Genomic DNA, 112,607 nt, shown 5'->3' on the forward strand with positions numbered 1-112,607 from the left:
GGCGGCTGCGCCGGCCTCCGGCCGCCGGGGTGTCAGGCGAGGCCGCGGCGGGCGACCGCCGGGGGGCGGTGGCCCTGGATGGAACGGACCATGTCTCCTTCTCGACGCCGCTCTCGCGCGGTGCGGCGCCGGGGCGCCTCACCGGCTTCGGGCGGCTGCGCCGGCCTCCGGCCGCCGGGGTGTCAGGCGAGGCCGCGGCGGGCGACCGCCGGGGGGCGGTGGCCCTGGATGGAACGGACCATGTCCAGGATCTGCCGGGTCTCGGCGACCTCGTGGACGCGGTAGACCTGGGCGCCCAGCCAGGCCGAGACGGCCGTGGTGGCCAGGGTGCCCAGCAGTCGCTCCTTGACCGGCTTGTCGAGGGTCTCGCCGACGAAGTCCTTGTTGGACAGGGAGACCAGGACCGGCCAGCCCGTCGCGGTCATCTCCTCCAGCCGCCGGGTCGCCTCCAGCGAGTGGCGGGTGTTCTTCCCGAAGTCGTGGCCCGGGTCGATCATGATCGCGTCCCGGCGGACGCCGAGGGCGGCGGCGCGTTCGGCGAGCCCTACCGTGACCCGCAGGATGTCCGCCATCACGTCCTCGTACGCGATCCGGTGCGGCCGGGTGCGCGGCTCGACCTCGCCGGCGTGCGTGCAGACCAGGCCGACGTCGTAGCGCGCCGCGACCTCGGCCAGCTTCGGGTCCACCCCGCCCCACGCGTCGTTCAGCAGGTCCGCCCCCACCTCGCACACGGCCTCGCCGACCTCGTGCCGCCAGGTGTCCACGCTGATCACCACGTCCGGGTGGCGGCGGCGGACCTCGGCCACGAACCCGACCGTGCGCCGCGCCTCCTCGGCCGCGTCCACGTGCTCGCCCGGGCCCGCCTTCACCCCGCCGATGTCGATGATCGCCGCACCCTCGGCGACCGCCTGCTCCACCCGGTCCAGCGCCGGCTCGTCGCGGAACGTCGCGCCCTGGTCGTAGAAGGAGTCCGGAGTCCGGTTCACGATGGCCATGATCACCGGCTCGTGGGTGTCGAACTCGCGCCTGCCCAGTCGCAGCATCCTGCTCTTTCCTCCTTCGGCGGCCCTCGCGCCTCGCCTGCGACCTTAACCTGGTGGCCGGAGTCTCTCAGGGGAGTTGATCGTGTTCTTCTTCTTGATGATCGCGCTGGTCGTGGTCGTGGCAGCGGTCACTCTCGCGGTGATCGGCGGCGGCTCGGAGGCCGTCCTGCCGGAGGCGGAGCCGGACCGGGTGGCGGACGGGCTGCCGGAGAGCCGGCCCGTGGTGCGGGCGGACATCGACGCGCTGCGGCTGCCGGTCGCGCCGCGTGGCTACCGGATGGCCGAGGTGGACGACGTACTGGAGCGGCTCGCCGCGGAGCTCGCCGAGCGGGACGCGCGGATCGCGCAGCTGACGGCCGCCGCGGACGTGTCCGGCCCGGCCGACCGGGTCGACCTCAGCAAGGGCGGCGAACGGTGAGCGGAGCGGTCGCGGGCCCCGACGGGCTGCTGCGCTGCCCGTGGGCGCTGTCCACGGGTGCCACCGGCGAGTACATCGCCTACCACGACTCCGAATGGGGCCGTCCGGTCCACGGCGACGACGCCCTGTACGAGCGGCTGTGCCTGGAGGCCTTCCAGTCGGGGCTGTCCTGGCTGACGATCCTGCGCCGCCGCGAGGGCTTCCGCAAGGCCTTCTCCGACTTCTCCATCGCCGCGGTCGCGGAGTTCGGTGCCGCCGACGCGGAGCGGCTGCTGGCCGACGAGGGGATCATCCGCAACCGGGCCAAGATCGAGGCGACCCTGGCCAACGCGAAGGTCCTCGCGGGCTGGGAGGCCGGCGAGCTGGACGCCCTGATCTGGTCCCACGCCCCCGAGGAGCCCGGCCCCGCCCCGCTCACGGTCACCGAGGTCCCGGCGGTGACCACGCAGTCCACCGCGCTCGCCAAGGCCCTCAAGAAGGCCGGTATCCGCTTCGTCGGCCCGACCACCGCCTATGCCCTGATGCAGGCCTGCGGGCTGGTCAACGACCATCTGGCCGCCTGCGCGCTGCGCGACCCGGCCTGAACCGGGCCACGCACGTCCGCGCGGCTCAGCGGCCGAGGTACTTCGGGGGCTGCTTCGACAGGAAGGCCTGGACGGCGATGGCGTGGTCCTCGGAGGCCCCCGCACGGGTCTGCAGGACGTCCTCGTGGACCAGGGAGTCCGCGAGGGTGTGGCCGGCCCCGTACGCCAGGGACTCCTTCAGGGCCGCGTAGGCGACCGTCGGGCCGGCCGCCAGTGTGCGGGCCACGGCCTCGGCCTCGGCGTGCAGGGAGTCCGAGGACACCAGGCGGTTGACGATGCCGAGCTCGTACGCCTCCTGCGCCTTGATCGAACGCGGGAAGAGCAGCAGGTCGCAGGCGCGGGAGGCGCCGATCAGGCGGGGCAGCGTCCAGGAGACCCCGGAGTCGGCGGTGAGGGCCACGCCGGCGAACGAGGTGTTGAAGGAGGCCGTGTCGGCGACGACCCGGAAGTCGGCCGCCAGCGCGAAACCGAAGCCGGCCCCGGCCGCGACGCCGTTGACGCCGGCTACCACGGGCTTCGGCATCTCGGTGAGCGTCCGCACGATCGGGTTGTAGTGCTCCTTGACCGTGTTCATGGTCAGCGAGGAGCCGGTCTCGCGGTCCGAGGCGAGGTTCCCGATGTGTTCCTTGAGGTCCTGGCCGACGCAGAAGGCCCGGTCGCCGGCGGCGGTCAGCAGCACCGCACGGACCGCGGTGTCCTCGGCCGCCGCCTGCGCCGCGTCGCGCAGGGCGACCTTGGCCTCGGTGTTCATCGCGTTCATCGCGTCGGGACGGTTGATCGTGATGGTCGCGAGTCCGTCGGTCACTTCGTAGAGCACACTGTCGGCCATGGCGGGGGTCCCCCTTCGTCGCGGGCTTGGCTACCGGCCGGTACCGGCCGGTGCAAGGGTCAGCATGGCGGACCGGACCCGGAGCGCACATGTGATGTGCGTCAAACGAACCCGAAGCCGTTTCCCCGGGTGCGGCGGCGAAGTATCGCAGGCGGATCCCCGAAATGAGTGGTTTTGGCCGAGCGCGTTGCCCAAGCGTTCCCGGGTGATGTTGGTCATCGGGTCCTGACATGCGGGATAATGGCTGGGAAGCAATGTGTTCGATGCCGGGTACTAGGCGCCTGAACGGGGCCGTCGGCTGACGATGAGCTGGTTTCAGGAAGGGGAACGAGCATGGCGGCCATGAAGCCGCGGACGGGCGACGGCCCGCTCGAGGTCACCAAGGAGGGGCGGGGCATCGTCATGCGCGTACCGCTCGAGGGCGGCGGTCGGCTTGTCGTCGAGCTGACCCCCGATGAGGCGGACGCCCTGGGTGACGCCCTGAAGAAGGTCGTCGGCTGACCCGCTGACAGCACTTCCACCTTCTGCTTTCGCATTCCCGCGCTGCCCCGACCGCGATCAGCGGCCGGGGCAGCGTCGTGTCGTTTCCGAGGACCCCTGGTCCCCGTCTTTCCGGCGGAGCCGCACGTGACCTTCTCCCCGCCCGCGCCGCCGGCCTTCGCCGACTGCACTCCCCGCCAGAAGGCGGCCCGCGTCCTGTCCGACGTACTGGCACCGGCGAACCTGGTGGTCGCCCTGCTCCTGGTCGTCGGAGGGCACAGCACCGGGTCGTGGACGGGGCTCGGCTGGGGCCTGCTCGCCGCCCTGTTCTGCGGTGTCGTCCCGATCGGCGTCATCGCCGTCGGGGTGCGCCGGGGCGCCCTGACCGACCAGCACATACGGGTCCGGCGCCAGCGGGTCGTCCCGATGGCCCTGAGCCTGGTCTCCGTCCTCGCCGGGGTCGCCCTCCTGCGCGTCCTGGGTGCCCCGGCGCAGGTCTTCGCGCTCGTCGTCGCGATGCTGGTCGGCCTGGTCTCGTCCCTGCTGGTGACGGTGGTCTGGCAGATATCCATCCACATGTCGGTGGCCGGCGGCACCGTGATGATCCTGCTGCTCGTCTTCGGCCCGGTGGCGCTCCCGGCGGCCGCGGTGGCCGCCGCCGTCGGCTGGTCCCGGCTGGAGCTGCGGGCCCACACACCGGCCCAGCTGATCGCCGGCACCGCGCTCGGCGGTACGGCGGCCCTCGCCTTCGCGCTGCTGGGCTGACCCGGCCCCGCCCGGGCACCCCTGGGCCGCTACGGGGTCAGCGGCGCACGGCGCACAGCAGCCCGTCGCCCACCGGGAGCAGCGCGGCCTCCAGCGCCGGGCTCTCCCGGACGCTGCGCAGCAGCTCGCGGACGCGGAGCACCTCCACGGGCTGGGCCGCGGAGTCGACCGTACGGCCGTCGGAGAAGACCCCCTCGAAGCACACCAGCCCCCCGGGGCGCAGCAGGCGCAACGATTCGGCGAGGTAGTCGAGGGACTCGGTCGGGTCCCCGTCGCAGAAGACGAGGTCGTACCCGCCGTCGGCGAGGCGGGGCAGGACGTCGAGGGCGCGGCCGGGGATGAAGCGGGCGCGGTTGCCCGCGAAGCCGGCGGCGCGGAAGGCCTGGCGGGCGAAGGCCTGCCGGTCGGCTTCGGGGTCGACCGTGGTCAGTACCCCGTCCGGGCGCATCCCGTGCAGGAGGTGGATGCCGGAGACGCCGGTCCCGGTGCCGATCTCGGCGACCGCCTTGGCGTCCGCGGTCGCGGCCAGCAGGCGCAGCGCGGCGCCGGTCCCGGGGGAGACGGAGCGCAGGCCCGCTTCCCTGGACCGGTCGCGGGCCCATCGCAGAGCGTCGTCCTCGGCGACAAACGCGTCGGCGAACGCCCAGCTCGTCTGCCGGTTGCCGGTAATGACCCTCTCCTGTCCCCATAGTTGGCGCAACGGTGACTGTATCCGTTGACGTCGGGAACCCGCAGATGGGACCGGGCGTTGTGAGGGGTGGAGGCGGGACGAGAAGGACGGCGCCGGGCAGATCGGCGGCGGGGACCGCCCCGGGGCCTAAGACTTGCGTAAAGATACTGCAAAAACCCTTATCCGGAGCTGACAGAGGGGGTGGCTATGGTAGGGACTCCACTGGACACCACCAGAGCCGACAGGGGAGGTGCGGCTGCGCCTGTGGATCGTCGAGGCGTGTTCAGACGCCTCTTCCGGTCGGCGGGTGAGCCGAAATCCGTGACCTACACTGCTGACCGCTTCCACACCGCAGACACCGCAACCACCGCGACCTTTGCCGCAGACGCGGGATCGCAGGCGTGGACCCCTCCCTCGTGGGAGGAGATCGTCAGCACGCACAGCGCGCGGGTCTACCGCCTCGCCTACCGCCTGACGGGCAACCAGCACGACGCCGAGGACCTGACCCAGGAGGTCTTCGTCCGCGTCTTCCGCTCGCTGTCCACCTACACGCCGGGCACGTTCGAGGGCTGGCTGCACCGCATCACCACGAACCTGTTCCTGGACATGGTGCGCCGCAAGCAGCGGATCCGCTTCGACGCGCTCGCCGACGACGCCGCCGAGCGGCTGCCGAGCCGTGAGCCGTCCCCCCAGCAGGTCCTCCACGACACGCACTTCGACGCGGACGTCCAGCAGGCGCTGGACACCCTCGCCCCCGAGTTCCGCGCGGCCGTGGTGCTGTGCGACATCGAGGGCCTGTCCTACGAGGAGATCGCCGCGACGCTGGGCGTGAAGCTCGGCACCGTGCGCAGCCGTATCCACCGGGGCCGTTCGCACCTGCGCAAGGCGCTCAAGCACCGGTCCCCCGCGGCCCGGGCAGAGCAGCGCGCCCTGGCGGGTGTGGCGACGGGCGCGCCGGACGCAGGGAGAGAGGGCGGAGCCGAGTGACCGCAGCCAGTCCTTCCCCTGCCGAACAGCACCTGGGTGACCGGCTCGCCGCCCTGGTCGACGGGGAGCTGAAGCACGACGCGCGCGAGCGCGTCCTGGCACACCTGGCGACCTGTGCCAAGTGCAAGGCCGAGGCCGACGCCCAGCGCCGCCTGAAGACCATGTTCGTGGAGAGCGTGCCCCCTCCGGTGTCCGCGGGCCTGCTCGCCCGTCTGCAGGGCCTCCCCGGGGGCGGTCCCGACGGTCCGGTGGGTCCCCTGGGGCCACCGGGACCGGGAGCCGCCGAGCCCGACCCCTTCGACGCCTTCGCGTACGGGCTGCCCGTGGCCGCCGCCCGGCCGCAGCAGGAGGGCTTCCGCATCCACGAGGTGGGCCGTCCGCGCCGCCGGTTCGCCTTCGTCGCCGCCGGAGCGGTGTCGCTGGCCGCCCTCGCGCTGGGCGGCACGCTGCCGCTGGAGGGCACGGAGCCGAACGTCCGGGGCGATTCCCCGGCGCCCGCCTCCAGACCCGGCCCCGCCCTGCCCGTGTCCGATGCGGCGGCGCGCGACTGGCTGCCCACACCCGCCGCCGTACCGTCCCTCCTGACGGCCGTGGCGAGCCCGCCGGCGCCGCTGCAGCCCTCCCCGTCGGGCTCGGCGCGTCCGGTCTCCCTGCTGCGCTGACCCCGGACCTGGTTGAATCGGCCGGACATGCGCACAGGTACGCGGGGAGTTCCCATGTCCGACAGCCAGCAGACCGACCCGGCTCCGCAGTGGTGGAGCCGGCCCCAGGGCACGGCCGACAGCCGTCGTGACGGGGTTCCGGTCCCGCGGCCCGAGGCCGGCGAGGGCGGGGACGAGGGGAGCGGGGCCGCCGGGCAGGCGGTCCCCGCCCCCGCGGTGCCGGCCGATGCGGTCCGTTACGACCCCTGGGGGGTGCAGCCCCTCCAGGTCGTGGACCGGGGCCGGGACCGCACCGGGTTCCGGCTGTGGCAGGTGGCGGCCCTCGCCGCGGCCACGGCCCTGTTCGCCGGCGGGATCGGCGGCTACGTGGGCGTGCTCGCCGAGCGGCAGAGCAGCACCCGCCTGGAACTGCCGCAGGCGGCCGTCGCGGACGGCGGCCGGTCGCCCGACAGCGTGGCCGGGATCGCGGCGACCGCACTGCCCGGGGTGGTCACCCTGCACGTGCGGGGCGCCAAGAGCAGCGGCACGGGCACCGGATTCGTGCTGGACCCCCAGGGGCACATCCTGACCAACAACCACGTGGTCGCCGACGCCAAGGCGATAGCGGTCACCTTCAGCACCGGCGAGAGCGTCACCGCCGAGCTGGTCGGCCGCGACTCCGGCTACGACCTGGCCGTGGTCAAGGTCAGCGGGGTGCGCGGGCTGCGGCCGCTCAGCCTGGGTAACTCCGAGAACGTGAGGGTCGGCGACCCGGTCGTGGCCATCGGCGCGCCCTTCGACCTCTCCAACACGGTCACCGCCGGCATCATCAGCGCCACCGGCAGGCCCGTCACCGCGGGCGGCGACAAGGGCGACGGCAGCGACATCAGTTACGTCGACGCGCTGCAGACCGACGCCCCCATCAACCCCGGGAACTCCGGCGGTCCCCTCCTGGACGCCAGGGCGCACGTGGTCGGCATCAACAGCGCGATCCGCGGCGCCGACAAGGACGATCCCAGTCGGCAGGGCGGCTCCATCGGCCTGGGCTTCGCCATCCCCATCAACCAGGGCAAGCGCGTCGCCGAGGAGCTCATCGCCACGGGCCGCGCCACGCACCCCGTCATCGGGGTCACCCTCGACATGGACTACACCGGCGACGGAGCCCGGGTGGGGGACAAGGGGGAGGACGGAAAACCGTCCGTGACCGCCGGCGGACCGGGCGCGCGCGCCGGGATCAGGCCCGGTGACGTGATCACCAAGGTGGACGGACAGCGGGTCCGCGGGGGCGACGAGCTGATCATCAAGATCCGGGCCCACCGCCCGGGCGATCCGCTCACCCTGACCGTGCTGCGCGACGGCCGGGAACGCACTCTGGACGTTGTCCTCGGGTCGGCGAACGGTTCATGATCATGGGATGGCCGGGGGATGAAACCCCGGCCGGCCCGGGACGCGTGTAGGGGCCCGCGGGCTGGGCCGGGTACCGTGTGTTCGGGCCCGAAGTGACAGAGAGCCGAGGAGCGGCAAGGTGTTCAACGACATAGGCGCACTCGAACTCGTCACGATCGTGGTTCTGGCCATTCTCGTTTTCGGTCCGGACAAGCTGCCCAAGGTCATTCAGGACGTCACGGGCTTCATCCGTAAGATCCGCGCGTTCTCCGACAGTGCCAAGCAGGACATCCGCTCCGAACTCGGTCCCGACTTCAAGGACTTCGAATTCGAGGACCTGAATCCGAAGACCTTCATCCGCAAGCAGCTCTCGGAGAACGAGGACCTCCAGGAGATCCGCAGCAGCTTCGACCTCCGCAAGGAGCTGAACGAGGTCTCGGACGCCGTCAACAATCCGGAGCCCGACCCGGCCCCGGCCTCCACGACCTCCCCGTCCGGCACCGCCGGTCCGGACCTGCTGAAGAAGCCCGAGGCCCCGGCCGCCGAACAGCGCGTGCGCTTCGACGCCGACGCCACCTGACCCAGCCTGCCCGGTGATCCGGGGTCGGATGGCTATCCTCCATCTGTCCGGATCGCGGGACGCCCGAGGGAGGGGGTCCCCCCAGCGCAGCGAGGGGGAGGGCCGTTCCGGACCCCACGGAACGAGAGGCCGCCCAGATGGAGACGACGAGCAGCAGCCTGGTAGGGGCGCAGACCGCCGAGGCACCCGCCGCCGCGGACGCAGCGCAGGAACCGCATACGAGCCCGCACACGGGGTCGCATACCGGCGACCCGGACGGGTCGCAGCAGCCGGAGGCCGCCGCACCCGTGCCGGCGGCCCGCCGGACGGCCGAGGGCTTCCTGGCTGCCGATTTCCCCTGGTACGGGCTGGACGGAGCCTTCACCGGGCGCCGCTGGCTCATGCAGGTGGGCACCGCCGCCGACGGCACGGTGGAGCACGGCTCCACCGGCCACGGTGACGAGCCCTCCGCCCGGGGCGAGATCGCCACCGGCGAGAAGGAGCGCTTCGCGGTGGTCATCACCGTGGCGAGCAACCCGCTGCGCCGCAGCGGCGACGGCACCGGCGTCCTGGAGGCCACCTCGGTCTCCTCGGCGGCCTGGCTGGCCGGCTCCGGGCTGCTGGCCTACAGCTGGCCCGGACAGATGGACCACGCCCTGCGCGACGACTGGCTCGACCAGCAGACCGAGGCCGCGTGGGAGCTCGCCGACGACCTCGACGGCGAGGACTGGTCCACGCTGTCGCTGCCGGTGGACGGCGAGCCGACGACCTTCCACTACCGCGAGTCCGAGTTCGGCTGGGTGCTCGCGGGCTCCACCGGCAGCGGTGTCCACCTGGGCGCCTACGGCCGCGGCATGAGCGCCTACGGCCTCGGCTTCTCGGCGATCTCGGACCTCGGCACGTACGAGTAGCCGTACGCCCGATCACGGTCCCGGGCGCGGGCGCAGTACGGAGGAAGGGCACCGCCGACCGGCGGTGCCCTTCCTCCGTACCCCGGAGGGCCTAGAACTTGTTGCGCGGGGTGATGCCCAGGGACATGCCCGACAGGCCGCGCGCGCGGCCCCCCAGCTTGCCCGCGATCGTGCGCAGGGCCGCACCGGCCGGCGAGTCGGGGTCGGACAGGACGACGGGCCGGCCCTCGTCGCCGCCCTCGCGCAGCCGGACGTCGATCGGGATCGAGCCGAGCACCGGCACCGTGGCGCCGACCGTCTTGGTCAGCCCGTCGGCGACCTTCTGACCGCCGCCCGAGCCGAAGACGTCCACCATCTCGTCGCAGTGCGGGCACGGCAGGCCCGACATGTTCTCGACGACGCCGACGATCTTCTGATGGGTCTGCACGGCGATCGAGCCGGCCCGCTCGGCCACCTCGGCCGCGGCCTGCTGCGGGGTGGTGACGACGAGGATCTCGGCGTTCGGCACGAGCTGGGCCACGGAGATCGCGATGTCGCCCGTGCCCGGCGGCAGGTCCAGCAGCAGCACGTCCAGGTCGCCCCAGAAGACGTCGGCCAGGAACTGCTGCAGGGCGCGGTGCAGCATCGGTCCGCGCCACACGACCGGCGCGTTGCCCGGGGTGAACATACCGATGGAGATGACCTTCACGCCGTTCGCGGACGGCGGCATGATCATGTTCTCGACCTGGGTGGGACGGCCGTCCACGCCCAGCATGCGCGGCACGCTGTGGCCGTAGATGTCCGCGTCGACCACGCCGACCTTCAGGCCGTCCGCCGCCATCGCCGCGGCCAGGTTGACCGTGACCGAGGACTTGCCGACGCCGCCCTTGCCGGAGGCGACCGCGTACACGCGGGTCAGCGAGCCCGGCTTGGCGAAGGGCACCTCGCGCTCGGCGGTGCCGCCGCGCAGCGTGGCCGCCAGCTCCTTGCGCTGCTCGTCGCTCATCACGTCGAGCGACACGCTGACCGAGGTGACCCCGGCGACCTTCTCGACGGCCTCGGTGACGTTCTTGGTGATCGTCTCGCGCATGGGGCAGCCCGACACGGTCAGGTAGACCGTGACCGCGACCTCGCCGCCGTCGCCGATCTCCACCGATTTGACCATGCCGAGCTCGGTGATCGGCCGGTGGATCTCGGGGTCGTTCACCGTCGCCAGAGCGTCCAGGATCGCGTCCTGCTCAGGCACGGCGGCGGAGCTTGTGTCGGTAGCCATGCCCCGATGGTACGGCTCGGTAGCACGGCTCGGGAAAGCCCGTCAGCGGTCGCCTTCGTCACGTTCCGCCGGGAACAGACGCCGCTCGTCCATCTCCTTGATCAGGTCCTGGAACTCCGACCTGATCCAGTCACGCGTGGCGACCTCGCCCAGGCCCATGCGCAGGGCCGCGATCTCCCGCGTCAGGTACTCGGTGTCGGCGATGGAGCGCTCGTTCTGCTTGCGGTCCTGCTCGTGGGTGACCCGGTCGCGGTCGTCCTGCCGGTTCTGCGCCAGCAGAATCAGCGGAGCGGCGTAGGAGGCCTGAAGCGACAGCATCAGCGTCAGGAAGATGAACGGGTACTTGTCGAACCGCAGGTCGTCCGGCGCGAAGACGTTCCACAGCACCCAGAGGATGATGACCAGCGTCATCCAGACGATGAACCGGCCCGTGCCCAGGAACCGCGCCACCCGCTCGGAGAGCCGTCCGAAGGCCTCCGGGTCGTATTCGGGCAGCAGGGACCGCCGCGGCGCCCGCGGCAGGTCGAGGCGGACCCTCGGGCGCGTCAGCGCGCTCGCCCCGGTCGGCGCGGACTTCCCCGCACGCTCGCCGGAACGTTCCGCCGCCTCGGCCGTCTGCCCGTGCTCGCGCGCCGAGTGCAGCCGCGCCTGCTCGCGCCGCTCCCGGATCTGCTCACGACGCCGCTCGCGCGACTGCTCGCCGCGCCCGCGCTCAGTGCCCACGCAGCGCCTCCTCCGCATGGAATTCCGTCTCGCGCCAGTCCTCCGGCAGCAGGTGGTCCAGTACGTCGTCGACCGTCACCGCGCCCAGCAGCGACCCGCTCTCGTCGACCACCGGCACCGCCACCATGTTGTAGGCCGCCAGGTGCGTGGTGACCGCGGGCAGCGAGGCGTCGGGCCGCAGCGGCGGCAGGTCGGTGTCCACGATCGAGCTGACCAGGGTGAACGGCGGATCCCGCAGCAGCCGCTGGAAGTGCACCGTGCCCAGGTATTTGCCCGTCGGGGTCTCGTCCGGCGGCCGGCACACGTACACCTGCGCCGCCAGCGCCGGCGACAGGTCCGCCTGCCGTACGCGGGCCAGCGCGTCGGCGACGGTCGCGTCCGGGCGCAGCACGATCGGCTCCGTGGTCATCAGACCGCCGGCGGTGTTCTCCTCGTAGGACAGCAGACGGCGCACGTCGGCCGCGTCGTCGGGCCGCATCAGCGTCAGCAGCCGCTCCTTGTCGTCCTCCGGCAGTTCCGAGAGCAGGTCGGCGGCGTCGTCGGGGTCCATGGCCTCCAGGACGTCGGCGGCACGCTCCTCCTTCAGCTTGCCGAGGATCTCCACCTGCTCGTCCTCGGGCAGCTCCTCCAGCACATCCGCGAGCCGGTCGTCGTCGAGGGCGTTGGCCACCTCGGCGCGCCGCTTCGGCGTCAGGTGGTGCAGGACGTTCGCCACGTCGGCCGGGCGCATCTGCTCGAAGGTGGCGACCAGGTTCTCGGCGCCCTGCCCGTGCTCCTCCAGCGAGAAGCCCGTCACCGCGGACCACTCCACCGTCAGGGCCTCGCCGCGCCGACGCAGCGCACCCGACTTGCCCTTGCGCACGAAGATCCGGTCGATCTCCCAGTCCCGGCGGGCCGGCAGCTGCTGGATGGCCACGTCCAGGACGGTGACCTCCTCGCCGCTGGAGACCAGCGTCACCCGCCGGTCCAGCAGCTCGCCCAGGACCAGCCGCTCGGTGGGGCGCTGCTCGAAGCGCCGCATGTTGATGACGCCGGTGGTGATGACCTGGCCGGACTCGACTCCGGTGACGCGGGTCATCGGCAGGAAGATCCGGCGCCGGCTGACCACCTCGACCACCAGGCCCAGCAGCCGCGGCGGGCGGCCGCCGACCCGCAGCATCGCGACGAGGTCGCGGACCCGGCCGACCTGGTCGCCGTTGGGATCGAAGACGGGCACACCCGACAGATGCGAGACGAAGATCCGCGGGGCGCCTGCAACCATCCGAGCGCCTCCTAGAGCGTCCATCGAGAGTCGTGCCGCCCCTCAGGCTAGCCCGTGCCCCGGGAAAGCGTCCTGGTGGGGAGGTCCGCCCGGGGCCCGCGGAGCACGGGGAGCGGTCGTGGCCCGCGGCACCCGGGCGGGTACGCTGCCTGCTGCCCGCAGACGAACGACGAGAGGCACCTGCCCGTGAGCGCCTACTTCCCCGCCGCGCGGCTGCGCCGGGCCGCCTCCATCGGTGTGCTGTGCGCGGGTCTCGCCGTGACCGGTACGGCTTGCGGGGACGACCCGGACGAGGGTACGAACGGCGTCGGCAAGCTCTCCGCCGACAAGATCGAGGCGAAGGCGAAGGCGGCCGCGACCGAAGCCGACTCCGTGCACCTGTCCGGCACGCTGGTGAGCGGCGGCAAGGCCTTCACCGTCGACATGCGGCTCAAGTCGGACGGCGGCTCCGGCGAGGTGAAGTCGAAGGACGACACCTTCCAGCTGCTGCGCGTGGGGGAGCAGCTCTACCTGAAGGCCAGCGCGGCCTTCTGGGGCCAGAGCGACTCGGCCGGCAAGCTCGGCGACAAGTACGTGAAGGTGCCCGAGGGCGACCCCTCCTACAAGCAGTTCCGCGGCTTCACCGACATGGACGTCCTGCTGGACGGGCTGCTGGGCCTGGAGGGCAAGCTCGCCAAGGGTTCCTACACCAAGGTCGGGCACACCCGCGCGGTCCAGGTCACGGCCGACGAGGGCAAGGGCGGCAAGCTCTCGGTGTCGCTGGAGGGGACCCCCTACCCGCTGCTCATGGAGCGCGCCGGCGGCGCGGGCCGGGTGGAACTCGCCGAGTGGGGCCAACCGTTCCAGCTCGATCCGCCCGCGCAGGACCAGACGGTCGACTACGGCAGCCAGTTGCCGACGACCAAGGGGGAGGACGGCGAGCCCACGCCCGCCCCCTCCCAGGGCTCGGGCCAGGGCGCCGACCCCACCAGGCCGTAGGGGACGTGCGGGGGCGTCAGCCCCGGGCGGCCTTCTTCCGCTTCAGCAGGAGCTTCGGCAGGGCCGCCGGGACCGGGCGGCGGGTCGTGGCCGGGGAGCCCAGCGGGGCCGCGGCCAGCGAGCCGTCCGGCAGCTCGGCCCGTACCGACTCCGGCTCCAGCCGCAGCAGCCGGCACTCCCGCGCCCACCGCTCGGTCATCTCCTCGGAGTCGGGCGCGTTCAGCCGCTTGCCCTTGAGCTCGGCGACGGCCGCCTGCCACTCCTCACCGCGGGGCGCGAGCTCGCGTACGGTCGCCGTCCAGGCCACCAGCCGGCCGCCCTTGTCCTTGCTCCGCACCGTCACCTCGGCGCCCGCGCCGTCCACCAGCCCCGGGAACGGCTGCTCGCCGGGCCCGTCGCCCAGTACGTGGGCCGCGCCGTCCACCCAGGCGTGCCACAGGGCGCGGTCGGCCCCGGCGCCGCGGACCCAGATCAGGCCGGACTTCTTGGTGGCCTCCTCGACGAGGGCCAGGTCGAGCGTGCTGAGAGTCATGGGCACAGGGTAGGGGGTGCCTCCGGGCCGCCCCCGCGCCCCCTACAGCCAGCCGTGGCGGCGCAGGGCCCGGTGGATGGTGAAGCAGGCGCCGAAGATCGTCGCCATCACCATCGGGTAGCCGTACTCCCACCGGAGCTCGGGCATGTGGTCGAAGTTCATCCCGTACACCCCGCAGATCATCGTCGGCACGGCGATGATGGCCGCCCAGGAGGTGATCTTGCGCATGTCCTCGTTCTGGGCGACCGTCGCCTGCGCGAGGTTGGCCTGGAGGATGGAGTTCAGGAGTTCGTCGAAGCCCACCACCTGCTCGTGCACCCGCGCGAGGTGGTCGGCCACGTCCCGGAAGTACTTCTGGATGTCGGGGTCCACCAGCCGCATCGGCCGCTCGCTCAGCAGCTCCATCGGCCGCAGCAGCGGCGACACCGCCCGCTTGAACTCCAGCACCTCGCGCTTGAGCTGGTAGATCCGGCCCGCGTCGCCGCCGCGCGCACTGCCCTTGGAGGGGGCTGCGAAGACATCGCTCTCCACCTCGTCGATGTCGTCCTGCATCGCCGCCGCGACCGCGATGTAGCCGTCGACGACGTGGTCGGCGATGGAGTGCAGAACGGCCGAGGGGCCCTTCGACAGCAGTTCGGGGTCGTCCTGGAGACGGTGGCGCAGGCCCTTGAGGGAGCCCTGCCCGCCGTGGCGGACGGTGATGACGAAGTCGGGGCCGGTGAAGCACATCACCTCGCCCGACTCCACCACCTCGCTGGTGGCGGTCAGTTCGGCGTGCTCCACGTAGTGGATGGTCTTGAAGACGGTGAACAGGGTGTCGTCGTAGCGCTCCAGCTTCGGCCGCTGGTGCGCGTGCACCGCGTCCTCCACGGCCAGGGGGTGCAGCCCGAAGGTGGCGGCGATCCCCGCGAACTCGGCCTCCGTCGGCTCGTGCAGGCCGATCCAGGCGAAGCCGCCGTCCTCGCGGACCCGGCGGATCGCCTCACGGGGCGTCAGGCACGCGGGCCCCAGCACCCGGCGGCCGTCGCGGTACACGGCGCAGTCGACCACCGCGCTGCTCGCCGACGGGTCGCGGGTCGCGTCGTAGCCGGGCTGTACCGGGGTGGACTTGCGCAGGGACGGGCGTACGGCCGCACGCAGGTAGGGCAGCATCGACATGGCAGGCTCCTTCGCACGCACGGCTGCGGACCGTACGGGTGGGAGACCCTCCGGCACCGCAGGCGGGCAGGCCGGGGCGGGCGGGAGGGAACAGGACGGGAGGACAACGTTCTGCCGTCGCTCTTCTACTGATCAGAAGATCACAGGGGGCGGGACGCGCCCGCCGGAGAAGCGGAAGAGCGATTGGTACTGCACGATCGACTTCGGTCCATCGCAGCCCCACCTCCTCCGGCCGGTCCCCCGTAGGGGACGTCCTGTCTCCGGAGCCTTGAAACAACGCTTCTGCGTGCGGCCCCGAACAGCTGTCAACACTATCAGCCGACGGATGGTCAAGACCCGCCCTTTACCCGGCTGATACGAGTTCTATGCTCGTTCCATGGCAGAAATTCTGGCTCTCGTCGAGGCGCGGCTGCGCACCGCGTTCGGTGAACCCGACGCCCGCGCCGCCGTCACCTTCCTGGGCACCGACCGCATCGAGGTACTCCGTTTCGCCGAGGGCGACCTCGTGCGGTACGCGACCCTCGGAATGTCCGCGCACCCGATGACCGATCCGACCGCCGTGGTCGCCGACCCCGTACGGGGCCCGCGCGCCGAACTGGTGCTGACCGTACGGGCGGGACGGGCGGACACCGACAAACTGCTCAGGCCACTCGCGGTGCTGGCCGCCTCCCCGCAGGTGGAGGGCCTGGTCGTGGCCCCGGGCGCCTCGCTCGACGTGGGTGAGCCGCTGTGGGAGGGGGCGCCGTTCAGCTCCGTCCTCGTCGCGGAACCGGGCGGTCTGGTGGAGGACCTGGAGCTCGACGAGCCGATGGAGGCGGTGCGGTTCCTGCCGCTGCTGCCGATGACGGCGAACGAGGCGGCCTGGAAGCGGGTCCACGGCGCGGCCGCCCTCCAGGAGCGCTGGCTCGCGCGCGGAACGGACCTGCGGGACCCCCTGCGCAGCGCTGTCGCACTGGACTGACAGCCCGGACGGGTGACCATGCCTTGACGGGCGGCCGGGCGGGGAGGAGCGTGGCTACCTATGAGGGGTGAACCAACTTGCCCGAAGTGCGGTGGCCGGGTCAGGGCGCCCGGACTCTTCTCCGACTCCTGGCAGTGCGCGGTGCACGGCGCTGTCCACCCCCTGCAACCCGTCATCCCGCCGAGCGTGGAGGGTCTGGGCGTGGTCGTGCACCGGGCGCGGGTGCCGGTGTGGATGCCGTGGCCGCTGCCGCTCGGATGGCTGTTCACCGGAGTGGCGTCCGCCGGTGACGACCGCAGCGGGGGCAGGGCGACGGTGGTCGCCTGCTCGGGACCCGGACCGGTGGGCGGCATGGGGGAGCTGCTGCTGATCGCGGAGGAGCTGGGCGTGGGCCTGGGCGCGCGGTACGCGGGCATCGACGGCCTCGACCCCGGCCGGTCCATCAACATGGCCGGGCCGCCGCACACCAAGGTGGTCGCGGCGGGCCGGCCCACACCGCTGTGGCACGTCGGCGGCGGCCCGGACGACCGGGCCGTCTTCGCCGGCGAGGCGCGCGGCCTGTGGTTGTGGGCGATCGTCTGGCCGCAGCAGTCCGGCCTCCTGCTCTACGACGAGCTGGTCCTGACCGACCTGCGCGAGGGGGGTGCCGAGGTCGAACTCCTGCCGTGCGGGGCGCTGAGCCCGCGCATCCTGGGTCCGGTGTAGGTCCTCCGGCGCGTCCGCGCGGACATCCTTCCGGCGAAAGCGGACCTTCCGCCCGGTTATCCTGGGGTGTCCCCCGCCCGTACGACCCATGGAGCCCGGCTGTGCGCATCGACCTGCACGCCCACTCCACGGCGTCCGACGGTACGGACACCCCCGCGGAGCTGGTGCGCCATGCCGCCGGCGCCGGGCTGGACGTGGTCGCGCTGACCGACCACGACACCGTGGGCGGGTACGGCGAGGCCCTTGCGGCCCTGCCCGCGGGACTCACGCTGGTGACCGGTGCCGAGCTGTCCTGTCGGCTCGACGGCACCGGCGTGCACATGCTCGCCTACCTCTTCGACCCCGAGGAGCCCGAGCTCGCCCGCGAGCGGGAACTCGTCCGGGACGACCGGGTCCCGCGAGCCCGGACCATGGTCGGCAAGCTCCAGGACCTCGGCGTGGACATCACCTGGGAGCAGGTGGCGCGGATCGCCGGGGACGGTTCGGTCGGGCGGCCGCACATCGCCACCGCCCTGGTCGAACTGGGCGTCGTGCCCACCGTCTCGGACGCCTTCACTGCGGACTGGCTCGCCGACGGCGGCCGCGCGTACGCCGAGAAGCACGAACTGGACCCCTTCGACGCGGTACGCCTGGTCAAGGCGGCCGGCGGCGTCACCGTCCTCGCGCACCCCGCCGCGGTCAAGCGCGGCCGGTGCGTGCCGGAGTCCGCGATAGCCGAGCTGGCGGCCGCGGGCCTGGACGGCATCGAGGTGGACCACATGGACCACGACGCCGGCACCCGCGCACGCCTGCGCGCTCTGGCGGCGGACCTCGCACTGCTGACCACGGGCTCCAGCGACTACCACGGCAGCCGCAAGACCTGCCGTCTCGGCGAGTACACGACCGACCCCGAGGTCTACGGCGAGATCACGCGCCGCGCGACCGGGGCCTTCCCCGTGCCCGGCGCCGGCGGACGCGAGCGCTGACCGGCCACTTCGCGGCCCGCTCGACCCGTCCCACACTTCTTCTTCGCGACACCCCTCTCTCCTGCAAGGCATCACTGTGTTCGACTTCGCCGTCTTCGGATCCCTTTTTCTCACCCTTTTTGTGATTATGGACCCGCCGGGTATCACGCCGATCTTCCTGGCGCTGACCTCCGGCCGTCCCGTCAAGGTGCAGCGCCGCATGGCCTGGCAGGCCGTCTGCGTGGCCTTCGGCGTGATCGCGGTCTTCGGTCTCTGCGGTCAGCAGATCCTCGACTACCTGCACGTCTCCGTCCCGGCGCTGATGATCGCCGGTGGTCTGCTGCTCCTGCTGATCGCGCTCGACCTGCTCACGGGCAAGACCGACGAGCCCAAGCAGACCAAGGACGTGAACGTCGCCCTGGTGCCGCTCGGCATGCCGCTGCTGGCCGGGCCCGGTGCGATCGTCTCCGTCATCCTGGCCGTCCAGAAGGCCGACGGTGCGGCCGCCCAGGTCTCCGTCTGGGCCGCGATCATCGCCATGCACGCCGTGCTGTGGATCACGATGCGCTACTCGCTGGTGATCATCCGGGTCATCAAGGACGGCGGCGTCGTCCTCGTCACCCGGCTCGCGGGCATGATGCTCTCGGCGATCGCCGTCCAGCAGATCATCAACGGCGTGCTCCAGGTCGTCCAGGGGGCCTGACCGCCCGGGACCCCGCGCACGCGAACGCCCCCGCACCGGTGCGGGGGCGTGAACGTTTCGCGCGGGGCGTCAGGAGGACGCACTCCCGGCCGGTCGGATCAGGATGCGCTGGCCGATCGACGCGGCCTGCTGCACGATCCGGTTGACGGAGGCCGCGTCCACGACGGTGCTGTCCACGGCGGTCCCGTCGACGTCGTCCAGGCGCAGAATCTCGAAGCGCACGGGGCTTCTCCCTTCGTCAGTGTTCTCCTTGCACCGGGTCAACGAAGTGTAAGCCGCAATCATTCCCTACGCTAAGGAAATTTTTTCACTGGCTAACTACACGCCGGTGGTGGAGTCCCAGAACGACGCCAGCGCGGCGCCCGTGGTCGCCGGATCCTCGGCGTTCGGGGAGTGCTCGGTCCCCGGGACGATCACCCTCCGCGCGCCCAGCCGCCGGGCCATCGCGTCCATCAGCGGCACCGGCCAGGCATAGTCCACGGCCCCGGACAGCACCAGCTTCGGGAGCGGGACCCGGGCCAGCTCGTCCACCCGGTCGGGCTCGCAGATCAGCGCCCGGCCCGTGACGATCAGCTGCTCGGGGACGGTGGCCAGCCACCGCTCGCGCAGGAAGTGCGTCAGCTCGGGGGAGTCCAGGGCCGCGTCCTGCGGGTCGTGCGCCCGCATCGCCTCCCAGATCCCGGGCATGTCGTCGCCCATCGCCTCCAGCGCGGCGACCAGCAGCTTCGTACGCGCCTGCTGCTCCTCGGCGATCGCCGCCGGGCCGCTGCTCAGCAGGGTGAGCGAGGCGAAGAGTGACGCGTCGCGCAGCACGGCGGCACGCGAGACCAGCCCGCCGAACGAGTGGCCGACCAGGTGCACGCGGTCCGGCCCCAGGGCGCGGACCTGCGCGAGGACGTCGCGGGCCAGCTCCTGAAGACCGTACGCCGACTCCTCGCGCGGGCCGGGCGTCTGGTACTGACCGCGTCCGTCGACGGCGACCACCCGGTAGCCGGCGGCGGCCAGCGGCTCCAGCAGCGCGATGAAGTCCTCCTTGCTGCCCGTGAAGCCGGGGACCAGCAGGGCGGTGCCGCGGACCGCCTCGCCGGCCTCGTGCACGGCGAAGGAACCACGGTCGGTCGACAGGTGGTACGCACGGGCGGCGGACGGCAGCGTGAGGCGCGGGGGCTTGCTCATGACCCGAGGTTACCGGCACGTAGCTTCCGGCGTGGCCCGGGTACGCCGACGGCCCCGACCCCCTTCCGAAGGGGGCCGGGGCCGTCGCCGTACGTGCCGGGTCCTACGCCTCGGGCGCGGCCGCGGCCTTGCGCGTACGGGTGCGCTTCGGCTTGGCGGGGGCCTCCTCGGCCACCGCCACCGTCTCGGCGGCGACCGGAGCGGCCGCGGCCTTGCGGGTGCGGGTGCGCTTCGGCTTGGCCGGAGCCTCCTCGGCCACCGCGACGGCCTCGGCGGCCACCGGAGCGGCCTCCGCGGCCTTGCGGGTACGGGTCCGCTTGGGCTTGACGGGGGCCTCCTCGGCCACGGCCACCGCCGGGGCCTCGGCCACCGGGGTCACCGGGGCGGGCGCGGCCTTGCGGGTGCGCCGCGCCCTGACCGGCTCGACCGGCGGAGCCATCTGGAAGTCGGGCTCGGGCGTCGTCTCCACGACCCGGCGCGGGCGTCGCGGCCGGACGGGCGCCGGCTCGACGAGCGGCGCCATCTGGAAGTCCGGCTCCGGGGCGCTCTGCACGGCCTTGCGGACGCGGGCGCGCCGCGGCTTGGCCGGGGCTTCCTCCTCGACCGGGGTCACCGCCGCGGGAGCGGCCACGGCGGGAGCCTCGGCCACGGGGACCTCGGCCGCCACGGCCGGGGCGGACTGCACCGGTACCGCGCCCACGCGGGTCCGGCGGCGACGCGGCCTGCGCGGCTCGTCGGCGGCCGGGGCCTGCGGAGCCTCGGCCACGGGGGACACCGCGACCTGCTCGGCGGCGACCTCGGCCCCGCCCCGCGTACGGCGGCGCTGGCGCGGCGTACGGGTACGGGCCGGACGCTCCTGCTCCGGGGCGGCCTGCGCGGAGCGGCCGCCACGGCCACCGCGGCCGCCGGTCTCGCCCAGGTCCTCCAGCTCCTCGGCCTTCAGGCCGGCCCGCGTGCGCTCGGCGCGCGGCAGGACGCCCTTGGTGCCGGCCGGAATGTTCAGCTGCTCGAACAGGTGCGGCGACGTGGAGTACGTCTCGACCGGCTCGTGGAAGTCCAGCTCCAGCGCCTTGTTGATCAGCTGCCAGCGCGGGATGTCGTCCCAGTCGACCAGGGTGACGGCGGTGCCCTTGTTGCCCGCGCGGCCGGTACGGCCCACGCGGTGCAGGAAGGTCTTCTCGTCCTCCGGCGTCTGGTAGTTGATGACGTGGGTCACACCCTCGACGTCGATGCCGCGCGCGGCGACGTCGGTGCACACCAGCACGTCGACCTTGCCGTTGCGGAACGCGCGCAGGGCCTGCTCACGGGCGCCCTGGCCCAGGTCGCCGTGGACGGCGCCGGACGCGAAGCCGCGCCGCTCCAGCTGCTCGGCGATGTCGGCCGCCGTGCGCTTGGTACGGCAGAAGATCATGGCCAGGCCACGGCCCTCGGCCTGCAGGATGCGGGAGACCAGCTCCGGCTTGTCCATGTTGTGCGCACGGAAGACGTGCTGCGTGATGTTGGCGACGGTCGCGCCCTCGCCGTCCTCGGAGACGGCGCGGATGTGCGTCGGCTGCGTCATGTACCGGCGGGCCAGGCCGATGACCGCGCCCGGCATGGTCGCCGAGAACAGCATCGTCTGACGCTTGGCGGGCAGGTAGGCCATGATCTTCTCGACGTCGGGCAGGAAGCCCAGGTCGAGCATCTCGTCGGCCTCGTCCAGGACGAGGGCCCGGACGCGCGACAGGTCGAGCTTGCGCTGGCCGGCCAGGTCGAGCAGGCGGCCCGGGGTGCCGACGATCACGTCGACGCCCTTGTTCAGGGCCTCGACCTGCGGCTCGTAGGCGCGGCCACCGTATATGGCCAGGACGCGGACGTTGCGGACCTTGCCGGCGGTCAGCAGGTCGTTGGTGACCTGGGTGCACAGCTCGCGGGTCGGAACCACCACGAGGGCCTGCGGGGCGTCGGTCAGCTGGTCGGGCGTGGCCCGGCCGGCCTCGACGTCCGCGGGGACGACGACCCGCTCCAGCAGCGGAAGCCCAAAACCGAGCGTCTTGCCGGTTCCGGTCTTGGCCTGGCCGATGACGTCCGTGCCGGAAAGGGCGACGGGGAGGGTCATCTCCTGGATCGGGAAGGGGGACACAATGCCGACTGCTTCAAGGGCTTCGGCCGTCTCGGGAAAGATCCCGAGGTCTCGGAACGTAGTCAGGGTGCTGCCTCTTCTGTGAGACGCGGCGCGAGGCGGCGAGGGGGGTCCTACCGTGCTGTGCTTGCAGTACTGCCACGTACGAAGCTGCGCGGGACCACTGGCCTTCGCTCAAGCGCTCTGCCGCTGAGGGGGCCCCTCGTGGGAGGCGGTACGCATGTGCGTACGCACCGCACCGAGGGCGGTCGGTTGGAGCCGATCGGGCCACCGACCGGGCATCCTCATTCGGATGGCCCGCCGAGTATTCGGCAGGCGCATTACCACTGTACCTCGGAATCGCGCAGGTGTGTCGGGTGAATTCACCGGGGCGGTCGGTTTAGGTGGACAGGCTGTGAGTAGACGTGGTGACTTGGGACGCCATTCGGCGGGCTATTGTGCGGAGCATGCCGACCGTAGAAAACGCCTCGCCCGCCGACGACAGCAACCCCGCCGAGGCCACGGGGATCGCCTCGCAGGACTGGGCGACCGCATCTGCCTCGCCGCAGTACCGGGCCGCCGTCGTGGACTTGCTCGGCGCGCTCGCGTACGGGGAGCTCGCGGCCTTCGAGCGCCTCGCGGAGGACGCGAAGCTCGCGCCCACCCTGGACGACAAGGCCGAGCTCGCCGCGATGGCCTCCGCCGAGTTCCACCACTTCGAGCGGCTCCGCGACCGCCTCGCGAAGATCGAGGCCGAGCCCACCGCCGCCATGCAGCCCTTCGCTCAGGGCGTCGACGACTTCCACCGCCAGACCGCCCCGTCGGACTGGCTGGAGGGCCTGGTCAAGGCGTACGTCGGCGACTCCATCGCCAGTGATTTCTACCGCGAGGTCGCCTCCCACCTGGACAGCGACACCCGCGCGCTGGTGCTCGGAGTGCTCGACGACACCGGCCACGGCAACTTCGCCGTCGAGAAGGTGCGCGCCGCGATCGAGGCCGACCCGCGCTGCGGCGGCCGGCTCGCCCTGTGGGCCCGCCGTCTCATGGGTGAGGCCCTCTCGCAGGCCCAGCGGGTGGTCGCCGAGCGCGACGCACTCTCCACCATGCTGGTCGGCGGCGTCGACGGGATGGCGGCGGGCTTCGACCTCGCGGCCGTCGGCGAGATGTTCACCCGGATCACCAAGGCCCACACCAAGCGGATGGCGGCGCTCGGACTCGCCGCCTGACCGGACGGTCCCGTACGTCGTCGGCCCCGGCGCGCCGTGTGCGCGCCGGGGCCGACGCACGCGGCCCTGGGGGGGCGGACTCAGGCTGTCCCGCCCTCAGGGGTCATCCTCGCGACGGGAGTGAAAACGGAGTCCTGTGGGGGCGCCTGCGGGACGCGTGGGCCGGACGGAGCAGCAGGGACAGCACCACGGCCGACACCAGCACCGCTCCGATGAAGGAAGCCATCAGGGTGTAGTGCCCCGGGCCGAGTGCGAAGTGGGTGAGATACGCCCCGAACAGCGCCCCCAGCACTCCGCTGACCATTACCACCCTCCGCGAGGGGAGCCGGGACGCGAGTGCCCGGACGGCTGCGGCGGACAGGGCGAGGCCCAACAGCGCGGAGCCGAGCACTTCCATCAGCAGCATCAGGTCTCTCCCATACGTCAGGGCAAACCGGGTCACTGCGGTCCTACCCGAAGCGGAAGAAGGAGAAACGGCCCGGTGGAATCAACCACCGGGCCGTTTCGGACAGTTCTCAGAGCTTCTCAGAGCGCTCCGAAACCGACCTTGCGTGCGGTCGGCTCACCCAGGTCGACGTACGACAGGCGGTCGGACGGCACCAGGACCTTGCGGCCCTTGCTGTCGGTGAGGCTCAGCAGCGGCTCGTTGCCGGACAGCGCGGCGCTGACGATGCTCTCCAGCTCCTCGGCGCTCAGGTCGCTCTCCAGCACGATCTCCCGGGGTGCGTGCTGCACGCCGATCTTGACCTCCACGGCTTTGTCCCTCCGACGATCCGGTTCGCGCGATCAGCCGCGCCGTACGCGGTCCACATTAGCCCGGAGAGGGGATGCGGACCGCGCAGAGCGGACACGCTGGCAGCGAACACCGGGGGTGGCGCCCGGCGAGAACGGTTCAGGACTCCGTGCCGGACTCCGCGCCGTGCAGCGGGAAGCCGGCGATGCCGCGCCAGGCGAGCGAGGTGAGCAGACCGACCGCCGTCTCACGGGCGACCGGGCTCTCGCTGGAGAGCCAGTAGCGGGCCACGACCTGCGAGACCCCGCCCAGACCCACGGCCAGCAGCATCGACTCGTCCTTGGACAGACCGGTGTCCTCGGCGATGACGTCGGAGATGGCCTCGGCGCACTGCAGCGAGACGCGGTCGACGCGCTCGCGCACCGCGGGCTCGTTCGTCAGGTCGGACTCGAAGACCAGCCGGAAGGCGCCGCCCTCGTCCTCCACGTACGCGAAGTAGGCGTCCATCGTGGCGGCCACGCGCAGCTTGTTGTCGGTCGTCGACGCGAGCGCCGTGCGCACGGCCAGCAGCAGCGCCTCGCAGTGCTGGTCCAGCAGCGCCAGGTACAGGTCGAGCTTGCCGGGGAAGTGCTGGTACAGCACCGGCTTGCTGACTCCGGCGCGCTCGGCGATGTCGTCCATCGCCGCCGCGTGGTAACCCTGGGCGACGAAGACCTCCTGGGCCGCGCCCAGCAGCTGGTTGCGCCGGGCTCGGCGCGGCAGTCGCGTGCCCCGCGGACGCGCTGCCTCGGTCTGCTCGATGGCTGTCACGCCGCCTCCCACTTTCTCTCGGAACACAGGCGCTCTGCGCCGCGCCGCCATCGTACTTTTCGGTAACCCGTTCTGGGGGGTCCAAGCCGAGTTTTCTCGCGGTACGGACGGCCCGGAGGCGCTGGTCAGCGGTCGGTCGACAGCCGGTCAGCGGTAGTCGTCCTCGTCGAGCTGCACCACTCGCGCCTGCTCGGCGGCGTCGCCCTCCGCGGCCTGGCCCGCCTCCCGGCCGGTGGCGGGATCGTCGTCGCCCGGTCGGAGATCGGCCTGCTGCTCCGCCACATCCGCCTCGGGGGCCTCAGGATCGAGGGATTCCGGAAACCGCTCCCGGAAGGTGTCCGGCTCCGCAGGGTCGACAGTCATGCCGCTCCCCTCGCTTCCTTGTGTCACTTACGAGCCTAGGAGGATCGCGGATGCACCGCTATGCGGATCCGCGATCGGACTGTGACCGCGAACACAACAAGTGGAACGTGATCCTCTCGTAACATTGCCCGCATGTCTTCGACCGAGCTGCCCGGCGTACGGTCCACCGTCGCACCCTCCTTCCCCGAGGGAGCGGTCCGGTTGGCCGACGGGGAGGAGCTGCGCACGGCGGTGCTGCCCGGACTGGAACTGGCCGTCCGGGTGCGCCCGCCACAGCGCGCCGACCTGCCGCCCGCCCTGTTCGTGCACGGGCTGGGCGGTTCCTCGCAGAACTGGTCGGCCCTCATGGCGCAGCTGGCGGACACCGTCGACGCCGAGGCCGTGGACCTGCCCGGCTTCGGCTGGTCCCCGCCGCCCGCCGACCGCGACTACTCCGTCACCGCGTTCGCCCGGGCGGTCATCCGCCACCTCGACGCCGCGGGGCGTGGGCCGGTGCACCTCTTCGGCAACTCCCTCGGCGGAGCCGTCTCCACCCGGGTCGCGGCCGTCCGCCCCGACCTCGTGCGCACCCTGACACTTGTCTCGCCGGCCCTCCCCGAGCTGCGCGTGCAGCGGTCGGCCGTGCCGACGGCACTCCTGGCCCTGCCCGGGGTGGCCGCGCTCTTCAGCCGCATGACCCAGGGCCTCAGCGCCGAACAGCGCACCCGGGGGGTGACGGAGCTCTGTTACGGAGACCCCTCCCGGGTGACTCCCGAAGGGTTCCGCAACGCGGTGGAGGAGATGGAGCGCCGGATGGCGCTCCCCTACTTCTGGGACGTGATGACCCGCACCTCGCGCGGCATCGTCGACGCCTACACCCTCGGCGGCCAGCACGGCCTGTGGCGGCAGGCGCAGCGGGTGCTCGCCCCGTCCCTGCTGGTCTACGGTGGCCGCGACCAGCTGGTCTCGTACCGCATGGCGCACCGGGCGGCGGCGGCCTTCCGGGGTTCGCGGCTGCTGTGTCTGCCGGAGGCCGGGCACGTGGCGATGATGGAGTACCCCGAGGTGGTGGCCGCCGCCTTCACGGAGCTGCTGCGCGACACCGGCGCAGGGGCTGCGGACCGGGACACCGAAGACGGCAGGGGCTGAGGGGTCGTGGGACGACACAGTCGAAAATCCGGGGCGCCCGCTGCGGAGTCCGCTCCGGCGCAGGCGCCCGCCGCAGCGCGCCCGCAGGCGCAGCCGGATCCCGCCGGGTACGAGGAGCCGTACGCGTACGACGCGTTCGGCAACGACGTCCACGGCGGCGACGTCTTCGGCGACGGGGCCCCGTACGCCGCGTGGCCCGAGCCGACCGTCACCCACCAGGGGTACGTCGCGCAGCACCTGCCCGCCTCCGGCGCGCGGGACGACGGCCATCCGCAGCAGTACGAACCGGGCGGCGCCTGGGGTGCCCGGCCCGACTCCGACTCCGGTTCCGTGTACGGGGACTGGCGCGGGGTGCCGCGTTCCCGCCCGGAGGCTCCCGCGGCCGCGGCCGCGGCCGCGCTCCTGGACGGCGGCACCCCGGCCTTCGGTACACCCGCCGTGGGCTTCCCGCAGGTCATCCCGACGCCGCCGGCGCAGGTCCCCGCGTACGGGGTGCCGGAGGCCGACGCCCTCACCTCCACCGGCTCGCACCGCCGGGTGCCCGGCCCGCGCAGGCCGGCCGACGCCGGGACGGTGGCCGCCGAACCCGCGCCCGAGCCCGCCGCCGAGTCCGCCTCCGCCGAGTCCGCCGCGGCCGAGTCCGCCGCCGAGAAGTCCGGCTCCGGCCGCGGCAAGAAGGCCCTCGCGTACACCGGTATGGCCGCGGCCGCGGTCACCACCGTCCTCGCGGTGGTCGTCGGGGGCCAGTCCTTCATCGACGGCGACGCCGACGAGACCAGGGCCGGCGGGCCCGCCGCCACCGACAAGGACCGCAGCGACCCGGCCGCCTCCCGCTCCGAAGGGCGCCCGACCCCGAACGGCGGCGCGGCCGTACCCGTCGCGCCGCCCGCCGCCGCGCCCGCGCCCGAGCTGACCTACGAGCAGCAGATGGCCGCGCAGCTGCCCCTCGACCCGAAACTCGCCGGCCCCGGGACCTTCGACACCGTGCCGGGCGTGGCCAAGGCCCCCGGCAAGGGCAGGATCGTGCGCTACCGCGTCGACGTCGAGCAGGGCCTGGGCCTGGACTCGCAGCTCTTCGCCGAGGCCGTCCACCGCACCCTCAACGACGACCGCAGCTGGGGTCACGGCGGCACCAGGACCTTCGAACGGGTACCGGGCGGCAAGGCCGACTTCGTGATCACCCTCGCCAGTCCCGGCACCACCGGGGTCTGGTGCGCCAAGTCCGGCCTCGACACCGTCGTCGGCAACGTCTCCTGCGACTCCGCGAGCACCGAGCGGGTGATGATCAACGCCTTCCGCTGGGCCCAGGGCTCCGAGAGCTACGGTCCGGACCAGATGCTGACCTACCGTCAGATGCTCATCAACCACGAGGTCGGTCACCGGCTCGGGCACGGCCACGTCAACTGCCGCACCCCCGGAGCGCTCGCCCCGGTCATGCAGCAGCAGACCAAGTCCCTCACCATCGACGGCATCCAGTGCAGGCCCAACCCCTGGGCGTTCCCCGAGGGCTGAGGCCGTGCGCCGGGCGCGCGCCAGGTGCCCGGCTGCTGTCCGCGCTGCGTTGCGGCGGCACGACGGGCATGCCCGCGGCGTCCGGCGGGGGACCGGGCGGGGGCCGCCACGACCGCTGTCCGCAGGAGTACGAGGTCCACGACCGTCCCGCACACCCCTGACCCGTCGGCGGCCGGTGGCCGTACCGGCGCTGGGAGGTGTCCGGGAGGCGTCCGGGAGGTCGGGGTCCCGGACGCCCCGGGGCCCGCTGCCGCGGGACCTTCGAGGCTGTACTTCTAGCGTGCTCGAACGCGAACCGTACGGGAAAGTTACGACTCTTCACCCCTTCCGGTGGCGCGACGGACAACCGTCCGTCGCGCCTGCGGCATATCCGCTTGAGTTCTCCAGCGGCGGGTCGCCTGACCGACGGCGACCGCCTTAACGGGAGATCGGGGGTGCCACTCGTGCGGATCGGACTGCTCACCGAAGGTGGTTATCCGTATGCGACGGGCGAGGCCAGGCCGTGGTACGACCGGCTCGTGCGCGGACTCCCGCAGCACGAGTTCGAGCTCTACGCGCTGAGCCGCAGCGCCGAGCAGGGACGCGCCCGGGTCCCGCTGCCCGAACACGTCACCCACGTCCGTACGGCCGCCCTCTGGGCCCCCGCCGACGACGGGCGGACCTACTCCCGGCGCGAGCGGCGGCGCTTCGCCGACTGCTTCAAGGAGCTGGTCCACGGGATCTGCGCCGCGGCCCCGGAACCCTTCGCCACCGGACTGTACGGACTCGCCGACCTCGCCCGCGAGCAGGGCGGGCTGTACGCGGCCCTGCGCTCCGAGTCCGCGGTGCGGGCACTGGAGGCCGCCTGCCGGGCACCGGGCGCGAGCCGTTCCGTACGGGCGGCGCAGGTGACCGACCTGCTCCGGTTCGTCGACGCACTGGAGGCCGTGCTGCGGCCGCTGTCCCTGGACTGGTACGAGGAGAGCACCCGGGGCGAGGGCCTCGGCGCGGTCGACGTCTGCCACGCCGCCGCGGGCGGGGTGGCGGCGCTCCCCGGTCTGCTGGCCAAACGCTTCTTCGGGGTCCCGCTGCTGGTCACCGAGTACGGGGTCCAGCTGCGCGCCCACTACCTGACCCACCTCGGCACCGGCGGGGGCGAGGAGTCCCGACCCGCCGTACGGGCCCTGCTCGGCGCCTTCCACCTGCGGCTCGCCTCCGAGATCTACGCCCGGGCCGACTTCCTGACCCCCGGCAACGCCCACGCCCGGCGCTGGCAGGAGCGCTGCGGCGCCACCCGCGACCGGCTGCGGACCGTCCACCCGGGGATGGAGGCGGACCGATTCGCCACCGTAGGGGAGGCCGCCGACCGCGGGGACCCCGACACCCTCGTCTGGGTCGGCCGGGTGGAGCCCGCCAAGGACCTCGTCGCCCTGCTGCACGCCTTCGCCGAGGTCCGCAGAGGCGAACCGCGCGCCCGGCTGCGGATCTTCACCACGGCCGCGGACCCCGGCTACCTCGCCGACTGCCGCTCCCTCGCCGCGCAGCTGTTCCCCGACGAGGCCGCCGACAGCGTCACCGTCGGCGAGAACCCGGTCGCCTTCGAGGAGATCGGCGGCCCCGAGGCGCCCTCCGCGGCCGAGGCGTACGGCGCCGGACGGGTCGTCGTGCTGTCCTCCGTGATCGAGGGCTTCCCCGCGACCCTGGCCGAGGCGATGTTCTGCGGCCGCGCCACCGTCTCCACCGACGTCGGCGCGGTGCGCGAGGTCATCGGCGGCACCGGACTCGTCGTCCCGCCGCGCAACCCGCGCGCGCTCGCCGAGGCCTGCCTGTCCCTGCTCGGGGACGCCGAGCGGGCGGAGCGCCTCGGAGCGGCCGCCCGGGCCCGGGCCCTGGAGCTGTTCACCGTCGAGCAGAACATCACCGCCTTCCAGGAGATCTATCTGCGGCTGCTGGCCAAGGGCTCCGAACGGTCCGACGGTGGCGTCCCCTTCGCCCGGCCCCCGGAGGCGCGGGTGCCCGGGCACTGGACCAGCCCGACCTGGGCCAAGCCCGCACCGGACCCGACCGCGGAGGCTGCCGTATGACCACCGTCGACCCCGACACTGCGGCCCCGCCGGCCCCCGGGGCCCCGCCGGCCTCTGAGGTCCCGTCGGCCCCCGGGGCCCCGGCCGGGAGCCCCCGGGGAGCCACGCCGCAGGCCCGACCGCGGGTCGCGGGGGATCCCGTCAAGGCCCTGCTGCACCGGCACCGCGAGCTGTGCGAGCGGGCCGTGGACCCCCTGGAGATCGCCGCCGGGCTGGAGGCCCACGGCATCACCGACCGCACCGCCGCCCGCTTCCGCCACCGCGACGTCTTCTCCCTCGCCGAGGAGCTGTACGCCCGCAGCCCGCGCGGAGAGGCGCCCGCCCCCACCCCGGCCCCGGTCCCGGCCGGGCCGGCCGCCCACCGCCGCTTCGGCTGTGCGCTGCTGCCCGGAGCCCTCGCCGCCGGTGCGGCCGCCGCGGGTCAGGCCTGGGCCGGGCCCGCCGCCGTGGCCGTCACCGTCGCGGCGCTGGTGTGGCCGGGGCGCGCCGCCGGGAGCCGGTTCCCCTGGCTCGCGCACCTGCTCGCCGCCGCCGTCGCGGGCTGGGCGGCGCACCGGTACGGCACCGCCCTCGCGGTCGGCCTGGCGCTGGCCGTGGGGCCCGGGCACCTGCTCGCCGCCGGCTTCGCCGCCGGGGCCCGGGCCCGGCTCGACGCGAGCCGTGCCCTGGACGACTTCGCCGACCGGGCCCGGCCCCTGCTGTTCGCGGCCGTCGGCGGCTTCACCGCGGCCGCCGCCGGGGCGGCCGTGGTCGCCGGCGCACCCCTCACGGCGGCCGTGCCGCTCGCCCTGTTGCTCTTCCTCACCCGGCTCCTGCTGCGGCACGGATCCCGTCGCGGACCCGTCGCCGCCGCACTCGCCCTCGCCCTGATCCCGGTCCCGGCGGCGGCCCCCGCCGCCGCGGCCGCCCTCCTCGTCCAGGCCGTCCTCGCCCTGTCCCGCGCATCCGCGCACGCGAGGCCCTGACGTCCCCGGGACCGCCGCAGCCCTTCGGAGCCGACGCTGAGGCGCCCGGCCCGTGCCCAGTACCTCATCCATCCATCCATCCGCCCGCCCGCCCGCCCGCAAGGAGACACAGACATGACCGGCCAGCCAACCGACCAAGGGGTCACGCGATGAGGGTGCTGCTGATCGGAGCCAACGGATACCTCGGCCGCTACGTCGCCGACCGGCTGCTCGCCGACCCCGCCGTGCAGCTCACCGCGCTCGGCCGCGGCGACGACGCCGACGTCCGCTTCGACCTCGCCACCGGCAGTCCCGGAGCCCTCACGCGCTTCCTCGACGCCGTCCACCCGGGCGTCGTCATCAACTGCGCCGGAGCCACCCGGGGCGGGGCCCGCGAACTCACCCGGCACAACACCGTCGCCGTCGCGACGATCTGCGAGTCGCTGCGCCGCAGCGGCTGCGGGGCCCGGCTCGTGCAGCTCGGCTGCGCCGCGGAGTACGGACCCAGCCAGCCCGGATCCTCCACGGCCGAGGACGCCGTGCCGAGACCCGGCGGACCGTACGGCGTCAGCAAACTGGCGGCCACCGAACTGGTGCTGGGCTCCGGGCTGGACGCCGTCGTACTGCGGATCTTCTCGCCCGTCGGCCCCGGCACCCCCGCCGGATCGCCGCTCGGCCGGCTCGCCGAGGCCATGCGCCGCGCCATGCAGGCGGGCGACGGCGAGCTGAAGCTCAGCGGGCTCGGCGTCCAGCGCGACTTCGTCGACGTACGGGACGTGGCGCGGGCCGTGCACGCCGCATCCCTGTCCGCCGCCCAGGGCGTGGTGAACATCGGCACCGGCCGTGCGGTCCGGCTGCGCGACGCGGCCGCCGTCCTGGCCCGGGTCGCCGGGTACGGCGGAGCCCTGCACGAGCTGGACGTGCCGCACGGCGGACCCCAGCAGGGGCACGGACACCCGGGCCGCCCGTCCGGGCTCGCCTCCATCGGGTCGCCCCGCTCCGAGGCCACCGTCGAGCAACTGGCCGCCACCGCCCCCCAGCCGTACCCGTACCCCGACGGCTGCGGTGCCTGGCAGCAGGCGGACGTGCGCACCGCCCGCGACCGGCTCGGCTGGCGTCCCCGGATCGGCCTGGAGGAGTCCCTCGCGGACATCTGGATGGAGGCGGCGTGCCGCATCTGACCACGCCTCCCGGGGCCCTCGCCGCGGCCGCCACCGGGGCCGGCCGCCTCGGGCTGGGCATCCCCGGCTACGCGCACCCGCTGCTCGCTCCCGTGGAGTGGGCCGAGCTGACCCGCCCCGGCACCCCGCTGCACTGGGCCGTGCTGAACGTCGCGGACGGCCCGGGCGGGCGGCCCGATCCGCATTGCGGCGAAGCGGCCGCCAAGCTGCACGGCGCGGGCGGCACGGTGCTCGGCCATCTCGCGGTGCGGGACGGATCGAGGTCCTTCGGGGAGCTGGTCTCCGACGCACACCGCTTCCGGGACTGGTACGGCGTCGGCGGCTTCTACCTCGCCGGTACCCCGGCCGACAGGGCGGACCTGGCCTCGGTGCGCCGGGTGGTCGACAGCCTGCGCGGCCTGGGCGAGGACCTGTGGATCGTGCTGGGACACGGCACGCACCCCTACGAGGGCTACGCGGAGGTCGCCGACCAGCTGGTCACCTTCTCCGGGGCCTGGGCCGACTACCGCTGGTCGCAGGTGGCGGAGTGGACCGCGGAGCATCCGCCCGAGCGGTTCTGCCATCTGGTGCACGGGGTGCCGCGCACCCATCTGGAGGAGGCGATGCGGATCGCCCGCTGGCAGGGCGCCGGCACCATCTGGTTCACCGACCGCCGCGCCGTCGGGGACCGCGACCCGTGGGCGTCCATGCCCGGGTACTGGGACGAAATCGTCTCACGTATCGGAACAGGTGTCTTGGAATGAAGACGGGCGTGGCAGTGTTACGGAGAGAACCACCGTTAAGTTGTCACCATCTACGGAGTCCCCGTGTCGCTGCCACCCCTGGTCGAGCCGGCTGCTGAGCTCACCGTTGACGAGGTCCGTCGGTACTCCCGCCACCTGATCATCCCGGATGTGGGGATGGACGGTCAGAAGCGCCTGAAGAACGCGAAGGTGCTGGCCGTGGGCGCGGGCGGCCTCGGCTCGCCCGCCCTCATGTACCTGGCCGCGGCCGGCGTCGGCACGCTGGGCATCGTGGAGTTCGACGAGGTCGACGAGTCGAACCTGCAGCGCCAGATCATCCACAGCCAGTCGGACATCGGCCGCTCCAAGGCCGAGTCCGCCCGCGACAGCGTGCTGGGCATCAACCCGTACGTGAACGTGGTCCTTCACGAAGAGCGGCTTGAGGCCGAGAACGTGATGGAGATCTTCAGCCAGTACGACCTCATCGTCGACGGCACGGACAACTTCGCCACGCGCTACCTCGTCAACGACGCCTGCGTGCTGCTGAACAAGCCGTACGTGTGGGGTTCGATCTACCGCTTCGACGGCCAGGCCTCGGTCTTCTGGTCCGAGCACGGTCCGTGCTACCGCTGCCTCTACCCGGAGCCCCCGCCGCCGGGCATGGTCCCGAGCTGCGCCGAGGGCGGCGTCCTGGGCGTGCTCTGCGCGTCCATCGGCTCCATCCAGGTCACCGAGGCCATCAAGGTCCTCACGGGCGTCGGCGAGCCGCTGGTCGGCCGCCTGATGATCTACGACGCCCTGGAGATGCAGTACCGCCAGGTCAAGGTCCGCAAGGACCCGGACTGCGCGGTCTGCGGTCCGAACGCGACCGTCAAGGAGCTCATCGACTACGAGGCCTTCTGCGGCGTCGTGTCGGAGGAGGCCCAGGAGGCGGCCGCCGGCTCCACGATCACTCCGAAGCAGCTCAAGGAGTGGATCGACACCGACGAGCCGATCGAGATCATCGACGTCCGCGAGGTCAACGAGTACGAGATCGTCTCGATCCCGGGTGCGAAGCTGATTCCCAAGGGCGAGTTCCTGATGGGCACCGCCCTGCAGGACATGCCGCAGGACAAGCGCATCGTCTTGCACTGCAAGACGGGTGTCCGCAGTGCGGAAGTCCTCGCGGTCCTGAAGTCCGCGGGCTTCGCGGACGCGGTCCACGTCGGCGGTGGCGTCATCGGCTGGGTCCACCAGGTCGAGCCCGAGAAGCCGGTCTACTGATCATCCTCTGATCGGTCCTGCGAAGGGGCCGTACCCGCGCGCATCCCCGCGGGTACGGCCCCTTCGTGTGCCCGGTCCCGGTCCCGGTCCTGGTCCCGGTCCTGGTCCAGCAGCGGTGGTGGGTGGTGGTCAGGTGCCGAGGGGTTCCACCGGGGCCGACGGCTGCGCGGGGGACTCGGGGGCGTCCGGCGGCGGGGTGCAGACGGTGTTCGCCGCGGGGACCTTCCCGTCCAGCAGGTAGGAGTTCACCGCTCCCTGCACGCACGGGTCGCCGCTGTTGTAGGCCCCGTGCCCCTCGCCCTTGTACGTGAGCTCCACGCCGACGCCGGGGCCGAGCCGTTCGACCATCTTGCGGGCGCCCTCGTAGGGGGTGGCCGGGTCGCCGGTGTTGCCGATCACCAGGATCGGGTCGGCCCCCGGGGCGGAGACGTCGGGGGTCGACGAGGTGCCGGGCACCGGCCAGCCGGTGCAGCCCATCATGGCCCAGCCGAGGAAGTCCCCGAACACCGGTGAGGCGGCGCGGAATTCCGGCAGCTTCGCCCTGGTCTGCTCCAGGGTGTAGCGGTCCTTGGAGTCGACGCAGTTGATCGCCGTGTTGGCGGCGCCGATGTTGCTGTAGTTGCCGTTCTGGTCGCGGCCGTTGAGGGCGTCGGACAGCGCCATCAGCAGCTGCCCCTGGCCGCCCTCCGCCTCGTCCAGCCCCTGCTCCAGCAGCGGCCACAGCTCCTGCGAGTAGAGGGCCTGGGCGATGCCGTTGGTCGCCGAGGACTCGGTGAGCATCCGGTCGCCGATCCCCGGGACGGGTTTGGCGGCCAGCTGCTTCTGCAGCTTGATGATGTTGTCCTCGATCTCCTTGGCGGTGCTGCCCTGGAGGCGGCACTCGTCGCCGCGGTCCACACAGTCCTGTGCGAAGTTGCCGAGGGCCAGCTGGAAGCCCTTGGCCTGGCCGAGCGCCCCCTCCTCGGAGGTCGCGGTCGGGTCGACGACGGCGTCGAAGACGGCCCGGCCGACCTTGTCCGGGAAGAGGTGGGCGTAGACGCCGCCGAGCTCGGTCCCGTAGGAGATCCCGAAGTAGTTGAGCTTGTCGTCACCGAGGGCCTGGCGGATCCGGTCGAGGTCGCGGGCGGCGTTCTCGGTGCCGACGTACGGGAGCACCTTCCCGGACCTCGCCTCGCAGGCCTGCTGGTACCTGCGGGTGTTGTCGAGGAACCCCTTCACCGCCTCCGGGGTGTCGGGGGAGGAGTCCGAGGCGTAGTACGCGTCGAGCTGCCTGTTGTCCAGGCACAGGACGGGGGTGCTGCGCCCCACCCCGCGCGGGTCGAAGCTCACCAGGTCGTAGCGCGCGCGCAGGGCCTCGTACTCCTTGGCCGCGCCGGGCAGGGTGGCGATCCCGGACCCGCCGGGGCCGCCGAAGTTGAACACGAGCGAGCCGAGGCGGTCGTCCTGGTTCCTGGCCTTCGCCCTGATCAGGGCGAGAGGAATCGTTTCTCCTTCGGGGTCCGCGTAGTCGAGCGGCACATGGAGCGTGGCGCACTGCCAGCCCTTGGGCGGTGCCTGCCCGCCGCCCTGGGCAGCCGTCGGAGCCTCGCAGTCCCCCCACTTCAGAGGTGGTGCCCCTTCGGTACCGCCGGCCTTGGGCGTCTTCTCCTCCCCGCTGTCGGAACAGCCACTGGTACTGGCCGCCCCGGCCAGGAGAGCGACGGCGACTGCGACCCGCAGGAGGTATTTGGGCATGTCACCATCCTGCGCGTCCCCGTCGGACCCCGCCCGCGCGCTGACCCGTTCGGGTAGCCCGCAGGCCGTCGGCGTTTGCCCTCCATGCGCCCTGTGCCAGGACCTCCCGGGCCGCGGCCCGTCGCCGCGCAGGCCGCCATGCCGACGCCCGTCCCGGCCCTCCTCACGGCCCTGCTGCTGGTGTTCCGACCGCAGACCGGGCCGGAGGCTAGTGCTGTGGCCGGAAAGGGTCACCGCCTTACGACGCCCGGTACGGCACCTCGCCGCGTTGTCGGACCACGGAAGTACGTCCAGTACGAGCCGCGGCCCTCCGCCTAGCGATGCACCGCACCCGACGCCGCGAGACGGCAAACCCTTCCGGCCACAGCACTAGATCGCCTCCTTGCGGGTCAGGAAGTTGAAGGAGATCCACCCCGGCAGCACCGGCAGCCAGAACGTCATCAGCCGGAACAGCAGCACCGCCGAGATCGCGACCTCCTTCTCCAGTCCCGCCGCGATCAGCCCCAGCGTCAGAGTGGTCTCCACCGCGCCGATGCCGCCCGGCGTCGGCGCCGCCGACCCCAGCGCGTTGCCCGCGAGGAACACCACCGCGATGCTCGCGTAACTGATGGCCTCGCCGCCCCCGAACGCCCTGATCGACGCGTCCAGGCACATCACGAAGCAGCCGGTCAGCAGCAGCATCCCGCCGATGCCGGTCATCAGCTTCTTGGGCCGCTGGAGCACGTCCAGCATGCGCGGCACCACGCCCGCGAACAGTGCCCGCACCCGCGTGACCACGAACTTCCGCATGAACGGGACCGCTGTCACCACCAGAACGAGGACCGCCACCGTCAGCAGACCCGCGATGACCGCCCGGGACGGGGTCATCTCCGGGGTCTTCTCGGTCCCGGTCAGGTAGCCGAAGGACAGCAGCAGCAGGATGTGGCTGGCCAGGCCGAACAACTGCGAGGCGCCCACGCTCGCGACCGCCAGTCCCGGCCGGACGCCGGCCCGCTGGAGGAAGCGCGTGTTCAGCGCGACGCCGCCGACCGCCGCCGGGGCCACCAGCTTCACGAACGAACCGGCCACCTGCGCGACCACTGTCCTCAGGAAGGACACCCGCTCCGGCACGAAGCCCAGCAGGCTCATCGCCGCCGCGAAGTAGCTGAGCGCCGAGAAGGCGAGGGCCGCCCCGACCCAGCCCCACTGCGCGTCGCCGATGATGGTCCCGAAATCCACGTGCGCCAGCTGCGTGAGCAGGAAGTACGCGCCGAACGCGCCCGCGATGAAGGACACCAGGGTGCGCGGCCGGATCCGCTCCAGCCGGGCCGGCTCCACCGGCGCCTGCGGGCGGATCAGCAGCACCTGCCGGCGGATCTGGCTCAGCAGGTCCTCCTCGCGGGCCTCGTCCATCGCGTCGTCGAGGGCCCTCTTCTCGGCCTTGCGCTCGGCGGCGGCCGAGGTCGGCGCCGGGGCCGCCGCGGATCCCTCCTCCCGCGCGGCCTTCGCCGCACGCGAGGACTCCAGCACGGCCTCCCGCTCGCGCTCCGCCCGCTCCCGGGCCCGCTTGCGCAGCGTCGCCCGGGTGGAACGGCTCAGCGCGATCGGCTGGAGCAGCGGCAGGCAGTCCGCCACGATGTCCGGGCCGAGGACCGACACCGCCGAGGCCACCGCGCGCTCCGCCCCGACCCGCAGGCCCAGGGTGGTCAGCAACTGCGCGACGTCCATCCGGAGCACCAGGTCACCGGCCGCGATCTCGCCGCCGCGCAGGTCCGTCAGGATGACGTTGCCGGAACGATCCACCACCAACGCGTCCCCGGTGAGCCTGCGGTGCGCGATCCGCCGCGACTGCAGCGCGTGCACCTGCTGCCACGCGTTGCGGGTGAGGTCGTCGGTGATCTCCTCGTCGGACAGGGAGTCCAGGGTCCGGCCGCCCAGGTGCTCGTAGACGAGCATGACCGCGTCCGGGCCCAGCTCGGACGTCGCGATCAGCTTCGGCGCGTTCGCCCCGGCCGCGATGGCCGCGTAGGCGAGGAGCGCCTCCTGCTCCAGGGCCTGCCGCAGCGACTGCAGGCTGCGGCGGGTGGTGATGCCGCGCAGGGTGAGCCGGCGCCAGACCCGGTAGAAGAAGCCCTGGGCCTGCTGTTCCCGGTCGACGACGGTCACGTCGAGCGGAGGACCGTCCTCCAGGGTGACGTGGTAGCGGCGGCCGCGGTCGCCGGTCTCGGACGCCTCGGGGCCGTCGGGCATCTCGGCCCGCATCGCGCTGACCGGCTGGAAGCCGACGCGCCGCAGCCCGGCGAGGAGGTTCTGCCCGGTGGGGCGCACGTTCGGGGAGCCGACGGCGTACAGGGTGCCGTAGGCCACGCTCCAGCCGATCAGCACGGTGAGGATGATCGAGAAGGGGGTGGTGTAGCCGTTGACCAGCATGGTGAACGCGTTGAGCAGCAGGACCACCCACAGCGCCACGCGCCAGTGGGGTCTGCGGGTCATGCCCACCGCGGTCATGTAGGCGATCACGGGCGCGAGGTAGCCGTGCACGGGATCGGTGAGGGTCCCGCCGCCCGCGGGCCGGGTGAGGGCGTCCTGGATGGTGTCGGGGGCGGCCTGGGAGACCCACAGGTCGGTGGCGAGGGTGACGCCGTGCGCGAGGACGGCGGCGAGCACGCCGTCGGCGATGCGCAGCCCGTCGCGTTTGATCAGCCGTTCGATGGCGAAGGCCACGGGGAGCAGCAGCACCGCGATGCTGGAGACCAGCGCCGCCACCTTGATCAGCAGGTCCGGCGCCTGGCCGGTGCCCTTGCTGATGTCCTCCTCCAGGCCGACGGTGGTGCCGTGCGCGAAGGCGGCGATGCCGAGCAGGACGGCGATGCCGAGGATGCCGACGAGGAGGCGTACGAGGTCGGAGGGCCGGTGCACGCGGGCGGCGAGCAGCGGTTCGTCGACCTCGACCCGGTCGGCGGCGGTCGGGGCGTGCCCGTGCGCGGCCTCGGTGTCCGGCGTGGCCCCGGTGTCCCCGGTGTCCCCGGCGTCCGCGGTGTCCCCGGCGTCCGCGGTGTCCCCGGCGTCCGCGCCGCGGGTGCGGCCGGTCCGGAGTCCCGGGGCGCGGCCCGGTGCGAGGTCCTGCGGGCGGTCCTCCGGGCGGTCCTGAGGGCGGTCCTGGGGGCGGTGCTCCGGGCGGGAGGCGGGGCCGTCGTCAGGGCGCGCGCCATCGTCCCCCGCCGCGCCGTCCGGAGGGCTCACACCCTGCTCCTTCGTCGTCACATCCGTCTCTTCTTGATCACGTATCACCAGTCACCGCCCGGAAGATGGTGGCACGGACCGAGGGGCCCTCGGGGCATCAGGGTGCGCGCCGGTCCGGAACCACAACTTCCACCGACGGGGGGCCGGCGTACTGCACCATGTGCCGAATGAGTGAAGAGCTGCCCGCGTACGCGGAGCGCGTACTGGAGGCCGTCGAGAGTATTCCGCCCGGCCGGGTGATGACATACGGGGACGTCGCCGAATGGCTCGGCGAGGGCGGGCCGCGCCAGGTCGGGCGCGTCATGGCCCTGTACGGCGGAGCCGTGCCCTGGTGGCGCGTGGTGCGGGCGGACGGCATGCCGCTGCCCGGGCACGAGGCACGGGCCCTGGAGCACTACCGGACGGAGGCGACGCCGCTGCGCCTGACCGCCGGTGGCGAGCCGCGCCTGGACATGCGCCGGGCGCGCTGGGACGGGTCCTGCGGGCCGGACGGCGGACCCGGCGGGCCGGGCGGCGGACCCGGCGGGCCGGACGGCGGACGCGACGAGGCTCACACCTGACAGCTTCGGCCATGCGGGGCCGCGGCGGGCGGTCGGACGACGGCGCGAACGCCCGTCCGGGGTACCCGGGGGGACTGCGCGGCCCGCGCCGGTTGCCGTAGCGTTGCCTCTTCGGCTTCCGCGCGAACCGTCACGGCAGCACCGCCCCACCACGCAGACCCACCAGGACCGGCACCTCACGTGATCACCTCTTCCTCCGGCCGCACCGAACGGCGGCGTACGCGGACCTCCGACGCGTACCGCCTCGTGCGCACCGGGCCGGAACGGGTGGATCCCCCTGTGCTGGACGCAGCGCAGCTTGCGGTGGTTGACCACGCCGCCGGACCACTGCTGGTGCTGGCCGGACCGGGCACCGGGAAGACGACCACGCTGGTCGAGGCGGTCGCCGCCCGGGTCGAAGCGGGTACGGACCCCTCCCGGATCCTGATCCTCACCTTCAGCCGCAAGGCGGCGGTCGAACTGCGCGACCGGGCCGCCCTGCGGCTCGGCGGTGCCCGCGCCCCGCAGGCCACCACCTTCCACTCCTTCTGCTACGGCCTGGTCCGGGCCCACCAGGACACCGACCTCTTCGCCGACCCGCTGCGGCTGCTGTCCGGCCCCGAGCAGGACGTGATGGTCCGCACCCTGCTGGAGGGCCAGCGCCGGATCCGCTCGATCCGCTGGCCGGACGACCTGCGGGCCGCGCTGACCACGCGCGGGTTCGCCGACGAGGTCCGGGCGGTCCTCGCCCGCGCCCGCGAGCTGGGCCTGGGCCCGACGGCCCTCGCCGACTTCGCGGAGCGCATCGGCCGCCCCGACTGGAAGGCGGCGGCGGCCTTCCTCTCCGAATACCTGGACGTCCTGGACATCCAGGGCACGCTGGACTACGCGGAACTCCTGCACCGCGCGGTCCTCCTCGCGGAGCGCACACCGTCGCTGGCCTCGGCCTACGACGCGATCTTCGTGGACGAGTACCAGGACACGGACGCCTCGCAGCTGCGGCTGCTGCGGGCCCTGACGGGGCGTGGCGGCACCCTGGTCGCCTTCGGCGACCCGGACCAGTCGATCTACGCCTTCCGTGGCGCCGACATCAACAACGTGCTGGACTTCGCCTCCGCCTTCCCGGGTGCCCGGGTCAGGGCCCTGACGGTGGGCCGCCGCTCGCGCGCCGCCCTCCTGGAGGCGACCCGCCTGCTCACCACGCGTATGCCGCTGCCCCGCCTCCCCGCGGACGCGGTCCGCGCGCACCGGGCCCTGCGGGCCACGCGGGAGGGCGGCCGGGTGGAGGTCTTCACGTACCCGACGGCCGGCGCCGAGCTGGACAACATCGCCGACATCCTGCGCCGGGCCCACCTGGAGGACGGCGTGCCCTGGCAGGACATGGCCGTCCTGGTCCGCGCGGGCGGCCGCACCCTGCCGGCGATGCGCCGCGCCCTGATCGCGGCGGGAGTCCCGGTCGAGACGGACGGCACGGACACCCCCCTCCGCCACGAACCGGCGGTGGCCCCCCTCCTCACGGCCCTCCGCCTGGTGGCCACCCCTCCCCTGACCCCGGGCGGTTTCGACCAGGCCGGTCCTGCGGCCCCGCCCCCGGCGGCCGGCGCGCTCACGGCTGCCGCCGCAGGCGAGTCCGGCGGCGAGCCGAACGACGCGGATGCCGCGGCTGAGGCCGCCGCACGGCCGCGCCCTGCGGACGCTCCCGTGGGCGAGCCCGCCGCACGGCCGCACGATGCGGATGCCGCGGCCGAGGCCGCCGCACGGCCGCACGATGCGGATGCCCCGGCTGAGCCCGCCGCACAGCCGCACCCTGCGGACGCTCCCGTGGGCGAGGCCGCCGCACAGCCGCGCCCTGCGGACGCTCCCGTGGGCGAGGCCGCCGCGGGCGAGCACGACTCGGGGCCGCATGGCGGGCCGGACGGTGTCGGTGGGGTTCCCGACGGGGTCGACGCGGGTGCGGGATCCGGCGCCGGTCCCGCCGACCCGGCCGACCCGGCCGACCCCGCCGGAGGCGTCGAGGCGGCGCTCACCCTGCTCACCTCCCCCCTCGGCGGCATGGACACCGCCGACCTGCGGCGGCTCGGCCGCGCCCTGCGCGACGAGGAGCGCGCCGCGGGCGTCAAGGTGCCCGCACCCTCCGACGTCCTGCTCGCCCGCGCCCTCGCCGAGCCCGAGCGCCTGACCGCCCACGACCCGGCGTACGCCCGCGGCGCGCAGCGCCTCGGCCTGCTCCTGCGCAAGGCCCGCGAGCTCCTCCAGGGCGGCGGCACCGCCGAAGAGGCCCTGTGGACCCTCTGGGACGGCACCCCCTGGCCCGACCGCCTGGAACGCCAGGCCCGCCGCGGCGGCCCGGCCGGCCGCAACGCCGACCGCGACCTCGACGCCGTCTGCGCCCTCTTCGACACCGCCGCCCGCGCTGAGGACCGCACCGGCGGCAGCGGCGCGCTCAACTTCCTCGAACAACTGGAGGCGGAGGACATCGCCGCCGACACGTTGACGGCCCGCACCACCCGCCCCGACGCCGTCCGGCTGATGACCGCCCACCGGTCCAAGGGCCTGGAGTGGTCCCTCGTCGTCGTCGCCGGCGTCCAGGAGGGCCTGTGGCCCGACCTCCGCCGCCGCGGCTCCCTCCTGGAGGCCGACCGCATCGGCCGCGACGGCCTCGCCGAACCCCTCACCCCCGGCGCCCTCCTCGCCGAGGAACGCCGTCTCTTCTACGTCGCCGCCACCCGCGCCCGCGACCGCCTCGTCGTCACCGCCGTCAAGGCACCCGCCGAGGACGGCGACCAGCCCTCCCGCCTCCTCACCGAGCTCGGCGTCACCCCGAAGGACGTCACCGGCCGGCCCCGCCGCCCGCTCGCCGTCCCGGCGCTCGTCGCCGAGCTGCGCGCCACCACCGTCGACCCGGACGCCTCGCCCGCCCTGCGCGACGCGGCAGCCCGCCGCCTCGCCCGCCTCGCCGCGCTCACCGACGACGAGGACCGCCCGCTGGTCCCCGCCGCGCACCCGCAGCGCTGGTGGGGCCTGTACGAGCCCACCCGCAGCAGCATCCCGCTGCGCGACCGCGACCGGCCCGTCGCCCTCTCCGGGAGCGCCCTGGACCAGCTCGCCAACACCTGCTCCCTGCAGTGGTTCCTCGGCCGCGAGGTCAAGGCCGACGCCCCCTCCACCGCCGCCCAGGGCTTCGGCAACGTCGTCCACGTCCTCGCCGACGAGGTCGCCTCCGGCCGCACCCCCGCCGACCTGGCCGTCCTCATGGAACGCCTCGACTCGGTCTGGGACGCCCTCGCCTTCGACGCGCCCTGGAAGTCGGCCCAGGAGAAGGACAACGCCCGCGCCGCCCTCGAACGCTTCCTGCGCTGGCACACCACCGACCGCGGGGGCCGGGCGGCCGTCGCCACCGAGCACGAGTTCGACGTCACGCTCGAAGCCGGCGACGTCGCCGTCCGGGTCCGCGGCTCCATGGACCGGGTCGAGGCCGATCCGCAGGGGCGCGCGTACGTCGTCGACTTCAAGACGGGGAAGTCCGCGCCCACCAAGGACGAGGTCGCCCGCCACCCCCAGCTCGCCGTGTACCAGCTCGCCGTCCGCGAGGGCGCCGTCGACGAGGTCTTCGACGGACTGCGCCCCACCCCCGGCGGCGCCGAGCTGGTCCAGCTCCGCCAGGGCGCCGCGGTCCGCGAGGGCGGCGACGCGGTGCCCAAGGTGCAGGCCCAGGAGCCGCTCGACGGGGAGTGGGTCGGCGACCTGCTCGCGACCGCCGCGGGCCGGGTCCTGGACGAGCGGTTCGCGCCCGCCGCGGGCCGCCACTGCGACCACTGCTCCTTCCGCAGCTCGTGCAGCGCCCGCCCGGAGGGCCGCCAGACGGTCGAGTGAGCCCGGCCGCCCGAGCCCGGCAGCCCGGCCGCCCGAGCCCGGCAGCCGTGTGTGCCCGGCAGCCGTGTGCGCTCGGCGGTCGGGGCTGTCGGTGGGGGCGGCTAGCCTTTTCAGGTGCCCGCGCGTGCGTCCGTACTGACCGATCCCGAGCAGCTCAAAGAGCTCCTCGGGATCCCCTTCACGCCCGAACAGATGGCCTGTGTCACCGCCCCGGCCGCCCCGCAGGTCGTCGTCGCCGGAGCCGGATCCGGCAAGACCACCGTCATGGCCGCCCGCGTGGTCTGGCTCGTCGGCACCGGCGCCGTCGCGCCCGAGCAGGTCCTCGGCCTCACCTTCACCAACAAGGCCGCCGGAGAACTGTCCGAGCGCGTACGGGGCGCCCTGGCCCGGGCCGGCATCACCGACCCGGACCCCTCCCCGGCCGACGCCGCGGCAGCCGGTGGCGAGCCGCGCATCTCCACGTACCATGCCTTCGCCGGCCAGCTCCTGAAGGACCACGGCCTGCGCATCGGCCTGGAGCCGAGCTCCCGGCTCCTCGCCGACGCCACCCGTTTCCAGCTCGCCGCGAAGGTGCTGCGCGACGCCCCCGGCCCGTACCCCTCGCTCACCAAGTCCGTTCCCGACCTGGTCGGAGACCTCCTCGCGCTCGACGCCGAGCTCTCCGAGCACCTGGTCGGCCCGGACGCCCTGCGCGCCCACGACACCGGGCTCCTGGACACCCTCGCCGGCACCAGGCTCACCAACGAGGACCTGCGCAAGGTCCCCGAGGCGGTGCGCGGCCGCCTCGAACTGCTGGAGCTCGTCGTCCGCTACCGGGCCGCCAAGCGCTCCCGCGACCTCTTCGACTTCAGCGACCAGATAGCCCTCTCCGCGCAGCTCGCCACCACCCGGCCCGAGGTGGGAGCGCTGCTGCGCGAGGAGTTCCGGGTGGTCCTGCTCGACGAGTACCAGGACACCTCGGTCGCGCAGCGCCTGCTGCTGTCCGGCCTGTTCGGCGCGGGCACCGGCCACGCCGTGACCGCCGTCGGCGACCCCTGCCAGGCGATCTACGGCTGGCGCGGGGCCTCCGTGGCCAACCTCGACGACTTCCCCGAGCACTTCCCGCACGCCGACGGCACCCCCGCCACCCGGCTCTCCCTCAGCGAGAACCGGCGCAGCGGCGGTCGCCTGCTCGACCTGGCCAACGGGCTCGCCGCCCCGCTGCGGGACATGCACGAGGGCGTGGAGGCGCTGCGTCCGGCACCCGGGGCGGAGGGCGCGGGCCAGGTCCGCGTCGCCCTCCTGGAGACCCACGCCCAGGAGCTCGACTGGCTCGCCGATTCCGTCGCCCACCTGGTGCGCACGGGCACGGAGCCGCGTGAGATCGCCGTGCTGTGCCGGTCCGCCGGGGACTTCGCGCAGATCCAGGCCGTGCTCGTGGACCGGGACGTCCCGGTGGAGGTCGTAGGCCTGTCCGGGCTGCTGCACCTGCCCGAGGTCGCCGACCTCGTGGCCGTCTGCGAGGTGCTTCAGGACCCGGGCGCCAACGCCTCCCTCGTACGGCTCCTCATCGGCCCGCGCTGGCGGATCGGCGCGCGCGACCTGGCCCTGCTGGGCCGCCGCGCGCGGCTCCTGGTGGGCCGCTCGCCCGCCGGTACCGATCCCGACGAGCGGCTGGCGGCGGCCGTGGAGGGCGTGGACCCGGCGGAGATCGTGTCCCTGGCCGACGCCCTGGAGACCTTCCTCGACGGCGTCGGACAGACCCCGGACGACCTCCCCTTCTCCGCCGAGGCCCGGGTCCGCTTCGCGCACCTCGCGCAGGAGCTCCGCGACCTGCGCCGGTCCCTCGCCGACCCGCTGATGGACGTCCTCCACCGGGTGCTGTCCACCACCGGCCTCGAGGTCGAACTGTCCGCCTCCCCGCACGCTCTGGCGGCCCGCCGACGCGAGACCCTGTCGAACTTCATGGACGTCGCGGCCGGTTTCGCCGCGCTCGACGGGGAGGCCACGCTGCTGGCCTTCCTGGCGTTCCTGCGCACGGCCGCCCAGTACGAGAAGGGCCTCGACCACGCCCTGCCGGGCGGCGAGAACACCGTGAAGGTCCTCACCGCCCACAAGTCCAAGGGCCTGGAGTGGGACGTGGTGGTGGTTCCGGACCTGTGCGCGGGGTCCTTCCCGAAGGAGAAGCCGCCGGAGGCCTGGACCTCGTACGCGAAGGTCCTCCCGTACGCGCTGCGTGGCGACGCCCCCACCCTGCCGCCGGACCCGGCCTGGACCTCGGCCGGCCTGAAGTCCTTCAAGGCCGCCCTCAAGCACCACAAGTCGGTGGAGGAGCTCCGCCTGGGCTATGTGACCTTCACCCGCCCGCGGTCCCTGCTGCTGGCCTCGGGCCACTGGTGGGGCCCGACCCAGAAGAAGCGCCGCGGCCCGTCGCAGTTCCTGCAGGCCCTCTACGAGCACTGCGCGGCCGGCTTCGGCGAGATCGAGGCCTGGGCGGACGAGCCCGGGCCGACCGCGGAGAACCCGGCCCTCGCGGGCGAGTCCGCGACCGACCACTCCTGGCCGCTGCCGCTCGACCCGCACGCCCTCACCCTGCGCCGCGCGGCGGCCGCCCTGGTCGAGTCCTACCTGGCCGCCCCGCCGCCGGAGGAGGACGACGCCTACCTCTGGCCGCCGGACTGCGAAGACCCGGCCTACGACACCGAGCCCTGGCCCCCGGAGCCGGACGCCCACCGGCCCGCCGATCCCCGGCCGCTGGCCGACGCGGCCGGGCCCGGCCCCACCCTGCCCACCGGCCACCGGCCCGAAGGCCCCGGCGCCTGCGGGGACGACGCCGACCGGTCCGCGGATCCGAGCCCCCGCGCCGTACCCCGGCCGCGCGGCGCACGGCCCGCCGCCCCCGGAGCCGACCCGCAGGACACATGGGCCGACGAAGCCTGGGCCGACGAAGCCTGGGCCGCCGACCAGGCGGCCCGGCCGCACTCCGGCATGCGGACGCCGTACCTCGCGGCCGACCCGCGGGATGAGCCGCACCCCGCGCGGCAGGACCTGTTCGCCGACGAGGCCTGGGCGGCGGAGTCCGGCGCCCGCGAGGCGGACCCGGCGGTCCGGCCGCGCTCCGGTGTGGGCGGGCCCGCCGCCCCCGGAGCCGACTCGTGGGGCGAGCCGTACTCCGCACCGCGGGACCTGTGGGCCGGGGAGGCCTGGGCGGCCGATCCCGAGGCGCAGTCCGGTGCGCGCGCGGCCGTCCCGCAGGGGGCGCCTTCCGCACTGGGCGGGGCCCCGGCGGCGGAGCGGCCGTCCCCGGTGGCCGACCTCGCCGGAGGCGCACCGCTCACGCCCGAGGAGGCCAGGGCGATCGCCTCCTGGGACCGGGACCTCGACGCCCTGGAGGGCGAGCTCCGCCGTGCCCGCGCGGCCGTCCGCGACGTGGAGCTGCCCCCCGCCCTCTCCGCCAGCCAGCTGCTCCGGCTCGCCGCCGACGAGCAGGGCTTCGCACGCGACCTCGCCCGCCCCATGCCCAGGCCCCCGCAGCCCGCGGCCCGCCAGGGCACCCGCTTCCACGCCTGGGTCGAGTCCCGCTTCGACGAGCTCCCGCTGCCCTTCCTCGACGTCCTCGACCCCGTCGCCGACCTCCCCGGCGCCGACACCGGCTTCGGGACCGGCTTCGGCACCGGCCAGGACATCGCCGACGAGGCCGACCTCGACGACCTCAAGGCCGCCTTCGAGCGCAGCCCGTACGCGGACCGTCCGCCCCACCGCATGGAGGCCCCGGTCCAGCTCACCCTCGCCGGCCGCGTCGTCCGCGGCCGGATCGACGCCGTCTACCGGACCACCGACGAGAACGGCGTCGACAGCTACGAGATCGTCGACTGGAAGACCGGCCGGACCACCGAGGCCGATCCCCTCCAGCTCGCCGTCTACCGTCTGGCCTGGGCGGAGGCCACGAACACCCCGCTCGACCGGGTCACCGCCGCCTTCCTGCACGTCCGCAGCGGCCGGGTGATCCGCCCCCGCAACCTCCCCGGCAGAGCCCGTCTTGAGCGGATCCTCCAAGGCGGATCGGGCCCCGACGGTGACCACCAGGTGGACGGCTAGGCTCGGGGCATGAGCGACCCCCAGCCGGACAGCGTCGTCCGCACGTACATCGACACCCACCGCGCCGCGTTCCTCGACGACCTCGCCGAGTGGCTGCGCATCCCCTCCGTCTCGGCCCAGCCCGAGCACGCGGACGACGTACGCCGCAGCGCCGAATGGCTCGCGGCGAAGCTCAAGGAGACCGGGTTCCCGGTCGCCGAGGTCTGGGAGACCGACGGCGCTCCCGCCGTCTACGCGCACTGGCCGAGCGAGGACCCGCACGCCCCGACCGTCCTCGTGTACGGCCACCACGACGTGCAGCCCGCCGCCGTCGCCGACGGCTGGCACACCGACCCGTTCGAGCCGGTGGTCCAGGGCGGCCGCATGTACGCGCGCGGCGCCGCCGACGACAAGGGCCAGGTGTTCTTCCACACCCTCGGCGTCCGGGCGCACCTGGCGGCCACCGGCGCCGCCGCCCCCGCCGTGCACCTCAAGCTGATCGTGGAGGGCGAGGAGGAGTCCGGCTCCGCCCACTTCCGCGAGCTCGTCGAGACCCGCGCCGCCGAACTCGCCGCCGACGTCGTGATCGTCTCCGACACCGGCATGTGGTCCGAGACCACCCCCACCGTCTGCACCGGCATGCGCGGCGTCGCCGACTGCGAGATCGACCTGCACGGTCCCGACCAGGACATCCACTCCGGTGCGTTCGGCGGGGCCGTGCCCAACCCGGCCACCGCCGCCGCCCGCCTGGTCGCCGCCCTGCACGACGCCGACGGCCGGGTCACCGTCCCCGGGTTCTACGACGGCATCGCCGAGCTCACCGACGCGGAGCGCGCGCTCATCGCCGAGCTGCCCTTCGACGAGTCCGAGTGGCTGCGCACGGCCAAGTCCCACGCGGCCGCCGGCGAGGCCGGGTACTCCACCCTGGAGCGTGTCTGGGCCCGCCCGACGGCGGAGGTCAACGGCATCGGCGGCGGCTACCAGGGCCCCGGCGGGAAGACCATCGTCCCGTCCTCCGCCCATGTGAAGCTGTCGTTCCGGCTGGTGTCCGGGCAGGACCCCTACGAGGTCGAGGCCGCGGTCAGGGACTGGGTCGCGGCCCGGATCCCGGACGGGATCCGCCACGCCATCACCTTCGGCGCACCGACCCGCCCGTGCCTGACCCCGCTGGACCACCCGGCCCTGCAGTCCGTCGTACGGTCCATGGGCCGCGCCTTCGGCCAGAAGATCCGCTTCACCCGCGAGGGCGGCTCCGGACCCGCGGCCGACCTCCAGGACGTCCTGGACGCGCCCGTCCTGTTCCTCGGCATCTCCGTACCGTCCGACGGCTGGCACGCGCCGAACGAGAAGGTCGAGCTGGACCTGCTCCTCAAGGGCGTCGAAACGGCCGCCTACCTCTGGGGCGACCTGGCCGACGGCCTCCGCGACCACCGCACGCCCCGCACACCCGCCTGACCCGGCGCACACACCTGTCGTACCGAGCCTGCCTGTCCCACCACCGGGGGAGATGGAAGTACCAGTGAGCACCCATACCGAGCGACCTCTCTCGCTCACCGCGCCCAGCGGCATCGACCGTGCCGCGCACCACCGCCTCGACGAGGCCTGGCTCGCCGCCGCCTGGAGCCACCCGACGACCCGTGTCTTCGTCGTCTCCGGCGGCCAGGTCCTGATCGACGACACCCCCGACGGCGGCACCGGCATCGTCATGACCCCGGCCTTCGAGGCCCCGGTCACCGAGACCCACCGCTACTTCCTGGGTACCGACGAGGACGGCGTACGGTACTTCGCGCTGCAGAAGGACGCCCTGCCCGGCCGCATGGACCAGTCGGCCCGCCCGGCCGGTCTGCGCGAGGCCGGACTGCTGCTGAACGACCGCGACGCCGCTCTGATGGTCAACGCCGTGGCGCTGGAGAACTGGCAGCGGATGCACCGCTTCTGCTCCCGCTGCGGAGAGCGCACGGTGGTCGCGGCCGCCGGCCACATCCGGCGCTGCCCGGGCTGTGGCGCCGAGCACTACCCGCGCACCGACCCGGCCGTGATCATGCTGGTCACCGACGAGTACGACCGCGCGCTGCTGGGCCGCCAGGTGCACTGGCCGGAGGGCCGCTTCTCGACCCTCGCCGGGTTCGTGGAGCCGGGCGAGTCGATAGAGCAGTCCGTCGTCCGCGAGGTGTGGGAGGAGGCCGGCGTCAGGGTCGGCCGGGTCGAGTACGTGGCCAGCCAGCCCTGGCCGTTCCCGTACAGCCTGATGCTGGGCTTCAACGCCCGCGCCACCAGCTCCGAGATCACCGTGGACGGCGAGGAGATCCAGGAGGCCCGCTGGTTCTCCCGCGACGAGCTGCGCGCGGCGTTCGAGTCGGGCGAGGTGCTGCCCCCGTCGGGCATCTCCATCGCGGCCCGGCTGGTCGAGCTCTGGTACGGCGAGCCGCTGCCGAAGGCCGTGGCGTAACGTTCGCCACTCCGCGCACGCGGAAGCCCCCCGCCCAAGAGCGCCGGCCTTGGGACGGGGGCCTTCCGCGGACGGGGGAGCCCGCTCAGACGGCGAGGGCCTGCTTGACCTGGGCCAGGCTCGGGTTCGTCATGACAGACTCGTTGCCGGCGGCGGACTTCACGAGGACGGTGGGCACCGTCTGGTTCCCGCCGTTGGCCTTCTCGACGAACGCCGCGGACTCGGGGTCGAGCTCGATGTTGATCTCGTTGTACGCGATGCCTTCCCGGTCCAGCTGGGTCTTCAGCCGACGGCAGTAGCCGCACCAGGTCGTGCTGTACATCGTGACGGTGCCCGTGTCCTGCATGCTGCGCTCTCCTTCGTGAAGGCTCGGTGGTCCGAGTACCCGAACGTACGCGACCGCACGGCCATTCCCGTACGTGCGCATCCGCACCGCCGGTGTGACCGATATGACGAATCCGCACCGCCTGTGGACGGACTTCCCGTCCGGCGCACGCGACCTGGCAGCATGTTGGAGTGACAGCAGCAACGCACTCCTCGTCCTTCTCCGCCGCCGCAGACTCGGCCGACGCGGTGCTCCTGGGCCTCGACCCGGAGCAGCGCGAGGTCGCGACGACCCTGCGCGGACCGGTGTGCGTGCTGGCCGGCGCCGGGACGGGCAAGACCCGGGCGATCACCCACCGCATCGCCTACGGCGTCCGGTCCGGGCAGCTCATGCCGGCCAGTGTGCTCGCCGTCACCTTCACCAACCGGGCCGCCGGCGAGATGCGCGGGCGGCTGCGCGCGCTCGGTGCGGAGGGGGTCCAGGCACGGACCTTCCACTCCGCCGCCCTGCGCCAGCTCCACTACTTCTGGCCGAGGGCCGTCGGCGGGGAGCTGCCCCGGCTGCTGGAACGCAAGATCCAGTTCGTCGCGGAGGCCGGGGCCCGCTGCCGGATCCGTCTCGACCGCGGAGAGCTGCGCGACGTCACCGGTGAGATCGAGTGGGCCAAGGTCACCCAGACGGTGCCCGCCGACTATCCGGCGGCGGCCCTCAAGGCGGGCCGCGAGGCCTCGCGGAACATGGCCGAGATCGCCCAGATCTACGGGACGTACGAGCAGCTCAAGCGCGACCGCGCAATGATCGACTTCGAGGACGTGCTGCTCCTGACCGTCGGCATCCTCCAGGACCGGCACGACATCGCCGAGCAGATCCGCGCCCAGTACCAGCACTTCGTCGTCGACGAGTACCAGGACGTCAGCCCGCTCCAGCAGCGGCTGCTCGACCTGTGGCTCGGTGAGCGCGACAGCCTCTGCGTCGTCGGGGACGCCAGCCAGACCATCTACTCCTTCACCGGCGCCACCCCCGACCACCTGCTGGACTTCCGCACGCGCTACCCGCAGGCCAGTGTGGTGAAGCTGGTCCGCGACTACCGCTCCACGCCCCAGGTGGTGCACCTCGCCAACGGGCTCCTGAACCAGGCCGGGGGGCGCGCCGCCGAGCACCGCCTCGAACTGGTCTCCCAGCGCGAGGGCGGCCCCGACCCGGTCTACGCCGAGTACGCGGACGAGCCCGCCGAGGCCGAGGGCGTCGCCCGCCGGATCCGCGACCTGATCGCCGCGGGCGTCCCCGCCGGTGAGATCGCCGTGCTCTTCCGCATCAACGCCCAGTCCGAGGTCTACGAGCAGGCCCTCGCCGACGCCGGGGTTCCGTATCAGCTCCGCGGGGCCGAGCGGTTCTTCGAGCGCCAGGAGGTCCAGAAGGCGATCCTCGCGCTGCGCGGAGCGGCCCGTTCCGGCGGGAACGACCCGCTGCTCGACGATCTCGTCGGCCTGGGCTCGCAGGTCCGGGCGGTGCTCAGCTCCACCGGCTGGACCACCGAGCCGCCCGCCGGCTCCGGCGCCGTGCGCGACCAGTGGGAATCGGTGGCCGCGCTCGTCCGGCTCGCCGAGGACTTCGCCCGCGGCCGGCCCGGGGCCACCCTGGCGGACCTCGTGATCGAGCTGGACGAGCGCAGGGCCGCCCAGCACGCCCCGACCGTCCAGGGCGTCACCCTGGCCTCGCTGCACGCGGCGAAGGGCCTGGAGTGGGACGCCGTCTTCCTCGTCGGCCTCACCGACGGCATGCTGCCGATCACCTACGCCAAGACCGACGACCAGGTCGAGGAGGAGCGGCGGCTGCTCTATGTCGGCGTCACCCGGGCCCGGCTGCACCTGACCCTCTCCTGGGCGCTCTCCCGCTCTCCCGGTGGCAGGGCCTCCCGACACCCCAGCCGCTTCCTGAACGGCCTGCGGCCGGGCTCCGCCGCCCCGCGAAGCCGGCCAGGACCCGGGGGTGAACGGGTGGCGAGGCCGCGGACCCGCCGCGGTCCGGCGCTGTGCCGGGTCTGCGGCAGGACGCTGACCGAGGCCGGTGAGCTGAAGCTGATGCGCTGCGAGGACTGTCCCTCCGACATGGACGAGGGTCTCTACGAGCGGCTGCGGGAGTGGCGTGCCGCACAGGCGGATCAGCAGGGCCTGCCCGCCTACTGCGTCTTCACGGACAAGACCTTGACGGCGATCGCGGAGGCCTCGCCGTCCGAGGCCGGGGAGCTCTCGATGATCTCGGGGGTGGGCCGTCGTAAGCTTGATCGGTACGGGGCCGATGTCCTGGCCATCTGTGCAGGTCAGGAGCCTGGGGGCGAGGATTCTGACGACGCGTAGAAAATCGTCGGAAAAATAGTTTGCGCATGCCCAGCGAAGACCCATAGGTTCTTAGCAACGGAAACGGTGGCTTCTCCGAAGCCCCGGCTCCGTGCTGTACTTATCCGAATACGCATGGGACAGGCCCTCGGGCCGGGTCCCCGAGACGCCGAGAGGAGGCGAGACCAGTGACCAGCTTCATGACCTTCACCGAAATGACCGATCGCTCGGTCGATGCCTCCTGCCTGCTCGGTTCCGTCTCCGCTCCGGGTACCGGTGCGTCCGCGATTTCCGCCGGCCGCCCCGCCACCCTTCTCGCGACCCTTGCGGTCAGCGAGCGCAATGAGCGACCGACCAAGGCACCGGTGGCAGTACTGGCGGCAGAAGCACGGGCGCATGGCGCCTATGGATGTGCCGCCGCGGCCGGTGCCGGATCCCTGAAGAAGCAGACGAAGCAGCAGCACCACCTGATGTGGGCCTTCCGTGGGCTCGAACCCTGGAGTGATCCAGCCTGATCGCATGATCAGGCCGGCGCCTTCAGGGCCGCGGAACCCCACCCGGGATCCGCGGCCCTTCTGTTTGTCCCCGACCGGGGGCCTGACAGAGAAGGGGCCTCGGGACTGGCAGAACCAGGTACCAGCCGAACCCGGCCGACCGGCCGGAACGACTAGCCGAACAAGACGAGGAAGAAACCACCGTGCAACTCGAAGCGCACGCCCCGTCCGTACCGCAGACCCAAACGATCTCCCCGCCCGCAGTCCCGGAGGACCACACCTTGACCCCGCTCACCGCGCTGACCGCGCTCGACGACGCCATCGAGAACCTCGGCGTCCCGGTTCCCTGCCGTACCTTCGACCCCGAGGTCTTCTTCGCCGAGTCCCCGGCCGACGTCGAGTACGCCAAGTCCCTCTGCCGGACCTGCCCGCTGGTCGAGGCCTGCCTCGCCGGAGCGGTCGAGCGCCGCGAGCCTTGGGGTGTCTGGGGTGGCGAGCTCTTCGTCCAGGGCGTCGTCGTAGCCCGCAAGCGCCCCCGTGGCCGTCCGCGCAAGAACCCGGTTGTCTCGGCATGACCGCCATCGGAACCATCGACCGCCCCCTGACGCACGACCCCCTGAAGCAGGCCCGCATGACCGCCCACACCACGAGCGAGCAGCCCCACGGCGCCGCCCACGCAGACTTCATCACCACCGGCGCGATCACCTCGCGTCAGAACAGGACCCGCGAAATGCAACTCATCCCAGAAGCCCTGGCTCGCGCCCATATGGACGACCGCATGCGAGAGGCCGACGCCGAGCGTCACGCCCTCCGCCTGGTCGCCGCCCGCCGCATGCAGCGGCGAGCCGAGCGCGTCTCGATGCGCGCCCGGCGCGCGCTGGCCATGGCCGTCATGCACTAAGAGCTGGAAGCAGCCTCCCGGGGGACCGGTCCGAACGGACCGGTCCCCCGGTGCGTTGCGCGGGCCCGCCCACGCCGGTGGAGGTACCGTCTGGAGGTGGACCAGCCGACTCCCCAGCCCGACCCGTCGGGATCCGAGGCCCAGCCCGTCGTCTGCGCGCGCTGCGGCACACAGTCCCCCGGCGGAGCCCCGCCCACCTGGACCTGTTCGGTGGAGAACGGGATCAGAGAGTACTTCTGCGTCGCATGCGCCCGCGCGAACCTCCGGGCGATCGAAGGCAGGCTCGACTCGTCCTGGTGGTGACGGCCCGAGCCGTCACTCGGCCGACGCGAACCCGGGCAGCCAGGTGTCCAGTTCGTCGCGCAGCCGCACCGTCGCGCCCAGCTGGCACAGCACCCCGATGGTGCTCAGCGTCACCCGATGGATCAGCAGGTACGAGGGCGGCAGGTTGATCTGCCGGCCCAACTGGTGCGCGGGGGAGCGGGGATCGGCGATCCGTGCCGCCTGACCGCGCAGCCACGGCCGGGTGAAGGTGAACTCCTCGGCCTCGGCCGGCTCGATGATCGGCTTCAGGTAGTCCAGCACGGCGTCCGGGTCCAGTTCGACGGACTCCCGCACGAACCCCTCGGCGCACAAGTGTCCGTAGACCCCCTCGGCGTCGCCGTCCAGCGTCATCCGCAGGGACCGGCCGATGGGCTTGGGCCAGCCCCCGGGCAGCCGGTCGACCGTGCCGAAGTCCAGAACGCCCAGCCGCGTCCGGCCGTCCGCGCCCGGTATCAGCCGGAAGTTGCCCGGGTGCGGATCCGCGTGCAGCAGGCCCGTCCGCGCGGGACCGGAGAAGAGGAACCGGGCCAGCAGCTGCCCGGCACGGTCGCGTTCCTCCTCGGTGCCGTCGGCGATCACTTCCGACAGTGGTGTCCCGTCCAGCCACTCGGTCACCAGCACCTGGTCGCCCTGGTGCACCACGTCCGGGACGATCACGTCCGGGTCGTCGACGAAGGCATCCGCATGGGTCCGCTGGGCCTCGGCCTCCAGCTCGTAGTCGAGCTCCTCCGACACCCGGTCGCGCAACTCCTTGATCAGCGGCTTGAGCTCCATACCGGGAACCAGCGGGCCCAACATCCCGGCGAACCTGCCCAGTTGCTTCAGGTCCGACAGCAGTGCCTCACCGGCCCCCGGGTACTGGACCTTGACCGCCACCTGCCGGCCGTCGTGCCACACCGCCCGGTGCACCTGCCCGATCGAGGCCGCCGCGGCAGGCTTGTCCTCGAACTCCTCGAACAGGTCCCGCCAGTCCGCCCCCAGACGCTCCGCCAGCACCTGGTGGACCGTCGCCGCGGGCAGCGGCGGGGCCGCCTCCTGAAGCTTGGTCAGTGCCGCCCGGTAGGGCCCCGCGACCTCCTCGGGCAGAGCCGACTCGAAGACCGACAGGGCCTGCCCGAACTTCATGGCGCCGCCCTTCAGTTCCCCGAGGGTGCGGAACAACTGCTCGGCGGTGCGCTGCTGCAGCTCGCGCGCCACGATCTCCGCGGACTTGCCCCCGATCCGCTTGCCCAGCCCCCAGGTGACCCGGCCCGCGATGCCGAGCGGCAGCGCGGCCAGCTTGACGGTACGGGTGACCGCCTTCCGGGGAAGATCAGACATGAGCCCCTCCAATTCCCGGACAGCTGCGCCGCAAGTGGCGGTCCGGCTGAAACCCTCGGTCCCGAAGCATCCTGTCACGGCCCTCCCGGCGGGTTGCCGCCCGATCCGCTCCCCGGGGCCGGCCCGCCGCCCGGAGTGGTTCCGCGGGCTCCGAGGCCGCCCCGCAGGGGCAGTCGGGGTGGGGGCGGACCGGAGCCGCCTCCCAGCGCAGGGTGGGCAGGGCCGCCTCCCAGCGCGAGCCCGTCGAGGCCGGCAACTGCCCGTCGAGGAAGGCGAGTGCGTGGGCCGCGGCCAGCCCGGCCACCGCCGTGGACAGACCCAGGTCGCAGGCGGCGCTCCCGCGGCGGCGGTGGGACGAGCGCCACTGCACGAGCATCCTCGGCCAGGCCGGGTCCCGGTCCACACGGTCGCGCTCCATGCACCCGGCGCACGCCGTCGTGCCCGGCAGCACCAGCGGCCCCACCAGGCCCGTCCCCTCCAACACCCCGGCGTACAGGTGCGGAACGCCCGCGGCGACCCAGTCGGCCGCGGTATCCGGATCCGGGGCCCAGGCGTGCAGTCCGTCCCGCGGAGCGACGACCACCAGGGACAGACCGGGCTCCGCCCCCTCCTCCTCCCCGGCCCGCGGGCCGGCCCCGGGAGCCGCGGAGCGGACCGCTCCCGCCGCCGCCTCGGCCCGCATCCGGCCCACGCTTCCCGGGCCCAGTCCGCCCGGCGCCACATCGGCCGGCTCCACCCGGCCCCCGTCGAGCACCTCGACCCGCCCCACGCCCGCCCCCGCCAGCACCGTCGCGATCACGGTGCCCACCCGGCCGCTCCCGCGCACCCGGACCCGTATCGCCCGGCGCGCCGCGACCCCCCGCAGGTCCCCACCGGGCTCCCGGTGGACCAGCGAGAGCGATCCCAGGTCCGGGCCCAGCCGCTCCAGGGCCTCCGGATGCCGGCGCAGGGCCTGCGCCCGCGGGCCGCCCGCCGTCGCGTCGTCGAGCAGGCCGGCACCCGCCAGCCGTCGGACGAGCGCGTCGGCCAGGCCGTCCGGCAGTCCCATCCGCGTGGCCTCGGCCCGCAGCAGCTCCATCCCCCGGGTCCCGTCCATCCGGTCGACGAGCGCGCCCGTCGCCGTGTCCACGGGCCCGAGCACCACGGCATGCGCCGGCGTCACCCCGAACTGCACCGTCTGCAGATCCCGCCATGCCCGCGCCAGCGCCGGCTTCACCCTCGGAAACATGTCCGACCCCCCTCGATATCCGTGCGGACCCGCGCCGCCGATTTCCCGCTCTCCGGCAACACTGCCCCTCCGCCGGAATCCGTGCAGGAATTTGTCCACAGGCAGGAGGTATTCGGCATATGAGATGAAGAGGAATGCCGCTTCGGGCACCGGCTGCGAACCACCCGGGTTCGAACAGCGGACGAGCGGGACTTCCACCGCCGACACCGGGTACCGTCGTGGCGTGTCCGCCGACCCACCGCCGCGCGCCGTCGAAGTCCGCCGGAGCGCGCGCCGCCGCAGGACCGTATCCGCCTACCGCGAGGGTGACCGTACGGTCGTCCTCATCCCTGCCCGGATGTCCGAGGCCGAGGAACGGCGCTGGGTGGGCGTCATGCTCGACAAGCTGGCCGCCCAGGAGAACAAACGCACTCTCGGGGACGCGGAACTCACCGAACGGGCCGAGCGTTTGTCCGAGCAGTACTTCGACGGCCGCGCCCGCCCCCGCTCGGTCCGCTGGGTCACCAACCAGAACACCCGCTGGGGCTCCTGCACCCCGGCCGAAGGCAGCATCCGGCTCTCGCACCGCCTCCAGGGCATGCCCGAGTACGTCGTCGACTACGTGCTCCTGCACGAGCTGGCCCACCTCCTCGTGCCCGGCCACGGCCCCCGCTTCTGGGAACTGCTGGAGGCGTACCCGCGCACCGAACGGGCCCGGGGATACCTCGAGGGCGTGGTCGCGGCCGAGCGCCTGCCGAAGGTGCCGGCCGCCCGCGAGGAATGACGCGAGCGGGCCCGGGCGGCCCGGCCGGGCCGCCCTCCGGACCGTCCCCGGGCCGACCTCCGGACCGCCCTTCGTGTCACACAGCGTGATGTGTACCGGGTTGGTACCGGCTTGGCCGGATGTCGGCAGATGCCGTTAGCCTGAGCGGCACGAATGCTCAGTCGGGATGGGGGACGTCGTTACGCATGGCAAGGGAATTCCAACGCGGCCACAAGGCCAAGGTCAGTGATCTCACAGCGGGCACCGATCTGTACGTGGGCGTCCAGATCGCCGGGCCCGGACTCACCTTCGACATCAGCTGTTTCGGCCTGGACGCCAACGAGCAGCTCTCGGACGACCGTTACTTCGTTTTCTTCAATCAGCCGAAGTCGCCGGAAGAGTCCATTCAGCTGCTCGGCGCGCAGTCCGGCGACACGGAATCCTTCCGGGTGACCCTGGACCGCGTCCCGCCGTCCATCCACAAGCTCTCCTTCACCGCCACGATCGACGGCGCCGGACAGATGTCGCAGATCGGCCCGGGCTACATCCGGATCGTGGCCGGCGGCGAAGAGGTCGTCCGGTACGCGTTCACCGGTGCGGAGTTCAGCACCGAGCGGGCCGTGATGCTCGGCGACTTCTACCTGAAGGACGTGTGGCGCTTCGCCGCGGTCGGCCAGGGCTTCGACGGCGGGCTGGAAGCCCTGCTGAAGAACTTCGGCGGCGAGGTCGCGGAGGAGCAGGAGCAGCCGCAGCAGCAGGCCCCGGCGTCCGCCGCCCCCGGCTTCGCCCCGCCGCCGCAGGCTCCCGCTCCGGCTCCCGCCCCGGCCTTCGGCGCCCCGGCCCCGCAGGCCCCGGCCCCCGCCCCGTCCTTCGGCGCACCCCCCGCGCCCCCCGCGCCGGCCGCCCCCCAGCCGCCGCAGTACCCGCAGGCCCCGGCCCCCGCTCCGGTGCACGCCGCGCCCACCATGGCCGCGCCGCTCGCCCCGCCCGCCCCCGCGCCGTACGGCCAGCCGCCGCAGCAGCCCTCGTACGGCCAGGTCCCCGGCCAGTACCCGGGCCAGGTGCCGCCGCCCGCCCCGGCCCCCTACGGCCAGCAGCCGGGCTACGGCCAGATCCCGGGCCAGATCCCGGGCCAGGTTCCGGGCCAGCAGCCCGGCTACGCCCCGCAGGCCGCCGCCCCCGCGGCCGGCCTCGCCGCGGCGCTCCAGCCGTACAAGGAGGCCCCGACCGGCTCCCGCTGGACCGCGCAGAACCAGCAGCTCATGCGCGTCGACCTGGCGATGGGCGGCCAGGCCGTCCTCGCCCGCCAGGGCAGCATGGTCCTGTACCAGGGCAAGGTCGACTTCAGCTACAAGGGCGCCGGTTTCGCCGGCCGCATCGTCGGCAACGCCACCGGCCAGGAGATGCAGCTGATGCGCTGCACCGGCCGCGGCCAGGTCTTCCTCGCCGAGAACGGCGCGCACCTGCACGCCATCGAGCTCCAGGGCGACGCCATCTGCGTCTCCGCGGAGAACGTCCTCGCCTTCGACGAGTCCCTCCAGCACGAGGTCCGCCGGATCGAGGGCCACGGCATTCCCGGCGGCGCCCTGTTCACCATGCAGTTCCAGGGCACCGGCACGGTGATCGTCAAGACGCACGGCGTCCCGGTCGTCCTGCCCGTCACCCCGACCACCTTCGCGGACAGCAACGCCATCGTGGCGTGGTCGGCCGCCTCGCAGGTGATCCTCTCCAGCCAGGTCCGGCTGCGGCGCACCGCCTACCCCGGCCACAGCGGGGAAACCGTGAACCTCCAGTTCCGCGGTGCTCCCGGCAACTTCATCGTCGTCCAGCCGTACGAGGTCTGAGGGAGCCCGACATGAACGCAATGAACCAGCAGCTCGCGGGCTTCGCCCCGACCCCCGTCACGGCCCGCATGGAGAACCACGGGCGGTCCATGCTCAAGGTCGCCATGCAGAGCGGCCAGGACCTCTTCGCCCGCAGCGGCTCGATGGTCGCCTACGAGGGCTTCGTGCAGTACGAGCCCAACCCGCCGGCCGTACGCCAGAGGGCCTCGCAGTGGGCCACGGGCGAGAGCGCACCCCTGATGAAGTGCACCGGCGACGGCCTCCTGTACCTCGCCGACTACGGTGCCGACGTCGTCGTCATCAACCTCGACAACGACTCGCTCTCGGTCAACGGGACCAACCTGCTCGCCTTCGACGCGCACCTCCAGTGGGGCGTCGAGCGCGTCAAGGGCCTGGCGAAGTTCGCCGGCCAGGGCCTCTTCAACGTCCAGGTCGCGGGCACCGGCTGGGTCGCCCTGACCTCGCGCGGCACCCCGATCGTGGTCGACTGCGGCCGCGGCGAGGACGAGACGTACGTCGACCCCGACGCGCTCGTCGCCTGGTCGCCGAACCTGAAGGTCAAGGGCAAGCGCAGCTTCAAGGCCTCGTCCATGATCGGCCGGGGCAGTGGAGAGGCCTACCAGATGGCCTTCTCCGGCCAGGGCATCGTCGTCGTACAGCCCAGCGAGGACAGCACCGACCGGCTCCGGGTCCGGGGCTGAGGGGGAGCGGACACATCATGCAGAGCGCACTTTTCGCCCACGCCGAGGCGCAGTCCCAGGACCGGTACACCGTCCAGAACCCGCAGCTGCTGCGGGTCTCGCTGACGGGCTCCGACGACGTACTCGCCCGCAAGGGCGCGATGGTCGCCTACCAGGGGCTCGTCGACTTCGACGGCGAGTACCAGACGGCGAGCCAGCGGGGCGCCCGCCGCCGCACCGGCGAGGGCCTGGACCTCATGCGCTGCTCCGGGCAGGGCACGGTCTACCTCGCCAACCTGGCCCAGTACGTCCACGTCGTGGACGTGGACCAGGAGGGCCTCACGGTCGACAGCAGCTACGTCCTGGCCCTGGACTCCACCCTGCACACCGAGGTCATCGCGGTGGACAGCCAGTACGGGATCTCCGGGTCCGGCAAGTACCAGCTCAACATCTCCGGCCGCGGCAAGGTCGCGCTGATGACCTCCGGGCAGCCGCTGATGATGCACGTCACGCCCGACAAGTACGTCAACGTCGACGCGGACGCCATCGTCGCCTGGTCCACCTCGCTGCGGGTGCAGATGCAGGCCCAGACGCACTCCAGCGGAGTCTGGCGGCGGCGCGGCAACACCGGCGAGGGCTGGGAACTCAGCTTCCTCGGCACCGGTATCGCGCTGGTGCAGCCCAGCGAGGCGCTGCCGCCGCAGAACGCCCAGGTCGCCCAGGGCGTCGCCGCGCAGTTCGGCATGGGCCAGCACGGCTCCCACGCCCAGAACCAGAACAACGCCTGGAACTGATCCGGGCGGCGAAAGGGGCGGCCCCCACACGGGACCGCCCCTTCGTCACGCCGGGACCGGCCCGCGGGCTCAGCCCGTGGCACCGGCCCGCCGGCTCAGCCGGTGGCGTCGAGCCGCGCCAGGGTCGCCTCCAGCAGCAGCACGACCGAGGTGTCCGCCACCGAGGCCACCTCCTCGTACGGGAACCAGCGCACGTCCAGGGACTCCTCGCTGACCTCCGCCACCGCACCGGCCGGGGCGAGCGCCGCGTACTGCACGTCCAGGTGCCAGTTGCAGGGCGCCGGGATGGGGTGCCGGTCCAGGCGCACCGGGCCGCCGGGCACCAGGGTCAGACCGTGCTCGATGCCGGACTCCTCGCGGGCCTCGCGCAGGGCCACGTCCTCCATCGTCGTGTCACCGGGCTCGCAGTGGCCGCCCATCTGCAGCCACATGCCCAGCTTCCTGTGCAGGGTCAGCAGCACCCGCTCGCCCACCGGGTCGATCACGAGCGCGCTGCCCGTGACGTGCCCCGCCCCGCAGGGCTTGTAGACCCCGTCCGGGTGGGCGGCCAGGTGCTCCAGGTAGAGGTCGCGCAGCTCGCTCTGGTCCTCGTAGCCCTTCAGGACCAGGACCGCGTCGTCGTGGAGGCTCACTTCTTCTCTTCGTCCTCGCCGTCGCCCTGCTGCCCACGCTTCTCGGCGGCCTCGCCGAGCATCTTGTCGATCTCGGAGAAGTCCAGCTGCTCGCGGTGCACGAAGCCGTCCGGGTCGTCCAGGTCGGACGCCGTGGGCAGCATGTCCGGGTGCTCCCACAGCCCGTCGCGGCCGTCCACACCGCGCGCGTCGGTCAGCGACGCCCACAGCCGGGAGGCGTCGCGCAGCCGGCGCGGACGCAGCTCCAGACCGATCAGCGTCGCGAAGGTCTGTTCCGCCGGGCCGCCCGAGGCGCGCCGCCGGCGCATGGTCTCGCGCATCGCGTCCGCCGAGGTCAGCCGGGGCTTGGCGGCCTCGTGCACCACCGCGTCGACCCAGCCCTCGACCAGCGCGAGCGCCGTCTCCAGACGGGCCAGGGCGGCCTTCTGCTCGGGGGTGTCCTGCGGCTGGAACATGCCGCCCTGCAGGGCCTCCTGGAGCTGCTCCGGGTTGGACGGGTCCAGCTGCCCGACCACGTCCTCCAGCTTCGAGGTGTCCACCTTGATGCCCCGGGCGTAGCCCTCGACAGCCCCGAACAGGTGCGAACGCAGCCACGGCACGTGCGCGAACAGGCGGGCGTGGGCCGCCTCGCGCAGCGCCAGGTACAGCCGTACCTCGTCCGAGGGCACGCCCAGGTCCTTGCCGAAGCCCTCGATGTTCAGCGGCAGCAGCGCGGCCTTGCCCGCCGGACCCAGGGGCAGCCCGATGTCGGTCGAGCCGACGACCTCACCGGCCAGGACGCCGACGGCCTGCCCGATCTGCTGGCCGAACATGGCCCCGCCCATGGAGCGCATCATGCCGAGCAGCGGGCCCGCCATGGCCTGCATCTCCTCCGGCAGCACGCCGCCCATGGCCGCGCCGACGCGTTCGGCGACCGGGTCCACGAGCTCCTTCCACACCGGGAGGGTGGCCTCCACCCACTCGGCCCGGCTCCAGGCCACGGCCGTGGTGGCACCCGACGGCAGCGAGGTCACGCCGTCCAGCCAGTGGTCGGCCAGGCGCACGGCCTCCTCGACGGCCGACTTCTCGGCGATGCCGACGCTCGTGTCCTTCACGCCGTCCGCCGTGCCCTGCGCGACGGTCCGGCGGGCGATGTCCTTGGCCATGTCCCAGTTCACGGGACCGCCCTCGTAGCTGAGCATCTGGCCGAGCTGCTGGAAGGCCGCGCCGAGGTCGTTCGGGTTCATCGAGCCGAACATCGCGGCGAACGGATTGTCCGCTCCACCGGGGCCGCCCGGGCCGCCGGGCAGGCCCATGCCGGGGAACCCGAACGGATTCGGGCCGCCCTGACCGCCCTGGTTGCCCTTCTTCTTGCCTTCGTCGCCGTTGTCCGGCTCCTCCGGCGGAAGGCCGAATCCGAATGGGGTGTCGCTCACGGGTTTCCTCGGCTCGTAGGGCCGTCGGCGGGTGCCGACGGGCAATGGTCCGACAACACCACCCAGCGTAGACACCGCGGCCCGCATCCGGGCTCGGTGCTCCGCCGACTCCTGGGCTGCGGCAGGATGGACATCACCTGGTGGGTACGCGTCACGGCGCGTCCCTACTGAAGACAACCGCTGGAGACGCCCGGTGAGTTCCCCAGATCCGCACGTTTCGGATAAGCGCAGCCGCGCGACGCAGGACGACGACCGCCCCGAGCAGGGTGACGGCGCCCCTGGCGTTCGCCAGCCGCGAAACCCGGACGGGCCCCGTCGGCCCAGCCCCGTGATCGCCGTGACCGGCGCCGCCTCGGGCGTCGGCGCGGCCCTCGTGGGCCGCCTCGCCGCCTCGGACGAGGTCAAGCAGGTCGTCGCCATCGACGAGCGGCGCGGGGACTGCGCGGCGGCGCAGTGGCACGTGCTCGACGTACGCGACCCCGCGATCGCCGAGAAGCTGCGCGGCGCCGACGTCGTGGTTCACCTCGCCCTGGACCTCGACCTGGAGACGGACCCGGCGGCCCGTACGGCGTACAACGTGCGCGGGACCCAGACCGTCCTCACGGCGGCCGCCGCGGCCGGCGTGCACCGGGTCGTGCTCTGCACGTCCGCGATGGTCTACGGGGCCCTGCCCGACAACGACATCCCGCTGTCGGAGGACTCCGAGCTGCGCGCCACGGCCGAGGCGACCGGCGTCGGGGACCTGCTGGAGATCGAGCGCCTCGGCCGCCGGGCGCCCCGCGCCCACCCCGGGCTCAACGTCACCGTGGTCCGGCCCGCGGTCCTGGTCGGCGGCACCGACACCGCCCTGACCCGGTACTTCGAGTCCCCGCGCCTGCTCGTCGTCGCGGGCTCCCGCCCCACCTGGCAGTTCTGCCACGTGGAGGACCTGGTCAGCGCCCTGGAGTACGCGGCCCTGGAGAAGGTCGAGGGCGAACTGGCAGTGGGCTGCGAGGGGTGGCTGGAGCAGGAGGAGGTCGAGGAGCTGAGCGGCATCCGCCGCATGGAGCTGCCCTCGGCGGTGGCGCTGGGCGCCGCGGCCCGTCTGCACCGCATCGGTCTGACCCCGTCCCCGGCCGGCGACCTCGCGTACACGATGCACCCCTGGGTGGTCAGCGTCAGCGGCCTGCACGCGGCGGGCTGGCGGCCGCGGTGGACCAACGAGGAGGTCCTCGCCGAGCTCCTCCAGGAGGTCGCGGGCCGCCACACGGTCGCGGGCCGCCGACTGGGCCGCAGGGACGCCGCCACGGCCGCCGGTGCGGCGGGCGCGACGGTGGCCCTGCTGGGCGCGGCCGCCGCCGTCCGCCTGGCCCGCAAGCGCCGCGGGATCTGATCGCGCGGCGCCGGATCCTGTAGGAGGATCCCAAGGCGGGGGCCGCGGGCCGGGCGAATCAGCTATTTCGCCGGGTCGGCGGGTGGGGCACGATGGACGGTATGGCACCGCACTTCGACCACCCCGGCGAGCAGGCCGCCCAGGACCCCGTCCGGCTGCTCGAGATCCGTGACACCCCGCTCTCGATCGACGAGGTCTTCCGTGCCGTCGGCGACGACGCCACGGGCGGCACGACGCTCTTCGTCGGCACGGTGCGCAACCACGACGCCGGGGCGGACGTCGAGTCGCTCGGCTACTCCTGCCACCCGACGGCGGAGGCCGAGATGCGCCGGGTCGCCGAGCGCGTCGTGGCGAAGTACCCGGTCCGCGCGCTGGCTGCGGTGCACCGCGTGGGCGATCTCGCCGTCGGTGACCTCGCGGTGGTCGTCGCGGTCTCCTGCCCGCACCGCGGGGAGGCCTTCGAGGCCTGCCGGATGCTGATCGACGACCTCAAGCACGAGGTCCCGATCTGGAAGCACCAGACCTTCGCCGACGGCTCGGAGGAGTGGGTCGGCGCCTGCTGAGGCGCGGCGCGGGCGCCCGCGGCCCGGGAGGCGCCGCCCCGGCGCCGAACAGTGCGAGGAGGGTCGTCGGGGAGGGGATCTTCGCCGGTGGCCCGAAGGGCCGACCCGGTCGCGGGGCGCCGGCGGTCGGCCGGTAGCCTCGCACCCGTTCGGCCGCGCAACACGCCCTCGATTTGCGTAACCCCCCCACGGGCAGGAGCGTTGAAGCCACCAACGAAACGCACTTCGGGGTAGGGAGGCACGCCATGGCATCTCTGGCGTGGTTGCTGATTCCTCTGTTCGCCGCGATCGGCGCGGCGATATGGGGCAGCTGGGCGGCACGCGACCGCACGCAGGGCGACATATCCGAGCTCGCGGGATACGCACGGTTCCGCGAAGCCATGGGCAACGGCCAGGGGCATGGCAGTGCCGATCAGGTCAGGGCGAAAGCCGAGGCCGCTTCCGCCTCCGACACCGTCTGACGCCGCCTGACCCGGCGCGGGGCATCCCTCCCCGCTCCATCCCCATCCCCACTTGAGCTCCGCACCGCGCACCCCGTGAGAATCCGCTGAGAGTTTCGCGCACGGACCCCGTACGGACCGGCCCCGAGGGCCGCTCGCCGGGGCCGTCCCGTACTGTCGGATCCATGCCACGCCGCACCGCGACGATGCTCGCCTCCACCCTGGTGCTGTTCGCGCTGCTCTGCGCGGGGGTGTTCATCAAGGTCCCGTACTCCGAGATGAGCCCCGGACCGACCGTGAACACGCTCGGGGACTCGCACGGCGAGCCCGTTCTCAACATCTCGGGGCGCAAGACGTACCCGACCAGCGGTCACCTGAACATGACGACGGTCCGCGTCACGGGCGCCGACTACGACATGAACCTGGTGGAGGCCGTCTACGGCTGGCTCGCCGGCGACAACATCGTCGTGCCGCACGAGAACCTCTACCCGAACGGCAAGACCGACGCGGAGTCCACCCAGGAGAACGCCGAGGAGTTCAGCCAGTCGCAGCAGAGCGCCAAGGTCGCGGCCCTCAAGCAGCTCGGCATCCCCGTCACCGCCCGGGTGATCGTCGCCTCCGTGGTCAAGGACAGCCCCTCCGAGGGCCGGCTGCACGCCGGTGACGTGGTCAAGGCCGTCGACGGCGCCCCCGTCACCGCTCCCGAGGACGTGGCCGGGCTCGTCACCAAGCACAAGCCGGGCGAAACGGTTGAATTCACCATCATTCCCGCCGCCGAGGCCGCCGCGGCGGCCAAGGCGGGCCGCGAGCCCGCCGGCACCTCCAAGGTCACGATCACGGCGGGCAAGGCGGAGGGCGACGGCCGTGCGATCGTCGGCATCCGGGCCGGCAGCGACCACACCTTCCCGTTCACGATCGACATCAAGCTCGCCGACGTCGGCGGTCCGAGCGCCGGGCTGATGTTCGCCCTCGGCATCGTCGACAAGCTGACCCCCGAGGACCTGACCGGCGGGAAGTTCATCGCCGGCACCGGCACCATCGACGACGGCGGCAAGGTCGGACCCATCGGCGGCATCCAGATGAAGACCATCGGGGCCCGCAAGGCCGGCGCGGAGTACTTCCTCACCCCCGCCGACAACTGCGCCTCCGCCGCCTCCAACGTGCCGGACGGGCTGACGCTGGTGAAGGTCTCCACCATCGACGACGCCACGAAGTCGCTGGAGAAGATCCGCAAGGGGGACACGGCCGGGCTGCCGCAGTGCAGCGCCAAGCCCTGACCGGTCCGCCTCCCCGGGCCGCCCGGGCGTCGCCTACGCGAAGGTCGCGGCCAGGGCCTCGGCGAGACCCGGGACCAGGCCCCCGCCGGTGAGGACCTCCGTCGAGGAGTCCTTCTCGCGCAGCCGTACGGCGGACTCGCGCGAGCCGTCGCGCAGCACCGCCACGGTGATGCGGACCTCCTGCCGCTCCGGGTGCCCGGCGACCCACTTCGACAGCTGCTTGTCGGTCAGCCCCTCCGGTACGGAGGCCTCCGCGGACGGCGGCAGCATCAGGCGCTCGACGGTCAGCGCGCACCCGACGACGGCGTCCGGCCAGGCGATGGTGCCCAGGAACCTGTCGAGCGGGGTGCCGGACGGGACCGTGTCCTGCTCGATCGGGGTGAGGGAGCTCTGGCCGGCGTCGTCCGTGTCGAGGCCGAGCTGGGAGGCCAGGCGCGGCTCCTGCTTCTTGAGCCGGGCGGTGTCGACCAGCGCGAACAGCCGCGCGGGCTTGTCCCAGCCGAGGCCGGCCGCGTACTCGTCGATCTCGAGACAGGCGCGGGTCAGCGGGCTCGCCGCCATGGGTCCCGCCGACGGAGTCGGCTTCTCGGGCGGTGTGGGGGAAGGCGAAACGTTGGACATGGACAACATCCTGCCTCCTTTCCGCCCCATACCGGGAACTGACCGGGGCCTGAGTAAGTTGCATGAATGGGCTCTACGATCGGGGGTCCGTTCAATACCAGTACTCAGCGACTTTCGAGGTGCGCACCTTGGCTTTCCAGATGCCGGACCGCGGCGGAGGCCCTTCCGGGCCACGGATGAGAGTCGGACGCCCCTCCCGGCGTGCTCGCACTCTCCTTATGACCTTGGGCGTGCTCGCCGTCCTGGGAATGCTCTTCATCATGTTCGCCGGCTTCTGGACGGACTGGCTCTGGTTCCGCTCCCTGAAGTACACCACCGTCTTCACCACCACCCTGTGGACCAAGATCGGCCTCTTCGCCGTCTTCGGCCTGCTGATGACGGGTGCGGTCGGGCTGAACATCTGGCTGGCGCACCGGCTGCGGCCGCCGCTCAGCGCGATGTCGATGGAGCAGCAGAGCCTCGATCGCTACCGGATGAGCATCGCCCCGTACAAGAAGTGGCTGCTCCTGGGCATCTCGGTGCTCGTCGGGCTGATCGCCGGAGCCTCGGCGGCCGGTCAGTGGAAGACCTGGCTCATGTACGTGAACGGGGTGCCCTTCGGCACGAAGGACCCCCAGTTCCAGATGGACGTGTCCTTCTACACCTTCGACCTGCCCTGGTACCGCTTCCTGCTGGGCTTCGGCTTCGCCGCCGTCGTCCTGTCGGTGATCGCCGCGACCGTCGTGCACTACCTGTACGGCGGACTGCGCGTGACCAGCCCGGGCGCCCGGGCCACCGCGGCCGCGACCGGGCACCTCTCGGTGCTGCTCGGCCTCTTCGTCACGCTTAAGGCGGTCGCGTACTGGCTCGACCGGTACGGCCTCGCCGTGAAGTCCAGCGACTTCAAGGCCGCCGACAACTGGACGGGCCTGCGGTACGTCGACGCGAACGCCTACCTGCCGGCGAAGACGATCCTCGTGGCCATCGCCGCGATCTGCGCCGTGCTGTTCTTCGCGACGCTGTGGCGCCGCACCTGGCAGCTGCCGGTGATCGGCTTCGGCCTGATGGTGCTCTCGGCGATCCTGATCGGCGGGCTCTACCCGGCGATCGTGCAGAAGTTCCAGGTCCAGCCGAACGAGCAGGCCAAGGAATCCCCGTACGTCCAGAAGAACATCAAGGCGACGCGTGACGCCTACGGGATCGCCGGCTCCGAGGTCACCGACTACCCGGGGACCCCGCAAACGGAGGACCGGACCAAGGTGCGGGCGCTGGCCGACTCGACGGCCAGTATCCGCCTCCTCGACCCGAACATCGTCTCGCCCGCCTTCCAGCAGCTCCAGCAGGTCAAGGGCTACTACGCCTTCCCGTCCACGCTGGCCGTCGACCGGTACAGCGGCCAGGACACGGTCATCGGGCTGCGCGAGCTGAACATCGGCGGCATCCCGAAGAACAACTGGATCAACGACCACTTCAAGTACACGCACGGCTACGGCGTGGTCGCGGCCAAGGGCACCACGGTCGGGAATCAGGGCGCGCCCGACTTCACCCAGTCCGACCTCCCCTCCAAGGGGATGTTCGGCACGGACTTCGAGCAGCGCATCTACTACGGCGAGCAGACGAAGCAGTACTCGATCGTCGGCGGTCCGCAGAAGGAGCTCGACTACTCCGACGACAAGGGCGAGAAGGAGACGAGCTACCAGGGCGACTCCGGTGTCAACCTGGACAACCCGGTCAACCGGGCCGCCTACGCGCTGGCGTTCAGCGAGCCGCAGATCCTGTACTCGGGTGCCATCGGCGAGGGCTCCCGGATCCTCTACAACCGCACCCCCAAGGATCGCGTCGAGGCCGTCGCGCCGTGGCTGACCATCGACGGCGCACCCTACCCGGCGGTGATCGACGGCCGGATCAAGTGGATCGTCGACGCGTACACGACCACCAACGGATACCCGTACGCCTCGCGCACCACGCTGGGCCAGAGCACCGCGGACTCGCTGACCAACAGCCAGCGCGCGGTGGTCGCCCAGGAGAACCAGGTCAACTACATCCGCAACTCGGTGAAGGCCACCGTCGACGCCTACGACGGCTCGGTCGACCTGTACCAGTGGGACACCCAGGACCCGGTCCTGAAGACCTGGATGAAGGCGTTCCCGGGCACGGTGAAGCCCAAGAGCGAGATCGACAAGCCGCTCATGGACCACCTCCGCTACCCGCAGGACCTCTTCAAGGTGCAGCGCGAGCTGCTGACCCGGTACCACGTCACCGACCCGCAGACCTTCCTCAGCGGCAGTGAGGCCTGGGCCGTCCCGGACGACCCGACGACCAAGGCCGGCACGGCGGTTCCGCCGTACTACCTGTCGATGAAGATGCCGGGCCAGCAGGAGAAGGACCAGGTCTTCTCGCTCACGTCGACCTTCACGCCGAACGAGCGGCCCAACCTGAGCGCCTTCATGTCGGTCAACGCCGATCCCGGCACCCCGGACTACGGCAAGATCCGCATCCTGAAGATGCCGACCAGCAAGCCGCCGGACGGCCCCGGTCAGGTGCAGAGCAAGTTCCAGTCCGAGCCGAAGATCGCCGAGTCGATCAGGCTGCTGCGCGGCGGTGACTCGGAGATCGAGTACGGCAACCTGCTCGCGGTGCCGCTCGACGGCGGCATGCTCTACGTGGAGCCGGTGTATGTCCGCAGCTCCGGGCTGAAGTACCCGCTGCTGCGCAAGGTGCTCGTGACCTACGGCGGCCAGACCGCCTTCGAGGACACCCTGGAGAAGGCGCTGAACGTGGTCTTCGGGGCCGAGGCCCCGACCACGCCGGTGCCGCCGGAGCAGCCGCCGGGCGAGGGCACCGTCACGCCCCCGACCAATCAGGACCCGACGGTCAAGGCGGCCCTCTCCGACGCCCAGAAGGCGATCGAGGAGGCCGAGAAGGCCAGGCAGGCCGGTGACTGGGCGGCCTTCGGCAAGGCCCAGGACGACATCAAGGCCGCGCTGAAGAGGGCGATCGAGGCCGAGGCGAAGGCCACGCCCCCTCCGTCGGGCGGCTGATGATCAAAGGGTGAGGGCTCCGTCCCGCGTCGTGATACTGTTGTTTCACCGACGCGGGGTGGAGCAGCTCGGTAGCTCGCTGGGCTCATAACCCAGAGGTCGCAGGTTCAAATCCTGTCCCCGCTACTGAAGACGAAGGCCCGGATCCATGGGATCCGGGCCTTCGTCATGTCCGGACGGGACACGCGGTAGCTGGGGCGGGTGAGTTGGGGCAGGAGCGTGTTTGACTTACCCCACTGTGGGCATGTCGACAAAACGCTGTAGTGACCTCACTGACTGCGACATACCAGGTGTACGCGGGTAGCAGGTGATGCGACGATGGGATTTATGGGGGACAGGTCAACTCTGCTGGAGACAGGGCGGTTTGTGAGGGCGCAGGCCGAAGCGGGCGAAGAAGCCAACGAGTCGGCACCGGTCGCCGGCACGCAGTCCGCGCTGACCGATGCAGATTTCGCGCAGGAGATGTTCGCCGAGACCGACGCGGCGAGCGACGCCGAGCTGGAAGCCCGGCACCGGGTGGCCGCCGACAAGGGCGACCCCGGTGCCATGAGCGTGCTCGGCGCGCTGCTGCTGCGCCGCGGGGACCTGGACGGCGCCGAGCCGTACCTGCGCGGGGCCACCGGCGAGGGCGACCGCGCCGCCGCCAACAACCTGGGCGTGCTGCTGCTCCAGCGCGGCTACCCCGACGAGGCCGCCGGCTGGTGGCGGGTCGCCGCCGTGGCCGGATCCGCACCCGCCGCGCATGCCCTGGGCCGCCACTTCCGCGAGCGCGGCGACGAGCCGGCCGCCGAGTACTGGCTGCGCCAGGCGGCGGAATCCGGCCATGCGCTGGGCGCGTACGGGCTGGCCGACCTGCTGGAGCACCGCGGGGACAAGGGCGTGGAGCAGTGGTTCCGGGCCGCCGCCGAACAGGGCCACCGCGAGGCCGCCTACCGGCTGGCCAGGCACCTGCGCAAGGGCGACCCCGCCGAGGCCGAGCAGTGGTACCGGCAGGCCGCCGCCCGCGGGCACCGGCGCGCGGCGCTGCACCTGGGCGCCCTGCTGGAGGCGCGCGGTGAGCTCAAGGAGGCCGGACGCTGGTACCTGACCTCCGCCAAGCAGGGCGAGGCGCGGGCCGCGTGCGCGCTCGGCTTCCTGCTGCGCGACGCCGGCGACGAGGAGAGCGCGGCGGCGTGGTGGCACCGGGCGGCGAAGGACGGCGACGGCAACGCCGCGAACGCCCTGGGTGCGCTGCACGCCGCGCGCGGCGAGACCCAGACCGCGGAGCGCTGGTACCGGACCGCCATGGACGCCGGAGATCAAAACGGGGCGTACAACCTTGCTTTGCTGTGCGCGGCACAGGACCGGACCGCGCAGGCCGAGCAGTGGTACCGGCGGGCGGCCTACGCCGGACACCGCGAGGCGGCCAACGCGCTGGCCATCATGCTGCTCCAGGTCGGCGACGCGGCGGGCGCCGAGCCGTGGTTCTCCAAGGCCGCGGAGGCGGGCAGCGTCGACGCCGCCTTCAACCTCGGCATCCTCTTCGCCAGCCGTGACGAGGACCGTACGGCACTGAAGTGGTACGAGCGGGCCGCCTCGGCCGGCCACACCGACGCCGCCCTCCAGGTCGGCATCGCGCTGGTACGGGACGGCGAGGAGCGGGCCGCCGAGCGGCACCTGCGCTGCGCGGCCGGCGGCGGCAGCGCGGAGGCGGCGTTCCGCCTGGCCGCGCTGCTGGAGTCGCTGGCCCCGCCGCCGGAGCCGCCGGCGCTGGGTGAGCCGGTCGGCAGCGCCCCGCGCACCGAGAGCGAGGAGTGGTACGAGCGGGCCGCCGAGCTGGGGCACCGCCGGGCCCAGGTGCGCGTCGGCATGCTGGCGGCAGCGCGCGGCGACATGGAGTCCGCCGCCCGCTGGTACCGCGAGGCGGCCGAGGCCGGGTCCCGCAACGGCGCGTTCAACCTGGGGCTGCTGCTGGCCCGCGAGGGGAGCGAGCCGGAGGCCGCCCTGTGGTGGACCCGCGCGGCGGTGGCCGGCCACGGGCGCGCCGCCCTGCGCCTCGGCCTGCTGGCGGCCCGCCACGGGGACCTCGCGGAGGGCCAGAAGTGGTGCGCCCGCGCCATGGAACTGGGCCCGGCGGAGGTCTCCGAGCGTGCGGCCCGGCTGCGCGAGGCGCTGGCGGAGGAACTCTCGGCGTGAGACGGCCCCGGGTTAACCGATTTGCATCTGCCGGGGGCGTTCACGTAACGTGGGGTTCACCGACGCGGGGTGGAGCAGCTCGGTAGCTCGCTGGGCTCATAACCCAGAGGTCGCAGGTTCAAATCCTGTCCCCGCTACTGAAGCCTCAGGGCCCGGATCCCATGGATCCGGGCCCTGAGGCGTTTCCGGGGTCGTTTCCGTCGGCGAAGCGCCCCAGGGAGAGAAAAGGCCCGGACCCTCAGGGTCCGGGCCCTCGTGTGTCCGGGGTCAGGCGCCCGCGCAGTTCGGGCAGACGCCGCGGTAGGTGACCTCGACCGCCGACACGACGAAGCCGAAGCGCTCGGAGTCGGGCAGGTCCGCCAGGGGGTTGCCGGCTGGGTGGACGTCGCGGATGGCGCCGCACCGGGCGCACACCAGGTGCTGGTGGGGCCGGTGGGCGTTCGGGTCGTACCGCTTGGCGCGCCGGTCCGTGGCGACTTCCAGGACCTCGCCGAGGGAGACCAGTTCGCCCAGCGTGTTGTAGACGGTCGCGCGCGAGATCTCGGGCAGCTTGGCCACGGCGCGCGCGTGCACCTCGTCGGCCGTCAGGTGCACGTGGTCACCGTCGAGCACCTCGGCCACGACGCGCCGCTGTGCCGTCATGCGCCAGCCGCGTCCGCGAAGTCGTTCCAGCAGGTCACTCATGGACATCAGCCTAACAGCGAGGGGATTCGGTGTAACTCCCGAACCGATGCGGATTTGGATGCTTACTTGACTTAGACAAAGTCCATCGTAGGATCGAGTACGGCGAACGCCAAGGACAGGACATGCAGCAATGACGCAGGAGGCGCACGTGACGCAGGGACCGCTCACCACGGAGGCCGGGGCGCCGGTGGCCGACAACCAGAACAGCGAGACGGCCGGCGTCGGCGGTCCCGTTCTGGTCCAGGACCAGCTCCTGCTGGAGAAGCTCGCCCACTTCAACCGCGAGCGCATCCCGGAGCGCGTGGTGCACGCCCGCGGCGCGGGCGCGTACGGCACCTTCACGCTGACCCGCAACGTCTCGCAGTGGACGCGTGCCGCGTTCCTCTCCGAGGTCGGCAAGCAGACCGAGACCTTCCTGCGGTTCTCCACCGTCGCGGGCAACCTGGGCAGCGCGGACGCGGTGCGCGACCCCCGCGGCTGGGCGCTGAAGTTCTACACCGAGGAGGGCAACTACGACCTCGTCGGCAACAACACCCCGGTGTTCTTCATCAAGGACGCCATCAAGTTCCCCGACTTCATCCACACCCAGAAGCGCGACCCGTACACGGGCTCGCAGGAGGCGGACAACGTCTGGGACTTCTGGGGCCTGTCGCCCGAGTCCACCCATCAGGTGACCTGGCTGTTCGGTGACCGCGGCATCCCGGCGTCCTACCGCCACATGAACGGCTACGGCTCGCACACGTTCCAGTGGAACAACGAGGCCGGCGAGGTCTTCTGGGTCAAGTACCACTTCAAGACCGACCAGGGCATCAAGAACCTCACCCAGGCCGAGGCCAACGCCCTGGCCGGTGAGGACCCCGACAGCCACCAGCGCGACCTGCGCGAGGCCATCGAGCGCGGGGACTTCCCGACCTGGACCGTGCAGGTCCAGATCATGCCGGCGGCCGACGCGGCGACCTACCGCTTCAACCCGTTCGACCTCACCAAGGTGTGGCCGCACGCGGACTACCCGCCGATCGAGATCGGCAGGCTGGAGCTCAACCGCAACCCGGAGAACGTCTTCGCCGAGGTCGAGCAGTCCATCTTCTCCCCGGCGCACTTCGTCCCCGGCATCGGCCCGTCCCCCGACAAGATGCTCCAGGGCCGTCTCTTCGGCTACGGCGACGCCCACCGCTACCGCGTCGGCATCAACGCCGACCACCTGCCGGTCAACCGTCCGCACGCCACCGAGGCGCGCACCAACTCCCGCGACGGGTACCTCTACGACGGCCGTCACAAGGGTGCGAAGAACTACGAGCCGAACAGCTTCGGCGGCCCGCACGAGACCGGCCGCCCGCTGTGGCAGCCGGTCGCGGTCACCGGTGGCACGGGCAACCACGCCGCCCCCGTGCACAGCGAGGACGACGACTTCGTCCAGGCCGGCAACCTCTACCGGCTGTACTCCGAGGACGAGAAGACCCGTCTGATCGAGAACCTCTCCGGCTTCATCGCCAAGGTCTCCCGCGACGACATCGTCGAGCGCGCGATCGACAACTTCCGCCGGGCGGACGGCGACTTCGGCAAGCGGCTCGACGCCGCGGTCCAGGCCCTCCGCGGCTGACGGACACCGCCTGCCGTGGCGGAACGCCGGGCCGCGGCCCTCTTTCGGAGGGCTGCGGCCCGGCGCCGTTTCACGCGGACACCGTGCGCCGCGCCGGAACCCAGCAGCGGATGACGTCGCGCACGGAGACGATGCCCACCGGTCCGCCGTCCTCCAGGACGATCATGTGCCGGAAACCGCCGTGGGCCATCGCCTCCGCAGCCTCCTGCAGGGTGGCGTCCGGGGTGCAGAAGACGACGTTGTTGGTGGTGTGCGCGCCCACCGACTCCTGGTCGGGGTCGTGGCCCGCGCCGATCGAGTTGAGGATGTCGCGCTCGGTCAGGATGCCGATTCCACTGTGGTCGGGGTCGAGGACGACGGCCGCGCCGATGCGCCGGCCGGACATCAGGCAGGCCGCCTGCCGGAGGGTGTGTGCGGGTCCGAGGGTGAGGATCACGGTGCTCATGGCGTCACGGACGAGCATGAAGAGAGCCACCTCCTGGGGGTGAGCCCCCGCGCCGGGGTGGGTGCGACCGGTGGAACGTCTCAAGAGAAACGTTTCACAAGCGCACAAGCGGGGGGATTCTCAGATTCCCACGGACCGCGAGGGCCAGCAAGGAGGCGTACGAAAGGAGCGCGCCGGCGCCCGGGCGCGTCAGGCGCGCGGGCGGAGCAGGCCGAGCATCTCCTCGTGGAGCAGCCCGTTCGAGGCCGCGGCGTTCCCGCCGTGCACGCCGTCGACGCCGTCGAGGCTGGTGAAACGGCCGCCCGCCTCCTGGACCACCACCGCGATGGCGGCCATGTCCCACAGGTTCAGCTCCGGCTCGGCGCACAGGTCCAGGGAGCCCTCCGCGACCATCATGTACGGCCAGAAGTCGCCGTAGCCGCGGGTGCGCCAGCACGCCCGCGTCAGGTCCAGGAAGCCGGGCAGCCGCCCCTGCTCCTCCCAGCCGCTCAGCGAGGAGTAGGCGAACGAGGCGTCGCCCAGCTCCCCCACCCGGGACACGCCGATCGGGGTGGGCTCGCCGAGCGCGCCGCCCGAGTACGCGCCGGAGCCCTGCGCCGCCCACCAGCGGCGGCCCAGCGCGGGTGCGGACACCACGCCGACCACGGGGCGGAACACCCCGTCCTCGCCCTCCGCCATCAGGGAGATCAGGGTCGCCCAGACGGGGACCCCCCGCACGTAGTTCTTCGTACCGTCGATCGGGTCCACGACCCAGCGGCGCGGGCCGCCGCCCTTGAGCCCGTACTCCTCGCCCAGGACGGCGTCGTCGGGCCGGGCCGCGGTGATGCCCGCCCGGACGACCTCCTCCGCGGCCTTGTCCGCCTCGCTCACCGGGGTCATGTCCGGCTTCGTCTCGACCACCAGGTCGAGGGCGCGGAACCGCTCCATCGTGGCGACGTCCGCCGCGTCGGCGAGTTCGAGGGCGAGGCGCAGGTCATCGTCATACTCGGGCATGCCCGAACAGTAGCGAGACTCCGGGACCCCGGCCAACGGCGTCCACAGTGCGGCCGTGCGGGCCCCTTGACAGCGGGCGCGCCCTTGACAGGGTCTGGCACCCCGTCAACTCTGGCCGGAGAGCCGAGCGGGGAGGTGCGGATGCCGGCAGCGCGGGAGTCCTTGCTGGACGCGGCGGGGGCGGCGCTCGCGGCGCGCCCCTGGCCGGACGTGAGGATGGTCGACGTGGCCGCCGCGGCCGGGGTGTCGCGGCAGACCCTCTACAACGAGTTCGGCGGCAAGGCGGGGCTCGGACGCGCCCTGGTGCGGCGCGAGGCCGACCGGTACCTGGACGGGGTGGACCGGGCGCTGAACACCGCGCTGCGGGCCCCCGAGCGGCTCGCCGCGGTCGCCGAGTGGACCGTACGGGCGGCCCGCGCGCAGCCCCTCGTCCGGGCCCTGCTCACCGGCAGCTGGGGGCCCGGTCTGCCCGCCGCGAGCCGGAGCGAACCGGGGCCCGGTGACCTCGCCCGGGCCGTGCGCGACCGGGCCGCCGCCGCCCTCACGCCGGGTGAGGGCCCGCAGCGGTGCGAGCTGGCGGTACGACTCGCCCTCTCCTACGTGATCGCTCCGGGGGAGGAGCCGGGGGCGGGCGAGCTGATCGGGCTGCTCAGTGCGCCGAACCGGACAGCTGGAGGCCGACGACCCCCAGGATGACCAGCGTGATCGAGACGAGTTTGAGGGTGGAGACCACGTCCCCGAGGAAGACCATGCCGTAGATCGCCGTGCCGGCCGCGCCGATGCCCGTCCAGACCGCGTACGCCGGACCCACGTCCAGCTTCTTGAGGGCCAGGGTCAGCAGGCCGAAGCTGCCGAGCGCGAAGCACGCGAAGGCGATGGTCGGCCAGAGCCGGGTGAATCCGTGGGAGAGCTTGAGGCAGACCGCGAAACCGGTCTCCAGGAGTCCGGCGACGACGACCAGCAGCCACGCCATGGCGAATGCCTCCCCGCGTCATGTGACATCGCGTCACTTGGTGCGATTATGCACTTTTCCCGACAGGTCCCCCGGCAAACACGGCACGGCCGCCGGGTCGGTCAGTCGCCCTCGCGCCGCTCCCGCGTCTCCAGCAGCCGCCGCAGCGAATACAGCCGCGCCGGATCCGCGTGGCCGTCCTCCACCCACTGGTCGAGCGCGCAGTCCTGCTCGTCGTGACTGCACGCGCGCGGGCACTCCTCCGTACCGGGAACCAGGTCCGGGAAGGCCAGGATCACCCGGGACGGGTCCACGTGGTGCAGACCGAAGGAGCGCACGCCGGGGGTGTCGATGACCCAGCCGTCACCCGAGGGCAGCGGCAGCGCCAGCGCGGAGGTGGTCGTGTGCCGGCCGCGGCCGGTGACCGCGTTCACGTGCCCGGTGGCGCGCTGGCGGCCCTCGGCGACCAGCGAGTTGACCAGCGTGGTCTTCCCGACGCCGGAGTGGCCGACGAAGGCGGTGATCCGACCGGTCAGACGCTCGCGGACCCGCTCGGCCGCGTCACCGGCGGCCAGCTCCTCACGGTTGGTGACCACGTAGGCCAGGCCCAGCGTCGCGTAGATCTCCAGGATCTTGTCCGCGGAGGTCAGGTCGGACTTGGTGAGCACCAGCAGCGGCTCCAGCCCGGCGTCGTACGCCGCCACCAGGCAGCGGTCGATCATCCGGGGCCGCGGCTCCGGATCGGCCAGGGCCGTGACGATCGCCAGCTGGTCGGCGTTGGCGACGACCACCCGCTCGTACGGGTCGTCGTCGTCCGCGGTGCGCCGCAGGACGGACTTGCGCTCCTCGATCCGCACGATCCGCGCGAGCGTGTCCTTCCTGCCGGACAGGTCACCGACGATCCAGACCCGGTCGCCGACGACCGCGGCCTTGCGGCCCAGCTCCCGGGACTTCATCGCGGTGACCGTGCGGCCGTCGACCAGGCAGGTCAGCCGGCCGCGGTCGACGGTCAGGACGAAGCCCTCGGAGGCGTCCTCGTGCTTGGGCCGGATGTTCGTCCGGGGCCGGTTGCCCTTGGGGTTCGGGCGCTGGCGGATGTCGTCCTCGTCGGTGTGCTTGCCGTACCTGCGCATGACGTGCCCTACGCTCCCGCACCCGCTTCGGGTCCCGCGTCCCCGGCCAGCATGTCCGTCCACATCCTGGGGAAGTCCGGCAGGGTCTTCGCCGTCGTGGCGACGTTCTCGATCCGCACACCCTCCACGGCGAGGCCGATCACCGCGCCGGCGGTGGCCATCCGGTGGTCCTCGTACGTGTGGAACACCCCGCCGTGCATCGGGCGCGGCCGGATGCGCAGGCCGTCCTCGGTCTCGGTGACGTCACCGCCGAGCGCGTTGATCTCCTTGGTCAGCGCGGCCAGCCGGTCCGTCTCGTGCAGCCGCAGGTGGGCGACGCCCCGCAGCACCGACTCGGAGTCGGCCAGGGCCGCCACCGCCGCGATGCCCGGGGTGAGCTCGCCGACCTCGCTCAGGTCCACGTCGATGCCGTGGATCTTCCCGCTGCCGGTGAAGACCAGGCCCGCGTCGGTCAGTTCGCAGGACCCGCCCATCTCCGTGAAGATCCGGCGCAGCGCGTCACCGGGCTGCGTGGTGCGGCGCGGCCAGTCGGGAACGGTGACCGTGCCGCCCGTGATCAGGGCCGCGGCCAGGAAGGGCTGCGCGTTGGACAGGTCCGGCTCCACGACCATGTCGCGGCCGAGCAGGGCGCTCGGGGCGACCCGCCACACGTCCTTCTCGCCGCCGGCCTCGGGGGTGTCCACCTGGGCGCCCGCGGCGCGCAGCATCTCCACGGTCATCCGGATGTGCGGCATCGACGGCAGGTTGCCGCCCACGTGCCGGACCTCGACGCCCTGGTTGAAGCGCGGGGCGGAGAGCAGCAGCGCCGAGACGAACTGGGAGGAGTTGCTGGCGTCGATCTCGACCGTGCCGCCCTCCAGCGCCCCGCCGCCCTGGACGGTCATGGGCAGTGCGCCGCGGCCGTCGTCGTCGATCCGGGCGCCGAGCGTGCGCAGGGCGGTGATGACCTGGCCGAGCGGACGCTCGTAGGAGCGCGGGTCGCCGTCGAAGCGGATGTCGCCGTCGGCGAGGGTGGCGACGGGCGGCAGGAAGCGCATGACCGTGCCCGCGTTGCCGACGTCCACCGTCGTCGGTCCGTGCAGGGCCGCCGGGATGATCCGCCAGGCCTCGCCGCTCGCGTCGGCGCCGGCGGAGCTGGAGGAGACGGTCTCCTCGATGCCCACGCCCATCGCGCGCAGCGCGTCCGACATCAGCTGGGAGTCGCGCGAGCGCAGCGGGCGGCGCACCCAGCCCGGCTCGGAGGCGAGGGCGGCGAGCACGAGGGCGCGGTTGGTGACCGATTTGGACCCCGGCACCGTGACGGTGGCGTGGACGGTCCCATCGGCGAGCGGAGCGGGCCAGAGGGCAGGGGCGGGGGTCTCGGTCATGGCCCCCACTTTAGTGGCTTCCTCCGGACCCGGATCTTGATCGCCTTCCGGTCTCAGAGGGTGGTCACAGGCCGAGCAGCCAGCGCCCGCCGCCCGCCAGCGAGCACAGGGCGACGACGTGGAAGAAGAGCAGCCACACCACGGGGTGCAGGTGGGTGAGGCGCCCCAGCTGGTCGGCGTCGGAATCGGGTGCCCCGCCGCCCCGCCGCTTGGCGCCCAGCTCGAAGACCGGCCGGACCCCGCCGAGCAGCAGGAACCACACGACGAGATAGGCGAAGCCCGCCTGCACCTCGGCCGGGGCCAGCCACGACACCAGCAGGAAGGTTCCGCCGGTCAGTACCACCGTCAGTGCCCCGTACGCGTTCCGGATCATCACCAGCATCGCCAGCAGCAGGGCGGTGGCCGCCCACAGGAGCAGCGTGATCCGGTGCCCGGACAGCAGGGCCGCCCCGCCCAGACCGAGCAGCGAGGGCGCGGTGTACCCGCCGGCCGCGGTCAGGATCATGCCCAGCCCCGTCGGCCTGCCCCGGCTGACGGTCACGCCGCTGGTGTCGGAGTGCAGGCGTATCCCGCTCAGCCGTCGGCCGGTGAGCAGCGCCAGCAGGCCGTGCCCGCCCTCGTGCGCGATGGTGATGGCGTTGCGCGAGAGCCGCCACAGCGGGCGGGGGCCCACGGCGGCCAGCGCGACCAGCCCGGTCGCGATCACCAGCCACCGGTCCGGTGCGGCCTGCATGCCCGTGAGCCGGTCCCACAGGCCGGCGGTCGTGCTGCTGTCCATGAGGTGGCGGACTCCTTGCGCTGAGGTGTGGTGGACATGGCAGTGTGGCAGCCATGTGCGGACGGTATTGAAGACGCCCGCCTAGCGCGAGCCGTTCCGAGGGGTAAACGTGCAGGTCAGGAGGGGGTGAATCGATTTTGGCTCGCCCCCTTCGCATCGCCGGTGCTGGCTGCGTGCTGACCTGTAGGCACCTCTCGGCATCCCCGGAAACCCGAACCGTGCTGGATTCGTGCTGGGACCTGTGGCGATACCCGGCTGACGGACAGTGCCCCTATGGCACGCAGGAGCCCCGGCACGCCCCCTCGCAGGAGGTGATCGGGCCGGGGCTCCTCTGGGGCGCCTACGGCTTGCGGTGCCGACCCTTGCCTGGGGCAAGCGGCTGTCGCACCGGACCGGGAGCCGGAGACGGGAGAACACTGGCTTCCGGGTACAGGATGCGCTTGGCCTCAGCGAGGTCGGCCGCGAACGCGTAGGGCTCCCAGACGTGCCCGTTCCAGCGTTCGACGGCGCGGGGATCTTCCGGGTTCAGGTGTGCCCCCCGTGGCCCGTCACCCGGGACGATCGGGACGGCCCGCAGGCGGCCGACCCTGGCATCCCGGCGCTCGGCCCACTCCGACAGAGGTTCTTCGTCCATGCACCGAGCCTAGCGCCGCTGCCGAGATCAGTAAGCAGCGTCGAGGCGGTGCTCCCAACGCAGCTCCGGGTACTCCCCGATCCAGTACGTGTGAGCCCTGTCCGTGACCCGGAGCTGTACGGCTGCGATGTCCGGACTTCCTGCGGCCTGCCACGCGGCTAGAGCCCGCTCGATGTTGTCCCACAGGGCCACGGGGCCACCCTGACGGACGATCCAACCGTCGCTGTCCGCCCTGAATTCGGCGAAGGACTCGCGCTCAGGATCGAAGAGGTACAGGAGTCGCGCGCCGTCGGTCGTGGCCGCGCGGACGAAGTGTGCGCCGGGGGCAGAGAGCTGTGCAAGAAATGCGGGCACCCACTCCTCCAGCAAGAGCGGTGCCACCTTGACCGCTCGCTCGCTGTCGGCGTAGGCGGTGCGGGCCGATAGATCGCCGGCCACGGGGGTCACTGCCTGGGCGCGAGCCTGCATGAACGAGGACCGTCCGATAATCGCCCCCTCGGCAGTGCCGTCGTCGCCGACCGTCACCTTGGCGAGACCGGTTCCCCAAGGCCATGAGCCCACAGTGCTGAGGACGATGCCGCCTGGCTTGGTCTGCCGGACCCAGGTGTAGGGGATGCGGCGAACCGCACAGGTGGCGATGACCCGGTCGTACGGCGCCCGGCGCGGTTGGCCGAGGAGCCCGTCGCCAGTCACGGTCCACGTCGAGTAGCCGACGGATTCCAGGGCGGCGTCGGCGCGCGCCGCAACCTGCGGGTCGACCTCGATCGTGGTGACGTTGTCTTCACCGAGGTAGTGGCACATCAGCGCAGTGGAGTATCCGGTGCCGGTGCCGACCTCCATGACCTGGTCGTCCGCGTTGAGGTCCAGGGCCTCAATCATGCCGACGACTGTGGTCGGGTCGGTCGACGAGGATGTTGGCACGCCCGTCACAGGCTCGCTGGCCTGGTCGGCGGTGAGGTGGCCATCGAGCTGGGTCGTGAGGGTGCCGACGCTGTATACGATCTTCAGCCACTCGTCGGAGTCGGTGCCGAGCGCGGTGACGGGCCGCCAGGCCCGCCCCTCGTCGAGGAAGACGCCGGGATGGAGGAACTGCTCGCGCGGCACGGCCTCCACAGCTCTGCGCAGCCACGGGGATGTCAGGATGCCTTTGCTGGCGAGCATGGCGGCCATGCGCCGTCGCTCGGACGCAGAGTCGGTCACTGGCTGTCTCCTTGCATGAGTAGGTCGGCGAAGGCCGCGGACATGGGGAGGCCGGTCTCCGTCTCCAGCCAGCCCCATTGGCCGTTGGGGTTCAGCTCAAGCCACCAGTAGTCCCCCGCCCGGTCCACCGCGAGGTCGAAGCTCCCTGATACCAGCCCCAAGCGGTCCAGGTAGACGCGCAGCGCCTTCTCCACCTGTGTGGGGAGGTGCTCGACGGTGTAGGTCAGAACGCTGTAGTCCTTGCGCCAGTCCAACAGCCCTGACTCGATGCGCAAGGCGAACGTGTGCCGACCCACGATCAGGACGCGGAGGTCCGCGACCTTGTCCACCAGGGCCTGGAACAGATGGGGGGCGACGCGAATGCTGTCGTCGATCTCGTCAGCGGTGACGGGATCGGCCCATCCAGTCACCGGCACGCCGTCGCGCGTGTACGGGGTCCACCGAAGCGTCTTGAAGATTGCCTCTCCCCGGGCGCGGACGAATTCGCGTGCCTCGTCGGGATCGTTGGTGACGACGGTAGGCGGGACGGTGAAGCCGAGCTGTTGGGCAAGCGCGAGCTGAGCGGGCTTGTAGTCGGCCGCGGCGATGCGTAATGGGTGGTTCACCCAGAGGGGCCCGTCGAGAGCGTAGAGGGTGCCTCCGAGTCCGTAGCGGACTTGCGCAGCCGCGAACCGAGAGTCGTCCGGCGACAGGTGAGAGAACGTTGGCCACTCCGGGCGGCGCCAGTACACCGAACGGACAAGGGCGAGATCAGCAGTTCTCGACGGGGTGCGCACCTGCCCGGCCACAGGGGCCGGGCAGGTGCCGAACCGAGCCGAGACCGTGAGGTCCTCGCCGATGTCCGCCGGGTTGAACCTGACAACCGGCACATCGCGCCGGTTGAGTTCGGTGATCACCATGTCGGCAGTGATGTCGTCCGACTCGGTGGCCACCAGGACCGGCCTCTTCTCGGTCATGGCCATCAGTCCTGGTTGCTGTCCTGGTCGTGGCCCTGGTCGTTCTTCGAGTCCGAGTTCGTCGTAGTGGACGTCTCGGTCCCGGAGCTCGTGCCGTGCTTGCCCATCTCGACCACGCGGCCGGCACGGTCGCGGAACACGCCGAGCTGGGTGTCAGGGTCGATGGTGATCGTGGCGTGCGGGCGGCGGATGGTGGTCGGATACGGCGCCAGTCGGCTGACTCCCCACGGGCGGCCGGTGGTGGGCTGCAAAGCGATCGTCATGAAGGCTCCTCTGAGTGGATGGGCTGTTGGATGGCGCGGCCGACCTCGGGGGAAGCCGACCGCGCCGGCCGCCCGGCTCGACCTGTCCAGGGTTGCTCCGGGCGGAGCATGTGGGCGGAGCTACGGGATAGACGGAAGGTTGGTCAGGCCGGGGCGATGATCTTGGCCAGGAACTCGGCGGCGGCATCGGCGTCGCAGCCGGTGATGGTCAGGCGGCCGGTGGTCGGCTCGGAGACGTAGGCCAGGTTCTCGTCTGGGGTGATGGCGTGAACGGTGCCGTGGGCGTCCTCCGAGAGGAGCATGGCAGCCTTGGCGTAGACGGTGGTCCGGTGGGCGCGGTCGGCCATCCCGGCGTTCAGTTCCGCGTAGCGCTCGGGGTCCACCTCGGCGATGACGACCGGCCCAGTGCACAGCTCGCCCTCGGTGCCGCTGGGAATGGCGCGGACGAGTTTGCCGATCCAGGGGTGCTGTTCGTGGAAGAAGGGGTCCACTCCCATGCCGGTCACGTTTCGTCCTTCGGGTTCATGTCGGCGCGGCGCATGAACTTCTCCCAGCCGCCGGCCGCCCTTATCCGCAGGGCACGGCTCGGCGCTCCGGGCTGCGGGGCGGGGGTGGTGTGTTTGCGTCCGCTGGCGCCGGGGGCGCGGCGGGGGAGGGTGCTGTCCATGCTTCGCTCCTGCCGTCGGAGGGAATGCAGCGGGCCGCGGTGCGCTGTAGGGAGGGGGCCGCGGCCCGCTGCGAGGGGGACGCGTCCCGGAGTCGTCGGTGCTCCGGGGTGCGTGCGTCCAGTGAACGCGGAACGGCGCCCCACAACTGACACAGGTTGTGACAGTTCCAGGACGCCGTGTGACAGTTGTGGCGGGCGGGGCCAGTGGGGCTAAAGGTCTGCCCTGCACCAGGACGCGTATCCGATCAACGTGTCCGGGGTACGGCGTGCTGAGTGCACGAGGCCGCTGACGGTCTCCCGCACGCTCGGGTGGTATTTGGCCTGTTGGGGGGCGATGGACCGCGCCTTGAGGAGAGACGATAGGGCGGCGTCTGTCTTCCCGGTCGACAGCTGCGCGCGGGCGGTGTCGATCCAGAAGTGCCCGAGTCGGTCCGGGAAGTATCCGGCGGGCGGTCGTACCTCCTTCGCGAGCTGCAACGCCCGGCTGTGGTTGCCCAGCTCCATCTCCACGGCGGACGCGTGGATGGCCACGTTGGTCGGCCCGAAGCTCTGGACGTGGGGGCCGTCGCCGCCGGTTCCGCTGACCTCGCGCCCCAGCCGACCGGCCAGCCGACGCGCTTCGGACAGCTCGCCCCGGGCCGTGTCGCCATCGCCACGGCGGCAGGCGAGCATGGCGGCCCGCAGCCGCAGGTTTCCCGCCGAACACAGGGCGGGTACCTCTTCTGCCCGGACTCCGTCTTCCACGATTGTCAGGGCCCGGCTGATGATCGCCTGCCCTACCTCCAAGCGGCCGGTCGAGAACGTCGCGTACGCCCGCATGTAGTGGTGGAGGGCCATCAGGTACGGGTCGTTCCCACGGCCGACTGAGTAATCCATCCGGGAGAGCAGAAGCGCCACCAGGTCGGACAGGCCCAGGTTGTAGGCGACGTCGTAAGCGGACCGGTAGACGTGAACGAGCATGCGGTGGGCCTGCTCCTGCGCGTGTCCGGTCGCGGTCTGCGAGACCTGCACGAGTTCGTCGATGAGCGGCGGTGCCATGGCCGTGATCTTGGCGTAGTTGGATGCGCGCCGGGCGTCGAGGACCAGGTGGACGTCGGCGCCGATCTCGGAGAGGCTGCGCACGGCGATCTCTTCCAGGGGCAGGTCCCAGTTGTCCAGCGAGGCCCGCAGATCGGACAAGGGTCCGTCGAGTCGGTCATGGACGTGCTCGGCGGCGTAGGGCTGGCCGGTGAAGGTGGTAACGGGGACGCCCATGGCACGGGCGACAGCAGAGATCAGAGAGCCGGAGGCTGCCCGGCGCCCCTGCTCGACCTTAACGAGGAGGCTGTACGAGATGTTGGCTTTGGCGGCGAGCTGCGTCTGAGTGATCCGACACAGCCTTCTGTACGCGGCGATGCGCGCACCCGTGCTGGCGGCGGTGTTCTGGGGCATCCTGTCGCTGCTCCGTCCTGCGTAGTGGGCCTACTGGGACGGTACCCGCCGCCGGGTGGCGGGAGAACGGGAAAGGACCCCGGCCGAAAGCCGGTTGGGGTCCTCGTGTTCGCGCATCGTCACACCGCGCTGGACATCGAAGGGGACAGAGTCGTCGCTGGACACCTGCACGAGGCGCACATCCAACGGCCTGATGGTAGGGACCTGCGGAGTCGCGACGGCCCTGCCACAGATGGGACGGGACCGTGACTCCATCGCCGGAACCTGCACGAAGGTTCTCGGCCCGTCCGTGTCGATCAGCTCGTGGTGCAGGTGGCCGGCGAGGAGCAGATCTGCAATCCGAGTCCGGCTACGGCCCAGCTCGTAGCCGACCTCACAAGCCTGGTAACGATGCCCGCCATCAAGACTGAGCTGCGCGGCATCGTCGCGGACATCAGGGCCGGGTCCCCGGCAGGCGCCCTGACGGAAGTCCTCGCCCGCCTGGAGCGGCTCACCGTTCCGGCGGGGCGCCCTTGAGGATCACGCCCCGCCGGGAAGAGATTGACGCCGTGAAGGCTGTTTTGGAGGACCCCGGTTAATGACAGCGGCCGGGCTCACCGCGAACTCCGTCGATGCCTACATGACCCCTCTCCGGTCCGTGTGCAAGGCGGCCGTGAACAACGGCGACATCGGCCGGAACCCGTTCACCGGTGCCAAGCTCCCGAAACTGCCGAGCAAGGCAGTGGATGACAAGCGGCTCCCCAACGGACAGCAGATCCAGGACATCGCGGACGAGTTTCGTCGGGAGTTGGCACTGTCCGTGTGGCTCATGGCTGGGCTCGGACTGCGTACCGGGGAGGTGCTGGGACTCAGGGTCGGCGACTTCGGTGAGGACCGCGTGCGGGTCCGCCGGCAGATCACCCGGGGGAAGGGCGGCCGGGGCCTCCTGGTGAGGCCTCTCAAGCACCGTCGTGAGGGCGACTGGCGGGATGTGCCGCTCCCGGCGAACCTCCGTGAGGCCGTGGCCGAGCACGTCGCCACGCACGGCACGGGGCCGGATGGCGCACTGTTCCAGACCGGTAACGGGAACCACGTGGCCACGTCGGACTTCGCCACGCACTTTCGGAAGGTGGTCAAGCTCCTGGCTACTCGTGGTCGCCCCACGATCTCAGGCACTGGTTCGCCTCGACAGCGCTCAGCAGTGGTCTGCCACTCTTGGACGTGTACCGGTGGCTGGGACACAGGAACATCAGCGAGACCGCTGACACGTACGGACACCTGACGCCGGACAGCACCGGTCGGGCGATCCGGGTGATGGATGGAGCGATTGCTCAGCACCGTGCTGGTTTGGTGCTGGATGTGGCCGCATGATCTAGCGTTCATGCAGCTCAGAGGGGTGGAGCGGAATGTGCGGACGGTATGCAGCGAGTCGTGGACCGCAGGACCTCGTGGAGGCCTTCGGCATCGAGCGGTGGGAGCCGGAGGAGGCCCTGGCCCCCGACTTCAACGTGGCGCCGACGAAGGAGGTCCACGTCGTCCTCGACCGTCCTGTGAAGGACGCTTCGCACCCGCGTCCGGTTCGCCAGCTGCGCGTCCTGAAATGGGGACTCGTACCGTCCTGGGCCAAGAACCCCGACGGCGCCGCCCGCATGATCAACGCCCGGTCGGAGACCCTGCACGAGAAGCCGTCCTTCCGCCGCGCGTTCGCGCAGCGCCGCTGCATCATCCCCGCCGACGGGTACTACGAGTGGGTCACCGCCCACGACGAGCGGCAGCTGGAGGTGGAGGGGAAGAAGAAGCGGGCCCGCAAGCAGCCCTACTTCGTGCTCCCCTCCGACGGCTCGCTCTTCGCCATGGCCGGCGTATACGAGTTCTGGCGCGACCGGACCCTGCCCGACGAGCACCCCCTCGCCTGGTGGGTGACCTGCTCGGTGATCACCACGGAGGCGGAGACCGGCCCGCTTGGGGTCGCCCCCGCCGAAGGACCGCGCTCGCTGTCCGAGATCCACCCCCGGATGCCGCTGATGCTCACCCCCGACCGCTGGGACGCCTGGCTGGACCCCGCGAACACCGACACCGAGGGCGCCCTGCGGGAACTGCTCGCGCCGCCGCCGGGCGGACTGATGCGCGCCTACCCGGTGTCCACCGCCGTGAGCAACGTGCGCAACAACGGCCCGGAGCTGCTGACGGAGCTCGCCGCGCCGGAGGAGGGCACTCTTTTCTGAGGCGCGCCCCGACCGGCTATCCCAGGCGTGTCCCGACCGGCCGGGACGGCACGATGGGGGCATGACCACGCGTACCGAGAGTGTCGACACCCCGGCGGGCGAGGCCCGCATCACCTGGCACACCGCCCCGAAGGCCCGGCTCGTGCTCGCCGTGAGCCACGGAGCGGGCGGCGGTATCGAGGCCCGCGACCTGCAGGCGCTGGCCGCCGCCCTGCCCGCCCGCGGGATCACGGTGGCGCTCGTCGAACAGCCCTGGCGGGTCGCCGGCAAGAAGGTCGCCGCCGCGCCCAAGGTGCTGGACGAGGGCTGGCGCGGGCTGTGGCCGGCGCTCACGGGGCCCGGGCTGCCGGTGGTCGCGGGCGGGCGCAGCGCCGGCGCCCGCGTGGCCTGCCGCACCGCCGGGGAACTGGGCGCCGCCGGGGTCCTGGCCCTGGCCTTCCCGCTGCACCCGCCGGGCCGGCCCGAGAAGTCCCGCGCCGGGGAACTCACCGGGGCCGGCCGGCCCGCCCTCGTGGTCCAGGGCGGCCGGGACCCCTTCGGCCGCCCCGAGGAGTTCCCGGAACCGGCCGGGGAGCACCCGTACGAACTGGTCGAGGTGGCGTACGGCGATCACGGCTTCGCGGTGCCGAAGAAGGCCGCCACCACCCAGGAGGAGGCCCTGCGGACGATCACCGGGGCCGTCGGGGAGTGGCTCGCACGGCTCCCCGGGTGACATGGGCCACACCGTCCGCCGCCGGCCCGGCGAAGGCCGAAAAGCCCGTGGCGTCGCGGGGAATGCGCTGCCCCGCCTCCGGTGTTGTCCCACATGTCGGTACACACGGAACGTCGGAGGAGAGGGAGCGCATGACCCAGGTCATCAGCCAGAACCGTCCGCAGGCCGCTGACCTGGACTGGACGGTGCTGCCCGCCCCCAAGCGCAGCTCGCTTCGGGCGGCGGGGGGCCGGGAAGGTCGACTATTCTCCGATTCGAGCGGGTCCGCCTTCGGAGCCGCCACGCAGTCGGAGGAGGTGGGTCCTGTCGCTGGGACCGACGAAGGCCACGCGGAGGAGACGACCCTGGAGCGCAACGCGCGCTTCGAACGGGACGCCCTCGGCTACCTCGACCAGATGTACTCGGCCGCGCTGCGCATGACGCGCAACCCGGCCGACGCCGAGGACCTGGTCCAGGAGACGTACGCGAAGGCATACGCGTCCTTCCACCAGTTCCGCGAAGGCACCAACCTGAAGGCGTGGCTGTACCGCATCCTGACCAACACGTTCATCAACTCCTACCGCAAGAAGCAGCGCGAGCCCCAGCGCAGCGCCGCGGAGGAGATCGAGGACTGGCAGCTGGCGCGTGCCGAGTCGCACATGTCGACCGGACTGCGATCGGCCGAGTCGCAGGCACTCGACCATCTGCCCGACTCGGACGTGAAGGAAGCCCTGCAGGCCATTCCGGAAGAGTTCCGCATCGCGGTCTATCTTGCCGACGTAGAGGGCTTTGCGTACAAGGAGATCGCGGACATCATGGGTACACCCATCGGAACGGTCATGTCGCGACTGCACCGTGGCCGCCGCCAACTCCGCGGAATGCTGGAGGACTACGCCCGCGAGCGCGGGCTGGTTCCCGCGGGTGCGGGAGAGGCGAACGACCGGAAAGGCACGGGCTCATGAGTTGCGGAGAGCCGCACGAGACAGAGTGCTCTGAGGTCCTGGACCACCTGTACGAGTTCCTCGACCGTGAGATGCCCGACAGCGACTGCACGAAGTTCGAGACCCACTTCGGCGAGTGCAACCCCTGTCTGGAGAAGTACGGCCTGGAACAGGCCGTGAAGAAGCTGGTCAAGCGCTGCTGCGGGTCGGACGACGTGCCGTCCGACCTGCGGTCGAAGGTGATGGGTCGGATCGAACTCATCCGGTCGGGGCAGGCGGTCCCCGACCATGACGTCACCGCCGACAATCCCGCGTCCGGCTGACCGCTCGGATATCGGTCGAACAACTGAACACCCGCCCCCGGAAGATCAGTTCATTCACCCGAATGTGCTAATCCGGGGGCGTCCGCATGGCGCAATACGAAAATGTGGCCCACCCCGCTCGGGGCCCCACCTATTCTCCCCAATCGGTACCGGTCCGATTCGGTGCCCGGCTTGCACGGCCCAGGGGAGGAGAGTGCCATGCGGGGTCTTCCGCCGGCCGCCCGCGGATTCGTCCTCTGCGCCGTACTGGCGGCACTCGCCTGTACCGCCCCGGCCCTCACGGATTCCGCCACGCCCTGGCCGGCCGTGACCCTGCTCGCCGCGCTCTGCCTCGGCTGCGAACTCCTCAGGTACGGCCCGCTGCCGGGCCGCCGGGTCCCCGAGGGCATAGGCCCCTTCCACCCCGTGGTGCTCGCCGCCGTCTTCCTGCTGACGCCCGCCGCCGCCGCGCTCGTGGCACTGCCCGGAGGCCTCGCCGCCACCGTGGTCCAGCGGCCCGCCGGGGTGCGCCGGGTGTGGCACGGAGCCCAGCAGTCCATGGGCGCATGGGCGGCGGGGCAGGTGTTCGGGCTGCTCGGCGGCCCGGCCGCACTCGGCGGAGGGCCCGCCGCCGGGTCCGGGCCCCCCGCGTGGCCCGCAGACCTCCCGGGCGCGATGCTCCCCGCGACGGCGGCGGCCACCGTCTTCTGCCTGGTGATCACCACCCTCGACGGCGGCATCCTGGCCGCCGCCGAACGCAGGCCCGCCGCCACCGTCTGGCACGGCCTGGTCCCCCTCACCCTCGCCGCGCACTGCGTCCACGGCCTCGCCGGGCTGATGACGGCCGTCATGTGGCGCAGCCCGTACGGGGTCCCGGCGGCGCTGCTCGTCCTGCTCCCGATGTACGTCTCCAGCCGGGTCTTCGCCCAGTACCACCGCGAGTACGCCGCCCACCAGGCCACCGTCCGGGCCCTCGTCCAGGCCGTGGACATCAAGGACCGCTACACGCGCGGTCACAGCGAACGGGTCGGCCAGGCCTCCACGATGATCGCCCGCGAGCTGGGGATGGCCGAGGACCGGCTGGAAGCGGTCCGCTTCGCCGGCATCCTGCACGACGTCGGCAAGATCGGCGTCCCCACCCGGCTGCTGCGCAAGGACGGGCCGCTCACCCCGCAGGAGCGCCGGATCATCGAACTGCACCCCGAGTACGGGCACGAGATGGTGCGCGGCATCGGCTTCCTGGGAGAGGCCAGGTCCGCGATCCTGCACCACCACGAACGCGTCGACGGCACCGGCTATCCGTACGGGCTGACCGGCGAGCAGATCCCGGTGCTGGCCCGGGTGGTGGCCGTGGCCGACGCCTTCGACGCCATGACCTCCACCCGCTCCTACAGCCGGGCCCGGCCGGTGCCCACCGCTCTCGCCGAGCTGGAGCGGTGCGCGGGGACCCAGTTCGACCCGGCGATGGTGCGGGCCCTGACGGAGGCCGTCGGCCGGCACGGCTGGCATCCGGTGGTCACCTCGGACGACGACCTCCAGGTGATCGAGGACCCCGCACCCGCCGGGCTGCCAGGTTCCGGGGGGCGGGGGCCGGCGCCCCGTCCGGGCCAGGGCCCGGCTGCGCCGGCTCCGGCCGCCGACGGGGGCCGCGGCCTCCACCCCCAGGGCCCCGGCACCTCCCGATCGGCGGCGCGGACGGCGCTGCGCGCCCTGCCCGCCCAGGACGCCGCACCGGCCGGCGCCGACGGCCCGGGGAGTCAGGCCCCGCCGGCCGGCGGACGGCCCGGCCGCGACGCGGACGGTGCCGGGGCGGGGGCATGAGGGCCGCGGGCGCGTGGGCGGTGCGGGGGGCCGCGGCCGTGCTCGCCGCCGTCGGCCTCGCCCACACCCTGTGGCACGGCCTGACCGAGCCCGGCGTCGCCCTGGCCTTCGGCGCGCTGGTAGCCGTCGGCGAGCTCGCCCGCAGGGACCGGCCGGGCGCTCCCGACCACCTGGGCGCACCACTCGGGTCGGCCGGCGCCCTCGCCTACGCCCTGCTCGGCCGGAACGCGGGCCTGCCGACCCACCACGGGGTGCTGGAGACCGTCGCCGTCGTCGCCGCGGCCGCCCTCGCCGGAATCGTCCCGCACGTCGCCCGCGGCCGCGGGCCCGCCCTCGACCACCTGTCCCGCCGGGTGCTCACCGTCGCCTTCGCCGCCGTCTGCTTCCAGCCGCTCCACCACTCCGGCCGTCTGGAGCAGCGGGTGGGCCACGGGCCGTCCCTCGTCGTCTTCCTGCTGCTCCTGCTGGTCCTCGTCGCCCTGTGCGACGCCGTGCTCGCCGCCGCCCTCACGGGAGCCCGTACGGGCCGGCCGTACGGGCCGCTGCTGCGCGAGGGGCTGCGCGCCCAGCTCGGCATCGGCCCGGCGACCTGCGCCACCGGCGTCGTCATGGCGCTCGGCGCGGCCGCCGCGGGCCTGTGGGCCGTCCCCGTCCTCAGCGTGCCCCTGCTGCTGACCCAGCTGTCCTTCCACCGGATCACCGCGATCCGCACCATCTGCCGCCAGACCATCACCTCCCTGGCCAGGGCCACCGAGATCGCCGGATACACCCCGCCGGGACACGCCCGCCGGGTGGCGGCACTGAGCTGCGCCGTCGGCCGGGAGATGGGCCTGTCGGAGCGGGAACTCACGGTGCTGGAGTACGCCGCCCTGATGCACGACATCGGTCAGCTCTCCCTCGTCGACCCGGTGCCGGACGGGGCCACCGCCGAGCTGCCCGCGGCCGAGGCCCGCCGGATCGCCGCGCTGGGCGGGGAGGTGGCCCGGCAGGCCGGGGTCCCCGCCGAGGTGGCCGTGGTGGTGGAGCGGCAGGCGGACCCCTACCGGGACCAGCCCGTACCGGCCCGGATCGTGCGCGCGGTGAACGCGTACGACGACCTCGTCGGCGGGAACCGTCACCCGGGCGGCTCACTGACCGCCCTGGAACAGCTCCGCCTGGGCACCGGGCACGACTACCAGCCGGAGGTCGTGGAATGCCTGGCGGGGGTTCTGGCCAGGGGCGGACGTGGCAGAGTGGTGCCCGTCCCACCGGGGTAACCCATGGGTAATGAGCGGCCGTCCGAGTGGGCATGGTTGGATGCCAGTAAGAGTGTCCGCAAGGCTGCACCGTAGTCCCCCAGCCACCGCTGGGAGGTGCCCCCAGGCAGGCGGGAATCGTGAGGATCTTCGGGAAGGTACGGCATCGGCCCTCCGCCTCGTGGCGGCAGGCCACCGACCGCGCGTTCACGCTGATCGGCGACGGGCGGTACGAGGACGCCGGCGCGCTGCTGACCAGAGCCGCGGACCTGGAGCCGTGGCTCTCGGAGTCCTGGTTCAACCTGGCTCTGCTGCACAAGTTCCGGCACGACTGGGAGCAGGCGAGGGCCGCCGGACTGCGCGCCGTGGCCCTGCTGGACCGTGAGACCGGCGCCCCCGACTGGTGGAACGTCGGGATCGCCGCCACCGCGCTGCAGGACTGGCCGCTGGCCCGGCGGGCCTGGCAGGCGTACGGGCTGAAGGTGCCCGGGGACGCGCACGGCGCGAACGGCAACGGCGGCGGGAACGGCGAGCCGGTCGGCATGGAGCTCGGCAGCGCCGCCGTGCGGCTCTCGCCCGAGGGCGAGGCCGAGGTGGTGTGGGGCCGCAGGCTGGACCCGGCGCGGCTGGAGGTCCTCTCGATCCCGCTGCCCTCGTCGGGGCGGCGCTGGGGCGAGGTCGTCCTCCACGACGGGGTCCCGCACGGCGAACGGGTGACCGCGGCCGGACCCTCCTACCCGGTGTTCGACGAGATCGAGCTGTGGGCGCCGTCCCCGGTGCCGACCTGGGTGGTGCTGCTGGAGGCGGCCACCGAGGCGGACCGCGACGCGCTGGAACAGCTCGCCTCGGACGCGGGCTTCGCCGCCGAGGACTGGTCCTCGTCGGTGCGGCTGCTGTGCCGGACCTGCTCGGAGAGCGAGATGCCGAGCGACGAGGGCGACGGCGAGCACCTGGATCCGCACGACCACAGCGAGCCGGGACACCCCGGGCCGCTGGGGCACCGTACGGCGGGCTCCGGTTCCCTGTGGGTGCCCGAGCGCGAATGCGGCATCGCGGCACCGGCCGGACTGGTCCGCGGCCTCCTCGACAGCTGGGTCTCCGACAGCCCCGACAGCCGCGAGTGGCGGGATCTCGAAGAAGTCTGCTGAGCCGGGGCCGTAGGCTGTACGGGCACATCGGTGGCCATCGGCGACCACCGGTGACCGGGACTTACGGAAGGCGTACGGCGGACATGGCGCAGCAGGAGAACCAGGTTGTCGATGGTGGCGAGGTCGTGAACGACGGGTACGTCGTGGACACCGAGGACTGTGCGGCGCGCGAGCTGGCCCACCGGGAGCGCGGCACCGCCCGCCCGATCACGGTCGTCGGCAACCCGGTCCTGCACCGCGAGTGCAAGGACGTCACCGAGTTCGGCGACGAGCTGGCCCGGCTGATCGACGACATGTTCGCCAGCCAGAAGGCGGCCGAGGGCGTCGGCCTGGCCGCGAACCAGATCGGCGTGGACGCCAAGGTCTTCGTCTACGACTGCCCGGACGACGACGGCGTGCGCCACACCGGTGTCGTGGTCAACCCGAAGCTCGTCGAGCTCCCGGCGGGTTCGCGGGTGCTGGACGACTCCAACGAGGGCTGCCTGTCGGTCCCGACGGCGTACGCCTCGCTCGCCCGTCCGGACTACGCCGAGGTCGAGGGCCAGGACGCCCAGGGCAACCCGATCAAGGTCCGCGGCACCGGCTACTTCGCCCGCTGCCTGCAGCACGAGACCGACCACCTGTACGGCTACCTGTACATCGACCGGCTCTCGAAGCGGGACCGCAAGGACGCCCTGCGCCAGATGGCGGAGGGCACCCCGCGCTACGAGACCGTCCCCAACGCCCAGCACTAGGTGCAGCCCTAGGCGGCCTGCGGGCCCCGGAACGCGCGCCTGAAGGAGTTCGGCGTGGTGCCCAGGGTCCGCAGGAAGTGGTGGCGCAGGGCGGCCGCGTTGCCGAAACCGGAGCGGCCGGCGATCGCGTCGACCGTCTCGTCGGTGGACTCCAGCAACTCCTGCGCCAGCAGGACCCGCTGGCGCAGCACCCACTGGTACGGGGTGGTGCCGGTCTCCTGCAGGAAGCGGCGGGCGAAGGTGCGCGGCGACATGTGCGCCCGCTCCGCGAGCTGCTCGACGGTGATCTCCTCCGCCAGGTGGCGGCCCATCCACTCGATCACCTCGCCCACCGTGTCGCAGGACGTGCGCGGCAGCGGCCGCCGGATGTACTGCGCCTGCCCGCCGTCCCGGTGGGGCGGTACGACCATCCGCCGCGCGATCGCGTTGGCCACCTCGGCGCCGTGCTCCTGGCGGACCACGTGGAGGCAGGCGTCGATCCCGGAGGCGGTGCCGGCCGAGGTGATCACCGGGCCCTCGTCGACGTAGAGCACGTCCGGGTCGACCAGCGCCCGGGGGAAGCGCCGCGCCAGAGCCGGGGCGTGCATCCAGTGGGTGGTGCAGCGCCGGCCGTCCAGCAGCCCCGCCGCGCCCAGCACGAAGGCCCCGCTGCAGACGCTGATCACCCGCGCGCCGCGCTCCACACCGCGGCGCAGCGCGGCCATGAGCGGCTCCGGGCAGGCGCGTTCGGAGGCGTTGCGGAAGGCGGGCAGGCAGATCAGGTCGGCGCTCTCCAGCCGTTCCAGCCCGTGGGCGGGGGCGACCGCGAAACCCGTTCCGGCCATGGTCAGCGGGCCGTCCTCGGCCGCGCACACGGCGAAGTCGTACACCGGCAGTCCATGGTCGCTGCGGTCGATCCCGAAGACTTCGCAGAAGATCCCGAACTCGAAGGGGGCCACTTCGTCGAGGAGGGCCACGGCCACGTTGGTCAGCATGCACCCAGTGTGGCAGTAATTCGCGCCTTCATGGCAGTCCTGCCAGTGGTCGGGTGCGGTGAACGGAGCGACAGTGGATACATGAACACGTTCCTGAGCTACCTCGCCGTCCTCGCCGTCGCCACCCTGCTGCTCGCCCCCAGCCTGTACGGGGCCCTGCGCGAGCGGCGGACCGACCGAGAGCTGCGGGCCGTGGAGACCCGGCTCGTGTGGCTGCCGCGGCAGAAGGCGGGCGGCATGCCGCTCACCCCGCCCTCCCGGCACGGCCTCCGGTCCGCCGCCGGGCGCCGGGGCCGTCTCGCCCACTGAGTCCCACGGCCCCCACGGCGCCCACGGCGTACGCACCGCCCCGGAACGCGAAGAGCCGGGACGCGATCGGCTCGCGTCCCGGCTCTCGGTGCTTCCGAGGGCTTCAGAGGGGCTTCAGAGGGGGCTCAGAAGTCCTCGTCCAGGTCGACCGTGCCCTCCACCGCGACCTGGTAGGCCGACGGGCGGCGCTCGAAGAAGTTCGTCAGCTCCTGGACACCCTGCAGCTCCATGAAGGAGAACGGGTTCTGCGAGCCGTACACCGGCGGGAAGCCCAGGCGGACCAGGCGCTGGTCCGCGACGCACTCCAGGTACTCGCGCATCGACTCGGTGTTCATGCCCGGCAGGCCGTCGCCGCACAGGTCGCGGCCGAACTGCAGCTCCGCCTCCACGGCCTCCTTCAGCATGTCGGTGACCTGCTGCTGGAGGGCGTCGTCGAAGAGCTCGGGCTCCTCCTTGCGGACCGTGTCCACGACCTCGAACGCGAAGTTCATGTGCATGGTCTCGTCACGGAACACCCAGTTGGTGCCGGTGGCCAGGCCGTGCAGCAGGCCGCGCGAGCGGAACCAGTACACGTACGCGAAGGCGCCGTAGAAGAACAGGCCCTCGATGCACGCGGCGAAGCAGATCAGGTTCAGCAGGAAGCGGCGGCGGTCGGCCTGCGTCTCCAGCCGGTCGATCTTCTCGACCGAGTCCATCCACTTGAAGCAGAACTGCGCCTTCTCACGGATGGAGGGGATGTTCTCCACCGCGTCGAAGGCCGCCGCGCGGTCCTCCGGGTTGGGCAGGTAGGTGTCGAGCAGCGTCAGGTAGAACTGGACGTGCACGGCCTCCTCGAACAGCTGGCGCGACAGGTACAGACGCGCCTCCGGGGAGTTGATGTGCTTGTACAGCGTCAGCACCAGGTTGTTCGCGACGATCGAGTCGCCCGTCGCGAAGAACGCGACCAGCCGGCCGATCATGTGCTGCTCGGCGGGCGTCAGCTTCGCGAGGTCCGCGACGTCCGAGTGGAGGTCGACCTCCTCCACCGTCCACGTGTTCTTGATCGCGTCCCGGTAGCGCTCGTAGAAGTCCGGGTAGCGCATCGGCCGGAGCGTCAGCTCGAAGCCCGGGTCCAGGAGGTTCTTGCCTCCAGAGGTGTCGGCACGAAGTGCCGTCGTCGAGGGGCGGTGGTCGGGTGACGGGTGGGCGGAGCTCATTACTGGCAGGCCTCGCAGGACTCGGGGTTCTCAAGGGAGCAGGCCAGCGCCTCGGCGTCGACGGCCTGCGGGAGCGCCACCGGAGCGGCGGTGGCGGCCTGGGCGGCGCGGGCGATCTTCGTCGCCGGGCGCGAGCGCAGGTAGTACGTGGTCTTCAGGCCCTGCTTCCAGGCGTACGCGTACATCGAGCTGAGCTTGCCGATGGTGGGCGTCTCCAGGAACAGGTTCAGCGACTGCGACTGGTCCAGGAACGGCGTACGGGCCGCCGCCATGTCGATCAGGCCGCGCTGCGGGATCTCCCACGCCGTGCGGTACAGCTCGCGCACCTCCGCCGGGATCCAGCCGAAGCCCTGCACCGAGCCCGAGGAGTCGCGCAGCGCCTCACGGGTCTGGGCGTCCCACACGCCGAGCTGCTTCAGCTCCTCCACCAGGTAGCCGTTCACCTGGAGGAACTCGCCCGACAGCGTCTCGCGCTTGAACAGGTTGGAGACCTGCGGCTCGATGCACTCGTACACGCCGGCGATCGAGGCGATCGTGGCCGTCGGGGCGATGGCGAGGAGCAGGGAGTTGCGCATGCCGGTCTCGGCGACGCGGGCGCGCAGCGCCTCCCAGCGCTCCGGCCAGTTCAGCCCGGTGTCGTAGTGATCCGGGTGCAGGACGCCGCGCGCGGTGCGGGTCTGCTCCCAGGCCGGCAGCGGGCCGCTGCGCTCGGCGAGGTCGCAGGAGGCCTCGTACGCGGCCAGCATGATGCGCTCGGAGAGCCTGGTCGACAGGGCCTTGGCCGCGGGGGAGTCGAAGGGCAGCTTCAGCTTGAAGAAGACGTCCTGGAGGCCCATCGCGCCCAGGCCCACCGGGCGCCAGCGGGCGTTGGAACGGCCGGCCTGCTCGGTCGGGTAGAAGTTGATGTCCACCACGCGGTCGAGGAAGGTCACCGCGGTGCGGACGGTCTCGTCCAGGCGCTCCCAGTCGATCTCGCCCGTCTCCGGGAGCACGAAGGCACCCAGGTTGACCGAGCCGAGGTTGCAGACGGCCGTCTCGCCGTCGTTGGTGACCTCGATGATCTCGGTGCACAGGTTCGAGGAGTGGACGACGGTACCCGGCTCGGCGGTCTGGTTGGCCGTGCGGTTGGAGGCGTCCTTGAAGGTCATCCAGCCCTGGCCGGTCTGCGCGAGGGTACGCATCATCCGGCCGTACAGGTCGCGGGCGGGCATGGTCTTGCGGGCCAGGCCGTCGGCCTCGGCCTTGCGGTAGGCGGCGTCGAACGCGTCGCCCCACAGGTCGACCAGCTCGGGGACGTCGGCCGGCGAGAACAGCGACCACTCGGCGTCGGCGTTCACGCGGCGCATGAACTCGTCCGGCACCCAGTGGGCGAGGTTCAGGTTGTGCGTACGGCGCTGGTCCTCACCGGTGTTGTCGCGGAGCTCCAGGAACTCCTCGATGTCCGCGTGCCAGGTCTCCAGGTAGACGGCGGCGGCGCCCTTGCGGCGGCCGCCCTGGTTCACGGCGGCGACGGAGGCGTCGAGGGTCTTCAGGAACGGCACGATGCCGTTGGAGTGGCCGTTGGTGCCGCGGATCAGCGAACCGCGGGCGCGGATGCGGGAGTACGACAGGCCGATGCCGCCGGCGTGCTTCGACAGGCGCGCGACCTGGTGGTAGCGGTCGTAGATCGAGTCGAGCTCGTCCAGCGGGGAGTCCAGCAGGTAGCAGGAGGACATCTGCGGGTGCCGGGTGCCGGAGTTGAAGAGGGTGGGGGAGGACGGCAGGTAGTCCAGCCGGCTCATCAGCCGGTACAGCGAGGCGACTTCCTCGACGGCCCGGACGCTCTCGTCCGCGGCGAGACCGCAGGCCACGCGCAGCATGAAGTACTGCGGGGTCTCGATGACCTGACGGGTGATGGGGTGGCGCAGCAGGTAGCGGCTGTGCAGGGTCCGCAGGCCGAAGAAGCCGAAACGGTCGTCGGCGCCCTCGGCGAGGGTGTGCTCGACCAGCGAGTCCAGGCGGGCCGCGTGCGCGCGCACGAACTCGGCGGTGCGGTCGGCGATCAGGCCCTCGCGGTGGCCGACCTCGACGGAGGCGGAGAAGGAGGTGGAGCCCTGGCTCGCGGCCTCGTCGCGCACGGCCAGCGTCAGCAGGCGGGCGGCGAGCCTGGAGTAGGCGGGGTCCTCGGAGATGAGGCCCGCGGCGGCCTCGGTGGCCAGCCCCCGCAGTTCGGCGTCGTCGGCGGCGGAGCTGCGGCCGCGGAGCGCTGCGGCCGCGACGCGGCCGGGGTCGGTGTCGGGGAGGTCCGCCGTCAGTTCGGTGAGGGTACGCAGCAGCGTGGCCCCCGGGCCCTCGGTGTTGTCGCCAGAAACGGACTCGGCGCGCGGTGCGGAAGGCGCGATGGTCACGGCGGGAGCTCTCCCTCGCTCGGCCCGGTCATCGGCGGGCGGGCGCGGGCGCATGCGGGCGTGGCAGGAACGGGCACACCGCATGGCGTCCACCGGCCCAACCGCGAGGCCCGGACGTGTCGGCACCCGGTTCGGTCGACCCGGGCGCGCTGACGGCAGGTCATCGGACTTGGCGTCCGGATGCCGGACACTTCATACCGTTGCGGGACAGTTCCGGATTCCCACCGGATTCCCCTGCGGCGACAGCAGGCATGAGCATACATGTGGGGGCGCCCTTGTGCGGCACCCCCAACATGTAGTGTCGGCGTGGCTACAGCTTGAGTCGGTACGTAAGGAGTTTCAGGCCTTCGATGGGTGCCCAGTCCCGTTCCGGTGTGCGCTCGAAGCCCAGTCGTACGTAGATCCGGTGGGCCCCGGCCATGCTGTGCTGGGTGGAGAGCACGAGGCCCGTGACGCCCTCGATCGCCCGCGCCCGCTCGACGCAAGCCCGCACCAGGGCCTCGCCGACGCCCCGGCCGCGGGCCGCGTGGGCCACCGCGAGCATCCGGAACTCGGCCTCGTCGGGGCCGGCGATGTCGGCGAGCGGGCTGCCGGGTGCGGCGAAGGTCACGCCGCCGAGCACCTGCCCGTCGTGCTCGGCGACGAGCACCTCGGCCCGGGCGGCCCGCCCGGCCACGTCGCGCAGCACGTGCAGGTACGGGTCGTCCTCGTTGAAGTCCAGGTGCCCGTCGGCGAGGTAGGCCTGAGCCGTGATCTCGCCCAGCGTCTCGTGGTCGGCGGGCACCGCCGTTCTGATCACCATGTCCATGCGGTCGAGTGTGCAGGACGCCTCCGGCGGGCGGCGCTATCGTCGGAGGCAGCACCGTCGAGGAAGGTGAGCGAGGCATGACCGTGATGACCGACAGGCCCCACATGCTGACCGAGGACTTCGAGGCTGTCGCGCGCATAGCCGCTCGTGAGCGAGAAGGCACGCGACTTGAGTTCATCGACGGAGTCATCAGGAGCAAGGCCATGCCGGACGGCGACCACCAGATGATCATCCAGTGGTTGACGCGGATCTTCCTGCAGCACCGGCCGGAGCTCTGGCTCCACGGGGGGCAGGGGATCAAGGCACAGGCTTATCGCGAGGGCAGGGCCATCCCGGACGCGGTGCTGGCCCCTTCCAAGGCCTTCGCGGGACAGGGCGACTGGGTCGACCCCGCTCCGATCCTCATGGCCGTCGAGGTGACTTCGTGGGACTCCGACACCGTCCGGCGGGATCACGTCGAGAAGCCCCGTGCCTACGCGGAGACCGGCATCCCCTTGTACCTGCTGATCGACCGGGCCAAGTGCAAGGTCTCCGTCTACAGCCAGACCAACGGCCAGCGGTACGAGAGCATCCACATCGTGCCCTATGGAACGGACATCGCGCTCCCCGACCCCGTCGGCATCACCCTTCAGACCGAGGTCCTCAAGGACTGGGTGCGCTGAGCAACGCAGAAGGGCCCCGCCGAGAGGCTGCGGGGCCCTTCGAGCGCTTCAGCAGCAGCGGAAGCCCTCGCGGGGGTCCGCCTCGCGGGCGTCGGTGCGGGCGCGTTCGAAGGCGCGGCGGGTGAGGACCTCCGCGTCCGGGTCGTGGGAGCGGGCGTGGGCCACGTACCGGTCGTAGGCGGCCTCCCCGGAGAACTCCCGTACGTAGAACCGGGCCCTGGCCAGCATGCTGCGTACGGTGCTCACCCCACCGGCTCCTTGACCTGCCCGCCGCCGGAGTCGCGGTCCGCCCCTGCGGCGGCGAGCTGGGCCCGCTCCTCGGGGGTGGCGATCAGGCCCGCCGGGGCGACGATCTTCGACTCGGTCCACGGGACCTCCGACAGCTCCGCCGATCCGGGGTCGCGAACGGCCTTGACGCAGGTCCGCAGCGCGTCCGCGAGGACCACGATGATCAGGGCCGCGAAGAGGGCGCACAGCACGCCGTCCACCGTGGCGTTGGTGACGATCGTGTGCATGTCGTCCATGTTCTTCGCCGGGGCCAGCACCTTGTCGGCGTCGATGCCCGCCTGGTACTTGTCGCGCTGGGCGAAGAAGCCGACCTTCACGTCCTCGGAGAAGACCTTCTGGTAGCTGGCGGTGAGGGTCACCGTGGCGTCCCAGACCAGCGGGACGCCCGTCACCCAGGCCCACTTGAGCCGGCCGGACTTGACCAGCAGCGTGGTGCAGACGGCCAGTGCGACCGCGGCCAGCAGCTGGTTGGCGATGCCGAACAGCGGGAAGAGCTGGTTGATCCCGCCCAGCGGGTCCTTGATGCCGACCCACAGGAAGTAGCCCCACGCACCGACGACGATCGCGCTCGCGAACCACACGCCGGGCTTCCAGCTGACGTCCTTGAAGGGCTTGTGGACGTTGCCGAGGGTGTCCTGGAGCATGAACCGGCCCACGCGGGTGCCCGCGTCGAGCGTCGTCAGGATGAAGAGGGCCTCGAACATGATGGCGAAGTGGTACCAAAAGGCCTTCATCCCGGCGCCGCCGACGACGGAGGAGAAGATCTCCGACATTCCGAGTGCGAAGGTCGGCGCGCCGCCGGTACGGGACAGCAGGCTGGCTTCCTCGACGTCCTTGGCGGCCTGGGTGAGCGCCTCGGGCGAGATGGCGAAGCCGAAGTTCGTCACCGCCTGCGAGGCGGACTCGACCGTGGTGCCGATGACCCCGCCGGGGGAGTTCACCGCGAAGAACAGGCCCGGCTCGATGATGCAGGCCGCGATGATCGCCATGACGGCGACGAACGACTCGGTCAGCATGGCGCCGTAGCCGATCATGCGGACCTGGGTCTCCTTCTGGATCATCTTCGGGGTGGTGCCCGAGGAGACCAGGGCGTGGAAGCCCGAGAGCGCGCCGCACGCGATGGTGATGAAGACGAACGGGAACATCGACCCGGCGAAGACCGGGCCGTCCCCGCGGGCCGCGAAGTCGGTGACGGAGGGCATCTTCAGCGTCGGCATCGCGATGACCACGCCGAGCGCGAGGAGCGCGATGGTGCCGACCTTCATGAAGGTGGACAGGTAGTCGCGGGGGGCGAGCAGCATCCACACCGGCAGGACCGACGCCAGGAAGCCGTACACCACCATCCAGATGACGAGCGTCTCCTTCTCCAGGGTGAAGGTCCCGGCGAAGGAGGACTCGGCGACCCAGCCGCCCGCGACGATGGCGAGCAGCAGCAGGGCGACGCCGATGAGGGAGACCTCGGTGACCCGGCCCGGCCGCAGGACGCGCAGGTAGAAGCCCATGAAGACGGCGATCGGGATGGTCATGCCGATGGAGAAGACGCCCCAGGGGGAGTGGGCGAGGGCGTTGACGATGACCAGCGCCAGCACGGCCAGCAGGATGATCATGATGGCGAACACGGCGACCAGGGCGGCGGCTCCGCCGACGGGGCCGATCTCGTCCCGCGCCATCTGGCCCAGAGAGCGGCCGTCGCGGCGGGTGGAGAAGAACAGCGTCACCATGTCCTGGACGGCGCCGGCGAAGATCACGCCCGCGACGATCCAGATGGTCCCGGGAAGGTAGCCCATCTGCGCGGCGAGCACGGGGCCGACGAGCGGGCCGGCGCCGGCGACGGCGGCGAAGTGGTGGCCGAAGAGCACCCGGCGGTCGGTGGGATGGAAGTCGACACCGTTGTCGAGGCGTTCGGCGGGGGTGGCCCGCGTCGCGTCGACCTTCAGTACGCGGTGCGCGATGAAGCGCGCGTAGAAGCGGTAGCCGATGGCGTACGAGCCCAGGGCCGCGGCGAGCAGCCAGGCCGCGGAGATCTCCTCGCCGCGCGAGAGCGCCAGCATGCCCCAGCCGATGGCGCCGACGAGTCCGACGAGCACCCATACGGCGATGGACTTGGGGGAGGGCGGGCCCGATGGGGTTCCCGGACCCGCCGTGTCCCTTTGTGTCCCTGTTGCTTCCGGTTCAGGCATGATCTCTCGTCCCCTCGTCGATCATCTGCGTAAGCAGGCGGAATCTACGGGGGATTGCCTGGTGAACGTAAGACCCCGTCCGCATTCCGGTCGCGGGATTCCGGTACGCGGGGCGGGGTGCGTGCGTGTCAGACGGCGGGGCGCTTGAGCCTGGCGACGAACTTGTACCGGTCGCCGCGGTACACCGAGCGCACCCACTCGACCGGTTCGCCGTCGGCGTCCAGGGAGTGCCGGGAGAGCATCAGCATCGGCAGCCCGACGTCGGTGCCGAGCAGGCCGGCCTCGCGCGGGGTGGCCAGCGAGGTCTCGATCGTCTCCTCGGCCTCTGCCAGGTGGACGTCGTACACCTCTGCCAGGGCGGTGTAGAGGGAGGTGTACTTGGCGAGCGAGCGGCGCAGCGCGGGGAAGCGCTTGGCCGAGAGGTGGGTGGTCTCGATGGCCATGGGCTCGCCGCTGGCCAGACGCAGCCGCTCGATGCGCAGCACCCGTCCACCGGTGTTGATCTTGAGGAGTCCGGCGAGGGTGTCGTCGGCGGTCACGTAGCCGATGTCGAGGAGCTGCGAGGTCGGCTCCAGGCCCTGGGCCCGCATGTCCTCCGTGTACGAGGTGAGTTGCAGCGCCTGGGAGACCTTCGGCTTGGCGACGAAGGTGCCTTTGCCCTGGATCCGCTCCAGACGTCCTTCTACGACCAGTTCCTGGAGGGCCTGCCGGACGGTGGTCCGGGAGGTGTCGAACTCGGCCGCGAGCGTGCGCTCCGGCGGTACCGGCGTCCCGGGCGGCATGGTTTCGGTCATGTCGAGCAAGTGCCGCTTGAGTCGGTAGTACTTGGGTACCCGGGCCGTGCGAGTGGCTGCCCCGCCGTCCGGCTCCGTGAGTGCCCCTTCGGTGGCCATGGCCGCCCGCCTTCCCGACTCCAGTTTCGCTGCCGTCACCGGCTCCTCCGATATGTGCGGTCACATCGTGACACGTAAGGGGGGACAGGCCTTCTCTCCCCCCAGGTGTCGGTCCGATAACGGACCGGGCACCCGCTCATTAGACCCTTGACACCCCTAAAGGTCTAGGCCAAGCTCCAGCTACTGGTCTACACCAATATGGATCAGATCCCAGCCCCACGGCAGTACTTCGCGTATGTCACCGCGGCGGGCAAGGGAAGTGCAGGCAGGCATCCCTGAGGAGGGTGGCGTGAAGCGCAAGCTCATCGCGGCGGTCGGTGTCGCGGGCATGATGGTCGGTCTCGCGGCGTGTGGCAATGGGGACGACGACAAGGCCAAGGCCGACGCGGGTCCCAAGGAGATCACCGTCTGGGTCATGGACGGCTCGGCGCCGAAGGCCTGGATCGACGAGGTCAACAAGGAGTTCTCGGCCAAGCACCCCGGTGTCACGGTCAAGGTCGAGGAGCAGAAGTGGACCGGTATCCAGGAGAAGGTCACCACGGCCCTCTCCGAGAACAACCCTCCGGACGTTCTTGAGCTCGGCAACACCCAGACCGCCGGCTACGCGGTCACCGGCGGTCTTGCCGACCTGACGAAGGACAAGGCCGCCCTCGGCGCCGACGCCTGGCAGAAGAGCATGCTCGCCTCGGCCGAGGTCGACGGCAAGCTCTACTCCGCCCCCTGGTACGCCGCCAACCGCGTCGTCGTCTACGACAAGAAGGCCTTCGCCAAGGCCGGCGTCACCCCGCCCACCACACGCGACGAGTGGATCGCCGGCCTGGAGAAGCTGAAGGCGGCCGACCCGGCCACCCAGCCCATCTACCTCCCCGGCCAGAGCTGGTACGTCCTCGCCGGTCTCATCTGGGACGAGGGCGGCGACCTCGCCGTGAAGGACGGCGACAAGTGGAAGGGCGGCCTCGGCACCCCGCAGGCCGGCGCCGCGATGGAGTTCTACAAGAAGCTCCAGTCCTACTCCACCGCGCCGAAGGACAAGGACGAGGCCAACCCGCAGCAGTCCACCGACATCGTCCCCAAGGGCGGCGTCGCTTCCTGGATCGGTCTCGGCTGGGAGGCCGGCGGTGCCGAGAAGGCCCTGAAGGAAGCGGGCAAGGAAGCCGACTTCGGCTACTTCCCGATCCCCGGCAAGACGGCCGACAAGACCGGCACCGTCTTCCTCGGCGGCTCGAACCTCGCCGTGGCCGAGCGCTCCAAGAACAAGGAGCTCGCCAAGGAGTGGCTGGCCCTCGCCGCCGGCAAGGACCAGATGACCAAGTACGCGGCCGAGACCAAGGGTGCGCTGCTCCCGAACCAGGCCGCCGCCAACTTCACCCCCGCCGCGGGCTCCTTCGCCGAGGCCATGGGCAAGGGCGGCGTCAACGGCAAGATCACCCCGGTCACCGCGGGCTGGGCGAACGTCGAGACCGAGCCGAACCCCATCAAGGAGTTCATGACCAAGGTCCTCAAGGGTGAGGACGCGGCCAAGGCCGGCGCCGAGGCGGACGCGGAGATCGCGAAGCGCATCAACAAGTAGTCCCGCCCCGCAGTACCCGCACGACCCAGCAGTGTGATCGCACCGGGGAGTGCGGCAGGTGCCCGGACACCCGCCGCGCCCCCGGTCGCGCATTTGACTCCACAGTCAACCGCGAGGAAGCCAAGCCATGACCGTGCACTCCCAGGGAGCGGTGACCAGCGCTCCACAGGACGCACCACCGAAGTCCGCCGGACTGCCCCAGACGCCGGCCCCAGCAACCGGCACAGGCCCCACGCCGCCTCGCGGGGGCGGGAAGTCGCTCCCCACGGGGTGGCTGCCCTATCTGCTGGTCGCGCCCGCGGTGCTCGCCCTCGCGACGCTCCTGCTGTACCCGCTGATCAAGAACGTGATCCTGTCCCTCCAGGACATCAACAAGGTCGAGTTCATCCAGCGGAAGTACCCCTTCGCGGGACTCGCCAACTACACCGAACTGCTGGGTGACACGGCCTTCTGGACCGTCGTCGTCCGCAGCTTCGCCTTCACCCTGGCCAACGTCGCGCTGATCATGGCGCTGGGAAGCCTCATCGGCATCCTGCTGAACAGGCTCGGCAAGAAGATGCGCCTGGTCCTCTCGATGGCGCTGGTGATGGCCTGGGCCATGCCGATCGTCGCCTCGGTGCAGGTCTTCCGCTGGCTGTTCGACGAGCAGTTCGGTGTCATGAACTGGGTCATGCGCACCGCGGGCTTCACCGGCTACGAACAGCACAACTGGATGGAGACCGGCCTCTCCACCATGGTGATCATCACCATCCTGGTGGTCTGGGGCTCCATCCCCTTCGTCGCCCTCAACATGTACGCGGGGCTCACCACGGTCGGCGCCGAGCTGTACGAGGCCGCCCGGATGGACGGGGCCAACGGCTGGCAGACCTTCTGGAGGATCGTCTTCCCGAACCTGAAGCCCTTCTTCCTCATCACCACCTTCCTTGAGGTCATCTGGGTCTTCAAGGCCTTCACCCAGGTCTACGCGATCAACAAGGGCGGCCCGGACCGCGGCTCCGAGATCCTGCCGGTCTTCGCCTACGTCGAGGGCCAGAGCCAGTTCCACTACGGCCTCGCCGCCGCGATCTCCGTCCTCACGATCGTGATCCTCATGATCGTCATGTCCTTCTACTTCCGCCTGATCCTGAAGCAGGAGGAGGAGCAGTGAGCACGACCACCGCCCCGAAGCCGGCGGCTCCCGAGCGGCCCGCACAGCAGCTCCGCACCCGCCGCCCGGTGCGCCCCGCGGCCGTGGCCAAGAACCTCGGCGCCCTCCTGCTGGCCCTGCTCTTCGTCTTTCCCGTGTACTGGATGTTCTCGTCGGCCCTCAAGCCGGCCGACCAGATGCTCACCAAGGACCCCGTCTTCGTCTTCACGCCGACGATGGACAACTTCGGCAAGGCCACCGGGGTCGAGAACTTCTGGACGTACGTCACCAACAGCGTCCTGGTCACCCTCGGCGCCGTGCTGCTGGCCCTGCTCGTCGCCCTGGCCGCGAGCTTCGCCATCGCCCGCATGAGGTTCAAGGGCCGCAAGGGCCTGGTCCTCACCGTGATGATGGCCCAGATGGCCCCCTGGGAGGTCATGGTCATCGCCATGTACATGATCGTTCGCGACGCCGAGATGCTGAACAGCCTCCCGCTGCTCACCGCGATCTACTTCGTGATGATCCTGCCCTTCACCATCTGGACCCTGCGCGGTTTCATCGCCGCCGTCCCGGTGACCCTGGAGGAGGCCGCCCAGATCGACGGCTGCACCCGCGGCCAGGCCTTCCGCAAGGTGATCTTCCCGCTGCTGGCCCCCGGCCTGATGTCCACCTCGCTCTTCGGCTTCATCACCGCCTGGAACGAGTTCGCCATGGTCCTGATCCTCAACAAGGAGAAGACCGCGCAGACCCTGCCGCTGTGGCTGACCGAGTTCATGTCCGCCTTCGGCAACGACTGGGGCGCCACCATGGCCGCGTCCTCGCTCTTCGCGGTCCCGGTCCTGCTGATCTTCATCTTCCTCCAGCGCAAGGCCGTCGGCGGCATGACCGCCGGCGCAGTGAAGGGATGACGCCGTCATGACTGTCCTTGCGCACCGCGCCACCGCCTCCGACGAGGTGACCCGCGACGCACTCGCCGTCCTCCAGCCCGGCTTCGAGGGCACCACCGCCCCGGCCTGGCTGCTCCGCCGGATCGGCGAAGGCCTCACCTCGGTCGGCCTGTTCGGCCGCAACATCGCCTCGCCCGAGCAGCTCGCCGCGCTGACCGCGCAGCTGCGCGCCGAGCGGGACGACGTCCTCGTCGCCATCGACGAGGAGGGCGGCGACGTCACCCGCCTGGAGGTCCGGGGCGGCTCGTCCTTCCCCGGCAACCTGGCCCTCGGCGCCGTCGACGACACCGGCCTGACCCGGGACGTCGCCCACGAGCTGGGCCGCCGTCTCGCCGAATGCGGCGTCAACCTCAACTGGGCGCCCTCCGCCGACGTCAACTCCAACCCGGACAACCCGGTCATCGGCGTACGGTCCTTCGGCGCCGACACCCACCTCGCCGCCCGGCACACCGCCGCCTACGTCGAGGGCCTCCAGGCCGCCGGCGTCGCCGCGTGCACCAAGCACTTCCCCGGCCACGGCGACACCAACGTCGACTCCCACCACGCCCTGCCGCGCATCGACGTGGACCTCGACACCCTCGTCGCACGGGAACTCGTACCGTTCAGGGCCGCCATCGAGGCCGGGACCAGGGCCGTGATGAGCGCGCACATCCTGGTGCCCGCCCTCGACCCGACCCGCCCGGCCACGCTCAGCCCGCAGATCCTCACCGGTCTGCTGCGCAAGGAGCTCGGCTACGAGGGCCTCATCGTCACCGACGGCATGGAGATGAACGCCATCGCCGGAACGTACGGGATCGAGCGCGGCTCGGTCCTCGCCATCGCGGCGGGCGCCGACGCCATCTGTGTCGGCGGCGGACTCGCCGACGAGGCCACCGTCCTGCGGCTGCGCGACGCGCTGGTCGCGGCCGTGCACGAGGGCACGCTCCCGCAGGAGCGCCTCGCCGACGCCGCCGCCCGGGTCCGGGCGCTGGCCGCCTGGACCCGGGCGGCCCGGCCCGACGCGCGGCCGGAGGGGAGCCGCGCGTCCGGCATCGGCCTGACCGCCGCCCGCCGGGCCCTGGTCGTCACCGGGTCGGCGGGCCCGTCGGCCGCCCGGCCCTACGTCGCGACCTTGACCCCGGTGGCGAACATCGCGGTCGGCGACGAGACCCCGTGGGGCCCGGCCGCCGAACTGGCCGAGCTGCTGCCGGGCACCGCCTCGGGCCTGTACCCCCGGGGCGCCACGGCCGGGGAGATCCTGGCGGCGGCGGGGGAGCGCACCGTCGTCGCGGTGGTCCGCGACGCGCACCGGCACGCGTGGATGACCGAGGTACTGGACGCCCTGGTCGAAGCCCGCCCGGACACGGTCGTGGTCGAGATGGGGCTGCCCCGCGCCGAGCCGCGCGGGGCCCTGCACATCGCGACGCACGGCGCCGCGCGCGTCTGCGGACGCGCCGCCGCCGAGGTCGTCGCGGAGGCCGTCACAGGGGTGTGACGCCGCGGTACCGGAGCCGGGCACCCGTCACAGGGGTGGTGCCCGGCTCCGCCGCCCACGGCGAAGGGCCGGACTCCCAGCGGGAGCCCGGCCCTTCGTCCGTTCCGGGCGCTACGGCTGCTACAGCCCCTGCCAGGACGGCTTGTTGGCGTAGGCGTGGCGGAAGTAGTCGGCCAGCTTGAGCTTGGAGGCGGCGGCCTCGTCCACGACGACGGTCGCATGCCGGTGCAGCTGCAGCGCGGACGCCGGTACGAGGGCGGACAGCGGCCCCTCGACGGTCTGTGCGACGGCCTCGGCCTTGCCCTCGCCGGTGGCCAGCAGGACCAGGTGGCGGGCGTCGAGGATGGTGCCGATGCCCTGGGTGATGACGTGGTGCGGCACCTGCTCCAGGTCGTCGTCGAAGAAGCGCGCGTTGTCCACGCGAGTCTGCTCCGTCAGCGTCTTGATGCGGGTGCGCGAGGCCAGGGAGGAGCAGGGCTCGTTGAAGCCGATGTGCCCGTCCGTGCCGATGCCCAGCAGCTGGAGGTCGACGCCGCCGGCCTCGGCCAGGGCCCGGTCGTAGGCCTCGCACGCGGCGACGAGGTCCTCGGCCGCACCGTCGGGGCCCATGAAGGAGGCGTCGGTCAGGCCGAGGGGCTCGACGACCTCGCGCAGGACGACGGCCCGGTAGGACTCCGGGTGCCCGGCGGGCAGGCCCACGTACTCGTCGAGCTGGCATATCCGGGCCCGGGAGACGTCGGCCTCACCCGCCCCGACCTTGCGCGTGAGGGCCTCGTAGACGGGCAGCGGGGTAGAGCCGGTCGCCACGCCGAGCAGGGCGTCGGGCTTGCGGCGCACCAGGGCGGCCATGGCCTCCGCGATGAGCTCGCCGCCTGCCTTGGCGTCCGGGACGATGACAACTTCCACGCGGGGCCTGCCGATCTGGAGTGGGTGATGTGGTATAGACCAATCTAGCAGAGTGGGCCGGGTACGACGGGGGTTCCCGCCACTTTCCATGCTGATCCCGCCCCGGGCATGCGGCCTCCCGGGAACCGGTCCGACGCCGGGGCGGGGGCGTCCACGTCACCCGCCCCGGCGAAGTCCGCCGCCCCCGCGTTGTTGACCAGGATGTCCACCGACTCCGTGTGTGCGGGGTGGGCCTCGTACGCCGCCCGGAGGGCCTCCGCGTCCCCGCGGGCCCCGAGCTCGGCCACGGCGCTGCGCGAGCGCCGCAACGCCGACCTGGGGCTCTTCGAGCGCCGGATCCGCGCCGACATCGCGACCGGCGCGCTGCCCGCGGACACGGAGGCGCGGGCGCCGGCCTGGTATGCCGGGGCCGTGCTTCAGGGGATGTTCCGGCAGTCGCGCGACGGGGCGACCCGGGAGGAACTGGAGGCGGTGGCGGAGCGGGCCCTGTCGGCCTGGCCGTGAAAGGCCCCGGGAATTCCTCTGGGCCACGGTGCAGGACGGGACCCTCAACCCGTCCGGCACCGTAGCCCGGAGTACTTACGGCCGTCAGGTGTGCGGTTCCCGGCGGCCGGTGAGAGGTGCCTGCGCGGTCAGGGCAGAGCGCGCGGCCACCTCGTTCCGTCCTCCTGTGCGGGGAGGGCGGAGACTGTAAGCCAATTCTGGACTAGACCAATCTGTTCTGTCCATCCAATGACGGTAGCTGGAAACCCGTCACTTCCTCCAACAGTACGCGGCCCGCGCCCCTCCTGGATACTCCTGAGTACCCGCGTGGGGAAAGTCATCGTGCGTACCCGGGGTACGCTCGCAACGTGCCCTCCATGAACGACCTCGTACGCCAGCACACCGCTCTCGGAGAAACCGACCTGGAGTGGCTCCACCTGCTGGTCTCGGAGTGGCAGCTGCTCTCCGACCTCTCCTTCGCCGACCTCGTGCTGTGGGTGCCCACCCTCGACGGCACGCGGTACGTCTCGGTCGCCCAGATGCGCCCGAACACCGGCCCCACCTCGTACCAGGACGACATGGTCGGACACCTGGTGCCGCGCGGCCGCCGTCCCCTGCTCGACGCCGCGCTCGACGAGGGCCGCATCGTGCGCGAGGGCGACCCGGAGTGGCGCGAGGAGGTGCCGGTGCGCGTCGAGTCGATCCCCGTCCGCCGCGAGGGCCGCGTACTCGGAGTGATCGCCCGCAATACCAACCTGCTCACTGTGCGTACACCGAGCCGACTGGAGCTGACCTACCTCCAGTCCGCCTCGGACCTCGCACAGATGATCGCGGCGGGCGCCTTCCCCTTCCCCGGCCAGCAGGTCGACATGGACGCCTCGCCGCGCGTCGGCGACGGCCTGATCCGGCTCGACGCCGACGGAGTGGTCACCTACGCCTCCCCGAACGCCCTCTCCGCCTACCACCGCCTCGGCCTCGCCTCCGACCTGGTCGGCCAGGACCTCGGTGCCACCACCGCCGAACTCGCCCCCTCCCGCGGCCCGGTGGACGAGGCGCTGGTCAAGCTCGCCAGCGGCTGGGCCCCCCGTGAGACCGAGGTCGAGGGCAACGGCGGCGTCATCCAGCTGCGCGCCATCCCGCTCAAGCCGAAGGGCACCCGGATCGGCTCCCTGGTGCTCTGCCGCGACGTCACCGAACTGCGCCGTCGCGAACGTGAACTCATCACCAAGGACGCGACCATCCGGGAGATCCACCACCGGGTGAAGAACAACCTCCAGACGGTGGCCGCGCTCCTGCGGCTCCAGGCCCGCCGCATGGATTCGCCCCAGGGTCGCGAGGCCCTCAACGAGGCCGTGCGCCGCGTCGGTTCGATCGCGATCGTGCACGAGACGCTGTCCCAGAACCTCGACGAGCGGGTCGAGTTCGACGAGATCGCCGACCGCGTGATCGCGATGGTCTCGGAGATCTCACCGGGCCGGGTCGACTGCCGGCGCACCGGCCGCTTCGGGATCCTGGACGCGGAGGTCGCCACCCCGCTGTCGATGGTGCTGACCGAGATCCTGCAGAACGCCCTGGAGCACGCCTTCACCCCGGGGGAGCGGGGCGCCGTGGAGGTGGCCGCGCTGCGCAGCGGGACCGGCCGCAAGGACGGGCGCCTGCTGATCACCGTCCTCGACGACGGCAACGGCCTGCCCGAGGGGTTCGACCCCCAGCGGGCCGGCAACCTCGGTCTGCAGATCGTCCGGACCCTCGTGGAGGGGGAACTCGGCGGCACCTTCGACATGGTCCGGGCCGAGCCGCGCGGTACCAAGGTCGTCCTCGACCTGCCGTCCAGCCCGCAGAAGTAGCAGCCGTACGGTGACTCGGCGTGAGCGACGGCTTCCGGGTCATGCGGACGCAGCGTAGTCGCGCAGCAGCACTGAGCCCCGGACCGAATGCTTCGGTCCGGGGCTCAAGAGCACGTTGCTGAGCGCTTCTACCGTTACTGCGCGCTGCGCGTCGAGGCTCGAAAGTCGTTGTCAGGCGCTGGCGTTGCGCGCCCGGTTGCGAGCGGCGCGGCGCTTCATGGCGCGGCGCTCGTCCTCGCTGAGACCGCCCCAGACGCCGGAGTCCTGACCGGACTCAAGCGCCCACTGCA

General features: G+C 72.3%; 107 protein-coding genes, 2 tRNA genes, 1 pseudogene and 1 riboswitch (1 of these 111 only partly in view). Of the genes and pseudogenes, 64 read left to right on the plus strand and 46 right to left on the minus strand.

What is annotated here, in order from left to right; genetic code table 11:
- Nucleotides 1-182: 182 nt before the first annotated feature.
- Nucleotides 183-1,043, minus strand: coding sequence for a dihydropteroate synthase (gene folP / locus ACIPXC_RS15770; protein ID WP_401617690.1), 861 nt, complete (start codon nt 1,041-1,043; stop codon nt 183-185).
- Between the two features lie 76 nt (nt 1,044-1,119).
- Between folP and ACIPXC_RS15775 the strand changes: the two genes are divergently transcribed.
- Entirely contained in the window at nt 1,120-1,461 is a 342-nt protein-coding gene (locus ACIPXC_RS15775) for a DivIVA domain-containing protein (RefSeq protein ID WP_401617692.1), read from the plus strand.
- On the plus strand, nt 1,458-2,045 hold the full coding sequence (locus ACIPXC_RS15780; protein ID WP_392577960.1) for a DNA-3-methyladenine glycosylase I: 588 nt from the start codon (nt 1,458-1,460) through the stop codon (nt 2,043-2,045). The genes ACIPXC_RS15775 and ACIPXC_RS15780 overlap by 4 nt, the downstream gene beginning before the upstream one ends.
- Before the next feature lie 25 nt (nt 2,046-2,070).
- Here ACIPXC_RS15780 and ACIPXC_RS15785 read toward each other — a convergent pair whose 3' ends face one another.
- Nucleotides 2,071-2,874, minus strand: coding sequence for an enoyl-CoA hydratase/isomerase family protein (locus tag ACIPXC_RS15785; protein ID WP_401617695.1), 804 nt, complete (start codon nt 2,872-2,874; stop codon nt 2,071-2,073).
- Between the two features lie 333 nt (nt 2,875-3,207).
- On the opposite strand from ACIPXC_RS15785, the gene ACIPXC_RS15790 reads away from it, so the two are divergent.
- Nucleotides 3,208-3,375 (plus strand): DUF3117 domain-containing protein, encoded by a 168-nt coding sequence (locus ACIPXC_RS15790; protein WP_003966491.1) that lies wholly within the window; start codon nt 3,208-3,210, stop codon nt 3,373-3,375.
- Between the two features lie 126 nt (nt 3,376-3,501).
- Nucleotides 3,502-4,119 carry a hypothetical protein gene (locus ACIPXC_RS15795; protein WP_401617698.1) on the plus strand — a complete coding sequence of 206 codons (618 nt, stop codon included), beginning with the start codon at nt 3,502-3,504 and terminating at the stop codon, nt 4,117-4,119.
- A 37-nt stretch (nt 4,120-4,156) separates the two neighbouring features.
- Here ACIPXC_RS15795 and ACIPXC_RS15800 read toward each other — a convergent pair whose 3' ends face one another.
- Nucleotides 4,157-4,819 (minus strand): O-methyltransferase, encoded by a 663-nt coding sequence (locus ACIPXC_RS15800; RefSeq protein WP_030032218.1) that lies wholly within the window; start codon nt 4,817-4,819, stop codon nt 4,157-4,159.
- 177 nt (nt 4,820-4,996) lie between these two features.
- Here ACIPXC_RS15800 and sigE point away from each other — a divergent pair, with 177 nt between their 5' ends.
- The 5 genes from sigE (at nt 4,997) to ACIPXC_RS15825 (ending at nt 9,273) form a co-directional block, all read left to right on the plus strand.
- Nucleotides 4,997-5,776, plus strand: coding sequence for an RNA polymerase sigma factor SigE (sigE, locus tag ACIPXC_RS15805; protein WP_392577957.1), 780 nt, complete (start codon nt 4,997-4,999; stop codon nt 5,774-5,776).
- Complete coding sequence (locus tag ACIPXC_RS15810) at nt 5,773-6,438, plus strand: zf-HC2 domain-containing protein (protein WP_401617702.1); 666 nt, start codon at nt 5,773-5,775, stop codon at nt 6,436-6,438. Before sigE ends, ACIPXC_RS15810 begins: the two co-directional genes overlap by 4 nt.
- A 54-nt stretch (nt 6,439-6,492) precedes the next feature.
- The gene (locus ACIPXC_RS15815; protein ID WP_401617704.1) at nt 6,493-7,824 is read left to right on the plus strand and encodes a S1C family serine protease; all 1,332 of its coding nucleotides are present in this window, start codon (nt 6,493-6,495) and stop codon (nt 7,822-7,824) included.
- Between the two features lie 118 nt (nt 7,825-7,942).
- Complete coding sequence (locus ACIPXC_RS15820) at nt 7,943-8,383, plus strand: sec-independent translocase (protein WP_401617707.1); 441 nt, start codon at nt 7,943-7,945, stop codon at nt 8,381-8,383.
- A gap of 137 nt (nt 8,384-8,520) precedes the next feature.
- Nucleotides 8,521-9,273 carry a hypothetical protein gene (locus ACIPXC_RS15825; RefSeq protein ID WP_401617710.1) on the plus strand — a complete coding sequence of 251 codons (753 nt, stop codon included), beginning with the start codon at nt 8,521-8,523 and terminating at the stop codon, nt 9,271-9,273.
- Nucleotides 9,274-9,364: 91 nt separating this feature from the next.
- On the opposite strand, the gene ACIPXC_RS15830 is transcribed toward ACIPXC_RS15825, so the two are convergent.
- From ACIPXC_RS15830 to ACIPXC_RS15840, 3 genes are all read right to left on the minus strand, one after another.
- The gene (locus ACIPXC_RS15830) at nt 9,365-10,525 is read right to left on the minus strand and encodes an Mrp/NBP35 family ATP-binding protein (protein ID WP_401617713.1); all 1,161 of its coding nucleotides are present in this window, start codon (nt 10,523-10,525) and stop codon (nt 9,365-9,367) included.
- A gap of 42 nt (nt 10,526-10,567) precedes the next feature.
- Nucleotides 10,568-11,074, minus strand: coding sequence for a DUF1003 domain-containing protein (locus ACIPXC_RS15835; RefSeq protein WP_225885142.1), 507 nt, complete (start codon nt 11,072-11,074; stop codon nt 10,568-10,570).
- 163 nt (nt 11,075-11,237) lie between these two features.
- On the minus strand, nt 11,238-12,509 hold the full coding sequence (locus ACIPXC_RS15840) for a magnesium transporter MgtE N-terminal domain-containing protein (RefSeq protein WP_401617715.1): 1,272 nt from the start codon (nt 12,507-12,509) through the stop codon (nt 11,238-11,240).
- A 186-nt stretch (nt 12,510-12,695) separates the two neighbouring features.
- Here ACIPXC_RS15840 and ACIPXC_RS15845 point away from each other — a divergent pair, with 186 nt between their 5' ends.
- Nucleotides 12,696-13,487 (plus strand): hypothetical protein, encoded by a 792-nt coding sequence (locus tag ACIPXC_RS15845; protein WP_401617718.1) that lies wholly within the window; start codon nt 12,696-12,698, stop codon nt 13,485-13,487.
- Between the two features lie 16 nt (nt 13,488-13,503).
- Here the strand turns inward: ACIPXC_RS15845 and ACIPXC_RS15850 are convergent, their stop codons facing one another.
- Nucleotides 13,504-14,019, minus strand: coding sequence for a hypothetical protein (locus tag ACIPXC_RS15850; RefSeq protein ID WP_386528997.1), 516 nt, complete (start codon nt 14,017-14,019; stop codon nt 13,504-13,506).
- A gap of 42 nt (nt 14,020-14,061) precedes the next feature.
- Entirely contained in the window at nt 14,062-15,177 is a 1,116-nt protein-coding gene (locus ACIPXC_RS15855; RefSeq protein ID WP_401617721.1) for a magnesium and cobalt transport protein CorA, read from the minus strand.
- A gap of 376 nt (nt 15,178-15,553) precedes the next feature.
- Between ACIPXC_RS15855 and ACIPXC_RS15860 the strand changes: the two genes are divergently transcribed.
- The 4 genes from ACIPXC_RS15860 (at nt 15,554) to ACIPXC_RS15875 (ending at nt 18,490) form a co-directional block, all read left to right on the plus strand.
- The gene (locus tag ACIPXC_RS15860) at nt 15,554-16,138 is read left to right on the plus strand and encodes a suppressor of fused domain protein (RefSeq protein WP_401617724.1); all 585 of its coding nucleotides are present in this window, start codon (nt 15,554-15,556) and stop codon (nt 16,136-16,138) included.
- Nucleotides 16,139-16,198: 60 nt separating this feature from the next.
- A complete protein-coding gene (locus ACIPXC_RS15865) occupies nt 16,199-16,843 on the plus strand; it encodes a DUF6758 family protein (RefSeq protein WP_350988023.1) in 645 nt (214 codons plus the stop codon).
- Nucleotides 16,844-16,944: 101 nt separating this feature from the next.
- Nucleotides 16,945-17,808, plus strand: coding sequence for a PHP domain-containing protein (locus tag ACIPXC_RS15870; protein ID WP_401617727.1), 864 nt, complete (start codon nt 16,945-16,947; stop codon nt 17,806-17,808).
- A gap of 76 nt (nt 17,809-17,884) precedes the next feature.
- Complete coding sequence (locus tag ACIPXC_RS15875; protein WP_030962530.1) at nt 17,885-18,490, plus strand: MarC family protein; 606 nt, start codon at nt 17,885-17,887, stop codon at nt 18,488-18,490.
- A gap of 69 nt (nt 18,491-18,559) precedes the next feature.
- Here ACIPXC_RS15875 and ACIPXC_RS15880 read toward each other — a convergent pair whose 3' ends face one another.
- The 3 genes from ACIPXC_RS15880 to ACIPXC_RS15890 all read right to left on the minus strand — a co-directional run bounded on the left by ACIPXC_RS15880 (nt 18,560) and on the right by ACIPXC_RS15890 (nt 21,788).
- On the minus strand, nt 18,560-18,712 hold the full coding sequence (locus ACIPXC_RS15880; protein ID WP_199819290.1) for a hypothetical protein: 153 nt from the start codon (nt 18,710-18,712) through the stop codon (nt 18,560-18,562).
- Nucleotides 18,713-18,808: 96 nt separating this feature from the next.
- Nucleotides 18,809-19,666 carry an alpha/beta fold hydrolase gene (locus tag ACIPXC_RS15885; RefSeq protein ID WP_401617732.1) on the minus strand — a complete coding sequence of 286 codons (858 nt, stop codon included), beginning with the start codon at nt 19,664-19,666 and terminating at the stop codon, nt 18,809-18,811.
- A 103-nt stretch (nt 19,667-19,769) separates the two neighbouring features.
- The gene (locus ACIPXC_RS15890; protein ID WP_401617735.1) at nt 19,770-21,788 is read right to left on the minus strand and encodes a DEAD/DEAH box helicase; all 2,019 of its coding nucleotides are present in this window, start codon (nt 21,786-21,788) and stop codon (nt 19,770-19,772) included.
- 446 nt (nt 21,789-22,234) lie between these two features.
- Here ACIPXC_RS15890 and ACIPXC_RS15895 point away from each other — a divergent pair, with 446 nt between their 5' ends.
- Nucleotides 22,235-22,993, plus strand: coding sequence for a ferritin-like fold-containing protein (locus tag ACIPXC_RS15895; protein WP_401617738.1), 759 nt, complete (start codon nt 22,235-22,237; stop codon nt 22,991-22,993).
- 103 nt (nt 22,994-23,096) lie between these two features.
- Here the strand turns inward: ACIPXC_RS15895 and ACIPXC_RS15900 are convergent, their stop codons facing one another.
- From ACIPXC_RS15900 to ACIPXC_RS15915, 4 genes are all read right to left on the minus strand, one after another.
- Complete coding sequence (locus ACIPXC_RS15900; protein ID WP_401617938.1) at nt 23,097-23,396, minus strand: hypothetical protein; 300 nt, start codon at nt 23,394-23,396, stop codon at nt 23,097-23,099.
- Between the two features lie 122 nt (nt 23,397-23,518).
- Nucleotides 23,519-23,746 carry a DUF3107 domain-containing protein gene (locus ACIPXC_RS15905; RefSeq protein ID WP_030029459.1) on the minus strand — a complete coding sequence of 76 codons (228 nt, stop codon included), beginning with the start codon at nt 23,744-23,746 and terminating at the stop codon, nt 23,519-23,521.
- Between the two features lie 139 nt (nt 23,747-23,885).
- A complete protein-coding gene (locus ACIPXC_RS15910) occupies nt 23,886-24,536 on the minus strand; it encodes a TetR/AcrR family transcriptional regulator (RefSeq protein ID WP_401617741.1) in 651 nt (216 codons plus the stop codon).
- 147 nt (nt 24,537-24,683) lie between these two features.
- Nucleotides 24,684-24,899: a hypothetical protein gene (locus tag ACIPXC_RS15915; RefSeq protein ID WP_401617743.1), complete on the minus strand. Its 216-nt coding sequence runs from the start codon at nt 24,897-24,899 to the stop codon at nt 24,684-24,686.
- A gap of 132 nt (nt 24,900-25,031) precedes the next feature.
- Between ACIPXC_RS15915 and ACIPXC_RS15920 the strand changes: the two genes are divergently transcribed.
- The 7 genes from ACIPXC_RS15920 to moeZ all read left to right on the plus strand — a co-directional run bounded on the left by ACIPXC_RS15920 (nt 25,032) and on the right by moeZ (nt 33,712).
- Entirely contained in the window at nt 25,032-26,027 is a 996-nt protein-coding gene (locus ACIPXC_RS15920; RefSeq protein ID WP_401617745.1) for an alpha/beta fold hydrolase, read from the plus strand.
- Between the two features lie 6 nt (nt 26,028-26,033).
- Nucleotides 26,034-27,539 carry a DUF3152 domain-containing protein gene (locus ACIPXC_RS15925; RefSeq protein WP_401617748.1) on the plus strand — a complete coding sequence of 502 codons (1,506 nt, stop codon included), beginning with the start codon at nt 26,034-26,036 and terminating at the stop codon, nt 27,537-27,539.
- A 443-nt stretch (nt 27,540-27,982) separates the two neighbouring features.
- On the plus strand, nt 27,983-29,602 hold the full coding sequence (gene pelF / locus ACIPXC_RS15930) for a GT4 family glycosyltransferase PelF (protein ID WP_401617751.1): 1,620 nt from the start codon (nt 27,983-27,985) through the stop codon (nt 29,600-29,602).
- Complete coding sequence (locus ACIPXC_RS15935; protein ID WP_401617754.1) at nt 29,599-30,567, plus strand: hypothetical protein; 969 nt, start codon at nt 29,599-29,601, stop codon at nt 30,565-30,567. Before pelF ends, ACIPXC_RS15935 begins: the two co-directional genes overlap by 4 nt.
- A 149-nt stretch (nt 30,568-30,716) precedes the next feature.
- Nucleotides 30,717-31,727, plus strand: coding sequence for an NAD-dependent epimerase/dehydratase (locus tag ACIPXC_RS15940; protein ID WP_392577941.1), 1,011 nt, complete (start codon nt 30,717-30,719; stop codon nt 31,725-31,727).
- The gene (locus ACIPXC_RS15945) at nt 31,715-32,470 is read left to right on the plus strand and encodes a spherulation-specific family 4 protein (protein WP_401617757.1); all 756 of its coding nucleotides are present in this window, start codon (nt 31,715-31,717) and stop codon (nt 32,468-32,470) included. Before ACIPXC_RS15940 ends, ACIPXC_RS15945 begins: the two co-directional genes overlap by 13 nt.
- 63 nt (nt 32,471-32,533) lie before the next feature.
- Nucleotides 32,534-33,712: an adenylyltransferase/sulfurtransferase MoeZ gene (gene moeZ, locus ACIPXC_RS15950; RefSeq protein WP_401617760.1), complete on the plus strand. Its 1,179-nt coding sequence runs from the start codon at nt 32,534-32,536 to the stop codon at nt 33,710-33,712.
- Between the two features lie 129 nt (nt 33,713-33,841).
- Here the strand turns inward: moeZ and ACIPXC_RS15955 are convergent, their stop codons facing one another.
- Both ACIPXC_RS15955 and ACIPXC_RS15960 read right to left on the minus strand, forming a co-directional pair.
- A complete protein-coding gene (locus tag ACIPXC_RS15955) occupies nt 33,842-35,446 on the minus strand; it encodes an alpha/beta hydrolase (RefSeq protein WP_401617762.1) in 1,605 nt (534 codons plus the stop codon).
- A gap of 369 nt (nt 35,447-35,815) precedes the next feature.
- Nucleotides 35,816-38,668, minus strand: coding sequence for a lysylphosphatidylglycerol synthase domain-containing protein (locus ACIPXC_RS15960; RefSeq protein ID WP_401617765.1), 2,853 nt, complete (start codon nt 38,666-38,668; stop codon nt 35,816-35,818).
- 65 nt (nt 38,669-38,733) lie between these two features.
- On the opposite strand from ACIPXC_RS15960, the gene ACIPXC_RS15965 reads away from it, so the two are divergent.
- The 5 genes from ACIPXC_RS15965 (at nt 38,734) to nudC (ending at nt 49,585) form a co-directional block, all read left to right on the plus strand.
- Nucleotides 38,734-39,228 (plus strand): MGMT family protein, encoded by a 495-nt coding sequence (locus ACIPXC_RS15965; RefSeq protein ID WP_401617768.1) that lies wholly within the window; start codon nt 38,734-38,736, stop codon nt 39,226-39,228.
- A gap of 180 nt (nt 39,229-39,408) precedes the next feature.
- Nucleotides 39,409-43,080, plus strand: a complete 3,672-nt coding sequence (locus ACIPXC_RS15970) for an ATP-dependent helicase (RefSeq protein ID WP_401617771.1) — start codon at nt 39,409-39,411, stop codon at nt 43,078-43,080.
- Nucleotides 43,081-43,272: 192 nt separating this feature from the next.
- On the plus strand, nt 43,273-47,157 hold the full coding sequence (locus ACIPXC_RS15975; RefSeq protein ID WP_401617941.1) for a UvrD-helicase domain-containing protein: 3,885 nt from the start codon (nt 43,273-43,275) through the stop codon (nt 47,155-47,157).
- A 9-nt stretch (nt 47,158-47,166) separates the two neighbouring features.
- Nucleotides 47,167-48,591, plus strand: a complete 1,425-nt coding sequence (locus ACIPXC_RS15980; protein ID WP_401617774.1) for a dipeptidase — start codon at nt 47,167-47,169, stop codon at nt 48,589-48,591.
- Between the two features lie 52 nt (nt 48,592-48,643).
- Nucleotides 48,644-49,585: an NAD(+) diphosphatase gene (gene nudC / locus ACIPXC_RS15985; protein WP_401617777.1), complete on the plus strand. Its 942-nt coding sequence runs from the start codon at nt 48,644-48,646 to the stop codon at nt 49,583-49,585.
- Nucleotides 49,586-49,670: 85 nt separating this feature from the next.
- On the opposite strand, the gene ACIPXC_RS15990 is transcribed toward nudC, so the two are convergent.
- Nucleotides 49,671-49,931 (minus strand): mycoredoxin, encoded by a 261-nt coding sequence (locus ACIPXC_RS15990; RefSeq protein ID WP_030772737.1) that lies wholly within the window; start codon nt 49,929-49,931, stop codon nt 49,671-49,673.
- 170 nt (nt 49,932-50,101) lie between these two features.
- On the opposite strand from ACIPXC_RS15990, the gene ACIPXC_RS15995 reads away from it, so the two are divergent.
- The 5 genes from ACIPXC_RS15995 (at nt 50,102) to ACIPXC_RS16015 (ending at nt 53,944) form a co-directional block, all read left to right on the plus strand.
- Entirely contained in the window at nt 50,102-52,267 is a 2,166-nt protein-coding gene (locus ACIPXC_RS15995) for an ATP-dependent DNA helicase UvrD2 (RefSeq protein ID WP_401617780.1), read from the plus strand.
- A gap of 179 nt (nt 52,268-52,446) precedes the next feature.
- Nucleotides 52,447-52,761 (plus strand): hypothetical protein, encoded by a 315-nt coding sequence (locus tag ACIPXC_RS16000; protein WP_401617944.1) that lies wholly within the window; start codon nt 52,447-52,449, stop codon nt 52,759-52,761.
- 182 nt (nt 52,762-52,943) lie between these two features.
- Nucleotides 52,944-53,315 carry a WhiB family transcriptional regulator gene (locus ACIPXC_RS16005; RefSeq protein WP_030029453.1) on the plus strand — a complete coding sequence of 124 codons (372 nt, stop codon included), beginning with the start codon at nt 52,944-52,946 and terminating at the stop codon, nt 53,313-53,315.
- Nucleotides 53,312-53,641 (plus strand): hypothetical protein, encoded by a 330-nt coding sequence (locus ACIPXC_RS16010; protein ID WP_401617783.1) that lies wholly within the window; start codon nt 53,312-53,314, stop codon nt 53,639-53,641. The genes ACIPXC_RS16005 and ACIPXC_RS16010 overlap by 4 nt, the downstream gene beginning before the upstream one ends.
- A gap of 96 nt (nt 53,642-53,737) precedes the next feature.
- Nucleotides 53,738-53,944: a hypothetical protein gene (locus ACIPXC_RS16015; RefSeq protein WP_401617786.1), complete on the plus strand. Its 207-nt coding sequence runs from the start codon at nt 53,738-53,740 to the stop codon at nt 53,942-53,944.
- 12 nt (nt 53,945-53,956) lie between these two features.
- Here ACIPXC_RS16015 and ACIPXC_RS16020 read toward each other — a convergent pair whose 3' ends face one another.
- Nucleotides 53,957-55,285, minus strand: a complete 1,329-nt coding sequence (locus ACIPXC_RS16020; RefSeq protein ID WP_401617789.1) for an ABC1 kinase family protein — start codon at nt 55,283-55,285, stop codon at nt 53,957-53,959.
- Nucleotides 55,278-56,513, minus strand: coding sequence for a TOMM precursor leader peptide-binding protein (locus ACIPXC_RS16025; RefSeq protein WP_401617792.1), 1,236 nt, complete (start codon nt 56,511-56,513; stop codon nt 55,278-55,280). Before ACIPXC_RS16025 ends, ACIPXC_RS16020 begins: the two co-directional genes overlap by 8 nt.
- 124 nt (nt 56,514-56,637) lie before the next feature.
- On the opposite strand from ACIPXC_RS16025, the gene ACIPXC_RS16030 reads away from it, so the two are divergent.
- The 4 genes from ACIPXC_RS16030 to ACIPXC_RS16045 all read left to right on the plus strand — a co-directional run bounded on the left by ACIPXC_RS16030 (nt 56,638) and on the right by ACIPXC_RS16045 (nt 60,573).
- Nucleotides 56,638-57,276: a M48 family metallopeptidase gene (locus ACIPXC_RS16030; RefSeq protein ID WP_401617795.1), complete on the plus strand. Its 639-nt coding sequence runs from the start codon at nt 56,638-56,640 to the stop codon at nt 57,274-57,276.
- A gap of 185 nt (nt 57,277-57,461) precedes the next feature.
- On the plus strand, nt 57,462-59,099 hold the full coding sequence (locus ACIPXC_RS16035; RefSeq protein ID WP_401617798.1) for a TerD family protein: 1,638 nt from the start codon (nt 57,462-57,464) through the stop codon (nt 59,097-59,099).
- Between the two features lie 20 nt (nt 59,100-59,119).
- Entirely contained in the window at nt 59,120-59,800 is a 681-nt protein-coding gene (locus ACIPXC_RS16040; protein ID WP_401617946.1) for an AIM24 family protein, read from the plus strand.
- Between the two features lie 17 nt (nt 59,801-59,817).
- Nucleotides 59,818-60,573: an AIM24 family protein gene (locus tag ACIPXC_RS16045; RefSeq protein ID WP_401617800.1), complete on the plus strand. Its 756-nt coding sequence runs from the start codon at nt 59,818-59,820 to the stop codon at nt 60,571-60,573.
- Between the two features lie 95 nt (nt 60,574-60,668).
- Here the strand turns inward: ACIPXC_RS16045 and ACIPXC_RS16050 are convergent, their stop codons facing one another.
- Both ACIPXC_RS16050 and ACIPXC_RS16055 read right to left on the minus strand, forming a co-directional pair.
- Nucleotides 60,669-61,205, minus strand: coding sequence for an NUDIX hydrolase (locus ACIPXC_RS16050; RefSeq protein ID WP_401617802.1), 537 nt, complete (start codon nt 61,203-61,205; stop codon nt 60,669-60,671).
- Nucleotides 61,202-62,620, minus strand: a complete 1,419-nt coding sequence (locus ACIPXC_RS16055; protein WP_401617805.1) for a zinc-dependent metalloprotease — start codon at nt 62,618-62,620, stop codon at nt 61,202-61,204. The genes ACIPXC_RS16050 and ACIPXC_RS16055 overlap by 4 nt, the downstream gene beginning before the upstream one ends.
- 193 nt (nt 62,621-62,813) lie before the next feature.
- On the opposite strand from ACIPXC_RS16055, the gene ACIPXC_RS16060 reads away from it, so the two are divergent.
- The 4 genes from ACIPXC_RS16060 (at nt 62,814) to ACIPXC_RS16075 (ending at nt 66,272) form a co-directional block, all read left to right on the plus strand.
- Nucleotides 62,814-63,992 carry an SDR family oxidoreductase gene (locus ACIPXC_RS16060; protein ID WP_401617808.1) on the plus strand — a complete coding sequence of 393 codons (1,179 nt, stop codon included), beginning with the start codon at nt 62,814-62,816 and terminating at the stop codon, nt 63,990-63,992.
- Nucleotides 63,993-64,093: 101 nt separating this feature from the next.
- The gene (locus ACIPXC_RS16065) at nt 64,094-64,555 is read left to right on the plus strand and encodes a molybdenum cofactor biosynthesis protein MoaE (protein ID WP_401617811.1); all 462 of its coding nucleotides are present in this window, start codon (nt 64,094-64,096) and stop codon (nt 64,553-64,555) included.
- Between the two features lie 245 nt (nt 64,556-64,800).
- Nucleotides 64,801-65,016 (plus strand): hypothetical protein, encoded by a 216-nt coding sequence (locus tag ACIPXC_RS16070; protein ID WP_037833721.1) that lies wholly within the window; start codon nt 64,801-64,803, stop codon nt 65,014-65,016.
- Nucleotides 65,017-65,180: 164 nt separating this feature from the next.
- Nucleotides 65,181-66,272, plus strand: coding sequence for a PDZ domain-containing protein (locus ACIPXC_RS16075; RefSeq protein WP_401617815.1), 1,092 nt, complete (start codon nt 65,181-65,183; stop codon nt 66,270-66,272).
- Between the two features lie 33 nt (nt 66,273-66,305).
- Here ACIPXC_RS16075 and ACIPXC_RS16080 read toward each other — a convergent pair whose 3' ends face one another.
- The gene (locus ACIPXC_RS16080; protein WP_401617817.1) at nt 66,306-66,902 is read right to left on the minus strand and encodes a PPA1309 family protein; all 597 of its coding nucleotides are present in this window, start codon (nt 66,900-66,902) and stop codon (nt 66,306-66,308) included.
- A 131-nt stretch (nt 66,903-67,033) separates the two neighbouring features.
- Between ACIPXC_RS16080 and ACIPXC_RS16085 the strand changes: the two genes are divergently transcribed.
- From ACIPXC_RS16085 to ACIPXC_RS16100, 4 genes are all read left to right on the plus strand, one after another.
- Nucleotides 67,034-69,913, plus strand: coding sequence for a UPF0182 family protein (locus ACIPXC_RS16085; RefSeq protein WP_401617949.1), 2,880 nt, complete (start codon nt 67,034-67,036; stop codon nt 69,911-69,913).
- 52 nt (nt 69,914-69,965) lie between these two features.
- A tRNA-Met gene (locus tag ACIPXC_RS16090) sits at nt 69,966-70,039 on the plus strand.
- Between the two features lie 192 nt (nt 70,040-70,231).
- On the plus strand, nt 70,232-72,088 hold the full coding sequence (locus ACIPXC_RS16095; protein ID WP_401617820.1) for a tetratricopeptide repeat protein: 1,857 nt from the start codon (nt 70,232-70,234) through the stop codon (nt 72,086-72,088).
- A 63-nt stretch (nt 72,089-72,151) separates the two neighbouring features.
- Nucleotides 72,152-72,225 (plus strand) — tRNA-Met (locus tag ACIPXC_RS16100).
- A 130-nt stretch (nt 72,226-72,355) separates the two neighbouring features.
- On the opposite strand, the gene ACIPXC_RS16105 is transcribed toward ACIPXC_RS16100, so the two are convergent.
- On the minus strand, nt 72,356-72,772 hold the full coding sequence (locus ACIPXC_RS16105) for a Fur family transcriptional regulator (RefSeq protein WP_030658790.1): 417 nt from the start codon (nt 72,770-72,772) through the stop codon (nt 72,356-72,358).
- A gap of 130 nt (nt 72,773-72,902) precedes the next feature.
- Between ACIPXC_RS16105 and ACIPXC_RS16110 the strand changes: the two genes are divergently transcribed.
- Complete coding sequence (locus tag ACIPXC_RS16110) at nt 72,903-74,372, plus strand: catalase (protein WP_401617824.1); 1,470 nt, start codon at nt 72,903-72,905, stop codon at nt 74,370-74,372.
- A 70-nt stretch (nt 74,373-74,442) separates the two neighbouring features.
- Here ACIPXC_RS16110 and ACIPXC_RS16115 read toward each other — a convergent pair whose 3' ends face one another.
- Complete coding sequence (locus tag ACIPXC_RS16115; protein WP_401617952.1) at nt 74,443-74,835, minus strand: cyclic nucleotide-binding/CBS domain-containing protein; 393 nt, start codon at nt 74,833-74,835, stop codon at nt 74,443-74,445.
- Nucleotides 74,836-75,006: 171 nt separating this feature from the next.
- Nucleotides 75,007-75,810: a histidinol-phosphatase gene (hisN, locus tag ACIPXC_RS16120; protein WP_401617827.1), complete on the minus strand. Its 804-nt coding sequence runs from the start codon at nt 75,808-75,810 to the stop codon at nt 75,007-75,009.
- Nucleotides 75,811-75,951: 141 nt separating this feature from the next.
- Here hisN and ACIPXC_RS16125 point away from each other — a divergent pair, with 141 nt between their 5' ends.
- Complete coding sequence (locus tag ACIPXC_RS16125; protein ID WP_401617830.1) at nt 75,952-76,506, plus strand: TetR/AcrR family transcriptional regulator; 555 nt, start codon at nt 75,952-75,954, stop codon at nt 76,504-76,506.
- Here the strand turns inward: ACIPXC_RS16125 and ACIPXC_RS16130 are convergent.
- From ACIPXC_RS16130 to ACIPXC_RS16180, 11 genes are all read right to left on the minus strand, one after another.
- Complete coding sequence (locus ACIPXC_RS16130) at nt 76,460-76,783, minus strand: multidrug efflux SMR transporter (RefSeq protein ID WP_030771509.1); 324 nt, start codon at nt 76,781-76,783, stop codon at nt 76,460-76,462. The two genes, ACIPXC_RS16125 and ACIPXC_RS16130, sit on opposite strands and share 47 nt — an antisense overlap.
- Before the next feature lie 101 nt (nt 76,784-76,884).
- Entirely contained in the window at nt 76,885-77,895 is a 1,011-nt protein-coding gene (gene rsgA, locus ACIPXC_RS16135; RefSeq protein WP_401617833.1) for a ribosome small subunit-dependent GTPase A, read from the minus strand.
- Nucleotides 77,896-77,903: 8 nt separating this feature from the next.
- Entirely contained in the window at nt 77,904-79,262 is a 1,359-nt protein-coding gene (gene aroA, locus ACIPXC_RS16140; RefSeq protein ID WP_401617836.1) for a 3-phosphoshikimate 1-carboxyvinyltransferase, read from the minus strand.
- Between the two features lie 64 nt (nt 79,263-79,326).
- Nucleotides 79,327-80,040 carry a M50 family metallopeptidase gene (locus ACIPXC_RS16145; RefSeq protein WP_401617839.1) on the minus strand — a complete coding sequence of 238 codons (714 nt, stop codon included), beginning with the start codon at nt 80,038-80,040 and terminating at the stop codon, nt 79,327-79,329.
- Between the two features lie 340 nt (nt 80,041-80,380).
- Nucleotides 80,381-80,674, minus strand: a complete 294-nt coding sequence (locus ACIPXC_RS16150; RefSeq protein ID WP_401617842.1) for a DUF6087 family protein — start codon at nt 80,672-80,674, stop codon at nt 80,381-80,383.
- Between the two features lie 27 nt (nt 80,675-80,701).
- Entirely contained in the window at nt 80,702-81,874 is a 1,173-nt protein-coding gene (gene tgmC / locus ACIPXC_RS16155; RefSeq protein ID WP_401617845.1) for an ATP-grasp peptide maturase system methyltransferase, read from the minus strand.
- Nucleotides 81,871-82,830, minus strand: a complete 960-nt coding sequence (gene tgmB, locus ACIPXC_RS16160) for an ATP-grasp ribosomal peptide maturase (protein WP_401617848.1) — start codon at nt 82,828-82,830, stop codon at nt 81,871-81,873. The genes tgmC and tgmB overlap by 4 nt, the downstream gene beginning before the upstream one ends.
- A 5-nt stretch (nt 82,831-82,835) precedes the next feature.
- Nucleotides 82,836-83,093: a putative ATP-grasp-modified RiPP gene (gene tgmA / locus ACIPXC_RS16165; RefSeq protein WP_401617851.1), complete on the minus strand. Its 258-nt coding sequence runs from the start codon at nt 83,091-83,093 to the stop codon at nt 82,836-82,838.
- A 143-nt stretch (nt 83,094-83,236) separates the two neighbouring features.
- Nucleotides 83,237-83,599, minus strand: a complete 363-nt coding sequence (locus ACIPXC_RS16170) for a hypothetical protein (protein WP_401617854.1) — start codon at nt 83,597-83,599, stop codon at nt 83,237-83,239.
- A complete protein-coding gene (locus ACIPXC_RS16175) occupies nt 83,596-83,760 on the minus strand; it encodes a hypothetical protein (protein ID WP_401617856.1) in 165 nt (54 codons plus the stop codon). Before ACIPXC_RS16175 ends, ACIPXC_RS16170 begins: the two co-directional genes overlap by 4 nt.
- 210 nt (nt 83,761-83,970) lie before the next feature.
- A complete protein-coding gene (locus ACIPXC_RS16180) occupies nt 83,971-85,191 on the minus strand; it encodes a helix-turn-helix domain-containing protein (RefSeq protein WP_401617858.1) in 1,221 nt (406 codons plus the stop codon).
- 390 nt (nt 85,192-85,581) lie between these two features.
- On the opposite strand from ACIPXC_RS16180, the gene ACIPXC_RS16185 reads away from it, so the two are divergent.
- The 10 genes and pseudogenes from ACIPXC_RS16185 (at nt 85,582) to def (ending at nt 94,267) form a co-directional block, all read left to right on the plus strand.
- Nucleotides 85,582-85,707 (plus strand): hypothetical protein, encoded by a 126-nt coding sequence (locus ACIPXC_RS16185; RefSeq protein ID WP_401617860.1) that lies wholly within the window; start codon nt 85,582-85,584, stop codon nt 85,705-85,707.
- 639 nt (nt 85,708-86,346) lie between these two features.
- A pseudogene (locus ACIPXC_RS16190) lies at nt 86,347-86,541 on the plus strand (hypothetical protein); the annotation flags it as partial.
- Between the two features lie 35 nt (nt 86,542-86,576).
- On the plus strand, nt 86,577-87,395 hold the full coding sequence (locus tag ACIPXC_RS16195; RefSeq protein ID WP_401617863.1) for an SOS response-associated peptidase: 819 nt from the start codon (nt 86,577-86,579) through the stop codon (nt 87,393-87,395).
- A 61-nt stretch (nt 87,396-87,456) separates the two neighbouring features.
- Nucleotides 87,457-88,107 (plus strand): alpha/beta family hydrolase, encoded by a 651-nt coding sequence (locus ACIPXC_RS16200; RefSeq protein WP_401617866.1) that lies wholly within the window; start codon nt 87,457-87,459, stop codon nt 88,105-88,107.
- Nucleotides 88,108-88,403: 296 nt separating this feature from the next.
- Entirely contained in the window at nt 88,404-89,048 is a 645-nt protein-coding gene (locus ACIPXC_RS16205; RefSeq protein ID WP_046777160.1) for a sigma-70 family RNA polymerase sigma factor, read from the plus strand.
- Complete coding sequence (gene rsrA, locus ACIPXC_RS16210; protein ID WP_392577907.1) at nt 89,045-89,350, plus strand: mycothiol system anti-sigma-R factor; 306 nt, start codon at nt 89,045-89,047, stop codon at nt 89,348-89,350. The genes ACIPXC_RS16205 and rsrA overlap by 4 nt, the downstream gene beginning before the upstream one ends.
- Nucleotides 89,351-89,548: 198 nt before the next feature.
- A complete protein-coding gene (locus ACIPXC_RS16215) occupies nt 89,549-91,150 on the plus strand; it encodes an HD-GYP domain-containing protein (RefSeq protein ID WP_401617869.1) in 1,602 nt (533 codons plus the stop codon).
- Nucleotides 91,147-92,406, plus strand: coding sequence for an HD-GYP domain-containing protein (locus tag ACIPXC_RS16220; protein ID WP_401617872.1), 1,260 nt, complete (start codon nt 91,147-91,149; stop codon nt 92,404-92,406). Before ACIPXC_RS16215 ends, ACIPXC_RS16220 begins: the two co-directional genes overlap by 4 nt.
- A gap of 119 nt (nt 92,407-92,525) precedes the next feature.
- A complete protein-coding gene (locus ACIPXC_RS16225; protein ID WP_392577904.1) occupies nt 92,526-93,533 on the plus strand; it encodes a tetratricopeptide repeat protein in 1,008 nt (335 codons plus the stop codon).
- 83 nt (nt 93,534-93,616) lie between these two features.
- Nucleotides 93,617-94,267, plus strand: coding sequence for a peptide deformylase (def, locus tag ACIPXC_RS16230; RefSeq protein ID WP_401617875.1), 651 nt, complete (start codon nt 93,617-93,619; stop codon nt 94,265-94,267).
- Between the two features lie 8 nt (nt 94,268-94,275).
- On the opposite strand, the gene ACIPXC_RS16235 is transcribed toward def, so the two are convergent.
- Nucleotides 94,276-95,241 carry a helix-turn-helix domain-containing protein gene (locus ACIPXC_RS16235; protein ID WP_401617878.1) on the minus strand — a complete coding sequence of 322 codons (966 nt, stop codon included), beginning with the start codon at nt 95,239-95,241 and terminating at the stop codon, nt 94,276-94,278.
- Nucleotides 95,242-95,322: 81 nt separating this feature from the next.
- On the opposite strand from ACIPXC_RS16235, the gene ACIPXC_RS16240 reads away from it, so the two are divergent.
- Complete coding sequence (locus ACIPXC_RS16240; RefSeq protein WP_401617880.1) at nt 95,323-95,550, plus strand: hypothetical protein; 228 nt, start codon at nt 95,323-95,325, stop codon at nt 95,548-95,550.
- 125 nt (nt 95,551-95,675) lie between these two features.
- Here the strand turns inward: ACIPXC_RS16240 and ACIPXC_RS16245 are convergent, their stop codons facing one another.
- The 3 genes from ACIPXC_RS16245 to ACIPXC_RS16255 all read right to left on the minus strand — a co-directional run bounded on the left by ACIPXC_RS16245 (nt 95,676) and on the right by ACIPXC_RS16255 (nt 99,941).
- A complete protein-coding gene (locus ACIPXC_RS16245; protein WP_401617883.1) occupies nt 95,676-96,746 on the minus strand; it encodes a ribonucleotide-diphosphate reductase subunit beta in 1,071 nt (356 codons plus the stop codon).
- The gene (locus ACIPXC_RS16250; RefSeq protein WP_401617885.1) at nt 96,746-99,133 is read right to left on the minus strand and encodes a ribonucleoside-diphosphate reductase subunit alpha; all 2,388 of its coding nucleotides are present in this window, start codon (nt 99,131-99,133) and stop codon (nt 96,746-96,748) included. The genes ACIPXC_RS16245 and ACIPXC_RS16250 overlap by 1 nt, the downstream gene beginning before the upstream one ends.
- 136 nt (nt 99,134-99,269) lie before the next feature.
- Nucleotides 99,270-99,399, minus strand: a riboswitch (cobalamin riboswitch).
- A 44-nt stretch (nt 99,400-99,443) separates the two neighbouring features.
- Nucleotides 99,444-99,941: a GNAT family N-acetyltransferase gene (locus ACIPXC_RS16255; protein ID WP_401617888.1), complete on the minus strand. Its 498-nt coding sequence runs from the start codon at nt 99,939-99,941 to the stop codon at nt 99,444-99,446.
- 77 nt (nt 99,942-100,018) lie between these two features.
- On the opposite strand from ACIPXC_RS16255, the gene ACIPXC_RS16260 reads away from it, so the two are divergent.
- Nucleotides 100,019-100,603 carry a Uma2 family endonuclease gene (locus ACIPXC_RS16260; RefSeq protein ID WP_401617891.1) on the plus strand — a complete coding sequence of 195 codons (585 nt, stop codon included), beginning with the start codon at nt 100,019-100,021 and terminating at the stop codon, nt 100,601-100,603.
- A 48-nt stretch (nt 100,604-100,651) separates the two neighbouring features.
- Here the strand turns inward: ACIPXC_RS16260 and ACIPXC_RS16265 are convergent, their stop codons facing one another.
- The 3 genes from ACIPXC_RS16265 to ACIPXC_RS16275 form a co-directional block, all read right to left on the minus strand.
- On the minus strand, nt 100,652-100,831 hold the full coding sequence (locus ACIPXC_RS16265; protein ID WP_401617955.1) for a YbdD/YjiX family protein: 180 nt from the start codon (nt 100,829-100,831) through the stop codon (nt 100,652-100,654).
- A gap of 14 nt (nt 100,832-100,845) precedes the next feature.
- Complete coding sequence (locus ACIPXC_RS16270; RefSeq protein ID WP_401617958.1) at nt 100,846-102,942, minus strand: carbon starvation CstA family protein; 2,097 nt, start codon at nt 102,940-102,942, stop codon at nt 100,846-100,848.
- 257 nt (nt 102,943-103,199) lie between these two features.
- A complete protein-coding gene (locus ACIPXC_RS16275; protein WP_350988427.1) occupies nt 103,200-103,964 on the minus strand; it encodes a GntR family transcriptional regulator in 765 nt (254 codons plus the stop codon).
- A 289-nt stretch (nt 103,965-104,253) separates the two neighbouring features.
- On the opposite strand from ACIPXC_RS16275, the gene ACIPXC_RS16280 reads away from it, so the two are divergent.
- The 4 genes from ACIPXC_RS16280 (at nt 104,254) to ACIPXC_RS16295 (ending at nt 109,081) form a co-directional block, all read left to right on the plus strand.
- A complete protein-coding gene (locus tag ACIPXC_RS16280; RefSeq protein ID WP_401617894.1) occupies nt 104,254-105,534 on the plus strand; it encodes an extracellular solute-binding protein in 1,281 nt (426 codons plus the stop codon).
- Between the two features lie 127 nt (nt 105,535-105,661).
- The gene (locus ACIPXC_RS16285) at nt 105,662-106,681 is read left to right on the plus strand and encodes a carbohydrate ABC transporter permease (RefSeq protein ID WP_401617897.1); all 1,020 of its coding nucleotides are present in this window, start codon (nt 105,662-105,664) and stop codon (nt 106,679-106,681) included.
- Complete coding sequence (locus ACIPXC_RS16290; protein WP_401617899.1) at nt 106,678-107,568, plus strand: carbohydrate ABC transporter permease; 891 nt, start codon at nt 106,678-106,680, stop codon at nt 107,566-107,568. Before ACIPXC_RS16285 ends, ACIPXC_RS16290 begins: the two co-directional genes overlap by 4 nt.
- A 7-nt stretch (nt 107,569-107,575) precedes the next feature.
- Nucleotides 107,576-109,081, plus strand: coding sequence for a glycoside hydrolase family 3 protein (locus ACIPXC_RS16295; protein WP_401617902.1), 1,506 nt, complete (start codon nt 107,576-107,578; stop codon nt 109,079-109,081).
- Between the two features lie 120 nt (nt 109,082-109,201).
- Here the strand turns inward: ACIPXC_RS16295 and nagB are convergent, their stop codons facing one another.
- Nucleotides 109,202-109,987 carry a glucosamine-6-phosphate deaminase gene (nagB, locus tag ACIPXC_RS16300; protein ID WP_401617905.1) on the minus strand — a complete coding sequence of 262 codons (786 nt, stop codon included), beginning with the start codon at nt 109,985-109,987 and terminating at the stop codon, nt 109,202-109,204.
- A 201-nt stretch (nt 109,988-110,188) separates the two neighbouring features.
- On the opposite strand from nagB, the gene ACIPXC_RS16305 reads away from it, so the two are divergent.
- Together ACIPXC_RS16305 and ACIPXC_RS16310 are read left to right on the plus strand one after the other, a co-directional pair.
- Nucleotides 110,189-110,491, plus strand: coding sequence for a hypothetical protein (locus ACIPXC_RS16305; protein WP_401617908.1), 303 nt, complete (start codon nt 110,189-110,191; stop codon nt 110,489-110,491).
- A 356-nt stretch (nt 110,492-110,847) separates the two neighbouring features.
- Nucleotides 110,848-112,317, plus strand: coding sequence for a sensor histidine kinase (locus ACIPXC_RS16310; RefSeq protein WP_392578015.1), 1,470 nt, complete (start codon nt 110,848-110,850; stop codon nt 112,315-112,317).
- A 171-nt stretch (nt 112,318-112,488) separates the two neighbouring features.
- On the opposite strand, the gene ACIPXC_RS16315 is transcribed toward ACIPXC_RS16310, so the two are convergent.
- Nucleotides 112,489-112,607 carry the end of a WhiB family transcriptional regulator gene (locus tag ACIPXC_RS16315; protein WP_003953983.1) on the minus strand. The gene runs 139 nt beyond the window's last position, so the window shows 119 of its 258 coding nt (coding positions 140-258); its start codon lies off the right edge, out of view — the gene reads right to left on this strand; the stop codon is at nt 112,489-112,491.

Origin of the sequence: Streptomyces sp. NPDC090021, from assembly GCF_044748225.1 — a bacterium.
Taxonomy (GTDB): Bacteria; Actinomycetota; Actinomycetes; order Streptomycetales; family Streptomycetaceae; genus Streptomyces.

Coding starts and splice junctions, on each gene's coding strand:
- folP (WP_401617690.1), bottom strand. CDS start 1,043: ATGCTGCGACTGGGCAGGCGCGAGTTCGACACCCACGAGCCGGTGATC.
- ACIPXC_RS15785 (WP_401617695.1), bottom strand. CDS start 2,874: ATGGCCGACAGTGTGCTCTACGAAGTGACCGACGGACTCGCGACCATC.
- ACIPXC_RS15790 (WP_003966491.1), top strand. CDS start 3,208: ATGGCGGCCATGAAGCCGCGGACGGGCGACGGCCCGCTCGAGGTCACC.
- sigE (WP_392577957.1), top strand. CDS start 4,997: ATGGTAGGGACTCCACTGGACACCACCAGAGCCGACAGGGGAGGTGCG.
- ACIPXC_RS15815 (WP_401617704.1), top strand. CDS start 6,493: ATGTCCGACAGCCAGCAGACCGACCCGGCTCCGCAGTGGTGGAGCCGG.
- ACIPXC_RS15825 (WP_401617710.1), top strand. CDS start 8,521: ATGGAGACGACGAGCAGCAGCCTGGTAGGGGCGCAGACCGCCGAGGCA.
- ACIPXC_RS15830 (WP_401617713.1), bottom strand. CDS start 10,525: ATGGCTACCGACACAAGCTCCGCCGCCGTGCCTGAGCAGGACGCGATC.
- ACIPXC_RS15840 (WP_401617715.1), bottom strand. CDS start 12,509: ATGGTTGCAGGCGCCCCGCGGATCTTCGTCTCGCATCTGTCGGGTGTG.
- ACIPXC_RS15850 (WP_386528997.1), bottom strand. CDS start 14,019: ATGACTCTCAGCACGCTCGACCTGGCCCTCGTCGAGGAGGCCACCAAG.
- ACIPXC_RS15855 (WP_401617721.1), bottom strand. CDS start 15,177: ATGTCGATGCTGCCCTACCTGCGTGCGGCCGTACGCCCGTCCCTGCGC.
- ACIPXC_RS15860 (WP_401617724.1), top strand. CDS start 15,554: ATGGCAGAAATTCTGGCTCTCGTCGAGGCGCGGCTGCGCACCGCGTTC.
- ACIPXC_RS15865 (WP_350988023.1), top strand. CDS start 16,199: ATGAGGGGTGAACCAACTTGCCCGAAGTGCGGTGGCCGGGTCAGGGCG.
- ACIPXC_RS15885 (WP_401617732.1), bottom strand. CDS start 19,666: ATGAGCAAGCCCCCGCGCCTCACGCTGCCGTCCGCCGCCCGTGCGTAC.
- ACIPXC_RS15895 (WP_401617738.1), top strand. CDS start 22,235: ATGCCGACCGTAGAAAACGCCTCGCCCGCCGACGACAGCAACCCCGCC.
- ACIPXC_RS15915 (WP_401617743.1), bottom strand. CDS start 24,899: ATGACTGTCGACCCTGCGGAGCCGGACACCTTCCGGGAGCGGTTTCCG.
- ACIPXC_RS15920 (WP_401617745.1), top strand. CDS start 25,032: ATGTCTTCGACCGAGCTGCCCGGCGTACGGTCCACCGTCGCACCCTCC.
- ACIPXC_RS15935 (WP_401617754.1), top strand. CDS start 29,599: ATGACCACCGTCGACCCCGACACTGCGGCCCCGCCGGCCCCCGGGGCC.
- ACIPXC_RS15940 (WP_392577941.1), top strand. CDS start 30,717: ATGAGGGTGCTGCTGATCGGAGCCAACGGATACCTCGGCCGCTACGTC.
- ACIPXC_RS15955 (WP_401617762.1), bottom strand. CDS start 35,446: ATGCCCAAATACCTCCTGCGGGTCGCAGTCGCCGTCGCTCTCCTGGCC.
- ACIPXC_RS15965 (WP_401617768.1), top strand. CDS start 38,734: ATGGTGGCACGGACCGAGGGGCCCTCGGGGCATCAGGGTGCGCGCCGG.
- ACIPXC_RS15975 (WP_401617941.1), top strand. CDS start 43,273: ATGGCCTGTGTCACCGCCCCGGCCGCCCCGCAGGTCGTCGTCGCCGGA.
- ACIPXC_RS15980 (WP_401617774.1), top strand. CDS start 47,167: ATGAGCGACCCCCAGCCGGACAGCGTCGTCCGCACGTACATCGACACC.
- nudC (WP_401617777.1), top strand. CDS start 48,644: ATGGAAGTACCAGTGAGCACCCATACCGAGCGACCTCTCTCGCTCACC.
- ACIPXC_RS15990 (WP_030772737.1), bottom strand. CDS start 49,931: ATGCAGGACACGGGCACCGTCACGATGTACAGCACGACCTGGTGCGGC.
- ACIPXC_RS16000 (WP_401617944.1), top strand. CDS start 52,447: ATGACCTTCACCGAAATGACCGATCGCTCGGTCGATGCCTCCTGCCTG.
- ACIPXC_RS16010 (WP_401617783.1), top strand. CDS start 53,312: ATGACCGCCATCGGAACCATCGACCGCCCCCTGACGCACGACCCCCTG.
- ACIPXC_RS16020 (WP_401617789.1), bottom strand. CDS start 55,285: ATGTCTGATCTTCCCCGGAAGGCGGTCACCCGTACCGTCAAGCTGGCC.
- ACIPXC_RS16025 (WP_401617792.1), bottom strand. CDS start 56,513: ATGTTTCCGAGGGTGAAGCCGGCGCTGGCGCGGGCATGGCGGGATCTG.
- ACIPXC_RS16030 (WP_401617795.1), top strand. CDS start 56,638: ATGAAGAGGAATGCCGCTTCGGGCACCGGCTGCGAACCACCCGGGTTC.
- ACIPXC_RS16035 (WP_401617798.1), top strand. CDS start 57,462: ATGGCAAGGGAATTCCAACGCGGCCACAAGGCCAAGGTCAGTGATCTC.
- ACIPXC_RS16040 (WP_401617946.1), top strand. CDS start 59,120: ATGAACCAGCAGCTCGCGGGCTTCGCCCCGACCCCCGTCACGGCCCGC.
- ACIPXC_RS16045 (WP_401617800.1), top strand. CDS start 59,818: ATGCAGAGCGCACTTTTCGCCCACGCCGAGGCGCAGTCCCAGGACCGG.
- ACIPXC_RS16065 (WP_401617811.1), top strand. CDS start 64,094: ATGGCACCGCACTTCGACCACCCCGGCGAGCAGGCCGCCCAGGACCCC.
- ACIPXC_RS16070 (WP_037833721.1), top strand. CDS start 64,801: ATGGCATCTCTGGCGTGGTTGCTGATTCCTCTGTTCGCCGCGATCGGC.
- ACIPXC_RS16075 (WP_401617815.1), top strand. CDS start 65,181: ATGCCACGCCGCACCGCGACGATGCTCGCCTCCACCCTGGTGCTGTTC.
- ACIPXC_RS16080 (WP_401617817.1), bottom strand. CDS start 66,902: ATGTTGTCCATGTCCAACGTTTCGCCTTCCCCCACACCGCCCGAGAAG.
- ACIPXC_RS16085 (WP_401617949.1), top strand. CDS start 67,034: ATGCCGGACCGCGGCGGAGGCCCTTCCGGGCCACGGATGAGAGTCGGA.
- ACIPXC_RS16095 (WP_401617820.1), top strand. CDS start 70,232: ATGGGATTTATGGGGGACAGGTCAACTCTGCTGGAGACAGGGCGGTTT.
- ACIPXC_RS16105 (WP_030658790.1), bottom strand. CDS start 72,772: ATGAGTGACCTGCTGGAACGACTTCGCGGACGCGGCTGGCGCATGACG.
- ACIPXC_RS16110 (WP_401617824.1), top strand. CDS start 72,903: ATGACGCAGGAGGCGCACGTGACGCAGGGACCGCTCACCACGGAGGCC.
- ACIPXC_RS16115 (WP_401617952.1), bottom strand. CDS start 74,835: ATGCTCGTCCGTGACGCCATGAGCACCGTGATCCTCACCCTCGGACCC.
- hisN (WP_401617827.1), bottom strand. CDS start 75,810: ATGCCCGAGTATGACGATGACCTGCGCCTCGCCCTCGAACTCGCCGAC.
- ACIPXC_RS16125 (WP_401617830.1), top strand. CDS start 75,952: ATGCCGGCAGCGCGGGAGTCCTTGCTGGACGCGGCGGGGGCGGCGCTC.
- ACIPXC_RS16130 (WP_030771509.1), bottom strand. CDS start 76,783: ATGGCGTGGCTGCTGGTCGTCGTCGCCGGACTCCTGGAGACCGGTTTC.
- rsgA (WP_401617833.1), bottom strand. CDS start 77,895: ATGCGCAGGTACGGCAAGCACACCGACGAGGACGACATCCGCCAGCGC.
- aroA (WP_401617836.1), bottom strand. CDS start 79,262: ATGACCGAGACCCCCGCCCCTGCCCTCTGGCCCGCTCCGCTCGCCGAT.
- ACIPXC_RS16145 (WP_401617839.1), bottom strand. CDS start 80,040: ATGGACAGCAGCACGACCGCCGGCCTGTGGGACCGGCTCACGGGCATG.
- ACIPXC_RS16150 (WP_401617842.1), bottom strand. CDS start 80,674: ATGGACGAAGAACCTCTGTCGGAGTGGGCCGAGCGCCGGGATGCCAGG.
- tgmB (WP_401617848.1), bottom strand. CDS start 82,830: ATGACCGAGAAGAGGCCGGTCCTGGTGGCCACCGAGTCGGACGACATC.
- tgmA (WP_401617851.1), bottom strand. CDS start 83,093: ATGACGATCGCTTTGCAGCCCACCACCGGCCGCCCGTGGGGAGTCAGC.
- ACIPXC_RS16175 (WP_401617856.1), bottom strand. CDS start 83,760: ATGGACAGCACCCTCCCCCGCCGCGCCCCCGGCGCCAGCGGACGCAAA.
- ACIPXC_RS16180 (WP_401617858.1), bottom strand. CDS start 85,191: ATGCCCCAGAACACCGCCGCCAGCACGGGTGCGCGCATCGCCGCGTAC.
- ACIPXC_RS16185 (WP_401617860.1), top strand. CDS start 85,582: ATGCCCGCCATCAAGACTGAGCTGCGCGGCATCGTCGCGGACATCAGG.
- ACIPXC_RS16195 (WP_401617863.1), top strand. CDS start 86,577: ATGTGCGGACGGTATGCAGCGAGTCGTGGACCGCAGGACCTCGTGGAG.
- ACIPXC_RS16200 (WP_401617866.1), top strand. CDS start 87,457: ATGACCACGCGTACCGAGAGTGTCGACACCCCGGCGGGCGAGGCCCGC.
- rsrA (WP_392577907.1), top strand. CDS start 89,045: ATGAGTTGCGGAGAGCCGCACGAGACAGAGTGCTCTGAGGTCCTGGAC.
- ACIPXC_RS16215 (WP_401617869.1), top strand. CDS start 89,549: ATGCGGGGTCTTCCGCCGGCCGCCCGCGGATTCGTCCTCTGCGCCGTA.
- ACIPXC_RS16220 (WP_401617872.1), top strand. CDS start 91,147: ATGAGGGCCGCGGGCGCGTGGGCGGTGCGGGGGGCCGCGGCCGTGCTC.
- def (WP_401617875.1), top strand. CDS start 93,617: ATGGCGCAGCAGGAGAACCAGGTTGTCGATGGTGGCGAGGTCGTGAAC.
- ACIPXC_RS16235 (WP_401617878.1), bottom strand. CDS start 95,241: ATGCTGACCAACGTGGCCGTGGCCCTCCTCGACGAAGTGGCCCCCTTC.
- ACIPXC_RS16240 (WP_401617880.1), top strand. CDS start 95,323: ATGAACACGTTCCTGAGCTACCTCGCCGTCCTCGCCGTCGCCACCCTG.
- ACIPXC_RS16245 (WP_401617883.1), bottom strand. CDS start 96,746: ATGAGCTCCGCCCACCCGTCACCCGACCACCGCCCCTCGACGACGGCA.
- ACIPXC_RS16255 (WP_401617888.1), bottom strand. CDS start 99,941: ATGGACATGGTGATCAGAACGGCGGTGCCCGCCGACCACGAGACGCTG.
- ACIPXC_RS16260 (WP_401617891.1), top strand. CDS start 100,019: ATGACCGTGATGACCGACAGGCCCCACATGCTGACCGAGGACTTCGAG.
- ACIPXC_RS16265 (WP_401617955.1), bottom strand. CDS start 100,831: ATGCTGGCCAGGGCCCGGTTCTACGTACGGGAGTTCTCCGGGGAGGCC.
- ACIPXC_RS16270 (WP_401617958.1), bottom strand. CDS start 102,942: ATGCTGGCGCTCTCGCGCGGCGAGGAGATCTCCGCGGCCTGGCTGCTC.
- ACIPXC_RS16275 (WP_350988427.1), bottom strand. CDS start 103,964: ATGGCCACCGAAGGGGCACTCACGGAGCCGGACGGCGGGGCAGCCACT.
- ACIPXC_RS16285 (WP_401617897.1), top strand. CDS start 105,662: ATGACCGTGCACTCCCAGGGAGCGGTGACCAGCGCTCCACAGGACGCA.
- ACIPXC_RS16295 (WP_401617902.1), top strand. CDS start 107,576: ATGACTGTCCTTGCGCACCGCGCCACCGCCTCCGACGAGGTGACCCGC.
- ACIPXC_RS16305 (WP_401617908.1), top strand. CDS start 110,189: ATGTCCACCGACTCCGTGTGTGCGGGGTGGGCCTCGTACGCCGCCCGG.
- ACIPXC_RS16310 (WP_392578015.1), top strand. CDS start 110,848: ATGAACGACCTCGTACGCCAGCACACCGCTCTCGGAGAAACCGACCTG.